Source organism: Nocardia sp. NPDC050630, assembly GCF_044457245.1.
Lineage (GTDB): Bacteria > Actinomycetota > Actinomycetes > Mycobacteriales > Mycobacteriaceae > Nocardia.
In genome coordinates, this window is the sequence record NZ_JBITGN010000023.1 from 1 (window position 1) to 115,301 (window position 115,301).

Consider the following 115,301-nt stretch of genomic DNA (forward strand, 5'->3'; position numbering starts at 1 on the left):
CACAGTGTGCGGGTCATTCCGTCGCGTGGTGCGTGGCTGGAGTTCGATGTCGACAAGCGCGACACCGTCGGTGTGCGCATCGACCGCAAGCGCCGCCAACCGGTGACGGTCTTCCTCAAGGCGCTCGGCTGGAGCTCCGAGCAGATCACGCAGCGCTTCGGTTTCTCCGAGGTCATGATGTCGAGCTTGGAGAAGGATCACACGGTCGGCACCGACGACGCATTGCTCGATATCTATCGCAAGCTGCGGCCGGGTGAGCCGCCGACCAAGGAGTCCGCGCAAGCGCTGCTGGAGAATCTGTTCTTCAAGGAGAAGCGCTACGACCTGGCGCGCGTGGGTCGCTACAAGATGAACAAGAAGCTCGGCATCAGTACCACCACCGACCAGGTGCTGACCGAGGAGGATCTCATCGCGATCATCGAGTACCTGGTCCGGCTGCACGCGGGCGAAAAGACCATGACGGTACCCGGCGGTGTCGAAGTTCCGGTCGACGTCGATGACATCGACCACTTCGGTAACCGTCGCGTGCGCCGCGTGGGCGAGCTGATCCAGAACCAGATCCGAGTCGGCATGTCGCGGATGGAGCGCGTCGTCCGCGAGCGCATGACCACCCAGGACGTGGAGGCCATCACCCCGCAGACACTGATCAATATCCGTCCCGTGACCGCGTCGATCAGGGAGTTCTTCGGAACTTCGCAGCTGTCGGTGTTCATGGACCAGAACAACCCGCTGTCGGGCTTGACCAATAAGCGTCGGCTCTCGGCGCTGGGCCCTGGTGGTCTGTCGCGGGAACGTGCCAGCCTCGAACTGCGGGATGTGCACCATAGTCACTACGGCCGGATGTGTCCGATCGAGACCCCGGAGGGGCCGAATATCGGCCTGATCGGCTACCTGTCGGTGTACGCGCGGGTCAATCCGTTCGGCTTCATCGAGACGCCGTACCGCAAGGTGGTCGACGGCGTGGTCACCGATGAGGTCGTGTACCTCAGCGCGGACGAGGAAGAACGGTATGTGCGTGCGCAAGCCAATTCGCTGATCGACGCGGACGGGTATCTGGCGGAGGACAAGGTCTTGGCCCGCCGGTTCGGCGAGGAGGTCGAATCGGTTCCCCCCGACGAGGTCGACTACATGGATGTCTCGCCGCGCCAGATGGTGTCGGTCGCGACCGCGATGATTCCCTTCCTCGAGCATGACGACGCCAACCGTGCCCTCATGGGGGCGAACATGCAGCGCCAGGCCGTGCCGCTGATCCGCTCCGAGGCGCCGATTGTCGGTACCGGTATGGAGTTTCGTGCCGCTCTCGATTCGGGCGATGTGGTGGTCAATGCGAAGGCCGGTGTGGTCGAGGAGGTTTCGGGCGACTTCATTACCGTCATGGCAGACGATGGCACCCGCAAGAGCTACCGATTGCGCAAATTCGCCCGCTCGAACCAAGGCAATTGTGTCAATCAACGCCCGATCGTTGACGAGGGTCAGCGGGTCGAGTCCGGACAAGTCCTCGCTGATGGTCCGTGCACCGAGAACGGTGAGATGGCCCTGGGTAAGAACCTGCTCGTGGCGATCATGCCGTGGGAAGGGCACAACTACGAGGACGCGATCATCCTGTCGCAGCGCATCGTCGAACAGGATGTGCTCACTTCGATCCACATCGAAGAGCACGAAGTCGATGCCCGCGATACCAAACTCGGCGCCGAGGAGATCACCCGCGATATCCCGAATGTCTCCGACGAGGTCCTCGCCGATCTCGACGAGCGCGGCATCATTCGGGTCGGCGCGGAGGTGCGACATGGCGACATCCTGGTCGGCAAGGTCACCCCGAAGGGTGAGACCGAGCTGACCCCGGAAGAGCGGTTGCTGCGGGCGATCTTCGGTGAGAAGGCGCGCGAAGTGCGCGACACCTCGCTGAAGGTGCCGCACGGTCAATCGGGCAAAGTCATCGGTATTCGAGTGTTCTCGCGCGAGGACGACGATGATCTGCCGCCCGGGGTCAATGAACTTGTGCGCGTCTATGTGGCGCAGCAGCGCAAGATCCAGGACGGCGACAAGCTGGCCGGTCGCCACGGCAACAAGGGTGTCATCGGCAAGATCCTCCCGACCGAGGACATGCCGTTCATGCCCGACGGCACCCCGGTGGACATCATCCTGAACACCCACGGTGTGCCGCGTCGTATGAACATCGGCCAGATCTTGGAGACCCACCTCGGGTGGATCGGCAAGGCGGGCTGGAAGATCGAGGGCACACCCGCCTGGGCGAGTGCGCTGCCGGAGGATATGCGCGCCGTGCCCGCCGACAGCAATCTGGCCACCCCGGTGTTCGACGGTGCTCGTGAAGAGGAGCTGACCGGTCTGCTCGCCTCGACCCTGCCGAACCGTGACGGTGAGCGCATGGTCGATGACAACGGCAAGTCGACGCTGTTCGACGGACGTTCCGGTGAGCCCTTCCCGTACCCGGTGGCCGTCGGCTACATGTACATCCTGAAGCTGCACCACCTGGTCGACGACAAGATCCACGCCCGTTCGACCGGTCCGTACTCGATGATCACCCAGCAGCCGCTCGGTGGTAAGGCGCAGTTCGGTGGTCAGCGCTTCGGTGAGATGGAGTGCTGGGCCATGCAGGCCTACGGCGCCGCCTACACGCTGCAGGAACTGCTCACCATCAAATCCGACGATATCGCGGGCCGGGTCAAGGTGTACGAGGCGATCGTCAAGGGCGAGAACATTCCGGAGCCGGGCATTCCGGAGTCGTTCAAGGTGCTCCTCAAGGAGCTCCAGTCGCTGTGCCTCAACGTCGAGGTGCTGTCCTCCGACGGCGCCGCCATCGAAATGGGTGGCGTCGACGAGGACGATATCGATCGGACGGCGGCGAATCTGGGCATCAACCTGTCCCGCAACGAATCCGCCACCGTGGACGATCTACAGCTGTGACATCACCTGCGTCGCAATGAGTTCCAGGTGCGCCAGATCGTCGAGGTCGAGGATCTGGAGATAGAGACGGGTAGCGCCGATTTCAGCGTAGCGGGCGATCTTGTCGACGACCTCGGCAGGGGAGCCCGCGAGCCCGTTGGTCTTCAGTTCCTCGACCTCACGGCCGATGGCGGCGGCCCGGCGGGCCACCTCGGCATCGGAGGCGCCGACACAGGCCACCAGGGCATTGGAGTAGATCAGATCGTCGGGGCGGCGGCCGCGCGCCTGCGCGGCGGCGCGCACACGGTCGAATTGACGGGCGCTGTCCTCGAGCGAGCCGAAAGGCATATTGAATTCGGTCGCGTAGGTGGCGGCCAGGCGCGGGGTGCGCGTCGCACCGTGCCCGCCGATCAACAGCGGCACCGGATCCTGCACCGGCTTCGGCAGTGCGGGGGAGTCCGTAATCGCGTAATGCGCGCCTTCGAAGTTGAACTTATCGCCGAGCTTGGTCGCCCACAGGCCGGTGATGATCGCCAGCTGCTCCTCGAATCTGGTGAACTTGTCCTGCGGGAACGGGATTCCATAGGCGGCATGTTCCTCGGCGAACCAGCCACTGCCCAGTCCGAACTCGACCCGGCCGCCGGACATCTGGTCCACCTGGGCGACCTGGATGGCCAGCGGTCCGGGCAGTCGGAAGGTGGCGGCTGTCACGAGGGTGCCGAGCCGGATGCGCTTGGTCTCCCTGGCCAGCCCGGCCAGCGTGATCCAGGCGTCGGTCGGGCCGGGCAGGCCATCGCTGCCGCCCATGGCCAGATAGTGGTCGGAGCGGAAGAACGCGTCGAAACCCAGGTCCTCGGTGGCTTTGGCGACGGTGAGCAGGGTGTCGTAGCTCGCACCCTGCTGCGGTTCGGTGAAGATGCGTAGATCCATGCCGACCATGGTGCCCGAAATTGGTCTCGTGGGTCGGCTCGGATTCGCCGCCGCTTATCATTGGCCGGTGGTTGGCGCGGTCGAATCGGAATCCGATCTACGCAGGGGTGTTTCGCCGAGATCGGTATTCGCCCAACGTCTGATGAGTCTGTTCGAGGCCGCGGGCAATCCTAAATTGCGGCAGGTGGCCACCGCCGCCGAGGCGCGGATGAAGGCCACCCGCGGACCGGCCAAGGGCGGTACCGCATCGTTGCAGCGGATCAGCGACTGGCGCTCGGGCCGTAATGTCCCGGCGCAATTCGAGACGCTGCTGCCGATTCTGCTGACCTTGCTCGATCTGGCCAAGAAGTCGGCCGCGCCCGTACAGCGCGAACTGGTGGATCTACCGGAGTGGCGGCGGCTGTGGCAGGCGGCCGTCACCTGGAAACCCGAAAACGATCCGGCCACCGGCGTATGCCCCTATCGCGGGCTGAGGTCGTATCAATCCGACGACGTGGCATGGTTTTTCGGCCGCAGCCGCGCCACCACCGATTTCACCGAGCTGGTGCTGAGCACGCTCGATGCGGCCGGGGGCGGCATGGTCGCCCTGGTAGGCGCGTCGGGTGCGGGTAAATCCTCGCTGCTGCACGCGGGTTTGATCCCGGCGGTCCGGAAGATCGAAAAGGATTGGCAGATAACGACTGTCACTCCCGGCGCGCAACCGCGGACAGCGCTCGCCGAAGCCGTCGGCGATGACTGGGCTATCGGCAAATACGGCTTGTTGATCGTCGATCAGTTCGAGGAATTGTTCACCGCCTGCCAAGACGAGCAGGAGCGCGAGGATTTCCTCACCGCGCTTGCCTACGTCGCTGCGGCGCACGAAAAGCGTTGGGCAACAGTAGTATTGGCCGTCCGCGCCGACTTCTACGCACCCTGCCTCGACTATCCGATCCTCGAAGACGTACTGAACAACCGAGGCTATGTACTCGGCCCGATGCGGCGGAGCGAACTGTCCGAGGCCATTACCGGACCGGCCTCGGCGGCGGGACTCGAACTAGAAGCAGGCTTGGTCGAACTGGTGGTCACCGAACTCTGTGGCCTCGGCGATCATCAGAACCGGCGCAGCTACGATCCCGGCGCACTGCCGCTGCTCTCCCACGTCATGGCTGCGACCTGGGAGCATCGGGAACGACTACGCCTGACTGTTGCCGGTTATCGCAAGGCGGGCGGGGTTACGGGTTCGGTCGCGGCGACGGCCGAACAGGCCTGGGACGAACTGACCGTCACCCAGCGGATCGAGGCAGAACCGCTGTTGCTGAGCCTTGTCAGCGTCGGTCCGGACGGTCACGACACCAGGCGTCGCGCCGCCCGCGCCGAATTGGTCAGTCGGGCAGTGGATTCCGAGGCCGCCGATGCGGTGCTGGAAACACTGGTTCGTGCCAGGCTGGTTACTTCCGATGCCGACAGCGCCTACTTCACCCACGAAATCGTGCTGCGCGCCTGGCCCCGACTGCGGGCCTGGATCGAGGAGGATCGCGTCGGATATCTGGTGCGCCAACGGCTGGAAGCCGATGCGGCGGACTGGTCCTCATCCGGCAATGATCCAGCCCTGCTCTACCGCGGCACCCGGCTGGCGAGCGCGAAAGAAGCCGCAGACCGGCATCCGGCCACCGACTCCGTGACCGAATTCCTCACCGCGGCACAGGCTTCCCGAACCAAGTCGCGACGCTGGGCCGCCGCGACCCGTGCGGTGCTCGCCCTGCTCGGCGTTGGTGTGCTCGTCCTCGGCATCGCCGCCTACGGCCAAGTCCGGTTGAAGGACGAACAGCGTGACAATGCCCTGCTCTCGGCGGTGCTCGCCGAATCCGAGAGTCTGCGCACCACCGACCCCACCCTGTCAGCCCAACTCGCTCTGGTCGCCCATCGCCTCGAGCCCGATGATCCGGACGTGAATTCGCGACTGCTGAGCACCCAGAATCTGCCGCTGGCCACTCCGCTGTCCGGCCATATCGGCGCGGTCGACCAGGTCGCATACCAACCGGGCGGAGCGCTGCTCGCCTCGGCGGGCGAGGACCACACGGTCCGGCTGTGGGATCTCATCGATCGCGCGCGTCCACAGCCCATCGGCATGCCATTGACCTGTGACGCCCCGGCGACCTCGATTTCGTTCAGCCCCGATGGGAAGCTCCTTGCGGCGGCCTGCGGCAAGGCATTGCGGCTGTGGAATGTCGAAGATCCGCGACATCCGGCCCCGGCGGCGGTCCCGATCGCCGGTGATGTGTTCCGGGTGGCCTTCAGCCCGAACGGGCGGGTGCTCGCCGCTGCCGATAACAATCGCACCGTCACGTTGTGGAATCTGCAGAACCCCGCGTCACCGACGAAAATCGCTGCACCGCTGCCGGTTCCGCAGCAGATTCGATCGATATCATTCCATCCCAAGGGATCCTGGCTCGCCGTCGCCTACGACGATGCGATCCAACTCTGGACCATCGGCGATACCCCGACAGTGCTGGGCGCGCCGATCCCGATTCCAGCGCGGCCGGTGCGGGCGGTGGCGGTCGGCCCGGACGGTGTGACCCTCGCGGTAGGCAGCGGCGGCGATTCGCCGTGGGCGGAGAATACCGGCGATGCCACCGTCGGAGTATGGGATATCGCCGATCCGGTCCGGCCGGTCTTCCGCGGTTCGATGCTCGCGGCCGCCAGCTCGGCGGTGCGCTCGCTCGCGTTCAGCCCGGACGGCGACGCCCTTGCCGCAGGCAACCGCAATGGCGTCACGGTGTGGAATATCGCCGACCGCGCCAATCCGCGGCCGCTCGGCGAACCGCTGTTGGCATCGTCGTCACCGTGTCCTGAGGTCAGCACCATGCTGGTCTGTCAGGACGCGCAGAACTCGCTGGCCTTCGGTCCGGACGGCCATACCGTCGCGGCCGCGGGCGCGCTCGGCGTGATCCGGCTCTGGTCGCTGGCACCCGCCGTGCTCCCCGGGCGGCTCGGGTGGTTACCTGTGCCGCCCGCGTTCAGCACCGAGGGCACGATGGTGACCGGCGCGATCAACGGTCGGGTCGCGCTCTGGGATGTGCGTGATCGCGCCGACCTGCGCAAACTAGCCGACCTCGGACCCGGTCCCACCGAGCTGTACGCGGCGGGAGCCGCGCTGAGCCGAGACGGGCACTCGGCCGCCTCGACAGTCGGATCGCCGCCGCGTGTGCTCCTGCACGATGTCAGCGATCCCGCGCATGCGCGCACGATCGCGGAACTGCCCGGGATCTTCGCCGCCATGTTCAGTCCGGGCGGTCGATATTTGTGGACTATCGCCGACGATGCGGCCTGGTCGTTCCAGGTATGGGATCTGGTCGACCGGGCGCATCCGGTCCCGCTCGGTCGCCGGATGCCATTGGCCACCGGCAGCGGCGCATTCGCCATGTACAGCATCGGCGATGAGCTGATGGCGACCATGTCTTTGGATCGGACCGATACCGGCCAGGATCGATACGTCATTCGACTCTGGGATCTGTCGAATCCGGCCGCACCCCATGTGCTGAGCGAGATTCCGAGCGAGCCGACCAAACCGTTCGGCTGGATCGGTATCACGCCGGACAACACGACGCTGGTCAGTCTCGCGGCCGACACCCTGCAAGCCTGGGACATCTCCGATCCCGCCGCGGTGCGCGAACTGGGCGAGCCGATCGCGACGCACGGTTTGAATATCCTGTCCGTCGACTTCAGTCCCGACAGCGCGACGATGGCGACCTCGAGCGCGGATTCGACCGTGCGGATCTGGGATTTCCGCGACCGCGCGCATCCGAAACCGCTCGGGCATTCGATCACCGTGCCGAGCACGACGAGCTGGCAGCTGGCCTTCGATCCGGCGGGGCGGTATCTGGTCGGCACCGGCAACGGCGTGCTGAGCATGTGGGATCTGGATCCGCAACACGCCGTCGCGCGCATCTGCGATGTCGGTCGCGCGGTATTGACCCGCGAGGTGTGGCAGGCGCATCTGCCGCGGATGGCCTATCGTCCGCCCTGTTGATCGGAGGGGCTGGGAGACGGCGCGGTGGGTGAATACAGTGCGCAGAAGGCTCGTGTGGCGGCATCGTCGAGAAACCGTGCGGCAGCGGCGTTGTCGGCGAGATAGTGGAATTCGTTGCCGGTGAGCAGCACGATGCGGCTGCCATCCGGGCTGGCGACGAGCCGATTGTCGTAGCCGAGCGTCCGGCCGAGGTAGGTCCAGACCGGACCGCATGGCGCCTGCGCGTGAAGGACGCCGAGTCCGTAACCGTTGCCCGCGTCGGGTGTCGGCACGGTGGCGGTGAGCTGGGTCTGTTGCGCGGGTGGCAGCAGCTGCCCGGAGAACAGGGCGTGGGTGAAGGTGGCGAAGTCGTCCAGCGTGGAGATCATCGCGCCCGCCGCGCCGTAGATCTGTGGATCCGCGACCGAGATATCGCGTTGCCAGGTGTAGCCGTGCAGCCAGTTGCCGTGCGGATTCGGGTCCGTGACCGGATAGGTGGTATCGCGCAGCTGTAGTGGTTCGATGATGCGTTCGCGCACTTCGTCGGCCGTATGACGGCCGCTCACGGCGGTGATCACCATGCTCGCGAGGACATAGTTGGTATTGGCATAGGCGAACCCCACGCCGGGCGCTGCGATCCGACCTCGCTGCAGCGCGATATCGACCTCCGCCTGTGGCGACCACGCAGGCCATCTTTCGACCCCGGCGATATAGGGCAGCGAGATCCTTGGATCGTCGGTGTACTCCGGCAGGCCGGAGGTGTGGTTGAGCAACTGGCGGATGGTGATACCGGCACTGTCGGGCACCACGCCGGGAATCCAGTGCTCGATGGGGTCGTCGAGGGACAGTCGATGTTCGGCTTCCAATTGCAGCAGGACCACGGCGACGAACGCCTTCGTAAAGCTGCCGATGCGCAACCGTGCCTTCGGGTCGGCGGGAGTGCGGGTGGACAACTCGCCGTAGCCCGCGTGCACGTAGCGCGTGTCGGACCCAGTGCGGACCAGTCCGATGACGCCCGGATAACCCCTCGCGACACCGGCGTCGGCACCCGCCTGCAAGATGTCGATCGGCTCTTCGGCCCGCGCGATGCCGGGCATTGCCAACACAGCGAGCACAGCGGCGACCATCCCCCTGATGGCAGTCATTCCCCTCCTGCGGCATGCGCGGTGTTTCGAGGCATCAAATTACCGCAACCGCTGCGACATACCGGCATTCCGGTCCGGAATTCCGTTGCGTGGCCGTGAACTGCACAGATGCGCCACTCGGCAAGCCGATCAGTGGCTGCGTGTTCGCGCCGCTGCGTAACGTCCGGTCGGCGAGCGGGAACAGGAATCAGGCCGGCCGGACCATGTGGAGGGGAGTTCGGCGGGTCGACTCCTGTTCCCGCGGCCGTCGGCGATCGGAAACGGAGGGGAATCTCGAGCATGTCCAGTACCGCCTACCTCACCATCCCCTCCGGTCGATATCGGCTAGCGGGTATGCGAACCCGGCTGTGCGCGCGGCTCATCGATACCGTCGTCGTCGGCATACCGATCGGCATTGTCGCCGCCGTCGTGACCGCGAGCACGGACTCGTCGAGCGAATTCCCCGCCGATACCGATTCCGGATTCGGCGCGGGGACCGTGCTGCTGGTCGTCGCAGTCGGCTTGCTCGCGGGCCTCGCCTACGAAGTCGGCTTGACCGCGACCCAGGGTGCGACCTTCGGGAAGAAGGTGCTCGGCATTCGCGTCGTGCGGATCGACACCGCCGCCGCGCCGGGCGAAGGTATCGGCGCGGCGGCGGCATTGATCCGCTGGGCGACTCTCGTGCTGCCGAGCGTTCTATGCGGTGTCTGGGGCGTTGTTTGTGCGGTGTCGCCGTATTTCGATCATGTCGCTCGGCAGGGCTGGCATGACAAGGTTGCCGAGACCTTCGTCCTCGCAACGTCGTAGCGCGGGCTACCGATAGGGTCGGCCTGTGAGTGGAGGTCGCATGACAGATCGGCCGATTGTCGTCGTAATGGGCGTCTCCGGATGTGGAAAGTCCACCGTCGGTGCGCTGCTTGCCGAGACGCTGCGGGTCGAATACGCCGAGGGTGACGACTTCCATCCGGCTTCGAATATCGAGAAGATGGCGGCCGGTGTGCCACTGACCGATGACGATCGCACCCCGTGGCTCGATATCGTGGCGGCGTGGCTGGGGGAGCGGCGCGAGCGCGGCGGTGTTGTCAGTTGCTCGGCACTCAAGCGAAGCTACCGCGATCGGTTGCGTGCGGCCGCACCCGAGGCGTTCTTCGTGCATCTGTCCGCCTCGCGCGCGGAACTGGCTCGCCGAATGGAGACTCGCCGTGGCCATTTCATGCCGGCGACATTGCTCGATTCGCAACTGGCGGCCTTGCAGCCCTTGGCTTCGGATGAATTCGGCATCACCGTGGATGCGACCCAGGATCCCGCCGAACTGGTTCGCGAGGCGATAAACGCCTGGCAGTCGAGCTGACTCAGGTATGCGTGCGTCGACGCACGACCCGGGTCGCCAGCCAGGCCACGCCGAGAATGAGCAGCGGGGTGAGCAGCAGTAGCGGTACGGTCGCCGCACCCGCGAACGGATGCAACCAGCCCGCGACGGTATCGCATATCGCGTGGATCAGGGCACGAGCCAACTCCGCCACTGGCGAGTGCTCGTCCGGTCCGGTGCTGGCGTGGTCCGGCCATCGATTCACGGCCAACACCCTACGACATCGCAACGGTATATCCGGTAGAGCCTCGGCCGGACACTCAGCAATCTCACAGCTGCGGATCTGGCATGGTGGAGGTATGACACGTCGTCCGCTACCGGTTCGCAGCATCGTGGTGTTGACCACGATGGTCTGCGCCATAACCGGCAGCGTGCTCGGGCGCGGCGGCCTCACCGCGATCGATCAGCCGGGGACCGACTGGGTGGTCCAGCGGCGTGACGGGCTGCTGACGCCTGTTGCCATCGGGGTCAGCGACTTGGGCGGCACGCTGGCGATGACCGCGGTGGCGGTGGTTCTGTGTGTCGTGCTGGCCTGGCGCCGGCGGTGGCCGGAGGTGGTGTTGGCCGGTGTCGCGACGGTGGGCGCGGGTGTGCTCGTCGTGGTCGGCAAAAATCTCGTCGGGCGTACTCGCCCACCTGAGGCGGATCGTCTCATCACCGAGACCAATCAGGCGTTTCCGTCCGGGCACAGTCTCGGGTCGATCGTGGTGATCGGACTCCTTGCCGCGGTGATGCTTTCGCGCTCGCACCGTCCGGCCCTCCGCCGCATCGGCGTGACCGTCGCGGCCGTATTCGTTGTGGCCGTTGGCCTTTCCCGCTGGTATCTGGGCGTGCACTGGCCGACCGATGTGCTCGGCGGTTGGAGTATCGGTGCGCTGTGGCTCGTGCTGTGTCTGGCGGCGTACCGGACCTATCTGGTGGGCAGGGCAGGTGTGGTGCACTCCGCGCCGGAGACGTTGGGAATGCAGACACCCGCGGCCTCGGACAGCAGCAGCGCCCCGCCGACCAGCGCCGCTACCGCGATCGCGCCGAAGACCAAGACCCACAGCAGCGCGGGGATGTGGGTGAGCCGGGCGAGCTGATCGGCATCGGAATCCGTGCCCTGCGGCATACTCCAGCGACGAACCCGCCCGCGCTGCAGTTCGATCACCGGCCGGGTTCCCGCGAGCAGTAGGAACCACGCGCCGAGATATGCGAAACCGGCCTGCACCGTATCGGTTCCGAACCAGGACACCGCGAAGACGATGGCGCCCAAGCCGAACACCGTCAGCAGTCCGTAGACATTGCGCACCTTGATCAGGACGGCCGCGAGCAGGGCGATCGCGGTCCAGAGCATCAGGGTGATGCGGTTGGCGCCCAGCAGTGCGGCGAAGCCGAGGCCAAGCAGCGGTGGCGAGGGATAGCCCGCCATCGCGGTCAAAATCATGCCGAGGCCGTAAGGTTTTCCGCTCGATACGGTCAGGCCGGAGGTGTCGGAGTGCAGTGTGATGCTGTTGAGCCTGCGGCCGGTGAGCAGCGCGGTGAGCGCATGGCCGCCTTCGTGCGCGATGGTGACCACATTGCGGGTGAGCCGCCACAGCGGGCTGTATCCGACCAGAATCAGGGCCGCGACTGCTGTCGCGATGACCAACCACCATGGTGGCACCGCCTGGGTTGTGGTGAGCCGGTCCGCGATGGAGACGCCGCGGTCGACGAATTCCGCTGTTTGCACCGCCGCACCTTATCCGGCCGCGGCGAGCTTCGCTGAGTCGTCGCGAGCCGATCAGGTGGTGACGAGTTCTCCGAGATCCGCCGATTTGTGGGCGGCCTCGAGCAATCGCAGGGTCGTGACGGCGTCGCGTGGGTCGACGGGAGCGGGTGCGTCGTCGAGGAGTGCGGCGGCCATGGCGTCGTAGAACGCGGGATAGTTGCCCGATATGGTGGGGACCGGTTCGAGGCTGGGTTCCGCGCCCAGTACCCCCCACCGTTCGGGTTCGACTGTGCCCCAAGGCCCATCGCCAGGGCGACGGCCCGAACGCAGTGCCTCCTCCTGTGGATCCAATCCGTAAGTCAGGTAACCGGCTTCGGAACCGAGCACCCGAAAACGTGGTCCCAGCTGCGGAGTTACCGCGCTCATCCAGAGGTGCGATCGCACGCCCGAGGTATGCGTGAGTGCGACGAAGGCGTCGTCATCGGTCTGGATATTCGGCCGTCGCCGGTCCAGTTCGCCGTACACCGTGCGCACCGGGCCGAACAGCGTCACCGCCTGATCGATCAGGTGACTGCCCAGGTCGAACAGTAGTCCCGCGCCCTCTTCGGCGGAACCGACCTCGCGCCAGCCACCCTTCGGCACCGGACGCCACCGCTCGAATCGGGACTCGAAACGGCGCACGGCACCGAGCCGCCCATCCGCGATCAGTTTCCGCACGGTCAGGAAATCACCGTCCCAACGCCTATTCTGGAATACCGACAGCACCAGCCCGGCGCGCGCGGCTCGCGCGATCAGATCCTCGCCGTCGGCGGCACTCACCGCGAACGGCTTGTCGACGACCACCGGCAGCCCGGCGTCCAGTGCCTGCCGCGCCAGCAGCGCATGTGTTTGATTCGGCGTCGCGATGACCACGAGATCGAGGCCCGAGATATCGGCGAACAATTCCTCCGCACTCGCCAGCACCCGCACCCCTGGATGCTCGCGCCGCGCCTGCTCCGCCCGCTCCGATGACCGTGTGACCACCGTCGCCACCCGCATCCTCGGTTGCGCGGCGATCAGCGGCGCATGGAATACCGACCCGGCCAATCCGTACCCGACTATGGCGACCTGCAGGCTCATCGTTCCGACGCTACCGGACCTCTTGCGGCGCAACGTTTGGGATATAGCGATCTCATATCCGACCCAGCCAGAGGTGCGCTACGGCTGCTGATGCTCGGGGCGATCGCGCTCGGCGAACAAGTACTCTCGGACGGAATGTGGGTCGTGATGATCGCGGGTGCCGCGCGGGCGTGGTTCGTCCCACCGCGCCGACTCGAATCCGTCGGCGCTACCGGTGGATTGATGAGCGTCGGCGTCGGTGCGGGTGTGGCGGTCAGCGGCAGCGACTGAGGATTACGCGTGGTTGGTGGTATTCCAGAAGCCGATCCAGAGTGCGCCCCACCAGCAAGCCTGGGAGATGAGCAGGGTCAGCGCGCCGCGGATGCTCAGTGGTCGGTCGAGGACGCCGCCGCGGGCCGCGACCCGGTCGGTGAAGGCGGATGCTTGCAGGCCGTTCAGGGTCAGGGCGACTACCAGCGCCATTTTGGTCTGGGTGGTGTGGTTGGCGATATTCGGTTCGAGGAGTACGCCGCTGGCGACCAGACCGATGACGCCGAGCCAGATGGGCAGTTGGAGGCGATCTGCGACGGTCAGCATTTCGCGCAGCGGGGTGCGACGCAAGACCCAGGCGACGGCGAAATAATCCACCGCCAACACCGCCCCGAAGCCGAGGACCAGCGATGCCAGGTGGATGAGCAGTGCCGCATGATGCAGCGCTGGCGTGCAGTGCAATTGGGTCGACAACCAGATCGCCGTCACGAGCGCGGCGCAGGTGGCAACCGTCCGGATCGCGAAACCGCGCCGGGTATGTCCCTCGCCTACCAGCGCCGTCATCGGCGCCGCCCCAAGTCATGGCCATGCATTTGTCGATCCTCACTCACCCACAACTCACCCAACCTGGTTAAGGTTAGGCACGCCTAATGCTAGTGTCTCTGATTTCCATCCAGATCGACAGGGGCATTCAGCGACGCGGTGCGGCGGTGTACTCCTGTTCGGGACGGCCGGTGGTGCCGTAGCGCAGACGCATGTGGACGGTGCCCGCGGCGACCAGGGCGGCGAGGTAGCGCTGGGCGGTCGCGCGGGAGATGCCGATGGCGGTAGCCACCTCGGCGGCGGACAAGGGTGCGGCGGCCTCGAGGATGGTGTGCAGGACAAGATCTTTGGTGGGGGAGGCGATGACGGTCGCCGCAGCGGCGGGCGACGAGGTGGGGCGCAGCGCTTGGAGTGCGGCCTCGATGGCAGCGTTATCGATCTGAGGTGTTGCGAGGGTGCGCCGGTAGCGGGCATATCCGGCAAGGCGGGCCGCGAGCATGGTGTGTGGGAAGGGCTTCACCAAGTATGCGAGTGCGCCAGCGGCGAATGCGGCTCGGACGGTGGCACTTTCGGTGGCCGCAGTCAATATCATGGCGTCGCAGTGCAATTCGCGCACGAGATCGATGCCCGAACCATCGGGCAGGTACACGTCGACCAGCGCCAGATCGACCTCGTTGGCGGCGTCGAGTTCTCGCGCGCCAGCCAGGGTATTCGCGGTGCCAGCGACGGCGAAACCCGCGATGGATTCGACGATTCCGGCGTGCAGATTGGCCACGCGGAAATCGTCATCCACGACCAGCACGGTCAGATCTGTTGCGGCCATGGCATTTCGCTGTCTACGAGTACTCCGGGGATTCGGGCAATGAATTCGGCACCGGCGAGCGGCGGTGCACCGCCACGCGCACTGGCGAGCCGGACATCGCCGCCGTGCGCGCGGGCGATCTGGCGGATCAGCGCGAGACCGACACCGCGCCCGCCCGGAACGCCATGATCCTCGCGGGTCGAGGTGCCCTCGGTGAACAGGGTGTCGATCATTTCGGGCGCGACACCGTCACCGCTGTCCGCGACCGCGATGTGCAACGTCGAATCCTCCTGCACCAGCTCGACTTCCACCTGTTTGACGGAATGGTCGGCGATGCGTGCCGCCTCGATCGCGTTGTCGAGCAAATTGCCCAGCACGGTGGTGACATCGACGGGCTCGGCGAGGTTGCCGTCCACCCAAGTATTCGGGCCGAGGACGAGTTCGACGCCGCTCTCGCGCGAATGCGCCGCCTTGGCGGCGAGGAAGGCCTGCAGATAGGCGTCGTGGATCGCATCGATGCCGGGTGTTGCCGCGCCGAGCGGTCCCGCACCGATCAGCTCATCGATGACATGTGACGCCTCTTCCGTGCGGCCGCTGTGCAGCAGCCCGCTGAGCAGGTGCATCTTGTTGGAGAACTCGTGGCGCTGGGCGCGAAGTACGGTGCTCATCGATTGCACGGCGTCGAGTTGGCGGGTCAACGCCTCGACATCGGTGCGATCGCGCACGGTGAGCACGGCACCGAGATCGCGTCCGTCACGTGTGACCGGCCGAGCCGCGACCACCACGATATGCGAGCCGATGGTGGCCGGCGTCGGTTGTTCGTCGAGCGCGTGGAATACCTCCAGCACCCGTGGCGTCAAACCGATCTCGTCGACCGGCCTGCCGATCTCGGCGCTGATTCCGAGCAGCCGCCGTGCCTCGTCATTGACAAACGTCGTGCGCCAAGCCGAGTCGACGGCCAGCACGCCGCGACCGATGCCGTGCAGCACCGCCGCCTGCCCTTGGACCAGTTCGGCCAGTTCGGCAGGTTCGAGTCCGAGCGTCAACCCGCGCCAGCGCCGCGCCAGCAATGCCGAACCCGCGATGCCGATCAGGAGCGCGGCGGCGATGAACAGCGCCGCGGTGCGCAGATCGGAGAGCAGTTGCCCGCGAATCGCGGTGGTCGAGATACCGACGCTCACCGCACCGACAATGCGATCCGAATCATTTTCCAGCACAGGAACTTTCGCACGTACCGATGGCCCGAGCGTGCCGCGTTCCTTGACGATCACCTCCCGGCCCGCCAGCGCTTCCGACGGATCCGTGCTCACATGTTCGGTCAGTCGCGCCTCGTCCGGATGCGCCAACCGGATCCCGGCATCGTCGGTGATCACCACGAACAGCGCGCCGGTGCGCTGCGTTGTATCGATCGCGATCCGCTCCAGCGGTCCCGCGGTGAGCTGCGCCCGCAGCTCGGGCGTCACCGTGCCCGGGGCATACCGTGCGACCTCCTCGCGTACCACCGGTTCGGCCGCGATGCTGCGCGCGATGGCCAGCGCACGCTGCCCGTACTGATCGTTGAGCCGTTGGCCGCTGACGTAGCCGAATACCGCGAAGGCGGCGCCGAGGGTCACCGAGACGATCACGATCTGCAGCAGCAGCACCTGGGTGCGCAACCGGAAGTGTCCGGTCGCGTGCCGTCGTGCTCTGCCGTCGCTGGCCATTTCCGCAGCATAAACCACGCGGACCGAGGTGAGCAGAATGCGCACAACCTTCGAATCGCCTCGTTTGCACCGGTTGTGCGCACAAGCCTCGAAGTGTGACCCGGCCCACGTAGGTTCGCTCTACCTGATCGGCTAGGAGCAAGAAAAATGACCGAACCACTCATCGAGCTGCGGAGCGCGACGAAGCGCTTCCCCGGCACCGGCGGCGGAATCCACACTGCCGTCCGCAATCTCGACCTCGCGGTGCAACCCGGCGAATTCGTCGCCGTGGTCGGCCCGACGGGCTGCGGAAAGTCGACGACGCTGTCGTTGGTCTCCGGGCTGGAGCCGGCCTCGGCCGGGCGGACGCTGGTGCGCGGCAAGGATGTCGACGGCATCCCGGACGGCATCGGCTACATGTTCCAGCAGGACGCGGTGCTGCCGTGGAAGAGCGTGATCGATAACGTCGCCCTCGGCCCGCGGCTGCGCGGCAAGTCCAAGGCCGAGGCGCGCGAACAGGCCCGCGGCTGGGTGCGCAAGGTCGGTCTCGCCGGATTCGAGAGCTACTACCCGCATCAGCTCTCCGGCGGCATGCGCAAGCGCGTCGCATTGGCGCAGACGCTGGTCAACGATCCCGAGATCCTGCTGATGGACGAGCCGTTCAGCGCGCTGGACGTGCAGACCAGGCAGTTGATGCAGGACGAGCTGCTGCGCGTGTGGGCGGGCACCGGCGCGGCCGTCATCTTCGTGACCCACGATCTGGAAGAGGCCATCGTGCTCGCCGACCGGGTCGTCGTCATGACCGCCAGCCCGGCCACGGTCTGCGGCAACTTCCCGGTGTCGCTGGAACGTCCGCGCGATGTCGAGGAGGTACGGCTCACCAACGAATTCCGGGATATCTACAAGGAAATTTGGGAAACGCTGCGCGATCAGGTCGAGGCAGCCCGAGGCAAGGGAGCCTCCCGTGTCGCATAACGTACTCGAAGATGTGGCGAAGTCCGCGCCCGAGGTCGAAATCGAAACCGAGGAGCAGATTCTCGCGCGCGTGCGGACCAACCTCCGGCGCAACCGGCTGCGTACCTGGGGTCTGCGGATCGCGCTGATCGCGGTGTGGCTGGGCGCCTGGGAGCTCACCGCCACGCTGTGGATCGACCCGTTCTTCTACTCCAAGCCCTCGCTGATCTGGGATCGGCTGGTCGAATGGTTCACCGATGGAACGCAATTCGGCTCGATTTGGCTGCAGATGTACACCACCGTGCAGGAAGCGGTGCTCGGCTTCGTCATCGGCGCGGTGGCCGGTGTCGTCCTCGGTACGCTGCTCGGCCGCAGCCGGTACTGGGCCGAGGTACTCGCACCGTTCATCAAGGCGCTCAATGCTGTTCCCCGTATCGTGCTGGCCTCGCTGTTCATCATCTGGTTCGGTCTCGGGCTCAGCTCGAAGGTCGCCACGGTCGTGGTGCTGGTGTTCTTCGCCGTGTTCTTCAATGCCTTCACCGGTGCGCGTGAGGTCGACGGCAATGTCATCAATAACGCCCGCATTCTCGGTGCGAGCAAGCGTCAGGTGTTGAGCTCGATCGTGCTCCCGAGCGCGACCACCTGGATCCTGTCCAGTCTGCACACCGCCTTCGGTTTCGCCCTGATCGGCGCGGTCGTCGGTGAATATGCCGGTGCGAGTAAGGGCTTGGGTCTGCTGATCAGCAATGCCCAGGGCACCTTCGATTCGGCCGGTATCTACGCGGGCATGATCATCATCACCGTTATCGCGCTGCTGGCCGAGTGGGCGATCAGTGCGGCGGAGGGCCGATTACTGAAATGGCGTCCGTCGCAGGCGACTTCGAGCCACGGGATCTGATCATGCGGTACGTCAAACATCTGACGATCATTCTCGGAGTCATCGCGGCACTGCTGCTGGCGACCGGTTGCCGGGACTCGCGAACCATTCCGATGGCAAACGGGCGGCCCCAGATCACCATTATGGTCGGCGGTTTGGAGAAGGTGATCTACCTACCCGCCATGCTTACCGAGAAGCTCGGATTCTTCGCGAAGAACGATATCGACGTCAAATTGCTCGGTGAGCAGTCCGGTGCCAGTGCCGAAACCGCGCTGCTGACCGGCGATGTGCAGGCCGTGGTCGGCTTCTACGACCACACCATCGACCTGCAGGCCAAGGAACAGTGCCTGACCTCGGTCGTCCAATTCGCCGATGTGCCAGGGGAAGTGGAACTCGTCTCCAAGGCGGATGCGGCCGGTATCAATTCGCTGGCCGACCTGCGCGGCAAGAACCTCGGTGTGACCTCGCTCGGCTCCTCGACCGACTTCCTCACCCAGGCGCTCACCGGGCAGGCCGGCATGACCACCGCCGACTACACGCGCGTGAAAGTCGGTGCGGGACAGACCTTTATCGCGGGTATGAACCACAACGGCATCGATGCCGGCATGACCACCGACCCGACGGTCGCCACCATGGTGAACTCCGGTGAGGCGAAGATTCTGGTGGATATGCGCACCGAGGAGGGCACCCGGGCGGCATTGGGCGGGCTGTATCCGGCATCGTCGCTGTACATGCGCTGCGACACCGTCGACGCGCATCCGGATATCGTGCAGAAGGTCGCGACGGCCTTCGTGCAGACGCTGCAGTGGATCAAGACGCACACCGCCGAGGAGATCGCCGCCAAGATGCCCTCGCAATACGCCAGTGCGGGCCGGGATCTCTATGTCCAATCCATCCGCGACTCGATCGGCATGTTCAACGGTAGCGGCCTGATGAAATCCGAAGGCGCCGAGAACGTGCTGAACGTGCTCGGCAAGTACTCGAAGAATGTGGCGCCGGTCAAGGACCGCATCGATTTGTCGAAGACCTACACGACTCGGTTCGTGCAGGAGGCGCTGCGCGCGAATCAGCAGTAGCGACACCACGAAATCCCATGGCGATCGGCGAACATCCGGTCGCCATGGGCTTTCGGCCGTTCACCTGGTCGGCGCGTCCTCGGTGTCGCTGGCTTTGAATTCGGCCTTCCATTCGCGGAAGCCCTCCTCGGTGCGTCCGCGCCGCCAATAGCCGGAGATCGAGGCCGCCCACTCCGCGGAGACGCCGCGCTCGCGGCGGATGTAGCGGCGCAGGTCCTGCATGACGGCGCGCGCCTCGCCGTGGATGAAGACCTGCACCCGGCCCTCGCGCCAGGTCGCCGCGCGCACGGCTTCGGCCAGTGCATCGCCGGGCTCGCGTGCGCCGCGGTGCAGCCAGGTCAGCTCGACGCCGGTCGGCTTGTCCAGCTTCAGTTCGTCCTCTGGTCCGGCGACCTCGACGAACCCGTGCCCGACCGCATCGGCGGGCATCCCCTCCAGCGCGACAGCGATCGCGGGCAGTGCCGCCTCGTCACCGGCCAGCAGATGCCAGTCGGCATCGACGCGCGGCGCATAGGCTCCGCCTGGTCCGAAGCAGTCGATGGTGTCGCCCTGCCGCGCCGACGCGGCCCACGGACCGGCAATGCCCTCGTCGCCGTGATACACGAAGTCCACGGCCAGCTCACCGGCATCCGGATCGACCGAGCGCACGGTGTAGGTGCGCAGCACATCTATTCCGTCGCGCGGGAAAATGAACTTCACATACGAGTCGGTGAACTCGCTCGGCCGGAACGCGAATCCGGGTCCGCCGAAATGCACCCGGATCAGATGCGGGGTCAGCCGCTCGGTGCGCTGCACCGTCAGGGTGGTGCGGGGTCTTGCCAAGGTAACCTCCACTAATTGCTAATTAGGCTTGCCTTACCAACCGTACTCGGTTCGGTTCATGCTGAGGGTTACCGCAGACGGGCGCGCCGTACATGGCACAGGATGATCGGCATGACGCAGACCGTGCCGAGCCCCGCCCACGCCGTCCAGCAGCGCTATCGGGATCCGAATTCGACCGAGCCCACCGCATGGAATCCGGTGCTGCAGGTGCTGCACGAGCACCGCTCGGTGCGCCGCTATCTCGCCGACCCGGTCTCCGACGCCACCCTGCGCCTGCTCATATCCGCGGCTCAGTCCGCGCCGAGTTCCTCCAATCTGCAGGTGTGGAGCGTCATCGCGGTCCGCGATTCGGCGCGCAAGGCTCGCCTCGCCGCGCTCGCCGGTGGGCAGGCGCATATCGAACAGGCACCGGTGCTGCTCGTGTTCACCGCCGATTTCGCCCGGCTGCGCCAACTCGCCGACGATCGCGAAGCGCCGCTGGCCGGAGCCGACTACCTCGAATCGAGCTATGTCGGTTTCATCGACGCCGCACTCGCCGCGCAGAACGCCGTCGTCGCGGCGGAATCCCTCGGCCTCGGAACCGTCTATATCGGTGCGATCCGCAATAATCCGGAACAGGTCGCGGTGGAACTGAAACTGCCCGACCAAGTGTTCGCCGTCTTCGGACTCGTTGTCGGACACCCGGACCCGAAGGAGGACGCCCGCGTCAAACCGCGCCTCCCGCAACCGGCCGTACTCCACCACGAAACCTACGACCTCCCCGCGCAACGCACCCACGTCGCGGCCTACGAAGAGCGCATCGCCGCGTTCTACGCCGAACAGCAATTGGCGCATTCCTGGACCGAACGCGTCCTGACTCGGCTGGCCTCCGCCGCGAGCCTGAACGGCCGCCACCGGCTCCGCGAGTCCCTGGCGAATCATGGCTTCCGCCTGCACTGATCGCACCGCGGTTCGGGTCGCGCGGCGCTCCGGTGGTGCGGCCGGTAGCGTGACGGGCTGATCGATCTCGAGCTCCAGGGGAAGGACCGCACGATCCATGACAGCCTCCGACCGTCAGCTACGAGCTGATTCGGCGCCCACGGCTCCATCCGGTGAAGAGGGGTACTCCCGGGGGCTGAGCCCACGGACCATCCAGATGATCGCGATCGGTGGTGCGATCGGCACTGGGCTCTTCTATGGTGCGGGTGGTGCGATCGAGCAGGCGGGGCCGGGGCTGATCCTGGCCTATCTCGCGGCGGGTCTGGCGATCTTCGTGATCATGCGGGCGCTCGGGGAGTTGCTGACCTACCGGCCGATTTCGGGCAGCTTCGCCGAGTACGCGCACGAATTCCTCGGCCGCTTCGCGGGATTCGTCACCGGGTGGTCGTACTGGGCGGTGTGGGTGGCGACCTGTATGGCCGAGATCACCGTCGCCGGGAAGTATGTGCAGTACTGGTTCGATATCGCGCCGTGGTTGACCGCGCTGGTGGTGTTGGCGGTCATGTTCTGCGCCAATCTGATCTCGGTGCGGCTGTTCGGTGAGGGCGAATTCTGGTTCTCCGCGATCAAGGTCACGGCGATCATCGCGATGATCCTCATCGGTATCGGGGTGCTGACGGTCGGCTTCGGCCATGCCGCCGATCCGACGGTCACCAACCTGTGGGCCGATGGCGGCGTGTTCCCGAACGGGTTCGGACAGTCGTTGCTGGTGCTGCAGATCGTGCTGTTCGCCTACGTCGGCGTCGAACTGGTCGGCGTGACCGCGGGTGAGGCGCGGGATCCGCGCCAGACGCTGCGCAAGGCGATCAATACCCTGCCGTTCCGCATCGGCCTGTTCTATGTCGGCGCGCTCGTGGTGATCATGTCGGTGGCCAGTTGGCGCAACTTCCACGCGGGCAAGAGTCCGTTCGTCGAGGTGTTCCAGCAGATCGGTATTCCGGGTGCCGCGGGCATCATCAATTTCGTACTGCTCACCGCGGCGCTGTCGTCGTGCAATTCGGGCATCTACTCCACCGGCCGCATGCTGCGCACCCTGTCGCTGCACGGGGAAGCTCCCGCGCGGTTGAACAAGCTGAGTTCGCGTGCGGTGCCGTATGTCGGCATCACCGCTTCGGCGGCGGCGATGGTCATCGGTGTGATCGTCAATGTGATCTCGCCGGATAAGGCATTCAACTACATCACCTCGGTCAGCACCATCGGCATCATCTTCGTCTGGGGCGTAATCTTGGTGTGCCACTTGGTCTATCGCGCCAAGGTCGGTCGTGGCGAGCTGCCCGCCAGCGATTACCGTCTGCCCGGTGCTCCGATCAGCACCTGGTTGGCGTTGGCTTTCCTGGGTTTGGTTGTCGTCCTGTTGTTCTGGACCGACAGCGGGCGCACCGCGATTATCGTCGGAGCGGTCTGGGGTGTGCTTGTCGGCGGCGGCTATCTGGCGATGACCAAGTTCGGCAAGGGCGGCGCGGTAACCGAACCGGTGGCATAGGGAGGTCGCCGGGGGCGTCCGGCGGGGCCGTTTCTGATGTCGGCTCGTGCGAGACTGGCCGGATGGCTGTGAATCGAGATGCCGATGCCAGCAGGTTGGCCGCCGAGTCGCTTGCGCAGGATGACCCGACGGGGTGGTTCGAGCGACTGTATGCGGAGGCGGCCGCTGGGGCGGCGGTGGTGCCGTGGGATCGTGATCAGCCCAATCCGATGCTGGTCGAGTGGGCCGAGCGACGCACGTCCGACCGTGCCGGACGTCGGGCATTGGTAATCGGCTGCGGATACGGGCAGGACGCGGAGTACATCGGCCGGCTCGGTTTCGCGACCATCGCCTTCGATATTTCGTCGACCGCGATCGCCGAAGTGCGCCAACGGTTTCCGGAGTCATCTGTTGAGTATGTGGTGGCCGATCTGCTGGATCCGCCCGACGCGTGGTGGGAAGCGTTCGATCTCGTTGTCGAGTCGATTACGGTGCAGTCGATGCCGGTGTCGGTGCGCGATACCGCGATCGCCAATATCCGGCGGGCCGTGGCACCCGGTGGTCAGTTGGTCGTGATCGCCGGAATCAGGGCGGAGGGACAGCAGGTCAGCGGACCGCCGTGGCCACTGACCCGGTCGGAGATCAATTCGTTTGCTGCTGAGGGACTTCGGGCAGTGGATATCGAAGCGGATCACGAGAGGCAACGGTGGCGGGCCGAATTCACCCGCTCGGCTGCTGGATAAGCCACACCGGAGAGGCAGATGACCGCTGTCGAGTTCCGGTGTCCAGCGACCAACGCGGTGATCTCCGAATGCACATTGCGCCGCATCCACAACTCGACGGTCTCGGCATCCCATCGCCGTGCCCGGGTCGCCGACCACGGTGCCGCCGCTGGCACCGCGCGACATCCGACCCAACCGCTGCAGACCGACATAGGCATCCAGCATGGCGGCGCGACGGCCACCGCATCGAATCCGTCGCGACGCAATTGGAGAGCCGCCGTCAATGCGGCAAGTCCGCGCCGATTACCGCGATATCCATCGTGTGCTCGACACCCATGGCGACCACCGATCCACCAATGACCGATCGATCTACGACTCGGTCGTATGCTCCGACGTTAGGGCATGCGATCCCGGCAATGCTCCGAACAGCGCGGTTTCCTTGCATCAAGCCCCGAATCGCCCCACTGTGATCATGAACCCGATGTGCCCACGGAGGTAACCATGACAGAGCGCACGCTGGCGGAACTGATATCCGAGGACCTACCCCCTGGCATTGCCGCGCTGAGCTCGGAGCACCAAGCCGAACTCGCCCAGGCGGTAGTCGATGCCCGATGGCGGCAGGCCGACGAGCTCAAGGCCGCCGCCTTCGGAATGCTCGACTTCCTGCCGCGCTTTCTGCGCGGCCCGGTCAAGAAGGCGGCCGGGCTGTGACGGCGCAGTTACTGAAACTCGCACGGACACTGGGTGTTCCGGCCGATCAGCTCGCCTATCTGGCTGACGTACCCGATGCGGATCTGCGGGAATTCCGTCGCCAGGTCACCGATCTTTTCGTGGCCGGACAGGAAGCCGGATTGCGTCGGGTCGCCCAGGCGTCCAAGGTGATTCCGACGCCCATCACCGCGAAAATGGTGGCCCGCAGCCGCGGTGCGCTGCTCGCGGCCCGGATGTCGGGCGTGCTCGATCCGTCGCACGCGGTGGAGGTCGCCAAGCGCCTGCCGGTCGATTTCCTCGCCGATATTGCCGCACAACTCGATCCACGCCATTGCGCGGCCGTTATCGGTGGTCTGCCCGAGGCCACCATTGTCGCGGTCGGCAAAGAGCTCGCGGCACGCGAAGATTGGATTACCCTCGGCGAGCTGGTCTCCTCGATTCCGGATACCGCCGCCCGCGCCACCGAATCCGCACTCGATGGCATCGCACTCGTTCGCTCGGCCCACCTCGTCGACGATGCCGCGCAACTGGAACGTTTCGTCAACCTGGCCTCGCCCGACAAACTCACCGAAATGCTGCGTGCCACAGCCGAAAACGACCTCTGGTCGCAATACCGCGGCACACTGAACGCCCTCTCCGAATCCGCCGTCGATGCTGTCCGCGCCGCCGCCGAACAATTACCCACTCAACAGCGTGACCGCGCGCTGGCCGAAATCGCCGAGCGGAGCGTCTCATAACGTGCTAGGCGGCGTTCGTGCCTCGGCGCGGCATCATCGCGGAGGCGGTCACCATGACCAAGGCCATCGCGGCCACCGCGAGGAAGACCAGATGCACCGCCGAGGACAGCAATGCCGGAGCCGGATGGTCGGTGTCGCCGACGCGCGAGTTCACGATCGCGCCGAATATCGCGACACCGACCGCACTGCCCAATGATCGGGCGAACATATTCGCCGAGGTGACCACGCCGCGCTCCGACCACTGCGCCGTGGTCTGGGCCGCTATCAGGGTGGGTGTGGCGACCAAGCCCATGCCGGTGCCGATCAGGAAACATGAAGCGGCGACCTGGATCAGCGTGGAATTCTCATCGATCAGCAGGGTGGTCGCGGCCCCTACCGTGGCCAGAGTGCTGCCGATCAGCGCGGTCGCGCGAAAACCGATGCGCAGGTAGACCTTTCCGGCCTGGGATGCGGCCAGCGGCCAGCCGAGGGTGAGCGCACCGACGGTAAGACCAGCGATCAGTGCCCCGGTTCCGAGCACACCTTGGGTGAAAGTCGGCACATACGAGGTCATGCCGAGCAGGATCGCACCGACCAGCACCGAGACCAGACTGCTGGCGATAATGACCCGTCGCGTGAAAACCCACAGCGGCAGAATCGGATTCGCGGCTCGTCGCTCGACCAGGGCGAACAGCACCAGCACGGATGCGCTGCCGACGAAGATGCCGATGCCGGTCGACGACAACCAGGCCCAGGCCTGTCCGCCCTCGAGCAAACCGAGAATCAGCGCCCCCGCCCCGACGGTGAGCAGTGCCGCACCGAGATAGTCGACGCGCTGCTTGCGGCGTGGGGTGCTCTCCTGGAAGTTGCGGACCAGCATCCACCCGGCGAGTGCGGACAGCGGGATATTGATCAGGAAGATCCAGCGCCAGCTGACGTATTCGGCGAAGAGCCCGCCCAGCAGTGGTCCCACCACCGCCGAGATCGCCCACACACTGGCCAGATAGCCCTGTACCTTGGCACGTTCGGTGAGGGTGTAGAGATCGCCCGCGATGGTCATGGTCATCGGCATGATGGCGCCCGCGCCGATACCCTGCACCGCGCGGAAAATGATCAGGCCCAACATGCTCGTCGCCGCACCGCACAGCAATGAGCCGAGCGCGAAAACCGCGATACCGAACAGGATTACCGGTTTGCGCCCGAACGTATCGGCGACCTTGCCGTATACCGGAACGGTAACCGCTTGTGTCAGTAGATAAATCGAGAACAACCACGGGAATTGCGAGAATCCGCCGAGGCTGTCGGTGATGGTCAGCACCGCGGTCGCGATTATGGTGGAATCCAGCGCGACCAGTCCCGTCGCGAGCATCAGCGAAGCAAGGATCGCACCTCGATCGGATCGCAGACCTACCGACGACTCCACTGCCTCGGTTGCCACCGACCGGCCCCTCTCCTTCGCTTCACTAACCACCCCGAAGCAACGTATCGCGGCCGCAGCTATTCCCGCACGGAATTATTTCGGCACCGGATCGGTCGCGATCTCCCGTGCCGTCACCTGCCTTGCCGGGCAGCCGCATCCAGGGTGCCGCTTGGGTTACCCGGCTCCTCAGGCGAAAGCGAACCTACTGAATGCTTACGTGCTTTCCGTTGCACTCGTGCTGAAAGTGACTGCTAGACAAGGTGCTGAAATTTCTCAGGTTCTCCATCTACTATTCACCTCAGTAGTTGGAGCACCGAGGCAAAGGAGCCATGATGCATCGAACAACAACCACGACCAAGCACGGTGACGCACGAGGCAGAGCCCTCGCACTGCTCGTCGGCGCGATCACCCTGGGCGCGGTGATCGGCGCGGGCGAGGCGTCCGCGATTCCGGGCGCGCGCTCGGACCACTCGAACAATCGCGGCAGTACCAGCGGTCGTGATACCACCGGCTGGCATCACATCGATCCGTTCGGCTACCACCACACCCCGCAGAATTCGTTGCGGCGCAACGAACAACAGAACAATCTGCGCGAATATCGCAGCCGGAACGCGTCCGGCACGGATACTTCCGGCAACCGCACCGGCGGCACGACGACATGGACCCGGGTCCCGCGTCCGAACGGCGACGGCTGGACGGTATGCCGCGCCGCGGCGAGGACGTGCTGATTGTCGCGGCTAGCTCGACTGCGCGAAAGGCGAAGGCACTCATCCTGCTGTGGCGCAATGTAGGCCGCCACATCGCGTTTCCTAGGGCTGCCAGGTGATCCGACCGCCCTGGAAGTCCTGCGCCTTCCCGCCCTCGTAGTCGTACTCCTCGCCCGTCGGGAATCCGTACCGTCCGGATTCCTGACCATTGGACACCCACAGATCGCGGATCGCACCCCAGACGACATGCGCACCCGAACGTGGGGACCAATAGATCGCGCCACCCGGAAACAGGTTGTAGCGCCCGTTGTCCGCGCGGGCGGCCGCCTCGTCGGTGAGTGGGAACCCGAGTGCGCCGCCTTCCCAGCCGTAGGCACCCCACTTATCGCGGATCGCCCCGCCGATCTGGTGCGCGGCGGTGCCGAGGGACCAATAGATGGACCCTCCCTGGAAAACGTTGTAGGCGCCGGACCCCGACGGCGTGGACAGCTGACGGGTGACGGGGTACCGCAGTTTGCCGGTCTCCCAGCCGAGGTCGCGCCACTTGTCGCGGATCGCGCCGCTGACCGCATTCGCACCGGTATCGGGATGCCAATAGATAGCGGCATTGCGCTCGAACGTTTGATACCGGCCGCCGTTGGCGGCATCGAGTTCGGGTCCGGTCGGGTCGCCGAGCACACCGGGGCCGCCCACCTGGTCGTATTCGACCTCGATGGCTCCCCCGACGTCGAACGGACCGACAGGGCGTGCCGTTGCGGTGCCGAGACCGACGCTGAGCAGCAACGCCAGTGCGGCGGTGGCCGATGTAAGTGCCGCCCGCGCGTGCGATCCGGAAAGGGTGCGAATCAGCCGTACCAATTTGACTCCTGAACAGGTCGTAGTCGAACACGAACAGGTGTGAATTCTCGGACTGTCATCTGGCCGTCGACAGCCCTATTGGTGGTATAACGGTGACCGTTAGCGTGCCTAGCTTTCTCGGAACGTGCGATCGGTCGCGACGGGGTGGGGCACAAGCAGTTCCACCAGGTCCCTGGCCCGTGCGGCGGGTCCGTTCGCGCCGAACGCCTGGACAGTAGCGTAGACGCCTTCCATCACGAGCATCAGCTGGTCGGCGAGTATCGCCGGATCGTCGAGCGCGACCGTTTTGCCCAATTCGTCCACCAGATCGGCGAACTGGCCCCGCACCCATACCTTCATGGCCACTGCGTGCTTATGACTGGCGAGATCTCGATCGGGCAGTTCACCGAGCGCGATGAGGAATGGGCAACCGCGACACACATCGGGGCGGACCTGCTCCGCGAGCGCATCGAAGACCGCGAGAATGCGACCCCGCGGATCGAGACCGCGATCGGCGGCGGCGCTGAACCACTCCCGATAGTGCTGATCCTCGCCCTGGCCCAACACCCTCGGCCATTACGGTGAATTCATATCGCCGGTCGTCACCGACGCCGATATGAATTCTTGGCTGCACGAGACCGATGACGCCATCCCGAGCATTGCGGCGATCACCGCGCTGGATCGGGTCGGTTCAGGGCGCTGATTTCGCCGACGCCGTGGCGTTCTTGCCGCCGATGACAGACGTTGGTCACCGGGCAGACCCTGGAAGTAAACGGCGCACGCTATCTCGGGCCAAAGGCGCAAGCCTGGTGAATCGACGCCCCCGCCGGGCTAGGGTAAGGCATATGGTGGAGTCGACGAGGATTGTGCTGGCATCCCGGCCGGAGGGCGCACCGACCCCGGCGAATTTCGGCATCGAAACCGCGGTACTTCCCGAGCCCGGCGAGGGCCAGGTGCTGCTGCGCACCCTGTATCTATCCCTCGATCCGTATATGCGCGGGCGAATGAGTGCCGCCGAGTCGTATGCGGCGCCGGTCGGGATCGGCGATGTGATGGTCGGCGGGACCGTCGCCGAGGTACTCGAATCCCGGGACCCGTCGGTCGCGAAAGGTGATGTGGTGCAAGCCTATTCGGGCTGGCAGACGCATCAGGTCGCGCCCGCGTCTGGCCTGCGCAAGCTGGATCCGGACGAAGCGCCGGTATCGACCGCGCTCGGTGTGCTCGGTATGCCGGGGTTCACGGCGTATTCCGGGCTATTGAAGATCGGGCAGCCGAAGGCGGGGGAGACCCTGGTGGTCGCCGCGGCCAGCGGCCCGGTTGGTTCCGCTGTCGGCCAGATTGCCCGCATCAAGGGTGCCCGGGCGGTCGGCATTGCGGGCGGCCCGGAGAAATGCGCCCATGTGCGTGAAGAATTGGGCTTCGACGCCGCAATCGACCATCGCGCACCGGATTTCGCCGATCAACTGCGCGCCGCGGTACCTGATGGCATCGATATCTATTTCGAAAATGTCGGCGGCGCGGTGGCGGACGCGGTCTATCCACTGCTGAATACCTATGCGCGCGTGCCGGTTTGCGGACTCATCGCGAATTACAACGCGACCAGCGCACCCGAGGGAACCGATCGCCTGCCCGGCTTCTACGGCCGCATTCTGACCAAGAGTCTGACGGTGCGCGGATTCATTCAGACCGAATTCGTCCGGGAGATGTACAAGGACTTCCTGCGCGAGATGTCCGGCTGGATCGCCGAGGATCGGGTCCGCTACCGCGAGGACATTGTCGAAGGCCTCGAGCATGCACCAGAGGCGTTCATCGGCATGCTCGAGGGCCGTAACTTCGGCAAACTCGTGGTGCGAGTCGGGTAGCGGGCCCGGATCGGACTACACCGGCTGGGGCGACAGTACGATCTTGGCCGATCGCCCCGGTGTTTCGCTCGCCGCGGCGGCATCGGCGGCGGACTCCAGCGGATAGACGGCCTCCACGTCGAGGCGCAGCGCGCCGGTTGCCGCCATCGTGACGAGTTCGCCGATCAGGCGCCGCATATCCTCGCGGCTGGTCTGCTCGGCTCGCTTGGAACCCCAGAAGCCCTTGACCACGGCCTGTTTGAAGATCAGCGGAGCCGGGTTGATGGACAGCGGCTGACCGGACAGTGCACCGAACGAGATCAGCTCACCGTCCTGACCGAGCAGCGAAAGCAGGGCATCGGCGGCCCGCCCACCGACCTGATCCACCGCGCGCACGATCGGCGCACCCGCCGTGGCCGCGACGGCCCGGTCGAGCCAGCCCTCGGATTCGGTATCGAAGACCGGCTCGAAACCCAACTCCCGCAACGACTCAACCGAAGCCGAGCCGCGAACCAGATTGAGCACATTGAGACCGCGTTGCCGCGCAAGCACATTCACCAGGCGACCGACCGCACCATTGGCGGCATTGATCGCGATCCAGTCGCCCGGTGAAACCCGCAAGTCCTCCAGCAGCATCAGGGAACTGAGCGGCATCGCGAGCAATTGTGCCGCCGTCTCATCGGAAATGCTGTCCGGCAGCGGAACCACCTGCGTCGCCTTGGCCAGGAAATACTCGGCCCACACATTGTGGATGCCGGACACGCTCACGCGCTGACCGACTTCCAGTCCGTGCACATCCGATCCCAATGCATCGATTCGGCCAACGGCCTCGGTGCCGGGAACGGCTGGCAGCGGGGGCTTGTAGCCGTAGACCCCGCGAATGGTCGCCAAGTCGTGGTTGTGAATGGGCGCGAGGATGAGTTCGATCCGCACCTGTCCGGGCCCGGGTTCGGGCGTCGGCTGCTGTGCGGTGGTGAGCACATCCTTCGGCTCGCCGAAACGTTCGATGACTACGGCACGCATGTGGATTCCTTTCGTCAGTCGTCGGCGAGGGTGACTTGGACGTCGATATTGCCGCGGGTCGCGTTCGAGTACGGGCACACCTGATGTGCCTTGTCGGCGATGGTCTGCGCCTCGGCGGGCGAAAGGTGCGGCAGCGAGATCTCGAGGGTGACGGTCAACTCGAAGCCGCCCTCGTCGTTCGGGCCGATGCCGACCTTCGCGCCGACCGCGGAATCGTCGACATTCGCGCCTTCGCGCGTGCCGACCAGGCGCAGTGCACTGTGGAAGCAGGCCGCGTAACCCGCCGCGAAGAGCTGTTCCGGGTTGCTGCCAACGCCGCTGCCGCCCATTTCCTTGGGGATGTTCAGCGCGACGTCGACCTTGCCGTCGGAGGTGCGGGCGTGGCCGTTGCGTCCGTCGCCGGTGGCGAGGGCTTCGGCGGTGTACAGGACGGTCATGGCTGACTCTCTTTCGATCGAGGGTGGGATATCAGCGAATCGGCAAGTCGCCGAAGGGTTTCGCGCAGGGCAATGAATTCATCGGGCGCCAGCCCGCTGGCCTCGCCCATTTCCGTTGGTAGACAACGGGCTTCGGACCGCAGTTCGCGGCCGCGTTCGGTGAGTTGGATATCGACGCGACGTTCGTCGGCCGCTGCCCGGCGTCGTTCGACCAGGCCCGCCGCCGCCAACCGCTTGAGCAGTGGCGACAGCGTTCCGGAGTCGAGTAGCAGTACTTCGCAGAGTTCGCCGACGCTGCGACCGTCGCGTTCCCACAGTGCCAACATCACCAGGTACTGCGGGTAGGTGAGCCCGAGGCGTTCGAGCTTCGGGCGATAGACCGCCGTCATCGCCCGCGACGCGGCGTAGAGCCGAAAGCACAGCTGCTCGTCGAGAGTGAGGTGATCGGTCATGTGCACTACGGTAGTGAGCAATTAAATTGTGCACAACCAAATTGGTCTGTGCATCACATCACAGCTCTGGCGCCGGTGCTCATCCAGCGACGCTGCCGCCGCCGATGCCCAGGTAGACGATCATCATGGTGAACAGGAACCAGCCAGCGCCCTGCCAGATCGGCCAACTACGGCCGCGCCGCCACACGCGATACGTCTGCACGAATGCGCAGATGCCGCCGAGCATCAGCACCACGGTCGGACCGGTCAGGATCGCGGTTTTAGCGGCGGTGTCACACAGCATCGTCTCCGCGTCCGCGCAGGCCCGCCGTTGCGCCGCCCATATCGCGGTGACCACGAAGACGAGCGCGGCCACCCCGAGCACCGCCGCCACATAGATCGCCACCCGATGAAAGGTCGGCTCGTCCGCCGTCCACCGCTTCTCCAGATCGTTGACCATGATGATCACCTCATGAGGGGAGTTGCCGACCGGCGCCGACCCAAACGTCGGTCGATGTCAGTCCTTGCGGCCCATGCCCGCCGAGGAAGTCCGATTGGGGCGCCATACCGCGGATCGCCGGAATATGGGTGGCTATCGCATCGCCGCGCCGCCCGCTCTACCGGGTAATTGTCCTTTCCACCGAGCCAATAATCGTAAACACGAGCTTCATGAGCCACACTCGTGTCGATTTCGGTTGGCGACTCGGTGGCGGCTTCGGCTCTGCTATCCGGCATGACGATCCCGCAATCGCCGATCGGCCGCAAGGTCGGCAGCCTGTTCCGGCCAATTTTCCGCGCTCAGGAAAGGCACGACGAGCGCTCAGCACGCCGGGATTCGCGCGGCATCAGGGGATCGATTCCGGTGTGTCGGCCCCGCCACATGATCTTGATGAGGTTGAATCTATGAGGTCAACGCGCTGTAAGCGGTCCATTGCGAAGTCTCTTCTTCTCCCAGCACCGGCATGCGACAAGGAGCATGAAAAGTGAGCATGATTCTCGCAGCGTTACACGATGTCGTGTTAGCCGAGATCAGTAATCCGGAACCGGAGGCGCCGCCCATGGCGGACAAACTGATGCAAATGGGCCGGTATTTCACCTGGATGATTCAGTTGTCCGGGGTTACCGCTATTACCTATGGCGGCGGCCGGTTCGCCTGGGAGAAATGGACCGGGGGCGGGTTGCAGTCGCCGAAGATGATTGCCAGTGCGATGGCCGGTGGTGCGGTCGCCACTAGTGCGGGCACGATCATGAATTCCGTGCTCTAGCGACCACATAGCATCCGTTCGAATCGAGCACCCGCATGAATAGTCGTGCGGGCCTTCATCGACGCTGAGCGAGGGGATTCGATATGTCGCCGACCTCGGAATTGGAGCATCGGCTAGCGCTCAACGAAAATCCTTATGGCCCTTTGCCGTCCGTGCGTGCCGCGCTGCGGGGCGCACGGATAGTGCCGAACCGATATCCGGAGTACCTGCCGCGGCGGCTGCCGGCGATGATCGCCGAACGGCTCGGCCTGCCGTCTGAGCAGGTGGTGATCGGCGCGGGTGCCACCGGGGTGATCACGTATATCCTGCGCGAGTTCGTCGCGCCCGGCGACGGCGTCGTGATGGCGACGCCGACCTTCGACGGCTATCCGCTGCTGACCGAGGCCATCAATGGTCGGGCAGTCCAGATTCCACTCACCGCGGACGGCCACCAGGATCTCGACGCCATGGTCGATGCCGTCGATGCCGACACGCGGGTGGTTGTGCTGTGCAGCCCGCACAATCCGACCGGCACCCGCATCGACCAGGTCAAACTCGAGGGTTTGCTCGATCGGGTCGATCCGTCGGTCATCGTCGTGCTCGACGAGGCCTACATCGAGTTCGTCGCGGTCGCGGATCGGGTGGCCACGACCGACCTGGTGGCGCGGTATCCGAATCTGGTTGTGACGCGCACCTTTTCGAAGGCATACGGGTTGGCGGCGCTGCGGGTCGGGTATGCGTTCGGCGCGGTTCCGGTAATCGCGAAAATTCGACGGTGGCAGCTGCCTTTCCGGGTCACGACGCTGGCTGAGGCTGGTGTGCGGGCATGTTATGACGCCGAGGCGGAATTGGCGGTGCGCACCGCGGCGATCACCCATGAATGCGGCCGGCTCACCGAGGGATTGCGCGGACTGGGCTTCGCGGTGCCGACGAGTGCGGCGAATTTCGTGTACCTGAATTGCTGCGGTAATGCCGAAATCGACCGGCTTCGCGCGGCTTTCGTGCGCGACGGAATCCAGGTCAAGCATTGCGGCACGGGGATCAGGATCATCGTCGGCAATGCCGTGGCGACAGATGCGGTGCTTGCCGCGTCGCGCTGAACTCCGGTGGGGCTCCGAGGTCACCCGAGCTGGGGACTTTCGCCCAATGACGGACATTCGTTCGCGGACCATAGTGGCACTCGTAAAATCCGAAACTACCGATGCCCGTCCCCTACCTAGTCGGTGACTATGAGTGGCGTCAACTCGGTGAGGGGGAGTCGCTGCCTATCGGTTTGTCTGCCGCACTCGCCATTGTTGTTCTACTGTGCCAGGGCTCGGCTGGTCGGTGGTTCAAAAGGCCGTGCGCAGCCCAGCGTTAACGGCAGGAATAGCGCAGGCGCACGTTCGGCGGGACATGACTGGCCTGTCAGAGCCGCAGGGAGAGGGATGGCAGCTCGGATGGTGACAAGTCCGATTCCACACCACCAATCGCCGGTCGATCCCGATGATCGACGGGTGGCATTGTTCAGTCCGGAATTCGCCGCGAATCCGCACCATTTCTACCGAGAGATGCGTCGACGCTACGGCGCGCTGGTACCGGTCTATCTTGCCCCAGGTGTACCCGCCACCCTGGTGATCGGTTATCGCGCCGCAATACGAATCCTGCACGACCCCGAACGCTTTCCGGCCGATCCGCGGGCTTGGCAGCAAACCGTCCCGGCCGATTGCCCGGTGCTGCCGGTCCTGGAGTGGCGTCCGAATGCGTTGCGCAGCAGCGGAATCGAGCATGCACGCTACCGACAGGCGAATACCGCGAGTATTGGCGAGGTCGATCTACACGCGCTGCACGCCACGGTAGAGAGTCTCGCCGCCCCACTGATCGATGGTATGCCCGAGGCTGGCACGGTCGATCTGGTAGACGAGTACGCCTTCCCGCTCGCTTTCGCGGTCGTCAACGCCATGATCGGCTGTCCACCTCAGATCGGGGAGGAGGTCGCGGCCGGAATCGCGGCGCTGTTCGACGGTATCGACGCCGACCAGGGCAACGTCCTGCTCGCCGAGGCGCTCGCGCGGTTGATCGCGCTCAAACGAGCCGAACCCGGTGACGACATCGCCACCCGACTGATCCATCACCCGAGCAAGCTCGATGATATGGAATTGATCCACCAACTCGTCGTTCTCTACGGCGCGGGCATCGAGCCGCAGCAGAACTTGATCGTCAACACCTTGCTGCTGATGCTCACCGATGACCGATTCGGCGGCGACATACTCAGCGGGAGCCTATCGACCCGCGATGCGCTCGACGAGGTCTTGTTCACCGATCCCCCGATGGCGAACTTCTGCGTCACCTACCCGCGTCAGCCGGTTCTGATCGACGATGTCTGGCTTCCGGCACATCAACCGGTCGTCATCAGTATGGCCGGCTGCAACAACGATCCGGCTATCAGCGCGGGTGAACACACCGGCAACCGCTCGCATTTGGCGTGGAGCGCCGGCCCGCACGCCTGCCCGGCCCGCACCGCGGCATACCTGATCGCGCAAGACGCCATCGACCAGCTCCTGGACGCCCTGCCAGGTATGCGGCTGGCGATTCCCGCCGAGAACCTGACCTGGCGACCCGGTCCCTTCCACCGGGCCTTGACCGCCCTCCCGGTCGTCCTTTCCTAGCTGCCGAGCGGGACGATCTGCGGCGACGATCGGCCCCACCTCAGCTTGGTCGCAGTCGCGACGAAAGGTCCGAGTTCGTTACGCTGATCGATGAATGGCAGGTCCGTGCGGCACCGGCCGCACCGCGATGGTGCTGCGGGTACGGAGTTCGATGGCTATCCGGGCCTTGCCGGCCGCGTCGGCGGTCACTTCTCGTTCCACCGCACCGTGGATCAGATACTGACCTCGGGGGGTGAGTTGATCCAGTACTAGTGCGAATCGGCCCGGTCCGAGACCGGGATGCAGGACCGCGTCCAGTCCGTAGCCGTCGGAGACCGCCTTGGCGACAAGGATATTCGGATGCGGCATATCGAAGATCCGCGGACCCGCATCCCATTGCGGTGGCCGGGGCCGTGACATCATGTCGGTGAGGGCATAGGTGCGGCCGAGGCCGCCGAGACCCAGCATTCCGTTGGCATGTAGGGAGGCCGCGTCGAAACTCCAGACCCCTGGTTGTCGAGCATCTTCGCCGAACCTCAGCTGCTCGGTCGCCGCTGTCCAGAGTTCGGCGCACCAATCGGATTCTCCGCATTCCTGTGCGAGCAGCATTGCCGCTGCGAATGATTCGGCGTTGGTTGCCGCCTGCGAGCCCCAGTCCGCGACGATCGGGGATTCGGAGCCGCCGGTGCCGAGGTGCCGGAACCGGTCGGTGGTCAGCCATTCGCGCAGCAGTATTTCCCATGCGCGCCAGGCGAGGTCGGGCAGTAGCGGCGCGACGAAAGCCGCGACCGACGCGGTGGTCGCCGGTCCTCGGAATGCTCGTGCGGTGAAGCCGAGTCCAGAGGCGATGAAAGAGACGATATCGCCATCGGCGGCGGTGAACTCGCTATCGAGGCCGCGCTGGAAGCGGCGGCTGATGTCGGCGGCATGGCTGGTCCCGACCAGTGCGTCGAGTATCGCGACGCCCGCCGCGCTCACCGCATTGCAATACGGAAAGACCAGGCCGTGCCTGCGGCGGCGGCCGACCGGCAGCGGTTCGCACGGCCATAGGCCGAGTTCACCGCCGAAGTTCCGGATCACGATGTCGTTGATCGCAGGGTGGTCGTAGGTGAATTCCTCGGTGGGGGACCAGGAGAAGGTCAGCGAGCCGGGTGTGTCGAAGCGGCGGTCACCGGTCGCCTGCCCGAACATGGCGAGCTGCAGGTTGAGGTAGCCGGTGAACATGATGTTCTGTGGCACGTCGATCGGATCCGCGCGTCGTGCGCGAAAGTCCCAATTGCCCAATAGATTCTGGTGGTACCAGTATCCCCACACCGCTTGGTCCTGCATGCGTGTGAGCACGTCGAGTTGTGCGCGGTGCAGTGGTCCGCGCAAAGCGGGGGTATGCGAGTATCCGTACATCGCCAGTGCCCAGCCGATGGCATTGAGCTGATACCGGTACTGCTGCAACGGGCCCGCACCCTCGGCGTCGAAACCGTCCCAGTTGTCGAGCGGCTGCGCGGCGATGCTCATCAGATATCGCAGCAATCGCAGCTGATCGACATCGGCCTCGGTCACCTCGGGCGTACCCAGCCGATGGTCGAGCGGCGCCGGATTCGTCCGCGCCGAACCTCGCCGCCCGGCCAAATAGTTTTCCCGTTCGATCCCGAGCCGACGGGCGGCACCATGCCGGACGCGCTCACGAATCAACCCGAATGCCGAAAGCCCCACCGCGACAACGGGAGCGCCCCACCACACCCATGTCATCGGTCCCGGCATGTCGCCGTGCACCTGCGTCAGCGCCGCGGAGACCGCGGCGGCGAACAGCACGATCGCCGGCAGGGTCACATAGTCCGACCGCGCCACCGAACGGAAGGCAAATGCCCAACTCGCGGCGGCCAGTACGCCGATGAACGCGGCAATGTGACCGGCCACCACGACAAACGTCGGCACGGCCACGACCGCTATTGCCACCAGTGGTGCGACTGCCCCGGCGACCAGCAGACCGCGGCCACGGCGCACCGCCGCACTAGCGAGAGCGACCTCGGCCCAGAGCACCACGGCGTGGCCGACGACAACCTCGGTAGCGAAGGTGTGGTCGAGCGGCGGCATCGCGTACAACAGACCGGCGCCCGGAATGACGAGTCCGGTGCCGAAGGCCCGCCACGCATCCGACAGCCCGAGAGCTTGCGGAAGGACCGCCGCGGCGGTCCAGACCAGCGAGGTGAGTACAAGAGTGCGCCGCAACCATCGGGAGGTCGCGGGTCCGCGCAGGCGAATATTCGACGCGGACTCCTGAACCGGTGCAGCTGTGCTCATGTCGACTCCTGTGGTGTGCGCGCCGCCGCTGGCCGGGTGGGCACGAAAAGGGCTGTCGTATCCGGTGATTCGACGAGATGACCGGAGACGGTGATTTCGAGTGGGTGACGATTCGGCTGCCGGCCCTGGCGACGGGCTCGAAAGGCGCGGTGGATACGCATACCACGCGGCCCGAACACCAGGAGTCCGGCGAGCAGCGCACAGCACACCAATGCTCTTCACACCTCTCCATTCCGGTCTGTCGAACTCCAGAATGGGACCATAAGTAGGTCTACGGCATCGGTGATCACTGTACGAACCTGCGCCACCTGTTTTGCCGCGACGAAATGGGATTGCGTAGGTAGCGACTGCTGATAGGTAATTGCCGAGAATTATCTACCTATGTGCATTCCCTATTGAACCGGTCGGTGCGTGCCGAGTAGCTTGTTGCCCATCGAGATCAGCTCGCCCTATCAGGCACTTCGTACTGTGCTGAGCCGAGTCCAACGAGGTCGGGTAATGAAAATTTGTGATGTCCTCAATTCGGAAATCTGTCGGTTGCGGTGAAAACGCCGCCGGACCGGTCGGTGCGCGAGGTTGCGATAATCGGCACCGGAATGATCGGAACATCTATCGCACTCGCCCTGCGTAAGCAAGGAATTCTGACGTATTTGTGCGATCCCGATCCGTATACGGTCGCCATGGCAGCGGCGCGGCGAGCGGGGGTCGTCGGTCTGCCCGCGGCGCCGGTCGATATCGCGGTGTTGGCCGTGCCGCCGAGTGATATCGCGACAGTGCTCGCCGAATGTCAGGTCAAATCGCTCGCACATTTCTATACCGATGTCGGCAGCGTCAAAGTGGCTTCTACGGCTGATGCCGAGATGAGCGGCTGCGATGTGAAGAACTATGTCGGTGGCCATCCATTGGCCGGTCGTACGCGTTCGGGTCCGCTCGCCGCATCAGCTGATGTGTTCCGAGATCGACCGTGGGCCCTCACACCGGTCGCGAATACGAGTCCGGCCGCGATCGACGCCGTCGTCGAGTTGGTCCGCCTGACGGGTGCACACCCGGTCATGATGACGCCGTCCGAGCATGATCGGGCCGTTGCCCGGATCTCGCATGTGCCGCATCTGGTCGCGTCGGCATTGGCGGCGAGCATTCGAGGCGCCGACGATGCGGTGTTGCGGTTGTGCGGCAGCGGGATTCGGGATGTCATGCGATTCGCCGCGGATGAGGCGCCGCTGTCGACGGATATCTTGCGAGCCAATGCGATCGAGGTATCGAAAGTGCTGGCCGAAATCGCCACCGAATTGAACACTATGGCCGGTTCGATGCGGGAGTTGAGCGCGCGGCCGAGTTGTGGGCACACTGATTCGGCTACCGATGTCTTCGCTGCTGGGGGCGGCGGGCGGCCGCCTGTGCGACCTTCTCCCGTGTATCGCTGGGAACGAGGGTGATGATATCGGCTCGCGAGTTGATCATCAGCTTGCTGAAGATCGAGGCGATCTGTGCGTCGACCGTCTTGAACGAGCTGCCACGACTTGCCGCGATCGCCGTGTTGGTCCAACCTGCCGCGGCGAATACTGCCACTTCGCGTTCGGCGGCCGATAACTCGCTCCATTTGGATGGTCGGTGTCGACGGATCGGGTGGTCGAGTGCCAGCTTGTTCAACGACAGAGTGCCGAGCGCCAATCGAGCCACTTCGTCGAATTCGGTTCGAAGTATCGATCCTTCGTGTGTAGCGGCTGCGAAGGCCTTGTGTCCGAGCACATCTCGGGCTACCGCAATAGCCTTATCGGTTTCGGTGGCGAACGGTCCGAGGTTGGCGATGTTCACGCCGAGTTGCTGCCGTACCGTGCCGGCACCGCCGACGAGATTCGCGATCTCCGTCGCCAAGCAGAGCACTGAATCGGGCTGTGCGCCATGGTCGACGCGTGCGTCGGCGACCAAGCGTGCCAGTGTCCACGTCCGGATATGGACTGCCCAGATCGCTCCCCACTGGTCCCGCATGGACAGTTGACTCCTCAGCGCGGTACGCCCGACGGCCAATGCCTCATGGGGATCACCGTGCTTGGTCAATGCTATCGCCCAGGCCAATTCGGCCCAGGACTGTGCCCATCCGGCACCCGACCGCGTGGCACGGTCGAGGTAGCCCTGTGCGATCTCCAATGCTTGTGTCGCGGTGCCGAGCAGTCCGGCCGCCAGGGCCTGGAACAATTCGCTCATGGCGGCACCGCCCTCATCGCCATCCGCGCGGAACCGCTCGCGCGCACGTGCCAGGACCACAATCGAGCGCGGATCATCCGCGAAGAGCAGTTCGGTGCCCCAGGCGAAGTCGACTGGAGCCGGCAGACCGAGACCGGACATCGGATCGTCTCGCCAATTCGATCTCGCCGCTGCATCCGGGACGCAGGCGGCGACGCATTCATCAAGCATCTGGGCGGCCTCGTCGTGGACGCCCTGACACGAGGTCAACCATGCGGTCAGCGCCATCGAGGCGGTCTGCAGTTCAATGGGCTGGGGATCGAGACCGCGGGTCGCTTCCAGGGTGCGCATCGCCCACCGGCGGGACTCGCGCAGGGAACCCAGGAAGAACGGAAGACGCAGGGCGATCAACCCGGTCGCGATCTCCAATCCGATCGCGGACTCTCCGGGCGTGGTGAGGCTGCTGTCCATCGCGGTGAGCAGGTTGTCCCACGCCGCACGAGCCCAGTCCAGCAACTCTTGCTCGGCCGGGCCGAACCAATCGGCCCCAGCGCGGACGGCCTTGTCCCGGTAGTACCGTCGGTGCCTGCCGGCCAACCGTTGCCACTCCGCCCCCGCCGATCGCTCGTTCAGCCGCTGCTGCGCGAAGACTCGCAAGCTTTCCAGCAGTGAATACCGGACCGAATTAGCTGTCAGGTGCACCGTGACGAGCGATTGGTCCACGAGGCGTTCGAGCAAACCCTCGATCTCGTCACGAGCGATGCCAGCGCCGTCGTCGTCGGCGCATACCGCCTCGATCGCTTCGAGTTCGGCCCCCACATCGCGCCTCGACGTGCCGTGATCGTCGTCGGTATTGCTGTCGTAACCGGCGGCGAAGACCGACATACGCTCGAAAAGCAGGCGCTCGTCGTCCTGGCAGAGGTCGTAGGACCAGGCGATGACATCGTGGATGCGCCAATGTCTTTCGTCTGCGCCGACCCGTGGGCCATGCGACCAGCGCAGCCGTCGGTCGCCGTGCTCGCCGCTGAGATCACGCAGGATCATCGGCAACGGTTGCCGCGTCAGCCGGGCGGCGGCCAGCCTGATGTAGAGGGGATGGTTGTGCACATGCCAGCAGATCGAACCGGCGACCGCGGCGTCGTGATCACCCGCGATAGGGTGACCGGTCAACTCCGCTCGGGCGCGGAACAAAGCGAGCGCCTGTTCGCGTGACAGTGCCGGGACCGGCACCAATTGCTCGTCGACCCAGCCGATGGCCTCGCGGCTGGTGGCCAGTACGGTCAGTCCGGGCACCGCATCCAGCAGCGCCGCAATCGCCTGTCCGGCACCGTCGAGTACGTGCTCGCAGTTGTCCATCACCAGAATGGCCTGCGGATTGCGGCTGGTGCCCTCGCTCTTGGTCAACCTATCGATCAAGGCATCCCAGGTCGACCGGTTCGAGAAGTCCATGTCGATGATCGAGTGAGCGAGCTCGTCCTCGACCGCCGTCGCATCCGAGCCCGCGGGGAGTCGGGCCAGCCGGACCCAGTGAATCGGCACCCGCCGCGCCTTGTGGTAGCGGTGGACGGCTTCGGTCGCGAGCCGGGTCTTACCGATACCGCCCGCGCCGATCAAGGTAATCAGTCGCGTCGAAGACAGAAATAGGGTTGCGATTTTTTCCAGCTCTCGTTCTCGTCCGACGAAATCACTGGCCGCTGTTGGAAGAGAACCGCTACCGAAGGGGCGTTGCGCTGACACATCGAGCAGAGTAGCCGGTCGGTCCGACACACTGCCAACGCAATCTCGTGAATCCACCGATCTGCGGATGTGCGATATCTACCTATCAGTTGATGATCGTTACACCACACGTTGAGTCGCAGTTGTGGGATTCAGCATGCCTCGAGCAAATATTACGGGTGGGGGATATCCACGAGAGTTGACGACGTTTCGAAAAGTGCGTGCTGGCCGTAGTCTTCGCTATGTTCGCATCGTCGGTCCGATCGCGACCGCGTGGGCCGACTCGACGGCCGGATCGTCGGCTGATCAGAATTTGGACTGGACGGACCTGAAAGATTCTTCCGCTGGCGAACTGTCCGAGTACTTCTAGGTCATCGATCCGGTCGATATTCTGCACTGGGCGAAATCTTATCCGCGCGCCGCTCGATATGGAGTCCAGCGACTGCATGGCCATCGTGACCACGTCATCTGGTTGATCGGCTATGCTTTCGGTTTCCGTTGACTCGGTTTATTCATGGCCTCATTGCGGCCCCCGGCCGAGACGTGGACAGGTACGATCGTGTGGCCCATCGTGTGGCAACAATCGGCGCGTCTTCTTAGCCTGGTTCGTCGTGCGAGTTTCTTCGCCAAGGTGCCTGTGCAAATGTCGAATATGCTGGCGGTGGCAGTTCAACAGTAATAGCGATCCGGAGTTCCAGCACTGCTGAACCGTTAATTATGCCGCACCTCGGCCAGTAATCGGGATTCACCCCGCTGGTACCGATTTCGGACCACTACCTAACTGTGGAGACTCATGTGGTGACATTTCGTTCGTGCGCATCGTCGAACTTTATGAGTGGAGCGGCAGAAGGTTGGATGGCATGGCGAATCGACCGCTGACTTCTATCGCGGCGCCTATCGGTATCGCCCATATCGCGGCTGCCCCAGGGGGTACTGATGCGCTACACAGGCGAATTCATGAATTGCGGACCATGGGTCTGCATTTCGCGGCGAAGGCCATCGAGAAGGAGATGGCGGATTTGGATTATCCGCCGTACCCCGCCCGGTTTCGCCTGTCCAGCCAGTCACGCTGCGCAGGGCGAGGTCGACCCGCGGCGGCTCATCGACAGTGCGAGCGGCGAGATGAAGAACCTGGCCGGTTTCAGTCCGCTCGGCGACGGCGCCGTCGCCACGGTGGCCGGATTCCCGCCGTACCGCGCCGCGGGAACCTACAGCCTCGAGACCAGGGCGGACCCTCTATCACATACCGATGCTTCAGACCTACCTATACGCCCATGCTTGCGAATCTATTAGGACGCAACCGGGGAGCGTGGTGTGAGTCGATCGTTATGGGTCGAATTCGACTGCCGCACACTCAGGGGGCCGCATCCGGGCATCCCTGGTCTACGGTCACGTCTTGGTCGGGAGTGGAGTGGTGACCAGGAGGATTGGGGCATCTTCGACATCGCCGAGCACGGTGGCGTGCGGGACATTCGACCTCGCGGGGAGAAGTCATGACCACGTCGCAGCTGTTGACCGAGCTGCTCGCACCGATTGAGGCCGTCGAACCGTGCTGATGACGACCGTTTTTAGTCGAAGGGGATTGCCTATGGACTGTGCGTGGACCGCCCGCCGCACCGGCTCCCCGCCGCACCGGTCCTGCCTGACCTCGGGTTCAGGAGGCTAGCGTGTCCGGGCGCGGTGATGCCGCGGCACTGGAGATCGCGCGCGGGTTGTCCGAATTCGCCCCGGCCGGATGGCGGCGGCTGGAAGCCTGGTTCGCGGTGACCGTCGTCGATGAGTCGGCACTGCTGCTGGCCGACGACGGCAACCGCTCGGTTCGATGCAAGGTGCCCGACGCGGTGTGGGATGCGGTGCGTCTACACCGCGACGAGTCGGCTCGGTCCGACGACGGGCCGTGGTGGCGATTGCTGGTGCGGGTGGATGCCGACGGCGTCGAGACCTTGCCCGACTATGGTGCGGAGCCCTTCCCCGGCGAGCAGTTGTTCGCGCCCGAATCGTATCGCGCCGACCTGGAAATCTATCCTCGAGCTCGGCTGCCGGTGTGGTTGGCGGCCTACGTCGGGCGAGCCGAATTGCCGTCGCGACCGCCACGGCAGGCCGCGAACCAGACGCGGGCGGATCGCCGCGCCGGGGTGCGGGCGGTGCCGGTCGAGGACGAGTTGCCGGATCTCGCCGCGTTGTGGGCCCGGTGGGCGGTGTTGGCGGCGGCCTTGACGGCGGCCGGATCGCGACGCGGGCCGCGGATCGGGCCGTCGACCGGTGTGTTCGAAAGTGCGGCACGCAGCGGTTCGACGCTCAACCTGCTGCCCGGCGACCGGGCGGTGTTGTCGGGCGGTGTCTGGAACGCGCCGGTCCTGGACGCCGTCTACAACTCCGGTGCCGCAGCTCCGAAATTCTTTGCCGGCGCACCGGTTTGGGTCGCGGACCCGGTGCTCAATCCGCGCGCGGCGACCGGTTTGCTGACGTTCTGCTACTGGTGGGAGGCGGGTCGATGGTATCGAGGTGAGTCGGCACCGATGGCGCAGTGCGCACCGGCCATGCCCGCGGTATGGACCGTCGACACCGTGGCGGGCATCATCGGCAGCCTGGTGGGCGATCGAGTGGGCGACGTGCCGAAAACCGCCGAGGCGTTGGTACTCGCCGCCCAGTCGGGCTCGGTGACCAGGGCGCGAATGACGGACGTCTTCGGTCACGACGACCGGGTCGATATCGACGGCGCGCTGTTCCAATTCCTGGTCGCCGGTCTGGCCGCGGACAACGCGGACGGGATGTCCGAGGCCGATGCCGTCGACCTCGTTCGCGGTCACATTCACCGGCATGGCTACGACACCACGGGTTATCCGCTGTCCACGTTGCGGGCCGAACGCATCGACGTGGGCTGGGTGGTGCGGTCACCGGTGCCCGACGACGAAATCGCCTTGGACCGTGCGGTTTTCTACGTTGCCGACGACGGTGTGGTGGAACAGTCGACATCGTCGGTGCCGCGTTCGGAGTTCGTGGCCGCCTTCGAGCGACGATTCCGGCTGCGCCAGGCCGCACCGGAGGCGATGTGAACGACAGAGTGCAGCTGGACCCGGACAGTCTGCGACGCGACAGCGCACGGCTGGCCGAACTCGGCGACCAGGTCGCCCGGACCTACGCCGGACTGCGAGACTCCCTGGCGAATGCGAACGGGTGCTGGGGCGATGACGATCTCGGCGAGGCCTTCGCCAAGAATTTCACGCCACAGGCCGATGAGTTGCTGCGGGATTTGCAAGCGATGGAGGAAAGCCTGCGCGGGACCGCTCAGCAGGCGGCCGCCGCCGCGCACGACTTCGAGGCCCAGGATCTCGACGGTGCCGGTCAGATCGGCCGAGCTGGCGACGAGGCGTATCGTCCGGACCAGAACTATGGGACGGGTGTGCGACCGTCCTCGGCCATCCCATCCACTGGGAGCGCAGAACCCGCGACCACCTCTCTCGGGCCCGACGCCGGAACTGTGAGCAATACCCCTGCCGGACAGCCGATCTCGAACCGCACCCCCACCGAACAGCAAGCGTCCGGCACGCCTCGGGGACCTTCCGGGAAACCGTCGACGTCGCGGAACAGCCCGCAGTCGTCGAATCCTCTGGCCGGAACTTCGGACCCGCAGGGTGGCTCGAAGTCCGCTGGGGATCCGAGCCGCCGGCCCCCATCCTCACCGGTGTCGCCGCCGGTCGGCGCAGGACGGGATGCGCCACGCAACCCGAGCGCGACATCGCCCAGGCCCGGGACGACGCCGGGGCGAAAATCCGCTCCCAGGACCGGCGGCAGGAGAGAAACGCCATGGACCGGACCACCACCCAAGAGCGGGTCCGCGCCTTCCACCCCGAATTCGTCCAATCCTCGGCCCGGCTCCCCGCCGCGCTCCCCGAAGAGCGCCGAGCCGCGCAAGCGTGATCGAGGCCGCGAGACGGAAAGACCGGCCCGCAAGCCCGGCGTCTCACCCATATTCGCCTGGCTCGCACGGACTTTGGCCCACCGGCACCACGTCACGGTCATCGGTTTCGACCTGCCCGACCTGCAGGAGTCGCCCGTGCGTGAGTTCGCGGCGGCGGTCGATCGGGTGCTCACCGAGTACCCGATGATCGAACTCGACGTCGTCGCGGTGGGGGACTTGGGCGAGGACGCCGGCGGAGTGCGGTGGCGCCGTGACGTGCGTGACTCGGCCACGGTCCGGTCGATCACGCTCGATCGGCGAGTCGCCTGCGAACTGAGCCCTGGCCTCGGAACGCCGGAAACCGAAGCGGGACCCAATGATTCGGCTGTCGGCTCGGCGACGGTACGAGAACTCGGTCTCGCCTTGAACCACGCCGGCGGCGGTGTCGCCCAGGAGGTCGCTCAGCGCGCCCTGATCGCCGAGTACATGCGGGTGGTGGCGGGACGGTACACGACACTGGGTGAGCTGCTGCGCGGTTTCCGGCACTGGCGGGCCGAGTTGAAAGGGGCCACCGGTGCGGCGGGTGGCTTCGAAGTGGATCGGGCACTGAGTGTCGCGTTCGCCGATGTCGTGCTGCACGGCGAGCGGGCGAGCGCTGCGGCGAAGATACTGCACGCGGTGCTGGTCGACGCGGCCCCGTCGCCGGGGTAGGCGGCGCCGGATGGGACACGCGTTGTCGCTGAATCCCGTGGTTCAGCTGCGGGAGATGTTCGAGGGGCTGCCCGACATGGTCCGGCGCCCGATCGAGATGGTGGTGTTCGGCGGGGATCTGCCGCGCGCCGACATCGCCAGAATGCGGTGGATGGCCGCGGAGTTGCGGGACAAGGCCGCGGCCATGAACGATCACGCGCTCAGCGCGGGAATGCTACTGGCGCAGCAGGATTCGCTGGGTATGTTCGGTGACCAGTTGCGGGAGGCGTTGCGCTCGCAGCGCGAGGGCGGGGCCAAGCTGCGCGAGCGGGCACTCGCGCTGGCCGATCAGACCGACGGTGCGGCCAACGACGCGGAGAAGACGCTGTGTGTGATGTTCACCTTCGGCATCGAGCTGGGCTGGCGGATCATGCGGATGGTGTCGGCGGCCGCCGCGGCCGGCCCGGTCGGTGAGGCGGCGGCCGCACCGGCGGTGGAGGCGGCGCTGACGGAGGGCCGCGCCGAGGTCGAGGTGATGCGTGTGGGCCTGAAGCAGGCCTACGAACGGCTCGCGGTGGATGCCGCGACCAAGCTGTCGGCGGTGGGACCGGTCCGGTTCGCGGTCACGGTGGGCCGGGCGGCGCTGCTGCCGACGGCCGTGGACGGCGGCGTGCAACTACTGCAGGTCGAGGCCGGTTACCGGCATGCGTCCCCGGTCGGGGACAACGGCGAGAACCCGAACGGTATCGACGTGAAGTCGATACTCGCGGCGGCGGCGTCAGGTGCCGGAGGCGCGGTGGGCGGCACACTGGCCGCGCGGGTGGCGCCCGGGGTGACTCCCATGATCCAGACCAGCCGAACGCTGGCCGGTCTGGTGCACGGGATGGCTGGCGCGGCGGCGGGGCTGGGCGCGGCGGCCATGATCACCGGCTGGCCGGAGGATTTCGACCATATTCTGGCGCCGATGCTCAACGGCGCGTTCGCCGGCACCGTGCACGCTCAACCCGGCAGCCATACTGCTGGCTCCGGTCCCGCTACCGAGTCGGCGGTCGACGGCAGCGGTCTGTTCACCCGGCCCGATCTGCCCGCGGCCGCACCACCGGTGGAGATTTCGGCGGAGGCGAAGCAGGCGTGGGAGGCCGCGCGACAGGCATCGATGGCCGCTCCGAACGCGGCGACCACCGAGAGTCAGGCGCCGGTACCCAACGCGACGGCGAACACCGCGCCAGGGGCGGTGGGGCCCACGGGGCCCGCGCGGCCGGGTTCGACACCGGTCGATGCGGCATCCGGCGGGGGCACGACGGTGCCTGCTGCACCAATAGCGGCCCCCGCCGGATCCGATGCCCATGCGAACGCGGCCGCACCGTCGGTCCCGGCCGGTGCCAAACCGGCCGCGCCGCCGAAGGTTTCGGTGGATGCCACCCCGCGCGCGGCAGACGACGGACAACCAACATCGGCCGATGCCCAGTCACTCACGAGGCCGGAATCGCAAGCGGCGGCCCCGGATGCATCGGCGCCGACACGCGGTGCGACCGACGCCCCACAGCACACCGCCGGGCAGCATCCGTCGGCAGGCAACGCGCGCGACCGGACCGTGGAGCACGGCCCGCCGCCGGTGGTGACCAGTGCCGAAACAGCCACACCGCCGAAGGTTTCGGTGGACGCAACCCAGCACGGCACCGACGTGCCCGCCACCGCGGAGCATGCCGCCAGCGCCGAGCGGCATCCGGACGGTAACGAGTCGAGCCGAGGCGCTCCACGAGTGGAGGCCGGTGCGGAAACCTCTGGACCACAAAAGGTTCCAGCGGACAACGGAGAGCACGCGGCTCCAGACGACTCGGCAGCGGCCACCTCCGACGGACGGCGGGCGGCAGCGAGCGATGAGCACGGCTCCGCGGCGGAGCACGAAACCCAGACCGGCGTGCCCGCGCAGAGGACACCGGCCGATGCCGAGGCTGGGCCGGATACCGGTCCGACCGCGCCTCCCGGCGACAAAACGGGCTCGTCGACCACGACTTCTCGCGATCATGCCGAGGACGTGCTGGCCGATTTCCATGCGCGGTCGGGTGATCACGTCCCGGAGGTGCTGAAGCTGTCGAACTTGCCGGACGAGGTGTTGCAGGCCGGGCTGTTCCACCCCGACGAACACGAATCGCTGGTAGCGGGGATGGAGATCATTCGGCGCGGCACGATCGACGAGGTACCCGGTGGGATGGTGTTGCGTGCGCCGCAGCTCGAGGGCAGGTTCGAGATGGCCGGGCGACCGGTACAGATGCTGCCGGGGCAGGGCAAAACGCTGATGTTCATGTCGTACTCGTTGAACCAGGCGGTCCGTCACGGTTCGGCGCTGCTGGTGACGACCGCGGACGGACTGGCGCATCGAGAGTTCACCGAGTACCGGCGGGTGCTCAGCCGCTACGGCATCGACGTGTTGCGAGCCGATCAGGAGACCGGGTTCGGTTCGGTGACACCGGGCCGGCCCGCGATCGTGGTGGCCACCGGCGAGACCGTCGGGCATCTGTGCAACGCCGGTCATAAGCCGCCGCGCCGGGCGGTGATCGACGAAATGGACGCGATCGTAGACCGCGGTGAGAAGATCTTCATCCAATCCGAAGGCACACAGGACGCCGCTCCCGAGGCAACGGTCCGTGAGGTCTTCGACGCGCACGACTTCCTCACCGACGCGGTGGCGAAAGGGCAACTGTCGCACGAGGATTTCGGTCTGAAACAGATCGCCGAGGAAGTCGACGTCGAACGGGCCGACGGCACCCTCGACATCGACACCGAGTACTGGTACGACGGCAGAGCGGAGCTGACCCCGGCGGGACGGGCGAAACTGGAGGCGCTGCCGGGCGGGAAACGGTGGCTGGACGGCATGGGATCGTCGCGGCTCGAGATGGCCGCCGCCGCCGAGTTCACCTCTCGCAAAAAAACGCATTACGTGATCGATCAGGGCAAGATCGTCATCATCGACCAGGCCGAGCACGGCCTGCAACGCAATCCGAAGACGTCGAGCGAATCACGCTGGAGCGCAGAGCCGGGCAAGGCGAGCCTGGCCCAGGCCGTCGAGGCCAAGGAGATCCGGGCCGCCGAGGCCGAGGGGATGAACGCCGAGCAGCACGGGATCGTGGTGCGCGCCGACGCGGACTCGTCGAAGAGCATCACCGCGGCCGAGATATACGGCACCAACCGCTTTTTCGACCACATCACCGGCGCCTCGGGCACGCTGGACGATCTGGGTGGCGTGCTGAAGATGGTGTACGGGCTCGACGCACCGCACAAAATCGATCCCTACAACCCGTCGCAGCTGGTGGAGGGCCAGGCCGACCTGCACGAGAACACCCGGGCCAAGCTGAACGCGGTGGCCGGCTACGCCCACCAGATGTGGGACGGCGGCAACGGCCGCTTCCAGGAGATCCTCTGCCACCGCAACGATCTGGTCGAAAAACAGGTCCGCGCTCTGCTACGGGCCGGAGTGCCACGGGAGGCGATCGAGGCGGTCGACAACGACCGGATCGCCAAGTGGGGCGCCGATTCGGAAGCCGAGTTGCAGAAGGTCTTCGACGCCGCCGGTGAGCAGGGCAAGATCCTGGTGATCAACCGGCAGGGCCAACGCGGTGTGGACATCGCCGTATCCGACGCCGTGCTCGCCAAGGGCGGCATGCACGTGTGGATGACCGAGGTCCCCGAACAGTCCTACATCTACGACCAGGCCAAGAGCCGCACCGCGCGCAACGGCAAACCCGGCACCGCACAAGCATTGATGTCGCCGCAGGACGAACTGATCCGCAACGCCATGCACCTGCGCGGAGTCCGCGAAGCGGTGGTGCAATACAACCAAGCCGTGGCCCAGCACCAAACCGAGCCGACACCCGAGACGCACAACGCCGTCGTCGAGGCCAGTGACAAGCTCGGCTCGCTCGTACCCGGATTGCAACAGCGCGCCCATCACCACGCCACCGCCGACTTCCTCCTCCACAACGCACCGATCACCGCCCCCGAAGCCCTCATCGCCGCGTGGACACCCTGGCACCCTGGCAATGCGAACATCGGCCCACCCGACCAACTGGTGGACCGATCCACGCGGCTCGCCAGACTGTTGGGAATTCCCGCCCCGGCCCTGACCGCCGCCGCTGTGCTCGATCAAGTCCCCGCCGACACCCACCACACCAACTCCGAAATCCAACACGCCGCCCTCGGCACCCAAAGCGTCGGCACCCAGACCCCCAGCGCCGACGGTACTGGGGACCCACTTCAGAGGATGCTGCACGAAGCAAACCTTTCGCCCGCCGTGGTCGCGGCATTGCGGCAGCAGGTCGACGCGACCGCCCGCGCAGCCGCCATCCAGTACGCGCTGCTCACCGACGAACAAGCACTCGAGCAGCTCACTCTCCGGCGCGACGAACTCGCCCAGCAACTCGACTGGTCTCCCGAGGAGGTCGAAGGTGCCGAGGGGCTGCGGCAGGTCGGCATCGCGCTGGCCGAAGCTCAGCACGATCTCGCGAACACACTCGGGTTTCCCCCCTCGGACATCACCCCCGCGATAGCCCGAGACATCGTCGGTGAAGCGGTCGCTCAGCACCTGTCCGACACCGGCATCCACAATCCCACCGGCGACGTCAACACGAACGACACCGCAGCCCGCGAAGCGGACGCCGCCGATCTCGTCGCCGAAAACGCCGAGAACGTTCTCGCCGCGGCCTCCTACTACCTGGCCACCGCGGCCCTGCTCGACCTGATCACGCAAATCCACCTACGCAGCCCCAACAACTGCGTCAACAACGGCGTGACCGCCATGCGAGTGCTATGCCCCAAAAACAAGGACCTCTTCACCATGCCGACCGGTGGGTTACCGCTGCGGGGCCACGACTGGAGCACGGTCCAAGAATCGTTCCGCGGCGGCATACCAACGACATTCGGCTCATTGGACAAAGCCGTCGAATCCCTGAAAGAGCGCCCCGGCGGCATCCAGGTCCTAGTCTATAAATGGAAGGACACCGACAAAGACGACAGCGACGACGCCGACAACCACCTCGTACTCGTGGTCAATGACAGCGAACCCGGCGACCCCGCGAAGTTGGTCGTTATCGATCTCGCCGCAGATGAAAACGGCAACCTCGACTTCGCCCCGCACGACCTGGCCGATCCGCGCACATTACTGAACAGCGCCGTCAAATTCGATACCTGGCAGCGCGAACAGCAGAAATTCATCGATAAGCTGCCCGAATCCAAGCGCGCGTTCTGGACCATCGACTTCGAGCCGAACGGCGACCTCGTTCAGGAACCGGAGAAGGTCAGCGTCTCCCCGGAACATATCCGCGTAATCAACGTGATCGGCGAATCGGTGCTGGCCCAGCCGAGGCCATTCGAAGACGAAGGCCCGCGCCACCAGCCAGCGATGAGCAGCAGGGGCTCGCCCGACCAGCCGAGCCCTGCCCATCCGGCTGATTTCGCCCGGATGGGCAACCGCCCACCCGATGGCGCTCGTGCCTCCGAACCGGAACCCGAACACGAGCCGGGTTCTGCCGCGACGGATGTCACGCCGCATATCGGCGCTGCGACCGCCCGACTACGCGCCGACACGAGAGCAGACCGCCCCGACTGGGCTGACGCCATCGAACAGCTGGACCGAGACCTGGCCGAAGCCAAGCAGCGCGAACGGACCTTGCAGGCGGAGTTCGCCACGAAGTCCGCGGCACATCTCGACATTCACCCGGCGGACCGGGAACTGCTCGTATCCAGCCCCGACCTGCCCGAGCGACTGCGTACCGCGGCCGGTGCCGGTACCGGTGCCGGTGCCGCAGCAGCGAACCGTGCCGACAGTCTCGAAGAACTCGCCGATACGGCGGCCGAGCATCGCCTCGCCCAGCGCCGATTGCGCGAACTCGAGCAGTGGGCACGCCACGTCGACCGGTTGGCGGCCGAATATCATTCGGGCGCATGCGATAACCTGATCCGCTGGCTCACGGCGGCCCTGATAGCCACCGAACCGGCGGACGGAGCCGAGGCAAGACGGCGCGCGGTAACCGCCGCGGCGCTGCGGCGCTTGCCCGGGACCAGCGACAGCGAAGCCGCGCCTGGTGGCGAGGAGTGGGCGGCCGAGCGGCTGGCGGTGCCGGGCGAGTCCGCCCACCGCGCCGGGATCGACGCCGACGAGGCAGCGACCCTGACCCGGCAGCGAATCGAACAGGTACACCGGTGGTGGACCGGCCTGACCGACGACGAGCTGCCCGAGGAGTTGCGGGATCCAGCACTCGCCGAACTCGTATTGCTACGCGGACACAGCTGGTTGCAGTCCACGCTGGTCCGACAGCATCCGGGCCTGCTCGGTACCACCACGGGCGTCCCGACCGATGCCCGGCGGCAAGCCAACGTGTGGGCGGCCGAGGCGCCGGTGTCAGCGCGAGCGGCGCGCCTGATCGCCGAGTTGTCGACCGCCGCCCCAACGGCTGGCCGTCCGGCCGAGGTATCGGTGCCGGCGACCGAGCCGCCGACTCCCGTGCAGAGCCTGCGCCACGCCGACTTCTCCACCGGAGAGCTGGAATTCGTGCTCGGCGAGGATCCGGAGTGGGCGGACAAGGTCGTTTACCTCGTGCTCGACCGAGACGCCGACCCGGTGTCTGAGTACTTCGCCACCGCCGCGAGATTGGTCGAGCAGGTCCGGCGGATCACCCCAGACCTGCGGGTCTCCGTGGTGGCCTGGCGGCGTGGACCCGTCGGCGACTCGGCGGAGTCCCTGCGGACCCGGGAACTGCTGCTGCGTCAGCAGATCACGGCCGACAACCACTACCGTCGCCTCGTCAACCCGGCGGCGGCACCGGATATCACCGTCATCGGCTCGGATACCGGCTGCCTGGTCGCCGGCGGGACCGGACTGTCGGCGGCGGACGGGCTGCACACCCTCGTGATGGTCGAACCGAGTCCGGGCGCTGATATCGTCTCGGCACCGAACCCCGGTGTCGCCGTGCATGTCCTGTCGTCCGAGGACGCCGGCGGCTGGCTGGCCGCCGCGGCGGCGGCCACGCTGTTCCGGATGGAGTCACCGGGCGAGTCGTCCGCGCAGGCTCGCGCGCGCGGCGCGGCCAACGGCACCGTGGCCGCACACCTCGGGCAGCAGGATTGGGGGGCGTCCGAATTCCAGCGGCTGCCCGAGCTGATCGGCGATGTCGACGGCATACACCCGAATGTGCGCTCCGTCGTCAACGACGCGAAGATCCAGCGCGCCAACATTTCCGATGGCGAGGAGTCATCCGCCGCCGTGGTTCGCGCTGGGGTAGAACAGGCCAGGGCCTGGGCCGCCGACCACGGCCTGGAACGGCCGGATTTGTTGTCCGCGGACGTATCCGACCCGAACCGTGCCGATGTCACCCTGTCCTTCGGCGAACTAGGCGTACCCGAGCTGCTGCCCGAGGCGTTGTCCGGACTGCTGCCTTTCGCCCAGCCAGCGAAAAAGGTACTGACGTATGTGTTCGACATCACCGGCGACCCGGCGACATTCGGCGCACAGGCGATGGCCGCCGCGGCCCGATTCGCCTGGGCCGAACGCCGTTACGGCGCTTATCGAATCGCCCTGGTGGCCCACCTGCGGTTCCGCCGCACCGGTACCGATGACGACGTGTCGGCCACCGCGCAGGCCCACCGATTCGTCCGTCGGCTGGACGCCCTGCAAGGGGTGCGGGAGGAACCGGCGACCCTGTGGGTGGAGGGCAGCGACCGGGTCCGACCGATGGTCGAGGAGATGGTCCGCGCCGACGCCGACGCGCCGCTCGAGCAGGCTGCGACAGCGGCGGCGCATGGTGATCTCGACGAATCGGCAGGTGGCCCCAACATAATCGCCGCCGGCGCGCTGCTCGTACTGCACCGGTACGAAAACTACTACCGGATGGCGGTCGAACGGCTCGATCGAGAGCTCGCCGACACCACGCCTGGCGCCCGGACTGTCGCACTCCAGCAGCGCCGCGACCATCTGCACGACCTGGCGGCGGGGATCGTCGCCGCGGTGGCGGGGTATGTCGAGGCGGGTGCGCTGCACCGTGCCGCGGAAACGGAGGTGCCGGTCGAACTGCTGTCCGCGGCCGTCGATCTCGGTGATTTCGAGCGCCACAACACCGCCGTCGCCGCGTTACTAGCGGCGAGTCGGCAGCATTACCTGCTGGCCGACAGGATCGACATGCTGCGGGAGACACATACCGCTCTGGAAACGTCGGAGTCGTTTCACGACGACCGATTGGGCGGCCTCGCGCCGCTGCGGTTGGACTGCTCCGACCCTGATACCGACCGGATGGCGCGGGCCGCCTCTCCGGACCGCGATCCCCGGCTTCCGCCCGAGCCGGAACGATTGGAGCGCATGTCCGGACTGATCGGCTTCGGTTTAGCGGAGGACCTGACCTACGGCCATGAAAATCGCATGTGGTGGCTGCGCAGGCAGCAATTGCTCGCCCAGGCCCGTGCGGCGGGACATGATCTCGACGACACCGAGCTGCATGAGCACATCGAGCAACACCACGGCCTGCTCGTGGAGCGTCGGAAACTGCTCCGTGAGTATTTCCGCTACCCTCCAACGGACCTGCCGGGCGGCCCCGAAGGGATGATCGGCAGCAGACCGTCGGAGCACGCGTCCGACGGCGTTCCCGGCCCGGCCGATCGCCCCGGCCCCGACGATCCGTCCACCGGGCCGGGCGAGCCGGACGGCTCTATCGGAACTCGCCCGAACGATCGCGATGATTCCTGGCGTGCACAGGTGCTGCTGGCAGCGGGTGCGCTCGGCGTCGATCCCGCCTTCGCGGCGCCGGGGGCCGCTGAGCGGCAGCAACTGGAGCGTCTTCGCGCCGACGACCTGCGTGAGTTCAGCAGACAACGGTTTGCGGCGGGCGATCGGCGATTGGTCGGCAAGCCCGACTCCGACCTGACGTCCGAGGACGCGGAATACACGCTCGCACGTCTTGATTCCGACCCGCTCGCGACCGCGCAACAACAGGCCGTCGGCCGCCGATGGCTGCACGCGCATCGGTTGCTCACCGCGGCCGACGAGCTCACCCGGCCCACCCGAACCAGGCAACCGAGCGACGACGTACTGGACCAGCTGGCAACGGTGATCGACCTGTGGCGGATGGCGACAGGTGCCCACTCCTCCCAAGAGCCCAACCGGGCGGCGGATGACTCAGAGCATGTCGCGACCTCGCTGGCGGGTGTCGACGCGACCACCTGCCGCGCGCTGCTGCACCGCAACGACGAAATACACACGGCGTTGCGGAGACTCGCGAGCGTCTGGGGTTCGGCGTACGGCGGGGACGGGCCGGCCGTCGTGCTCGACGCATTCACGGACGGCGTTTGGCAGCACGTATTCGCAACCCTCGAACCGGCGACCCTGCACACATTGCCTACGACGATCGACAACGCCGCCGAGCAGCTTCGACCATTCATCACGGGTCTCGCCGATCTGCCGATCGAACAACTGCGGGCCTATGCCTTGCTTGACCTGCAACACCGCTTGCTGGACAAGCTCGTACCGAGCCTGCGCACTCAGGCCGAACGGGAGAAGCGGACCCGCCTCATCGGCAGTCGGCCACCGTCGGACGGACTCGGAAGCGCAGGCACACTGTCCTCCGATGAGCGCACCGCAGCGGTTCGGGCTCCGGCCGATAGCGGTCGAGATGACAGCGTGTCGCTGACACCGCGGAACAAGGCCGGTGCTCAGGGCGCTCGAATCAGCGCCAGCACATCGGGACCGGACAGGTTGATCGGTAGCAGACCTGCCGAAGGTCATGAACCCACGAACGGACGGGCACTCGTCGAGCACTATGCCGGTGCGGCGGACCCGGGCGGGGAGCGGGGATTCCTCGATCTGGAAATACACGACCAGATCCGCGTGCTGGAGCACGCGCTGGGAATCACCAGCGAGGCGGAGCGTGCCCTGGAACTGGCCCTGTTCATGGAGGACACCTATCGCGAAGTTGTCCTGGTCTCGGGCCAGGAACGCCCGCAGGACATTTTCGACGGACCCGAGGGGTGGGCGGGCTGGCTGGATGCTCGCGTCTTCGCACGCTCGAGATCCGAGCAGGCACTGTCGGTGGAGTTTCTAGCGGAGATCCATCGTCGGCTCGCGGTTCGGGTGAAACCCGAGTGCGCCGGGCGGTTCCGGGGCGACGGCGATTCGCAGGGAGGCGCCAACATCATGCGGGCCGCGCAGGGCGTGCCGCTGACGGCCGACGAAATCAGCGCCGTCGTGAACAATCCTCGGCTCACCTACGTTCCCGAACCGTACGGACATGGCGCCCTGCCTTACGGGTTCATAGCCGTTCCGCGCATCGATGGAGTCCCCGGCGCCCGCACGCTCAGGTTCGTGTCGTCCCCGCTGTCCGACGAGGAGCTGGCCGATCTGCTATCCGACCCGCTCGCTGGCTTCGAGCGGCCGACCCCGAGGTCTGTGCGACTGGCCAGGGCGGCGTTCATCATCTATCCGTGGTACGGCTCGGTGGCGGCGATGCGCGACGAGCTGGCGCAGTTGTGCGCCCGGTACAACGAGGCCATCGCCGAACCGGGATACAACCCTTACCAGGTGGCTGCGGACCTGCAACAGGGCCAGATATCGGTCCACCCTTTCTCGACAGATTTCAACGGCCGCGCCTCGCGGGTGGCCCTGTGTTGGTCGCTGGGGCGCGCGGGGCAGCCGCCCAGCGCTCTCCCGTCCTTCAACAAGGACATGTTCAGCTCACCAGCGGAGTGGGCCGAGCAAGTTCGGCAGGGCAGTGTTCGCTATCGGAAATGGGAGGCCCGGGTCGAATCGGACCCCACGCTCGACCCTGTGGCATTGTTCGAACTAGAATCGGTGCGGCAGCGATATCGGGCCCTGGGTGGCACGGACCGTCCATTCCCGCCGGGCAACTATTTCACCGGCCGCGTGGTCGCGGAATTTCATCGTGTGCTGCGCTCGTCGGCACCGCTCGACGAATTCGCGGCGCTGGACTTGTCGTTTTTTCCCACTGGCCCGCCCGTCATCACCGAGCTGACCCATCCAGGCACCGCGGACCAGGCATTCGGCGATGGGATCGGCCGCCGCCCGCACGAAGGCACGGGGCGTGATTCATCCGATTTTCTGAAGCGCGGTCGGACCCGAATACACGCGGCGTGGGCCGGGATGGGGCCGCTTCGCAGTACGCATTTCCCGCCGCCCGGACGGCGGATGACGACTAATGCTCCGGATATCAATGCGGCGCTGTGGTCTTTTTCGCTTTGGATGGCCCATGTCGCCAATCAAGGATTGAATGGGCTCAGCGGCCAATGGGATTCGGCAGACACCCCTGAGGCTAAGCGAGAGGTGCTGACACAGCTGTACTTCTGGATCTCGAATCAGCGGTACCTGCGTCAGGTCTGGGCGGTCGCGCGTGACCCGAATATCGTTGGCATCGATGGAAAAAAGGATCCCGAATACTTCCGGACCAGGTTCAGTCGCGGTGTAAATGATGGCGAGATGTACGGCGACTTGGTGTGGTTGCGGGCTGGGATCGAGCGCGATTACGGGACCGGGCAGTGGCACGGCGGTGTGGGGACGCAGGCGTTTTGGACGGCATCCGCCATCGGCCGCATTCTCCGTGCGCGAATGAGGAACGAGGCGGAAGACCCCGCGGTGCTGGTAAATACTGTAGAACTTCCTGACGGGACCCGTGTGGAGGGAAACGTCGTGCGTCGTTTCGATCGTGACAAGTTTGCCATCGAAACGGCTTCGGCCAGTGATCAGCAGGTGATTTTTGATGCCGCTATCACCGAACTCGCCACGCGCGTCGCGCCTCGCTCCCCGAATCCCTCGTCCGACACCTTGCGACGTTTCGCCAACGTGGTTTATCTGCTCTTTCAAGCGCCGCTGATTATCGGGGGCAGCGATGCGACCATCCGGATGTTCGCGGCCGCCACGATGACCTTCGCGTTCGGTCGGCCGGTGCGGCTACCACACGATCTCGATTCACAGGCCAAGGCGCGCAACCAGTCTGACTTCATCGCATGGTTCATCGACATCCTGACCCGTCGCCTGGGTGCAACAGGTCCGGCGTCGGAATCTGCGCGTCCGCACCTGATCGGCCCTCCTTCTGCGGAACTTTTCGCTCGAGGTGTGCAGGCATTGGGGCAACAACGCACGTCGATCGAGTTGCAACCCGGATCCGACATCGAACAGTGGGTTGCCGGTCGGGGGCTTGGGGTCCTATCCGGACCCCATGCGGTGGAGGATGCGTTCACACGGGCGTCCCGAGATCTGTTGCAGGAAGAGGGACTGAGCGAGGTCCGCCGTCCGGAGGGCCCGGTGCGCCGGAGTGTGGTTAAACGCGCGATCGCCGCTCGGCTGCGGATTATTGCTGGATTTACCGACCCGGATTTCAGTCGAGCCTATCCCGACAACTTGTACGGCGACAATCGTGATATTCGCCGCGATAACGCCACGGCGTTGCAGCGAATTGCCCACAAACTGGAGACCGACCCGAAATACTCGCTAACAGATGTCCTCGAGGAGGCGCGGGAGCATGCCTTCCACATGCAGGCGAAGTATGAGGGCTTCCGGGGGCAGCAGGTAATTCGACCGGGCACGCAGCCCTGGAGCCTGAGCACCATTACCGAAAACCTCACGCGTCGACTGCCGGAGGGTGTTGGGCCCGATGCCGCACGGGACGTGATCGATGCGGTCATACGAATAGCCGAACTCGTTTCTTCCACCTCCGCGGACGGCTACTCCGCGCCCGGCACCGACGCCGACGCGGCGATTGTGCTCACCGTGAATGAGGGTGCGGATCGACAGCTACGATTGTGCGCTCAGCTGGATTACAACGCGCACGGCACGCCGCCGAATCCGGCGATGTTGAACCTCGCATTGGCGGGCGCGAACTGCCAGTGCCGAGTAGAGGAGTCGCGCCCGCTTTCCGTGACGGAGCCGCATCCACGCCATCGTGTGCTGCTCGATTTCTCGTCACCGATCACCGACACGGGCCGGGACTGGACCGAGGTCGCCGATCGCCCCGCAGGTCCGGTGATGGTACCGATCACCGTGGGTCACGACACCGGGGCGGTCGCCCGTCGGGCGCGTTTCCTCATCAGGGGCGAACTCGGGGGAACGGCGTACATCGCGCGATTCGCGCCGGTCGTGGGCGAATTGATCAACCGTTGCCGAGCATCGGATGTCGAGGTGCGCACCGAGCGGCGGGGTGACTCGACCGCTCTCGGTATCCGCGCCGGGAATTGGGTGCTCGATTTGCAGACGGCGGGGTCGACAACGCTGACAGTCGTGCGCATAAGTTTTCCGACCGTTGTGCGCGATGACCTGCGGGCGGTGCTGATCGCGCTGCTGCCGGAGGCACCGCGGTTCGCCGAAGCGCTGGTCGAGGAAGCGCCCGGCTTCGCGCCCGGTGAACTCACCATCGCGGTTACCGGCGAACCCGGCGGCCGCACTGTCGAGTTCATGAGGTCCGACCATCTGGCCAGGCGCGTCGTCCGGACCGAACCGGCGAATAATCCAGTCGGCAGCGCCGTACTCGATTCCTCAGCGCGATCGGCCGGACCCGCAGTCCATGACATAGCCGAGCCGCCAGTAACCGCCGATACACGAATCCCCATTCTGGGTACTCCGGAGTCGACACAGGACACCGCTCCACCGATCAACGTTCATATCTGCACCAAAGATGGCCCACAACGCTTGAACGAAATTATCTCCGATATCGCGTCCGTGATTCCCGCCGTGGACGCGGTGTTCGTGTATGACGATTCTGTGGATTTGGTCAACAGAGCGCACAATCGTTTGGCATTGAAAAGTGCGCCGTTTCGGACGGTTTATATAGATGAGCCTCGTCGACGTGAACTTCTACGCAATCTCCCATGGCCGGACGAGGCCGCTGAGTCGTATGCGCGGTATGCCTTCAAGGAATTGGGGCGTGCCGAATGGAACCACGCGGGCATCAGAGGGCTGGCGCATTTCGTGGCGGCGGCTACCGCTGCTCCAGGGAGTAGAGTTCTCTTTCTCGACGATGATGTGAGATTGTCCGAAGGTACTTTTCAAGGAAAAGTGTATCAGGTAGATTCCGAAGCGGTCGCCGACCTGCTCTCCAGACCGATTTCCGATGACCGCGTAGTGGGCGCAGAATATGTCGGGCGGGCGGATGTGTACGACGCCGAGCATGCAAAGCATGCGCTGGCGTCGGATTCCGCCGCCGGACATCAGACCAATTATCGATTCGTGCCAGCATATGACGGTGGTGAGCGAGAGGAGGCTTTGGAGGGAGCTGTCCCCATCACTGGGGCGTTTCTTTTGCTGGATGACCAAGGTGTACGCCGTGTTCCGATACCGCACACCTACAATGAAGACATCGCCTTCATCGCGGTATTGCAGGCGCACGGATATCGTATTGAGGTGGCGCCTTTCAAGCCCTTGCACACGGGTGACGAAAAACGTATGAAGTGGCGCACCGCCTTCATCCAGCAGGTGGGCGTCGTCATCCAGAAATCTCTCGAGCAGGCCCTCGAAGAAGTCGGTGTGGATGATCTGCAGGCACTTGCGGATCGAGTGATCGGCTACTGTGACCGTAACGCTGAAATGGCGGCGGAGATCTGGAAAGAACTATTTCGCGATCCTGATCGCCAATTCGGCGAAGTGCATTCTCGGAACGTTTACGCACTGGTGGATACCGAACGGATCGCTCGCGAAGCGGGAACGGCACTCGCGGCCTACCTGCGTTCATGGTCGGGCTGGCGCAAACTTGTCGACGACCCAGCGGTATCGGCCTATGTACGACGCGCGGCGCATTCGACCTTCGGCACCGAGCCCGCTGCCGCACATCGAGCGTTCGAAGTAGTCGATCGGCAAGCAGATCGGTCGCCCGGCACCGACCAGGTGGTCGAGACCTTCGGACAACATGCCGATCAGTCGCGCGGACAACACGGACCCGACGGGCGATTGGTCGCGAGTCGGGATGGTGACTGGGATCCCGCGCTGATTCGATCGCTGCGCGCACTACCGGCGCAAGGAGCCGACTTCAAGCAAGATCGGCCCAACGGTCAGATCGGCAGTCGCCCGTCCGATTCCACCCCGAAGCGGGGTGATCCGACTCGACATCCATCGACGGTGATGCCGCCGGGCGCCGCTCCTGCCGGGCCGGAGGGAATAATCGGCGCCAGACCGCCGGAGTCCGACGCCGCCGACGAGCGGGCCGCTCAGTTGCTGCGCGGGCGCGCGGAACTGGTCGAGGAACTGCGCACTGTCGCGGCGCTGCGCGGCGAAGAAACCCCGGCCCCCGGTGCGGAAGCGTCAGCCTTGGACGCCTGGCACCAGGTCCACGCCGAAGCCGCCACCACCATTGCAACATTGATCGGTGCCGATCCGGGCCTGGTGTCAAACCACCTGAACGACATACTCGATCTCCTGCTCAGGCGCCTGAATGTACTCACCCGATCCCAATGGGACCAGCTGCTCGCCAATGCTGGGCAGCAGCGATTAACCGGGCTCGGCTCCTGGATCAGCCGCCGCCTGCTACTGGAGGACGATATTCAACGGGCGACCGCGCTGGCCATCGAGGGGACACCGGACACCGAGCTCAACAAATCGAACACCGTCGGCCGCGCCGAGCGGAGCCGAGAGCTCGACGACATATTCGGCCACTCCACTGTGGCACCGGGCGAGGTCGTCGAGCGCGACACCCAACATCGCTCGAGCGCGCTCGATCGCCTCGCCGCCACGACGGACCCCACCACCCCCACCGGCCGCCTCTTGGCCGCTCTCGTGGACCACCAGCAATCGGTTCGACTGATACAGCTGACCAACATGCGGGCCGAGATGGACCGAGTCATCGCCGAGCACCTCGGCCGAGGCAATACCACCGAACCCGATGGTCCCGCCGGGACCATCGGCAGCCGTCCGCCCAATCACGAACCCGCACCTACTCCGGATTCTTCCGAAACATTTGGCCGAGCGGCCGTGGACCAGCCGGGGGTCGCACGGCAGCCGGAACAGCAATCGAGTCTCATCGATGGAGCAGGCACCGGCCGCCGAAGCGATGCCGACATGGCCCGGGAGACACCCGAGGTGGAGAAGATCGAGGCTTTGCGGGGACGGCCGGGCGTCAAGATCGAACTGATGACCTTCGAAGACGGCGTCCAAGTCCTGCGAGAGACCTACCGCTATGCCGAACATGCCATGCGGGAGTGGGCGCAGGCACTGATTTGCCGGGCCATGGGAGCACCGATTGCCGAGGTGCGCCTGAGCCCGCCCGAATTCCATGTCCTCTACCGCGATTACCAGTACGAAGGAGCCTCGCGCGACCAACACGCGGCCGACCTGCTGGGCATTTCAGCGGCTATCACCGGCAAGAAGAGCCCCTTCGCCGCTGCCTTCGTCCGCTACGTCGACGGTCGCAAGGTGTGGCAGGAGCACCACCTTCCCCGGCAAGCCATCGCCGACATCGGGCAGGTTGTGATGTATGCCGGGGACCTGTTGGAACAAATTGCACTTCCCGAGCCGCTCTCGAGGGTGGTGCTCAATACACAGAGGGCGGCGATGGATTCGCTGCGTGAGATTGCCCAGCACGCCGAGAATCCCCTGCGCATGGCCAGGCTCGACGACGAGGCACAGGCCAAGACCCGGCTGATCGAAAACTTCGTGCTCAGGCACCCTTATCTCGAGTTGGCCGGGTTCGACAGTCCCCACGTCCCGAAGGAGACTGTCGAGGAAATCTTGGCAAAACTGGATGACCTGCTCGATAGGTATCGGCACGCCCCTGGTTTCCGGATGCTCATGACCAACATTCGCAAACTGAGGATCGACTTTCTGTTCGGCGCGCGCGCCACGACCGGCCCCGAGCTGGACAAGCACGGAGAGGAACTCGACGGTTCCACCGTCCGGGCGGAATTGACATTCAGTTTGCAGTATGCGGCCGATAGAAATGCGGCCCTCGCTGATAATCAGCGTCGTCTCGAGCGCGGAATACTACCGAGCAGCGAGCAGCCGTATGCAGATGATGTGCTGCACGAGTTCGCGCACGCGATCGACCGTGCCACCGGGGACGAGCTCAGCCGGAACCTCACCGCCATGCTGCGCACTGCCCACGCCCAGCTTAAAAGGCGCGGCCTGATCGAAAGTTACGCGGAATGGCTCAGCCGCCTGCCGTCCTACGCTTTCACCAACGTCGCGGGCCAGACCACGCTGAGAGAAGATGAGGCCCTCGCTGTCGGATTCAGCGACGCGGAGATCAACGGCAACGTCGTCGGCACCCCGCGATGGGTGATCCACGAGTACGTCGCGAATCTTCAACCGCCGCATGTCGAATCAGCGCGCTTCATCGCGCACCCGGACCTTCCCGAAGGTTTGATCGGCAGCAGACCGCCGGATGACCCGTCCAGCGATGTCCGGTCCAGGACGGCCCGAGGCCCCCACTCGCAACAGCCTGACCGCGTCGAACCGGCAAGCGCCGCAACTGATCCCTATGCACCCGCATCGGAGAAGCCCCCTCGCTCCGATTATCCCGGAACGGACTCCCCAAGGCTCGCCGACCCCCGCGCCCATGAGTCTGCTCGAAACTTCGGCTTCACTCGTGCGGTCGGCGACTGGTTGGCAGAGAATATCCGGAAGACCGAGACACCATGGGCGAGATCGACCAGGGCCGCTGACCGAGACAAGAGTGGTCCGGGGCGCGACGATCGCCCCCTCGTGGTCGGGGATTTTCATCCGCGCATGCCAGCCCGTAGCCACAGCGAACAAATGGTCATATTCGGTGAATGGCTCGCGGCCGTCCGGACGCTGCACGGCCTCACGCAACAACAACTGGCCGATGCCATGGGGATCAGTAGGCAAACCGTAGGAGAGGCCGAACGCGGTACACGTATTACCGTTGACTACATGCGTGGTTTCGGTCGCGTTATCGGATTTTCTGACGATGTGCTTCGCAGCGTTTCTCCGCGTCATTTGGCACGGTTTTTCGACAGGACTGTTCCTGACCCCCGAGATCGTGATCTCCGGACATTCGGTGATTGGCACAGGGCGGTTCGGACATTCCGGGGGATGAATCGACGGCAACTTGCCGAAGCAATGGGTGTAAGTCTGTCTGCGGTAACAAGGGCGGAGAACCATTCCCTCATATCACCGAATTACCTGCGTGATTTCGGTCGTGTTTGTGATGTTCCGGACGAGATGCTCCGCATTGCTGCTCCGCGCGCTTCGGAGCCTGGACCACTAGGGCGTCCCCGAGCAGTAACAGTCGGTATCTCTCTCACGGATCGCATTGTTGAATACGATGAACCTCCCGGAATGGCGAAGTACCGCGCCGCGCGGTCCATTCGCAGGACGCCGGGCGCCAAGGCACTCAACCAGGCGGTTGCCCTTGCGCGCCTCGGCGCGGAGGTGGAATTCGTCTCCACGACCGGGCTGGATGAGGATGGCGCAGAAATTCGCGAGAGATTGCGGCGCGAGGGAATTGGTCATGACGGTATACGGATCGAGGACGGTATTTCGACCGGAATGGTTGAATGTATAGTCGAGCCGGACGGGGAATGGTCGTATATCGACCATCTGTCCCCAGAGCTGGATCTGACCAGCGATGACATTCGACGTAATATCGGGGCGATCGAGAATGCCGATGTGGTGCTGCTGACTTTCACAGCGCCGGACGCGGTCGTCGCGCACGTCGCGTCCGTCGCTCGGGAAAACGGTGCGACGGTCGTCCTGCAGCCGGCGCCGGCGCGTGATCAATTTTCTTTCGATACGGTGCGGATGGCAGATATTCTCGTGCCGAACGAAGCCGAGGCTCGGGCGCTTCTGACCGCCGCCGGGGCAACTGATGCCGAATCGCTCGACGCGCACCTGCTGCCCGACCGTCTGTTCGATTTGCTGGGTGTTCCGATAATTGTGGTCACGCTCGGTGCGGCTGGTTGTGCCGTGCGCCATCAGGGGCGCACACGGATGTACGAGGCGCATAGCACATCTGTGGTCGATACGACGGGCGCGAGCGATGCGTTCACGGCCGCCCTGGCGATGGGTGTGCTGGCCGGGCTGCCCGTCGATCACGTGGTGGAGATCGCTTTGTCGGCTGCGGCGCATGCGGTCGCGCATTCCGGTGGTCATGAGTCGATGCCCTACGCCCATGATCTCGATCTCTCATTTATCGGTGCGCCACCCGAGGAAGACGAACCGACAACAAGTGTCGCCCCCGATGCGGTAGCGCCGGTCGTACCGCACCTGCCGCCGACCGGCCGAGCAGAGCTGCTCGACGTGTTGGACGAGACGCACACTGGATCGGGCACGTCGAATGGGTACGCCGGTGACGATGACGCGCGGGTGGAAAGCGCGCTCGCCGCAGAGAAAACTGCGGCTGCCGACCCTCAGTTGCCGGTTGATTGTTTGGTCAAATGCTTTGAACGAATAGTTGCGCTGACCGGCAGCACAGCAATCAGCCCGCTGCGTCCCGGTGAGATCGGCGCCCGGGGCGTCTTTCCGCTTGCGGGACAGCGAGCCAGCGGCGGTGTGTTCCGTGCCGTCGGTTCGTGGGATCTGTTGGAGCGACGGGTGCTGTCGATGGAACCGGGTGCGACCTTTCTGATCGGGCGACAATTGGTGGACAGCGAGTCGCATCGGATCAGCCTGTCCGACACTGGGCCCGGCTCCCATTTCGTGACGTTGTCACACAGCAAGGAGCAGCCCGGCAAACTCGAGCTCTTCGACCCCGCTGACGGGCGAACTAGGATTTACGAGTTCGGCCTGGGGCCAGCCGATTTTCCCCTCGTGTGGGCTGGAAACGTGGCAGTCCTCTACGACAGCGATGGCGTCGTAGCGCCGTTGCCAGGTCAGGCTGTGCTGCCGGCTTTCCCATTGGCGGGCGCGCCCGATGAACCGATAGCTGGAGACGCGTCGGACGACATCGGATTCGATGCGCGACGGCAACCGTCGGCCGCATTGCTGAGTGCGGCACCCCAGGAAGGCGTCCCGTCGGATCTCGAATTCGACGCCGGGCGCCACACATACGACACTGCGAATCGGGAGGCATTCCAGCGCTGGCACAAGATCCGGGCACGGAACCAGGAGGCCGGGTTCGCCACACAAAGTCTTGCGCAGTATGCCCGGATGCACGATATCGATGGCCGGCGAATCAGACGATGGCTCGCCGAGATCCACGCCGAACCCGACGACGCCCCTGATGCCCCCCTTCCGCATCCGCACGCCTACGAGTTGGCTCGTGACTGGGCAAGGGATGTTCGCAGATTCCTCGCGGTGACACGAGCCGACATGGATGTGCTCACCGCCGCCAGCCCGGGGACCTGGGAGGCTATCGAGACAAACCCCCGGCCGCTTCCTGTCGACCAAATCCGGGCCCTATTGCGCTGTGTTCCTGATGCCCGCCACCTGTATGGCCCGCTCTCGCAGGTCTTCTGCCCGGATTTGGCAGCAGCTCAACCCGGCGACGTCGGCGGTGGCCTCCGGCGACTCCGTGAATACACCGGATTGACCCAGGAAGAACTGGCTCGCGAGCTCGGCGTAATTCCCATGACGATAAATAACCGTGAGGCTTCGGACCATCTGGTGCGCATGGGATGGGAGGCGCATCTGCGCGCCCTGGCCGCCCACTTGTCAGATGCGATCGACGGCGATGCCGATATCGGCGCCTGCTTGCGGGTATTACGGTTGCGAACCGGTCTTCCGCGCCGACATCTCGCCGTGAAGATGGGGATGGCGGAGGAAACCCTCGCCGATATCGAGGTAGGCCGTTCTCAACCGTCGAAAGATATCGTGGAGGCCGCTCTTTGCTCGTTGGTCCCCGGCACGCCGATTTTCCCCGAGGGATATCCCCATGCGGGCAGCTATCTCCGATATCGCCGCGAACGAGCGGGTGTTCTCTTGTCGCAGATTGCGACCGCGACGGGCATGACGGAAGCCATGGTCAGAAAACGCGAGGCAGGAGAAGTTCCGTTGACGGCGGAGATGGTCGAGAGGTATCTCGGCGACGATGACTCGGACCTCGACCTTCGACGCGATATGCTCGAAGTGTTCCCGTCCCTCGATCCCGATTTCGGAAGAAGGAATTCATCCGAATACTCGATTGAATTATTCCTTTTTCCCGGTCCGCGCAACACCCGATCTCTGGTCGAATACAAGGATGAATTTCAGCGGGTGAACGGTCTCGCCGATATCGAAGTAAGACGTTTGTTCGGCTGGAATCCGGGTCGCTCGCCGGCTGTAGGTGCGGACGCTGCCCTGCGGGTATACGACCGATTCTTGCGGCAGGCCGGGCACTGGAACGAGTTCGCTGTGGCGTGGGGGTACCGCTATCGCATGGATCCGTTAGGGGAATCGGCTCCTGACCCCGGAGATTTCGACTCGATACTCGACTGGAAAGAGGCAGCTCGTCTATATCACAGGACAACCGCACGGGTTTTCCGAGACGAGTTGGGCCGGCGCGATTTCCGCGGCGCATATGCCACGGAAAAACAGGCCGGTCTCGCACTATTGGACCGTTTGCGTGCGGAGGGCTACATCTCGGCAGCGGCGATGCGACGCGCGGCTGAGCAGTTCCATATTTCTGATCCGACGCCCCGCCCAACGCCATGGTCGTCGCATGTATCGCCAACCACCACTGAACCCGAAGTTCGGTCCACGCTGCCGCGGCCTGCTCCAGCGGCGGCCTCCACGATGTCGGTCGAAGATTATCCCGCCGACCAGACGCAGCGGGCGCAGCCGCAGCCGACACGCTTCGAACGGTTTCGCGACCGGATCCGAGCGGCATTCGAGGCGGCAGAGCGGGGGCAGGGCAGCCGAGCGTTGGCAGAATCGGGCTCAGGTAGCCGAGCGCTGGCAGAATCGGCCGAAGCGGAATTGCGGCGTGCCGTCGAGCAACTCACTCGCGACCTACGCAGGGTCTTGGTACTGCGGTTCTGGGAGGGGTTGTCGGTCGCCGCGACGGCAGCGGCAATGGGACACCGCACGGACACGGTCGAGCTTCTGCAGCGTGCGGCGGTCCGAGCGCTGGTTACTACATTGACGGCCGCGAAGCGCGGAGCCTCGAGTATCCCCGCTCGCACAAATCCTGCGGCTGCGGACGGTGTGGGCGAACATATACCGCCCGCAGCCGCTACCCATACGCCTGAGCCACCCCACGTCGAGAACCGGCCGCCCAACCGTGGGCGCGAGGTGCCGTGGTCGCGGGATAGGTCGTACCGCTCGGCCGTCACCCGCGAGCCGATTCGTGCCGGTGCACTGTTTCGTGCCGATAGCAAACCCGGTTACGTCATCGATGGAATACGTCGATTCGACTCCGACCGCCTCGGTGCGATGTACGGTGAGCAATATCTTAGTTCCGCATTCCGGGATCTTCCTGACGATCAGCGTGCGGCCGTTCTCGAATGTACCTTCAACTCTTATGCGTATCAGTCGCTACTTCGCCCGACGGGAATCATTGATCCATCGGTTGTGGAACGGAAATTGAAGGAATTCTATAGCGACACCAGAGACGGCTGGAGCCTATTCGAACTCTATGGCAGTGTCCCGACGTTGGATGACATTTATCGGGCCGCCTCGCAAGCCGATCTGACTTCGGTACAGCGGGGTCTCGTATCACGCATCATAAGTTCTGAGGACCCTTGGCGTGAATTGCAGAAGACTATTCGAAGACCGCTGTCGGCTGGCATGCGGGGAACATTCACCGCTACCTTCGGAAAATGGCCTACGGTCGCGGACATACAGGAACGGATTACCCTTATCAACAGGGCAGTGCAAAGCCCGCTGCCCGAAGGGCTGGAGGTCCACCGTGCTCTCAGAGAGGCGGCGTTCATGATGGCGGGCGACAGCCCTTACGAACTGGTCGGCACCACCTGGATCGAGCCCGGCTTCTCCTCGACATCATTGGGGAAGGGGCCCGTCGTCATTGCCGATGCCGAGCCGACGGTGGAACTGCACATTTTGGTACCGAAAGGCGTGGAGGCGCTGTGGATCGGGCGAAACGGCCCTTTTCCGGAACAAAATGAGCTCCTGTTCGGGCAAGGGCTCGGAATCCGCATCACCAATGTACGTAAGTACGGGGGCAAATGGCATTTCTACGCGAAGGTGATCCGGTACGGTTGGCCACACGCGGAACGGGGCCATATGGCTATCACGCCGACGTCGACGCCGACGCCGACGCCGACGACGTCGCAAGCGCAGGGGCAACCGACATGAGCCGACGCCACCCCTGCACCTGCCCAACCCGCGCCGATACGACATTGGTCGTGCGCGGCTGGGCCCGCGCTGGTTGGGAATTTGAAGAATCCTCAGCGGCTTGCCCGTAGTATGCGGACCGGGCGCAGTGCCTGGAATGGTTCGTCTTCGACTTCCGCGGTTCTCTCGAGGTATCCAGCGATGAGGTCCGTGGCGGAGTGGTCTTCGACGTCGGTGAAGCCGAGCGCGCGCAACTGTGTGGCGATGTCGTCGGGGGTGAAGTAGCTGAACCAGGGTTCGCCGACAGCTTCCGCTCGATTCGCGCGCGCCTGCAGCTGCGCACGTTCCTCGTCGGTGTCTGCTGGCTGTAGGTAGTCGAAGATCACCTCGACCGGCTCGGATTGACGAGCGATGTATTCGAGGGTGGTGTGAGCGGCGTCCTGGGTCAGGTAGAAGACGACACCGAGCCACACGAATACGGCCGGATCGGTCCGGCTGAATCCGGCGGACTCCAATCCTGTTGCCAGTGTGCCGGTTTCGAAGTCGACCGGCACGAAAGTCAACCGCTCAGGCTGGTCGATACCGGAGGCGGCGAGGCGTTGGCGTTTCCACGCTTGGGTAGCGGGATGGTCGACCTCGAATACACGTAGGTTCGGATGCGGGTTGCGGTAGGCGAAGGTGTCCAGGCCCGCGCCGAGGATCGCGACCTGCCGCGCGCCGGCAGCGACAGCGGCGGCCACACGATCCTCGGCGAAGCGGGCACGAGCAGCGAAGAACAGGCGGCGCGGCCGATCACTGACACCCAGTCGCAGGATTCCCGCGTCGACATCGCTACCGGGACGAGCCTCCGCGGGTCGGCCGAATTCGGTCAGGTCATCCGCAGTGACACCCAGCAGACGTGCCGACAGCGGATCGGTAAGAATCCTTGGCCGGTCAGCGATTTGGTGATAGGCGCGGGCGTAGGCGGTGACGAGCGCTGTCCGGCTGGGTCCCTGGTTGTCCATGATCAAGAACCTACTCACGAACACGACGCGAGCACCGTGAACTCAGCCACACCAGCTACCTCGGATAACGGCTCCAGGCTGCGTCGTGGGTTGCGGGAAGGTGAGGCAGGCCATGGCCTCGAGTAGGTGTTCGGCGACCGCCGCAAGCGCAGGCCAACCTGAAACGTTGGAATTGCGGTCAACGGCGGGTTCGGGCGAAGCGGCCGGGGGTGGTTCCGGTCCAGCGGGTGAAGGCGTGGGTGAAGCTGGAGGCGTCGGCATAGCCGAGACGTTGGGCGACATCTTCGACGGTGGTGCCGATGGTGAGCAGTTCCTCGGCCAATAATTGGCGGGTTTCGGTGGCGAGTTCGCGGAAGGAGGTGTCCTCGGCGTCGAGGCGGCGACGCAGGGTGCGCACGCTCAGGCGCAATGCGGTGGCGATCTCGTCCTGGCTCGCGGTGACACCGTGAGTGAGCAGGGCCGCGCGGACCCGGGCGGCTATACCCTGCCGATCGCGGCGGCGCTGCATGATCTCGCTGGCTTGCTGCTCGGCGAGTAGGGCGGCATGCGGATTCGCCTGCGGCATAGGCAGATCCAGGATCTCGTCGGTCATTGCGATGCGGGTCACCGGTGCGTCGAACACCGGCTCGATGCCGATCAGTTCGGTGAACATATCGGCGTATTGTGGTGCGGGACAGGACAGTTCGACGATATCCGGCGACACCGGCGCGCCGAACACCTCTCGGTCCACGGTGATCAACTCGGCGATATCGCGTTCGAGCAGGAATGTGCGCAGATCGTCGGGGACGCCGGAGTAGTCGATGATCGCCGCCGCGCCGCCACCGTTGTGCTCATCGAAACGCCACCGCCCGAAGGAGTAGGCGATGTCCATGTAATCGACTCCAGCTCGCCACGCATGCCGCACGGTCGGGCTGCTGATCACGGCGAAGGCCCAAATGCCATGGGAGGAAAGGTGATAGCGCTGGCCAGCGTGCAATCCGAGACCTGGCACCGAGTCCAGCGCGGTGACCAGGTTGCGCACCACGTGCAGCTCCTGGCGCGCGCGGATTTCCGCACGCGGGTCCTCGAGTTCGGCGGGAGTGATTCCGGAGCCGCGCAGGCACTGGGCGAGTGTCATGCCGTGTTCGATGCCGAGGTCGACCAGGATCGCCGCGCTCGTTGTGGAGCGCGGCAGGTTCATCCGATCGATCATCTGTCGATCGTCCAACGAAGTGGCCGAAATAATCAAGTTTTGGCCCAGATGCGCATGGTTCCGTCAACGTCGGCTCCCTAGCCTGGTGACACACGACACAGGCAAGGACTCGATGATGAGTAGCAAACTCCAGGGCACACGGGTCGCGATCACCGGCGGCGCGCGGGGGATCGGCCGGGCGACCGCGGCGGCGTTTCTGACGGCAGGGGCAAGCGTCGCGATCGGCGACGTCGACTCCGACGAGGTGGCGAAAACCGCTGCGGCGCTGTCGGAATCGACGGGGGGCCAGGTCTTCGGACTGACACTGGACGTAACCGATGCGCAGTCGTTCGATGCATTCCTCGACCTCGCCGACGCGCAGCTGGGCGGTCTCGACGCGCTGGTCAACAATGCGGGCATCATGCCGACGGGCCGATTCCTGGAAGAGCCGATGGAACTGGCCGACCGGACCATCGATATCAATCTGCGCGGGATGCTGATCGGCACGAAACTGGCCGGACAGCGGTTCACCACGCGACGACGTGGCCACATCGTCAACGTCGCCTCGGTGCTCGGGCTGGTCGGCACACCTGGCGTGGCGACCTACTGCGCATCGAAATTCGCCGTGGTAGGACTCGGCGCGGCGCTGCACCAGGAGCTGGCTCCGGATGGGGTGGCCGTGTCCACCATCTGCCCGGCCTTCGTCAACACTCAACTGATCGCTGGCCTGACGCCGAACTGGTTGGCACGGCGCATCGGATTTGTGGAGCCCGCCGATGTGGCCCGCGCGGTGGTGGCCGCGGTGGCGAGCGGGCGCGGCGGACGACAAGTGGTGCCGGCACTCACCGGTATGACGGCGCGGATCCTGAGCCCGCTGCCGGAGGGCCTAGCCAATCGCATCGGTCGCTTACTCGGCACGCACGACACGATCGGCAAGGCCGACACCGCCGAGCGGGCGGCCTACCTGGATCGCGTAGCGGGGCCGCGGGTCTGAATGCCGTCGACCTATCGAGGAGAGAACCGACAATGACTTTGTCTGCCGCCGCGATCCTGAATCGCCTCGAAATCGCCGCCGATGATGTGCAGGCCGTTGCCCGGCTGCACCGCAGCGGCGTCATCGACCTGACCCGTCCCGACCGGGTGTTGCGGACCACCAGGAACAACAAGACCTACGGGCCGCAGGCCACGCTGATCATGAAGGCCGCACGTGAGCATCCCGATGCCGCGGCGGTGGCCGACGAACGCGGCGTACTCACCTACCGTGAGCTCGACGAACAGTCGAATGCACTGGCGAACGCACTGCTGGCACAGGGGCTGCGTCCCGGCTCGGTGGTGGCCGTGCTGGCCCGCGATCATCGCGGATTGATCCTGGCCATCAGTGCCGCGGGGCGCGCCGGATTCCGGCTGGACATGATGAATACCGGCTTCGCCGAACCGCAGTTCGCTGAGGTGTGCAAGCGCGAGAACGTGCGCGCGATCTTGCACGACAGCGAATTCAACGCACTGCTCGACGCCGTGCCACCCGAACTGCCGCGCGTCTTGACTTGGCTGGACGACGGCCACGGCGTCCCGGCCGGCGCACGCACGCTCGACGAGCTGATCATCGGCGGCGATACCAGTCTGCCCCCGTCGCCCGCGCGGCCCGGCGGGTTCATCATTCTCACCTCCGGTACCACCGGTCTGCCCAAGGGAGCCCCGCGCACCAAGCTGACGCCGCTGGTGAGCGCGCTGTTCGTCGACCGCATCCCCTTCCCGCGCCGCAGTGCGGTGGTAATCGTTTCTCCGCTGTTCCATGCCACTGGATTCGGAATGTGGAGCGTCGCGACGGCTTTGGTCAACAAGACGGTGATGCAGCGCCGCTTCGACGCCGAGTCCACGCTGCGGTTGCTGGCCGAGCATCGTGCCGAGATGTTGGTCGCGGTGCCGACCATGTTGCATCGCATGGTGTCGCTGCCGCCGGAAGTCCTCGGCCGCTACGACCTTTCGGCGCTCCGGCTAATAGTTGTCGCCGGTTCTGCACTGTCTCCGGAGCTGGCGGGCCGGGTGCAGGACACCTTCGGCGAGGTACTCTACAACCTGTACGGCTCGACCGAAGTCGCGATCGCCTCGGTCGCCCAGCCGCACGAATTGCGCAATGCCCCCGGCACGGTCGGTCGACCGCCGGTTACCACCCGCATCGCGCTGTTCGACGACGATGGCCGCCGCATCGAAGGCCTGAATGTGCGGGGCCGGGTGTTCGTACGCTCGGGTGCGCCGTTCGAGGGATACACCGACGGCCGCCACAAACAGATCATCGACGGCTACATGTCTACCGGTGATTTGGGCCACTTCGATTCCGACGGACTGCTTTTCATCGACGGCCGCGACGACGACATGATCGTCTCCGGCGGCGAGAACGTCTACCCGCTGGAAGTGGAGAATCTGCTCGCCGAACTACCCGGCGTGGACGATGTCGCCGTGATCGGTGTCGACGATCCGGAATTCGGAAAACGGTTGCGCGCCATCATCGTCGCGGCCATCGGAGCCGAACTGGATGCGCAGACGGTGAAAGACCACGTCAAGGCGAACTTGGCCCGCTACAAGGTGCCGCGCGATGTGGTCTTCATCGACGAACTACCGCGCAACGCCACCGGCAAGGTACTGCGCCGCAAACTGGAGGAACTGGACTTCGCATGAGCAGCAACGAGAACACGACCGTATCGGTCGCCATCATCGGCGCGGGATTCGGCGGTCTGGCGGCCGCGATCGAACTGGAACGGCACAATATTGGCGATTACACCGTCTTCGAGAAGGGCGACGGGGTCGGCGGGGTGTGGCGGGCCAATCACTACCCGGGTGCGGCCTGCGACGTGCCATCGCCGACCTACTCCTACTCGTTCGAACTGGAGACCGAGTGGTCTCAGCGTTTCGGCACCCAGGCAGAGATCCGCGCCTACCTGGAGCGCACTGCGGTCAAATATGGTGTGGCGCCGAAGGTTCGGACCAATACCGAGGTCATCGCGGCGACCTTCGACGAGGACAGCGGACGCTGGCAGGTGGAGCTGGCCGATGGTGAGAAGCAGTGGTTCGACGGGCTGATCTGTGCTACTGGGCAGCTGTCCCGGCCAAAAGTCCCGGTGCTCGCGGGGCTGGACACCTTCGCGGGCAAGCACTTCCACTCCGCCGAATGGGACGACTCGGTGAATCTCACCGGCAAGCGAGTCGCGATCGTCGGCAGCGGGGCCAGTGCGGTGCAGATCGTTCCCGCCATTGCCGACCGAGTGCGCGAACTGCATGTGATCCAGCGCTCCCCGAACTGGGTCGGCAACAAGTGGAACCACAAGACCAACCCGCGCAGCCGTCGACTCCTGCGCATCGTCCCCGGCTTGGCCCGCGCCCAGCACAATCTGGAATGGCTGTGGTACGAGTCGCGAGTTCCCATCATCTTCAATGGATTCGATCCACTTCGGGTCGGTATACACGCCTGGCTGCGCTGGAAGATCCGTCGCGAGATCAGTGATCCCGAGCTGCGTCGCAAGGTCACCCCGGATTACAAGGCCGGATGTAATCGGCTGCTGCTGTCCAATGACTGGTATCCCGCACTGGACCGCGAGCATGTCAGCGTGCACACCGAAGGCATTGCCCGCGTACAGGAGTCGGGCCTGGTGCTCGATGATGGCACCGAGGTCGACGCGGATGTGATCGTCTGGTGCACCGGATTCACGGCTACCGAATACCTCGCCCCGATCGACATCACCGGCCGCGACGGACGTAAACTGCACACCGAGTGGAAAACGGGACCCGAGGCCTATCTCGGCATCACGGTCTCGGGTTACCCGAATCTGTTCATGATCTACGGCCCCAACACCGGCTCGCTCACCAACACCATTATCTTCCTGCTCGAGAAACAGGCTCGCTATGCGCGCCTGGCCCTCGAACACAGCGGGCGTACCGGTGCCTGGCTCGATGTTCGCGGCGAAGTCCAGGACGCCTACAACCGCGACCTGCAAAACCGCCTTGCCGGAACGGTTTTCACAAGTGGTTGTCCCGGCTGGTACCACACCGAGACCGGCAAGGTCGTCGCCGTCTGGCCCGGCTCCCACATCGCCTACGCTCGAGCCACCGCCCGCGTAGACTTCGCCGCCTACGAAACCGGTTCCCGCGCAAAGTAATCGGCTCACCAGTAAGTCATCGGGAGACGCTCTCCTTCGTGGCGGGCGTGTGCACGCCAGCGGGCTGCGGGTCGGCGTAGAGCAGCTCGACTGGACGCGAAAGCCTTTCGGAATTCGGGCACAAGCGCCGCCATCATTTGGTCTCCGGCCGTTCAGAGGTCGAGTACGAGTTCGTCACCAGCGGCGCGCGATACGCAGGCCAGCATGTGGTCGGCACGTTCGGATTCGGTGAGCAGCCGGTCGCGGTGATCGACGGATCCGGACACGACACCGACCTTGCAGGTGCCACAGAAGCCCTGTTGGCAGGAGTAGGCGATATCGGGGAGCCGACGGCGCAGCGCGGTCAGTGCGGTCTCGTCCGCGGCTACGCGAACGCAGCCGCCGGTGCGTGCGAGGGTGATATCGAATGCGCGGCCATCGACGACCGGTAGCGCCGAAAAGCGCTCGGTGTGCAGCGACCCGGTCGGATTCAGCTCGAACATGCAACGCTGTGCCGCGGCAAGCATCGGCGGTGGTCCGCAGACGTACACTGCCGCACCGGGTTTCGCTCGAGCGATGAGTTCGGCGATATCGGGGACACCGAATTCATCGTCGGGACGGATATCCGCGCCGGGCAACTCGTGCAGGAACGGCATGGTGTCGCGCGACCGGCCGACATACACCAGCCGACCATTGGAGCCCGCTGCCCGCACCATGGGCAGGATCGGTGTGATGCCGATGCCACCGGCCAGGAAAAGATACGACGGGGCATCCACGAAGGTGAATGCGTTGCGGGGGCCGCGAATTCGCAGCCGGTCGTCGGTGCGCAGCGTCGTGTGCACCTCCCGGGAGCCCCCGCCGCCGTCCGGGATGAGTCGCACCGCGATCCGGTAGCGGAACCGATCCGACGGATCCCCGCACAGCGAGTACTGCCGCTGCCGCCCTGAGGGCAGAAACACATCCACATGGGAGCCCGGCCGCCACGTCGGCAGCGACCCGCCCCTCGTCGCGCGTAGCGTCAGACTCACCACATCAGCGGTCTGGCGTTCGATACTCTCGACGCGCACATCCAGCTCGAAGCCACTGCGACGCACCGGATTCGGGCGCGAAAGCAGCGGCGCGGCGCCGCCTTTCACGAAGACACTCTTGTAAGCGTCCATGATCGCGCCGAGTGCTCGCAGACTCACCGGGGTGGGCTCGGTCGGCTTGCCCATCAATGACCTGCCCGTGCGGCGGGCGAGTGCCCGAGATACCGCAGCGCTTTGTCCATCGGACCCAGCTGTGAGGGATGGAAACCCGGTCGCAGATAGCGCGGGATCTCGGTCAGGAACACCGTCCAACTGGGAATCACGCCGCGCCGGGTCGCACTGGCGAACTGCCGCAACCAGAATTTGCCCTTATCGGCCTCCGGATCCTTCCGGTACATGTACGCCGTCGAAACGATGAACAGCGGCAGCAGGGTCAGGCTGGCCAGGATCGCGGTCCGTGCTCTGCGTGCGTAACTGCCGTCGACATACATGTAGGCGTCGTAGACCACGCTGCGGTGCTCGACTTCCTCCGCACCGTGCCAGCGGACCAGGTCCAGCATGGCCGGATGCATGCCCTTTTCCTCGAGGATGTCCGCGTTGAGCAGCCACTCGCCGAGCACGGCCGTGTAGTGCTCCATCCCGGCGAACAGGCCGAGGCGTTCTCTGAGCCACTGGTCCTCGGCTCGTCCGGTCAGGCCGTGATCACCGAGAATGCGGTCGACCAGCCATGCCACCTTGCGAACAAAGGAGTCTACGTCCAGGCCGATGGACTGCAGGTGCTCGCGTGCGGCCTCATGGCTGTTGGCGTGCATGGTCTCCTGTCCGACGAACCCGATCACCTCCTCCCGCAAACGTTCGTCCTGGATATGCGGCAGGGCCTCGGCTAAGGCCTGCGCCATGGCCCGCTCACCCTCGGGAAGCACCAGATGCATGACGTTGACGATGTGCGTGGCCAGCACCTCGCCGGGGATGTAGTGCATGGGCACGGAATCGAACTCGAAATGGACATCGCGAGCGTTGATCGCATGCACGTCGTCGCCGTAGGTGCGCTTCGTCGCGCCAGCCGTGTCAGCCATACGGCGACCGTACAGTGCAACAAATTGCATTGCAATGTTGCTCGCAACATTCTCGTCGAAATTGTTGCACAGCGGGCGCACTCTGCTAGCGTCGAACGAGTGAAGACGGCGTCGAAAGCACCCCTGAGCCGCGATGATGCGGCCGATCTCGAGACGCGGATCCTCGACGCCGCCCTCGTGCAGTTCTCGAAGGTCGGCGTGAAGAAGTCGACGATCGAGGATGTCGCCCGGCAGGCCGGGGTGGACCGAGTCACGGTCTACCGGCGGGTGGGCTCACGCGATGATCTCGTGCAAGCCGTAATCAGCCGTGAGGTCGCGACGCTGCTGGCGGAACTTGCCGCGATGCCCGAACATCACGACAACATCGAAGGTCTCGTCGCCGACGTATTCGTCACGGTCGTGATACGCTGGCGCACCCATGCCATGGTCGAACGAATGCTGGCGATCGAACCCGAGCGAGTGATCATGAAACTCACCGTCGACGGCGGCACTACCTTCACCATGTGTGTTGCCGCAACCGCCAGCACACTCGAACGCGCGGTACAGCGCGGACTGCTCGCCGACGCCGACGACCTGATGACCCGCGCCGAAATCGCCTGCCGCATAGTCCATTCGCTCGTACTCGCCCCCCACGGCACAGCCCCGCTGCACTCCGACGACGAGCTCACCGCATTCGCTCACAGGTATTTGGTGCCGGTTGTGACCGGTGCCCGCGGTTAGTGCTGCAACGACACTCGCTGGTCAGTCGAGTGGGTGGCCGCGGTCCATGCCAGGTCGACCAGCCGGGATCCTTTGAGCCCGTAGCAGATGTAGTAGGCGATCTCGGTGGGTCGCTGATCGAGCGTGACAACGACCTCCGGCGATCCGTGGGGCAGCTCATCGGCGACATTCTGGGCCGGTTCGGCCGGCCCCTGATAGTCCAACCTCAGCGCACCGGATTCGATCCGGATGCGTCGCGGCCTCCGCATGTCCACCCAAGTGGCGGGTGTCGTCCTGTCGTGGCGGTTCGACGCGTACCAGCCGTAGCGGTACAAGGTGACTGTGAGGTTCATCTGCTGAGAGGAAGCAGCGTTCTGGGCACTCGCCACCGTCGAGGTCCTGAGGGTCCCGTTGCGAGGAGTTGCTCGGGCTGTCCCACCACAGCAGCACCGAATACCGGCTGCCCAGTACGGCCGAGTTGGTGCCGCTGCGGCCGATCAGGTTCTGCGCGAGATGACCATGATGTATTCGCAGGGAGCGTTGGTTCGGTTGGCGAAGCCGTGGTCCGCGTCGGCCTGGAAGAACAGGGAGTCGCCTGTGCGCAGGGTCTCGCTGATCCCGCCGATCGCGACGGTGAGGGTGCCTTCGAGCACCACGAGTTGTTTCTCCGTACCCGGCGGATACGCGGGCAGCAGCCCGGTAGAGACCTGTGCGGGGAGGTAGTGGACGACCATCTCGGCTCCTCCCGCGCCCGGGGCCGCTGACACCATGTGCCGCTCGAAGCCGGTTTCCGGATCACGGAAAACTGGGCGATCGTTCTTGCGCATGACAACGGCCACCCCAGACGCGGCAGCAGCTGCCCCACCGATCAGGTCCGAGAGCGACGTGTCGAGTGCGTGGGCGATCCTGGAAGCGACGCCGATCGTCGGGCTCTTCTCACCGCGTTCGACCTTGGACAGCATCGCCCGGCTGACCGACGACTGTGTGGACAGCTGCTCCAGCGTCAGGCCCGCCTCCTCGCGGCGTCGCCGCACGTTGCCGCCGAACGCGCCGGCCAGGTCGTCACCGTGTTGTGGTTCGCCCGCGCTTCCGTCTTGCTCGACCACCCTGCTCCTCGATCGATGGGTACCTCGCTGCGCACAGTGTATATTTCTCCTAAAGAAGAACCCCTCTTCTATCGAAGACGGGATATGTGCCCAACATGACGGAGGTTCCATGCGTTTGATCTCGAGTGGCCAGCACCATGCCACGTTCGAATTCGGTCATCTGCGGGTGATCTCCTTGCGAGACGGGTACATCGACATGCCTCCGACACGGCTCCGCGACGAGGATGGGCGCACGCTCGAGGAGCTGCCAGCCGCCGTGCCGCTGGCCGGCGACAATTTGCGGCTGTCGGTCAATGCCTTCTTCATCACCGACGGCACGCGGTCGCTTCTCATCGACACCGGCGCGTCCAACGTATGGCACGACCCCACCATGGGATTGATCTACGACGCCCTCGACGAAGCGGGAATCGACCCCGCGCATGTCACCGATGTGGCCATCACCCACAAGCACGAAGACCACGTGAGCGGCCTGATCGCGCCGGACGGTTCAGAGGCGTTCATCAAACTCGAGCGCGTATGGATCGGTGCGGGCGACACCTCGGTGTTCACGGGGCGGCTCGAGCCGATCCGCGACCGGGTCATACCCGTGTCGGAGCAGGTCGCGATCAACGACTGGACCACCGCGATCCCGACACCGGGCCACACACCCGGTCACACCGTCTACGACGTCAGGAGCGGCACCGGCCACCTACTGGTCTGGGGCGACACCGTTCACGTTCCCACGCTCCAATTCGATCAGCCGAACGTGTCCTGGGAGCTCGACGGCAACCAGTCCCAGGCCTGCGCCGCGCGAGCGGCCCTCCTCGAACAACTGACCCAACCACACCACTTCGTAGCCGGCGCCCACCTCGACTCACCCGGCATCGCCCGCGTAACCCCCTCCGGCGACGGCTATGCGCTGGAATACCTCGCTCCACCAATCGGCTGATCGAGCCTGTCGGCTCCGGGCCGCGCTCGCGATGGCGGCTAGGGGGCAAGCTCGTCCGGAACGTGGTCGAGCCGGTTAGGTGCTTCCCGGCGTGGATTACAGTCCGCACGGTCGGCTGTGCCGCAATGGTTCTCGCTCAGCCGACTCGCCGGGGATATCGGTTCGGTAACGCCAGCAGGCTGCGCTCCTCTGGGGCGGGCCGGAATTTCGCTTTCCGGACAAGGTATTTCTCTAGTTCAGGGCCAAATCTGCCGCGAAGGTAACGATTCGGTCTCGCGCGAACGCGCGACGCCGGCTGAGTAGTCGGTCCTTTTCGGAGTTCAATAACTGCCCCACAACGGCCAGCGAATAGTTAGCCTTCATAAACGTCGGGGAGCGGCAATCGCGCCGCATGACAGGACGGATCGGTCGCCGATCATGGCGATCACCCGTCTCGCGCCATAATCCATACCGAATCGCTACCTTGGCCGATCCGAGTGTCGGCCCGGAGAACGCTATGGCTGACTCAGCGTCAATACCCAACCCCTTCAACACCGGCGGGCCCACCGCCTCCCAGCCGAACTCGCGCTCCGCCACGGATTCGGGGCGGCCCGCCCGTGCACTCCTCGATGAGCAGCTCGCGCCACTGAGGATTCCCGCACTTGTGCTGGGTGCATTGCTGATCTGCCTCGGTCTGGTGGCGCTGCTGCCTTTGCGGGGTTGGCTGCACGACTACGGCGCCGAACTCGTCATTGCCGCCTATCTGCAATACATGGCGATCGCGACAACCCTCGAGGTGTGGGGTCTGCGCAGGCCCACGAAAGGCCGCCGCCGCAGGTGATGACGAGGTAGCCGGTGCATGTGGCGGTTCATCTTTCCTGGATCGTCATGCCCTCCTGCGCGACAGTCGTGTCGCGAATGTGCCAGGCATGGTTGCTGCCGCCCCGGGTAACCGTCCGCACAGCCAACAGTAGGAGGTCTCGCTATGACAACTTCGCTCACTCGCATCGCCGCATCTGTGGCTATAGCCGGGACAGCGGTGGTTGCGGCGGCAGGGCAGGCAGCGGCCGAGCCCACCAATGTATCGATCAACGGCAATATGCAGGTGTTGGGCATGAGCGTCCTGCACGTGGAGGCGCAGGGACAGGGGGATGGTCCCGCGACCGGCACCTATGCCGCCACCGGCCGATTCGGGAATATGCAGCTGCCGATCAAGGTCACCGGTCCTGTCACGTGTCTCCGGGTCAACGGCAACACCGTGTCGCTGGTTTATCCGATCACTACGGCCGAACCGGTGATGGTTTTCGCACCCGATGCGATGGCGATCCAGATCACCGTCACCAAGGGGCGCGACGGTGCGCCCAACATGATCGGCTACGGCGTCCCCATGCCGACGAGCTCCTTCCGAGACTGCAACCCGGGCCCGACCCCCATGGTGTTCGACGGGACGATCGATATCAGCTAGCCGGAGTCGTCCTCTGAGTGAGGGATGGTGCGATCAGGGGCACAAAGGGTGCGTACAGTCAGATCCATGCCCGAACAAGCGCATCCCACACCAGTGGTGCGTGTCGGAGCGGCCGCGGGGTCCAAGAGGACTACCGCGGCCGTCGGGGGATCCGATGCCGACCTGCTCTCGCTCGCGTCACAACTGTGTTTTGCCCTATACTCCACATCCCGATCGATGACCGCGGCGTACCGGCCGTTTCTCGAGGGGATGGGGGTGACCTATCCGCAGTATCTGGCACTTCTGGTGTTGTGGGAGCGGCCCACGATGACCATGAAGGAACTCGGCGAACAGCTGCAACTGGACTACGGCACAGTTTCGCCGCTCGTCCAGCGGCTGCAGGCGCATGGCCTGGTCGACAGCGTTCGCAGCACCAATGATCGCCGCGCCGTCGAGTTGCGCGCCACCGAAGCAGGACGTGCACTGCAACCACAGGCCCGGGAGATGATCGAGGCCGTCATGGCCGAGGTCGGATATCCGATCGAGCATCTCATCCAACTGCGCGACCAGGTCAACGCGCTCGGCGCCCGGCTCGAGGCCGCAACAGCCCAGCGTTCCGGCGGGTAGTCACCGTCGCACGAAAGCGGCGTGCCGAGTCGTGTGCCTCAGGCGTCGAGCACTCGGGCCTGCCGATCGACGACCGGCGGTTCGGTGGACCAGGGGAAGTTGATCCAGCGGTCGGTGCGCCGCCAGACATACTCGCAGTCGACCTCCGAATGCGGCTTCTGGTACACGACCGCGCAGCGCACCTCGGCGACTACATGCACTGGCGCCTCTCGGGGCAAGCGGGTGCGCAACTTTGCGTGCCAGCGGGTGGGGTTGTCCGGTCAGCGCGACCAGGGCCTCGGCGATCTCCACGATTCCGGCACGGGTGTAGATCGGGGTCGCGCTGGCGTTTGCCGACGGAGCGTGGCCGGCGTAGGCGCGCGCGACGGCTTCACCGAACTGCCGTTCCACATAGGTGAGGGTCGTGTGCCGGATCCAGTGTGGCGTTACCTGCAGACGCGCAGCCCATGGGAGGTGCTTCCGGATCCGCGCGGTCAGATGGTCGTAGCGTCGGGTGGTGATGGGGCGACCATCGCGGTATCGGAGTACCTGGCTGGTGGCTTCCTCGCCTCCACGTGTGCTCGCGTGCTCGAGTAACTTACCGATCAGAAGCGGGGAAATCGGTTGCCAGCGAATGGTTTCCCCTTTCTCGCGAAGCCTGAGCAGGCAACTGTCTGGATCCAAGTCGCTGACCTGGAGACCGAGAACGCCGGCTCGTCGGCAGGCTGTCTCGATATGTATGCGGACGATCAGAGCGTCCAGCTCGGTGTCGTTTCCCGTCGAGGAAGCGATCTCTCCGATCGCGATGATCTGATCTCGGGTGAGGGCGTGGCGTGGACTGTCGAGGCGTCGGGGCTTCGCGATTTTCTGAGCCGGATTGTTGGCGGGACTGATCAGACCATCGAGTTCGGCATGACGGTAGATGCACCGTAACGTGGACACCATGTTTGCCGCTGCGCCGCGCCCACCGCGGGAATTGGCGCGCGCGACGCGCGGCTGCGATGCCGCTGTATCAGGTCGGTTGCCTCGGTGGCGGTGGGTTCGTCGAGTGTTCTATCGCCCCAAGCATTTTCGATGATTCGCCAGTAGGAGCTGTAGTTCCTCGTCGTGGTCCTGGGTAAGGCTGTCCGCAGCTTGGCGATGTACTCGGAAAAAGTCGGTGCCGTCTCCGGCGCAGCGATCCTGTCAGTAAGGTCCGCGATGTTTATGCCGAGGCGTGAGGCGATCAATTGCAGTGCGGAGTTCAGGTCGTCGGTCATGATTGCTACTGCCAGGAGTCGGAGAGGTAGTTCCATAAAGCCGTGGCAACGACGGCGATCGGTAACACAACCAAGATGTCCCGCGTGAGGTCGGCCGCGATCAGGGCCCGGTCACCGGGATTCAGATTGCAGCGGTGACGGTTCGCGGACGGGATCCGTAGATATCCAGCACGCCCGACAGCCCACCGGCTCTGACGAGCACACCGGGCAACGACAATGCGGTGGTCCCGTCGAACGAGACAAATTGCCCTGGAGCCCATCTGAGAGCCTTGAGTGACGATCGGTCCGACAGGCGACCGTGGTCATTGATCGTCGTGGATGCACAGTGCAGTGCGCCGATTGGGTTGTCGATAACACCCGGAAACGCGAAAGGAACGTCGAGCGACTCGGTCAGTCGACTCGAAGCTCGGTACAACTCGTTGAACTGCAGGCTGGCTGCGTTACCCGCAGTCGATCCAGACGGCGATTGTGCGTCTCGACTGTCAGGGTACGGAAGGTTAAAGCCGTTCGCTGCCGAGGCGGAGTTGTGTTGGTCGTGACGAATTGATGGCATCGGGCACTGCTTTCTGCCCAGCCTGCTGATTCTCCCTCATCCATAAAAGCTGATCTTCGACGAACGCGCCACCCCTGGAGCAGGCGTGCACACCATCGAGGTTCGATTCCTCCAGCCCAGTCTGTCTATGAGACACACTGTTTGCCGATTACGTGATGCCGTGCTGTCGCGCATGTGGCGACGATCGAATCGGATGGTCACCCGCACGTCACCCCGACCTGGCTTCGGCTAGGACAAATCTGAGGTGGGGGTTCATGTCGGGAGGAGGATCGGACCCATATCCCCAACCTGGCGCACGCCACTGAACTGCATCTTTCCTAAATTTGGCGTGTCTGTGTCTAGGACAAGGGGAGTGCACCGAACTGTAGCGAATTGACAAGCTGGCGTACAGAATCTGCGGTGAAGTTGTCGGAGACCTGGGTTGGGCTGCCGGGCGGGGTCGGCGATGACGTGAACGTAGGGAATGTCTTCCTGATGCGCTTGTGGGGCTTGGTATCCCATCGCACATCACCGGTCAACAACTCGCGGGCATACGCGGCGGCCAACGGGGTTTACTGACTCCCCGGCATCCCGGTCACCACCACGACCGGGCCCCGATGCACCAGCTTGCATAACCGCGTCAACGGCGCCCGAGTAATGAACTCGACCGGTGGCTACAGAACCATCCCCACCACCCTCCCGACCCACACCTGGAACCGGCCCAGGAACCGAAGTTGTGCCGATTGCGAGTTGTGGGCGATCACCCCGGCGGAGACTGATACGACGCCAAGGTGTGCGTGCGGGTGGAAGCCGAGGATGAACATCTTGCTCGGACTGTCCTTGACCTGAGGTTCTACGGTCGTTGCACCTGCACGTCCACATGCCCGGTCCTGTTGACCGTACCGTTCGATTCGCGAGGCCCAGGGGTAGAGGTAGTGTGTCATAGCCGCAGGTCACCGTGTGTTTTCGCGGATCTGCGGCTTTTTCGTCCACGGGTTTAGTTGACGTGGGGCGCTGTCGGGGGTGCGGCGGTGTTGACGGGAACGAATCGATCCTGTGGGGGAGCGGTCCCCTTTCGGTTTGCGTGTGGTTTTCCCTTGCGTGGCAGTGGTTTTGGTGAGCGCTATGAGCGTGGACGGATCGAGGGGCGAAGGAGGACTGGGGATGTGGGGAGAAGGGGTTCGGAAGCACTCCCGACCCCGTATGCGCGAGCGAAGCAGGTCTTCGTCGTACAGCGGCAGACGTACTCCGCCTGGTGAAACGGCTGGCCAGCGTACGGAGTCTCGACTCCATTCTGTTGGCGGTCGTCGTTCTGATCGCCTATCGCTCCTACGGGCCGCATCTTGAATGTCCGAATCGCGTTCTGTACAAGTGTGTTGGGGTGCCGGATGCCTGCACACTGCCCACCGCTGAGCAACCGATCCGGGTCGCGGAGTTCGACAGGTTCTTCGCCGAGTCGGTGAGCCGCCGGCCGGACCGGACGCGGCTGGATCTGCTGGTGGCCGTCGACGCCGAACCGGCCGGTGGTGATCTGGCCGTCCGGGAAACGGGCTGCTGTTCATTTTCACCTTCGCCTTCGACACCACCGATGCGGGGCCAGTGATGCGTGTCGAGGTCCCCGGCACCTACGTGGCCGACATCGTGGCACGGCTATTCGTCATTCCCGGTAGAGATCTGAACGCGGTGCGCGCAACCGCCCGGCGGGACATCGCGGCTTACCTGAACGTGCCGGTATACGCGGATTCCACCGGCTAGCTGGGCCGGGGCGAACAATTGGAGCCGATGTAGCGGGCATGGCGGGCCGGTGATCGCGCGGGCCGCGCTGGCCGCAATACCCGACGAGCTCATAGACGAACTATTCTTTTACGGTACTCCTACTCAAATCCATACTCCCATAAGGGATTACGTCGAAGCTATCGTTACCACACCGGTCCGCGCGATCATGCCGGTCGCCAGAGAAATGCCTCCCTCATCCATTGCGGAAATAGGACGTGCGTACATCGGCGATCGCTGATTGGCCGCCAGCAGATCCGATTACTGGCAGCGATAGTCCCGCCTCGGCCCTACCACCGATGCTGCAGGGATACGCTATTAACGAAGAGTTAACGCGCGTTGCCCAGTGCAAGGGACGTGCCGGCGGATGGTACACAGCCGATGGCCGAGGATGATCCTTTTCGGACAGTCCGTGACGGCTTCGAGCTGGTCACGGAGGAGTTGAGCGCGGCCGGGTTCGCCGACGCAGAGGAGATCGGGCGGGGTGGTTTCGGTGTGGTATTTCGGTGCACGCAGGCGGAGCTGGACCGAACGGTGGCGGTGAAGATCCTGACCGCCGAGCTGGATACCCAGAATCGGGCGCGCTTTTTCCGGGAGCAGCAAGCGATGGGACGGCTGACCGGCCATCCGAATATCGTCACCATGCTGCACGCGGGTACCACCGTGCAGGGGCGCCCGTTTCTGGTTATGCCATACCACCCGTTGGGTTCTCTGGATACACAAATCCGAGAGCACGGTCCGTTGTGGCTCGAGGCCGTGTTGTGGATCGGGGTGAAGATCGCCGGGGCGCTCGAGAGCGCGCATCGATTGGGCATTGTGCATCGCGATGTGAAGCCGGGAAATGTTCTGCTGACCGACTACGGCGAACCGGCGTTGACCGATTTCGGTATCGCGAGGATCTCCGGGGGGTTTCAGACAGAATCGGGGATCTTGACCGGGTCGCCGGCATTCACCGCTCCTGAGGTGCTCGAGGGGGAGGCTCCCACACCAGCCACTGATGTCTATGGGTTGGGCGCCACCATGTTTTGTGCCCTGACCGGGCATGCGGCCTTCGAGCGGCGCAGCGGGGAGAACGTGGTGACCCAGTTCCTGCGGGTCTCCACGCAGCCGGTGCCGGACCTGCGTGAGAGCGGTATGGCCGAGGACGTGTCCGCTGTGGTGGCGACGGCGATGAACCGGGATCCGAAGCAAAGGCCGTCAGCGGCGGCGCTCGGGGAGGCCATCCGTCAGGTACAGCGCCGCCACGGCTTCGCGGTCGAGGAGATGGCGCTGCAGGCCGAACCGAGCCTGCAGCATCGAGGTCGGAAGTCGCCGCCGCAGGGATGGTGCCCGCCTGCGGTACCGCCGTTGGATCGCCGCGTCGCTGGTATTTTGCCGCTCGAGTTGACTAGTTTTGTCGACCGCCGCACCGAGGTGGCGGAGGTGAAAAACTTACTGGCCTCGGTCCGGTTGGTGACGTTGACAGGGATCGGCGGGATCGGCAAGACACGGCTGGCGCTGCGGGCCGCTTCTACGGTGCGCCGGGAGTTCGCCGATGGGGTGTGGCTGGTGGAATTGGCCGACGTGTCCGACCCTGCGCTGCTGGTCGTGGTGGTGGCAGGCGCCTTGGGTTTGCGCGATGAGTCGGCGCGGCCGCTGCGGGAGGTGGTGGTCGAGTTTTTGTCCGGCCGGGAGTCGCTGCTGGTGCTGGACAATTGCGAGCAAGTGGCGGCGGCGGTGGCCGAGCTGGTCGAGACGTGGCTACAATCCTGTCCGAATTTGCAGATTCTGGCAACGAGCCGCGAACCGCTGGACATTGCCGGAGAGGTGGTGTTGCGGGTGTCGCCGCTACCGGTGCCGGACCCGGGTGGGGAGGTGTCGGGGCGGGGAGTTGCCCGCTATGAAGCGGTGACTCTGTTCTCCGACCGCGCGACCGCGGTGGTGCCGGGGTTCGAGCTCACGGAGGACAACAAGGCCACCGTGGCTCGGATTTGCGCCCGGCTGGACGGTCTGCCGTTGGCGATCGAGCTCGCGGCGGCCCGGGTGCGCACGATGTCGCCCGAGCAGATCCTGCAGCGCCTCGATGACCGGTACACGCTGCTCACCCGCGCCAGCCGTACCGCGCCGACGCGGCAGCAGACCCTGCGCTGGTGTGTGGACTGGAGCTATGCCTTGTGCACCCCGTCCGAGCAGCGGCTGTGGTCTCGGTTGTCGGTGTTCGCCGGCGGTTTCGAACTCGACGCCGCCGAAGATGTCTGTGGTGCCGATCTGGCGGCGGACAGTCCCCTGGATGTGTTGTCCTCGCTGGTGGACAAGTCGATCCTGATCCGGGTCGAGGACAAGGGGGTGGTGCGGTTTCGGATGCTGGAGACGTTGCGGGACTATGGTCGGCAGAAGCTGCAGGAGGTCGGCGAATACGCTGATATGTGTGGCCGGCATCGTGACTGGTACCAACGGTTGGCGCTGGACGCGGAGTCGGGCTGGATCAGTGACCGGCAGCCCTACTGGCTGGCCAGGCTCGAGCGTGAGCAACCGAATCTGCGCGAAGCGCTCGAATACTGCCTGGCCGAGGACAGTGAGCAGGCGGCCGAAGCCGGGTTGCGGATCACCAGCGCGCTCTTTATGTTCTGGAGTTTCCGCGGCAAATACGGCGAGGCTCGATCCTGGATCGAGCGGGTGCTCACCCATCCCGCCCGACAGTCCATACCCGACCGTGTCAAAGTGCTGTACGTCGGTTGTGCCCTGGCTGCGATGCACGGCGACTTGGAGGCGGCCGCCACCTTGCTCGAGCAGGGGCGGGTGCTCGCTGAACAGGCTCCAACCCCGATGACCCAGGCGCTGATCACCTATGGCGACGGCGTCCTGGAGTTCTATCGCGGTGAGCTTGCCGCGGCTTCCGCCTCGTTCGAACGAGCCGCCGAGACCTTCCGCTCCGTTCGGAGTGGATACCTCTACATTGCTGTTCTGACCGGGCTCGGTTGGGTTCATGAAATGGCCGGCGACCCAAAACGGTCGGTGGAGTATCACCGGCAAGTGCTCTCGATTACCGAGGCGTGCGGCGAATCGCTGTTCCGGGCCTCCGCGCTACGCGACATAGGTATTGCCGCCTGGCTGCAAGGTGACTGGTCCAGGGCGATCGAGCTGGTCGAAAATTCCTTGCGAATCAACCGTCGGATGGGCAGCCCCGTCAACGCGGCGTTGAGTCTCGACCCGCTGGCCTGGATGGCTGTCGACGGCGGTGACACTGAGCGTGCGGCAGTGCTGCTGGGGGCTGTGCAGGAACTGTGGCGGTCGGTGGGGAACCCTGCGAGCATTGTCCCGATGCCGCAGTATCACGACGAATGTGTGCGACGAGCGCGCTCCGCCCTCGGGTCACGTGGATACGATTCGGCCATTCGGCGCGGCCAAGCGATGGGCATGGACGAAGCCGTGTCTTATGCCCTCGGTGAGCAGTTCATCGACACGCCGCATAGGTCGGGTCCATGGGTACCTCTGACCCGGCGCGAGCGGCAGGTCGCAGATCTCATCGCCGAAGGGCTCACCAACAAGCAGATCGCCGCCAAACTGGTAATCTCACAACGCACCGCGCAGGGCCATGTGGAACATATCCTCACCAAACTCGGATTCACCTCCCGCACCCAGATCGCAGCCTGGATCGCAGAGGGCACCGAGCGACGGATTCCACGACCGTCCTGATCATTCGGGGAGTTGGCCGCGATCCTCACCCCAGGAACCAGCGTGTAATTGTCGCGAGTCAATGTCGGGCTGGGGGAATCCCGCTGCAACCCCGGTCGCGGTGTGGTGCCCGAACTCGGAACTGTTGGGGCCGAGCTCGAGGTATCCGAGCGCAATGAGCGAATCGAATCCGTCGCCCAGCGTGCCGGTATACCCCGTCGCGACCGGACCGATCTGTTGGCCCGGCGTCGTGACTTTCCGGCCTTCGGTCACGTAGTCGTCGGGCATCGGTCTACTACTCCGTTGGATATGCGCCGAGATCGCCGGGCCCAGTGGATGAATTCTTGTGTCGGACAGGAGGTTTGCGGATGGCGTCGTTTGATCGACAACGCGAAGAGCTACGGTCACGCACGCATCGCCGAAATGAACCAGCAGCTCGCCGAGAATCTCGACCGTATGATCGGGGAGCTTGGAGACGGCCGGGACCAGATCGAGGGGGCCGCGGATGCCGGCTGACAACTCTCACCTGATCGTTGCCTCAGCCCGTGGACGAGCTGCGGCAACCCGCCGACACGCGACCGCCGCTCTGCGGCGGATGGACGCCGCCAGCAGCCCGATCACCTTCGGGACCCTCGCCCGTGAAGCGGGCGTCTCCAGGTCTTCGCTCTATAACCAGCCCGACCTGAAAGCTGAGATCGAGCGGCTTCGAGTCGGTCGCCGTCCCGCCTCTGCGACCCGGACGATCCCAGATCGGCAACGGGCGTCCGACACCTCGCTGCTGCAACGTCTGGAGGCTGCCACCGAACCAATCGTCGACTGGAAGCCGAGAGCGGGGAACAGTGGCTGCCGGGTGACGGCACAAACGCCCAAGAGGCTCAGAAATTCTCGGCGACGTGCTTGCCGAGATCGAGTTCGACTCCCTAAGGCTGCTGCAAGCCGCGTTCGGACAGGCTGCGCACGCGATCCGCGTTCTCCGGACGCCCTGGGGCCTGGACCGTCTAGCTGAGTTTACTACCACCCGCCAGATGGCACGTACGCCTGCCGTGCGGGAGCAGGCGGCTCGGGCAGGTTCTGTCGCAGGATGACGGTGTGCATCACGTGCGAGATCCCGCACAGGCAAAGGGGCGCGGCAGGTGAGCAGAAACAACCGTGCGTCCCCTCGCGGACCGGGCTGATTGCACGCCGGGCATGTGACGACGAGACGGGCTGCCATACGACCGGCGAACCAGACCGGTCAAGGAGGCGCAGCCGGGGACATCCGCAGCGGACGCCGGACATAGACGGCGCTGCGGGACCAGCGGCCGGCCAGCCGTCAGGTGCGGCGGCCGCCGGCGAAGGCTGCCTGCTCCGGAATGCGCGGAGCGGGCCGCAAGGCCTGCCGCGTTCGTTCACGTCCGGTCATGGAGCATGGGAGGGGCGCGTCTCGGGACTGGAAGCTGCGCTACTTCCGGCCGCGGGCGGCGGCGGTCGGAATCAGTGCCATGGAGCTTTCGTCGACTTCGTTTCCGTCATCGTCGATGAACCCGACGTGCACCGGTCGTTCGGTGCCCGCGACCCGGCGCAGGATGCTCGGCCCGTCCGGCCACGGCAGGTGCTTGTCGCCCCATTGCTGCAGGCCGAGCAGGACGACGAGCAGTTCCCGGCCGGCATCCGTGAGCACGTACGAGAAGCGAGCCCGCTCTCCCGGTTCCTGGTAGGGCACCTTCTCCATCACGCCGTATGCGACCAGCGTGTTCAGGCGTGCGGTGAGAACGTCCGGCGCCACACCGAGCCCGCTGCGGAACTCCGAGAATCGGCTCGACCCCGCCACGGCCTCGCGCAGGATCAGAAACGTCCAGCGCTCGCCCAGCACCTCCAGGCTGCGGGCGATAGCGCAACTATGGTTCGGAATCCTGCCCATGCTGCAAGCTTACCCTGAGTTGGCTATTCCAACTCCGAGGGGTTAAGTTGGAAAAACCTATCCAGCAGGGAGTTGTCTTATGCAGATCGAAGGACAGACCGCACTGGTCACCGGGGCGAACCGCGGCCTGGGACGTCACCTGGCAAAGCAGTTGCGCGACCGGGGCGCGACCGTCTACGCGGCAGCCCGCAATCCCGCAGCCATCGACCTCGACGGCGTGAAGCCGATCGCCCTCGACGTGACCGACCCCGTCTCCATCGCCGCCGCGGCAGAAGCGGCCGGCGATGTGTCGATCCTGGTCAACAACGCCGGTTCGGCCACCTACGCGTCGCTGCTGACGGGCGACTTGACGGAGATCCGCCTGGAGATCGACACCCACTACCTCGGCACCTTGGCAGTCACCCGGGCATTCGCCCCCCAGCTCGGCTCTCACGACAGCAGCGCGCTGCTGAACATCCTGTCGGTCGCCTCCTGGATCAACCACCCCGAGTTCGGTGCCTACTGCGCCGCCAAGTCGGCCTCCTGGTCGATGACGAACGGGCTGCGCCAGGAACTCGCCCCGCAGGGCACCCGGGTCTCGGCGCTGCACGTCGGGTACATGGATACCGACATGACCGCCGGCCTCGACGCGCCGAAGGCCGACCCGGCCGACGTCGCGCGCATCGCCCTCGACGGTATCGCTGCCGGCACCCTCGAGATCATCGCCGACGAGACGAGCAAGACCGTGCTCGCGGGTCTGTCCGGAGGCATCGGCGCGCTCTACCCGCAGTTCGGGACGGGGAATCTCCCGCCCGCATACGTCATCGTCAACTTCGATGTGCTCGACGAGGAGGCAGGCTCGGCCTACGCGGCCGTGGCCCAGCAGTCCATTCTCAACCACGGCGGCCATTACCTGGTCGCGGGACCCGCACCCAAGCCCGTCGAAGGCACCTGGGACTCCTCCGGGTTCGTGGTCATCGAGTTTCCCGACATGGACCGGATCCGGGAATGGTACGACTCCGCCGAGTACCGGCGGGCCCGGGAGATACGAAAGGACAAGGCCCGGGTGACCATGCTGTTCGCCGAGGGCGCACCGCCTGAGGGCTTCTCCCGCCCGGCCTAGCCGGCTGCTGGTGCAGTTGGACGCGCGGTCCGCAACGAGAAATGGCGGGCGCCCGCCTGTCAATGGCCACTTTCAGGTGGAAACACGTCAGGGTGGACACGGGTACTGGCGTGATGTTCTCACGCCGCCGGTGATCACCAAAAATCCTGTGCGCCAGTGGCGAACAGACCGATCTGAGGCCCGGGGTCGTGACTTTCCGGCCTCCAGTCACGTGGCCCTCGGGCATCGGTCTGCTTCGTTGGTTGTGCGCCGAGATCGCCTCGCCCAGTGGATATCCTTGTGTCGGACAGGAGGTTTTGCGGATGGCCTCAAGCGAGGTTCCACTCGGCGATGATGTCGTCGACATGGTGCTCACCGAGCAGTGGGCCGCGTCCGTAGACCCGGCTGGGTGTGCGGGTCAGTTTGATGGGCGCGCGTGCCCGGCACCGGTGGTAGAACACCGACTCCCCCAGCACGAACGCGGTCGATGATCCGCTAAACCTGAGCTTCGGCGACGTGGTCGGGGTATGGATCGTCCCCCGATCAGTTCGAGCACGGCGTTGCCGGCCTTCTTCACCGCCAGGCCCCGTTCGCCGAGCTCACGATGATCGGCGGCGAGGGTAATGGCGTCGGGGTAGCCGAGGAAATCGGGTAGGTGCAGCAGGTAGATGTGTAGGGAATGGCTGGAGATCCACTCTCCGCAGTACAACAGGCGGCGCAGCCGCGTCAGGGGCGGGTCGAGTTCGGCGCCGCACAGCTGCTCGAGTGCGTTGCAGGCGCTGGTCTGGTAGGCGACCGGGCAGATTCCGCAGATGCGGGAGGTGATGTCGGGTGGTTCGGTGTAGGCGCGGCCGCGCAGGAACGCCTCGAAGAAGCGGGGCGGCTCGTAGATGTTCAGTTCGGCACGTTCGACGGCACCGTCGGCGATGATGATCCGCAGCGCGCCTTCGCCCTCCACTCGCGCAAGCGAACTGACTCGCAACTGCCTAGTGCGATGACTCATCGATCTCCTGTCCGCGAAGGCCGGGGCGGCCGCCGCGACAGTGTGAAACACTCGGTCGATATCGTCGGTGGACATGCCATTGACACTCAGGATCGGCAGCAGCGCACGGATATTCGGAGTCGCCATCGGGCCGAAGCAGCCGTAGCAGCCGCGACGGTAAGCCGGGCACAGCGCACCACACCCGGCCTGGGTGACCGGGCCCAGACACGGAATGCCGTGTGCGACGGTCACACACGTGGTGCCGCGACGCTTGCACTCGGTGCAGACGCTGGTGTTCGGCAGGTCGGGGGCACGTCCGGCGAGGAAGGCGCACAGCGTGTCCAACAGTTGGCGACGGTCGATCGGGCAGCCGCGCAGCTCGAAATCCACCGGCACGTGCGCCGAGATCGGTGTCGAGGTGGCCAGCGTCGAAATGTATTGCGGGCTGGCATACACCACGGAGGTGAACTCGGTGACGTCGGCGAAGTTGCGCAGCGCTTGGATGCCGCCGTGCGTTGCGCAGGCACCGATGGTGACGAGAATCCGTGACTGCGACCGGATCTCAATGATGCGGCGCTGTTCCTCGGGTGTGGTGATCGATCCTTCGACCAGTGACACGTCGTAAGGTCCGGGTTCGACCGTGCTGGTCGCCTCGGTGAAATGTGCGATGTGGATGCGTCCGGCCAGGCTCAGCAACTCGTCCTCGCAGTCGAGCAGGGTGAGCTGGCAGCCGTCGCAGGAGGTGAACTTCCACACCGCCAAGGTCGGGGTCTTGGTCTGGGAAGTGTTCATCACAGCTCCCGAATCGATAGCAGCGGTTGGACTGCTGACCGCGACGAATGTCGGGTTGGCCACCTGTCTGCTGACCGAACCGCTCGAGACACCGACACTGCGGGACCGTGTCCGTGCGGGCGTCCTGGACAATTACGGCTACCCCCAGGCCGTGATCAGAGTCGGCTGGGCACCGACGAGCGATGGACAGTTACCCCGCACACCTCGTCGGGCGGTCGAGGATGTGTTGGCTCCATCGACGGTAGGGGTCGCCGAGGCGACCGCCTGCTGATCGGACTTGGACTACTTCCGATCGGGCGATCGCTTTTCCGCCGTCTGCAGGTGTTTTTTCGCGGTCGCCAGGGCAGCCGTCAATCGGTCGCGTGCTTCTCCGGCGACCGCACGTAGCTCCGGTCGGTCGGTGTGGTGCAGGACCTTGCCGCACAGCAGCAACACCGGGTCGGCCGCTTCGACGAGGGTGGTGTCGCCGTCAGTGCGCACTACGACGTTGCACGGCAGCAGTAGTCCGGCCCGGGGATCGGCGGTCAGCGCACGCTGCGCGAGGATCGGGTTGCAGGTGCCGAGAATCAGGTAGTCGTCCATCCGCACACCGAGCTTCGTGTGCAGCGTGGCGCGCACGTCGATCTCGGTCATAATGCCGAAGCCCTGTTCGGCCAATGCCTTTCGCAGTTCCGAGACGGTGTCGGCGAACAGCGCTTGCACCCGCACAGCGAGTGTGGCGGCGATCGGCCGGCGGATCTCGGTCACGAGATCCCCTGTTCGCACAGCGGCGTCGAGTGCCACCAGATACACCTCGGTCGGTGGCCCCATCGGTTGATAGTCGGAGCAGCGGATCCAGTCGTCCAACGCAAGGTAGGCATCACCGATGTGTCGATAGTCGCCGTGGTGCCTGGTGCTGGCGCATAGCGTCGGCTCGGGACGGCGCAAGCTGACTTGTTCAGTGGTGCCGTCGAGAGCGCCGTCGGTCACCGGGAGACCGAAGTCCACCTCGGTGGTCATACCTGGGCCGAGCATGCCCAGATACGTCGTCGACGGTGGACCGGCCGGCGCGATTCCGGTGCGTTCGGCTAACTCGTAGAGTGCGCGCATTCCCTCGCGGATATCGTCACCGGCATGGTCGCCGCGCACCGAGCGACGCAGTTCGAGCACGGTGATGGTGTTCGATTCGACGACCTCGACCCGATATGACATCTCTGGCCTCAGGGCCGGTGTGCGATATGGTCGAGTTCGGCGCGGGCGATGCGGTCTGCCCAAGCCTGCGCGCGTTCCAACTCACCCGACGTGACCGGGCCGAGGATGCCGTCGACGAGGAAGTCCACCGGTCGGTCGACAAGCTCATATCCCAGGCGCCGCAACCGTTTTCCGGCACCATGTGCGGCCGATCCCGGTAGCCAGGAGGGTTTCGCGGCCTTGGTGGCGAAGGCGGCGGCCCGGGAGCCCGGCGGCACCGGCAGTGCCGCGTCGAGCCATTCGCGCATGCCGATATCGACCGCGACCGACGCCTCGGTCCGGCTCGCCGCGTCGCGCCGAGTCCGAGTCCGGCTCATCCCGAGGGCGTGTGTCGGGGCACCGACCACCAGCAGATCCACCGTCGGCTCGGGATGCTGGGCGGCGGCGGCCACATCCAACACCTCCACCTCGCCGTATCCGCCCAATGCCGCTGCGATGGCCCTGGCGATGGCAGCGGTGTTGCCGAACATCGACTCGTAGACGACCCGGATCCGCATCTCGGTCTCCTCTGCGCTGCTACCTGCGGAAACTCCTGCGCTCTCGACGCTACGGCCGCCCGACGGCCGCGCACAGTGCCGAACCGACGCAGGCCGAGGGACTTTCGACCATCCCGTACCGGACTTGCCGACCGCGGTCGCGGACTACCGGGTGTACGAAGGTCGGTGGACCCCGAACAGCGAACCCTTCCGCACCGCCCTGGATCTCGACTCCCACACCTCGTCGAAAAGATCACCCGCGCAACCGGAGTCCGCATCAATGAGGCCGACTACCCGCACCTGGCCTCGATCGACTACTACGTCGACTTCCTCACCACGGCCGGATAGCGCAACAAACGACGGCAGCCATCGGTCAAGACGAATGGACCTCGAGAACCTCGTCGAGTGGTCGTCGTGGTGTCGGGGCCGATGCGGTGTCCTCGGGTGCGATGCCGATGCGGACGATGACCTGGGGGAAATCCCGGTGGGGGATCAGGTCGGTGATCACCGAGCGGCTGGCGGCAAGTTCGGTGATGTGGGTCAGTGCGCAGGTGGCCAGGCCGCGGGCGGTGCATTCGAGCAGCACTTCCGAGAGCGCCTCGCCGGTGTGCAGCCACTGTGCCGGGGTATCACCGAGGGTGCTGAGCACCACCAGCCGGGCCTTGTCCTCCAGGTCGTCTCGGCGGGCCGAATACGGGGCGGAGGGAAAAGTACGTCCGGCATCGACTCTGGCGGCTTCGGCATCCGATGCCAGCGCGGCCACGGGGATGCCCTCTTGGACCTCGGAATGTCCGGCCCACCAATGTAATTCGGTCTGGTAGTCCATATCGTAACGGCGCAACGCCGTGGCATGCTCGGTGACCGCGGCCAGTCGGGGCCTGCTGCTGTCGGCGATCTCGTCGACCGCCACGTGATGTGGTCGCGCCAGTTCGCGCACGGCACCCAGCACGTCGTGCCAGCCGTCCGGCGCCAGCATCGGCAGGCGGTCGGTGCGGCGCCGGTGGATGGCCCGCACCCGGCCAGCCGCTGTGTTCAGCGCACCGGGCCACGGCCGGAACTCCAGCGTGGCCAAAAGGCCCGGTAGATCAGGTTCCGGGAATCGAGTGACCTGGGCAAACCAGCCCATCGACAGGAATGCCAGTCGCCCGTGGTCGAGCACCGCGCCACAGCTGATCACCAGCTGCCTGCCGGTCGGATCCGCCGACTTCAGCAGCCGATCGGTATCGCTGCGCAGTTGCAGTCGCGCGCCGTCGAACATCCAGCACCAAGGCTGGGTGTTGTGCACCGATGGGGCCCGGGAGGCGAGCTTCAGCGCCATCCGCACGGTCCCCAGATCGGGTGTGCTCGCACGATCACTTGCGTTCATATTCCGAGTCTGACCTTCGGGACCCGACCACCACGACGGGCATTGCGCACCTATCCGAGAGACCATGGTCACCGCCGCACTGCACGCACGGAATCGGGACCGATTTGCTGCACCGACTCGCCGACCCGGCTCGCGAACGCGGTATCGAGCGATTCGTCGCGGACGTGCTGCCCGGCCTCCCCACAACTCGCGGTCATTGACGAATTGCCCATGTTGCAACGCTGGAACATGAGGGCCGCCCGGAAAGGGCGAAAGTTCTTCCTGGTCTCACCGGACTGCACTCATACCGCGAATTCTCGCCGCCCCATCACATCCCCCAGGCGTCTGGACCACGACCAAAGCCACGCCCGAACAGGACTAAAGACCGCATCGTGGACCGGTTCGACCAGCGGATCGTGGATGTGTCAGAACAAGCCGGAGGGAATGAGTATGGTCAGCTACGGTACGACGGTCCGAGACGAGTTGCGTGCTCCGACCCGCATGCTTCGGCGCGCGATACCGGATGTGTACGCAGGTTACAAGCAGTTGCACGATGCCGCACTCGCCGCAGGAGTGTTGGACGCGAAGACCAAAGAACTGATCGCCTTGGCAATCGCGGTGAGTAAGGAATGCGATGGGTGCATCGCCGCGCACGCCCACGCCGCGGTCCGCAACGGTGCCACGCCGGCGGAGGCCGCCGAGGCGATCGGTGTCACTTTCCTGATGAACGGTGGCCCCGCGACCGTCTACGGCGCCCGGGCATACGCCGCGATCACCGAGTTCTACGCCGACCGCCGCGACGATGGCATGGCGCGAGCCGATCACACCTGACGCGGATACCGAACAACCGTGGAGGTCGGCCTGCGCTCCGCCCACAAGACAGCCCGCAGCCCGCCGCGACCGCGGTGAGCAGCATCGGGTTGGCCAGCGAGTGCGGGTTAGAGCGGGAGCCGATCGCGTCTTCGAGTGGAGTTGGGCATCCGTTCGAAGCGATGCGGTGCTCGGCTCGGCGGTTTTCGTGCTCGGCTGGGCCGGGCGGCGACGATGATGTCCGTCGCTGACTGTGCCAACGAAGCCGACATACGTGGGCCGACCGGTGGTCGATGCTCCGGCCGGGGTCGGCCTCAGAATCGATGCGCAATCCGATCGGCCCCGGTATGTGCGAGGCGTTCGCCCCAAGCGCGGGCGCATTCCAGCGCACCTTGGGCCAGTGGTCCGGTCACACCGTCGACGAAGAAGTCCACCGGCTCGTCGACGAGTTCATAACGCAAGCGCCGCAATCGTTTACCGGCACTGCGGGCGGCTGAGCCCGGCAACCACGATGGCTTCACAGCCTTCGTGCCGAAGGCCGCGGCCTGGGTGCCCGCTACCACCGGCAGCGCCCTGTCGAGCCATTCCCGGATGCCGACCTCGACGGGGACCAGCGCGTCGGTCCGTTGCGCAGCATCGCGGCGGGTCCGGGCTCGGCTGAGCCCGAGCATATGTGTCGGCCCGCCCACCACCAACAGATCCGCAGCCGGCTGGGGCAGCTCCGCGGCGGCCGCCACATTGAGCAGCTCCACTGTGGCCTACTCGCTGAGCCCCTGAGCGATGGCAGCGGCGATGGCAGCGGTGTTGCCGAACATCGATTCATAGATGACCCGCGCCAGCATGTCGGTCTCCTCCTGATATGAAACTGGGTGGAGGGTGAAATCGACGCTACGGGCGACGGCGCCGTCGAACAGGGCCGAATCGACGCTTACTGAGGTACCTTCGGACATCCGAGGGGGTTCCCGATGACTCTCGGCCGTCGCGTCTGGGTCCGCGGCGCACAGCGCTGGAACGGTTGCCGGCTTGGAACTTCGAGGCACAGGCCTCTGGTCAGGGCACGACCGTCGTCGATTGCGGCTGGGGCAGGCCCAGCGATTGCGCGATCATCGACGACCAGGTGCGGATAGCGCCCCAGTCGCGCAGATCGCCGTAGCGTCCGCCGCCCATGAGGCGGTAGAGCGTGCGTGCCTGTAGCGAGACACCGGCGCGTTCGTAATGCCCGGCGAAGGCGCGATAGTCCCGCGGGGCGACCGACGCGACGAGGCCCGCGATCTTCTTCGGCACGGTGCCGCCGATCCATCGCCCGATCGGGCCGCGCAGTGCTGGACCGAGACCGACACTGAACATCCAGACATCGGTGTTGCGCAGCGCTTCGCGATGGGTCCGAACGAAGGTCGTCGCGGCGGGCAGAAGGTCCCTATTGTGCACCGTGCTACCGAGTATGATCGCGCGGAAATGGGACAAGTCGGGCGTGTGTTCGATGTCGCTCAACTCCACATCGGCGCCACGAGCGCGGAAATCATCGGCGATGAACTCCGCAATATCACGAGTGGATCCCTCTGCGGTCGCGTAGATGACCGCGATCCGGGGTGTATTCGATTCCATGCCCCCAGCGTGGTGCAATGCGGGGCTTATCGGTCAGAGTCGTGATACCCGGGCTACCGGGACCAATGACCCATCGGAGGCAGCTGCGGCGCGGATCAGGCGACGGCAGTGCTGGGTCTCATAGAATTGTGGTTCGAAAGGCAGGCCGCATGTCCACCAACGGCAACTGGCTCGCCCGAATCGCTGCGACCACCGTGCCCGGCTCGGTGGTGCTGATCCGGCGCGATCTTTCTCTTCGAAGCCATTCCGAAGTTCCTGCGGCCCGAGACGCTCGGCACCGGCCGGTTCGACAAGGCTGATATCCCGGCGGCGGGATTCGTTGCAGCACTCGACGGAGTATTCGAAATCGGCTGCGGTGCACTGATTCTGGCCGGTCTGCTTACGCGGCTCGCGGCGATTCCGATGATCGTGGACATGATCGGCGCACTGCTGATCACCAAATTGCCCTTCCTCTGGGGTACGGCCGCATTGTTCACCAGCAAGTCCGGGTGGTGGGATTTCGTGCACGAATCCCGCGTCGACCTGGCCCAACTATGCGGAAGCGTGTTCTTGCTCATCGTCGGTTTGGGCGCCTACTCGGCCGACGCCGCGCTGGGCCGGGGCACCGGAAGTCGTCGGTAGGTGTCATTCGGCGCGTGTGTCATTGGTACCCGCAGGACAGGGCGATCGGCCCTGCCGACGCCGTGCTTGCGGGCGCACAGTGGTGCTACCTGCCGAACCGAACCGCAGTCTGCCCCGGTTCGTGATGTCGAGGAGATGCCCGAGCATGATGTATTGGTACGACCACGACCTCAATGGGTGGGGCTACGCCGGGATGAGCGTCGGAATGGTGTTGTTCTGGGGTCTGCTGATCGCCGCGTTCGTGCTGGTGGTTCGCATGGTCACCCGCTCCGATCATCCCGCCTCGACCGGTCCGTCGCTGCGGGCCGCTGAGCATCTGCTCGCGAAGCGCTTCGCACGCGGCGAGATCGATGAGAAGGAATACGTGAGTCGGCTCGAGACGCTGCACGCGCATACCGCGCCGCCGGGGTCACGGCGGTGATGAACGGCCCTACCCAGGAGACGATCGGAGTCGCGATGTCGGTGATCGAACGAAACAGTGTGGGGGATCGGGTCGAAGCTTTGCCGGCTCGTCGGGCGATGGTGGGATCGGCATTGGCGGTCGTGCGGGCGGGGAGGTTGGAGTTCTTCTCCGGCAACGGTTTCGCCGATCTCGCCGCGCATCGGCGCATGACCGTGGGTACGGTGGTGCGGGTCGCGTCGATCACCAAGACGTTCACCGCACTCGGGATTATGCAGTTGGTGCAGCGGGGCCTGCTCGACCTCGATGTCCCGGTGGAGAAGTACCTGCGCGCCTTCCCGCTCGTTCCCGCCGACCCCGCTTTTCGGCCCGCCACCGTGCGCCACTTGTTGACCCACACCGCAGGGATCGGCGAGACAGCGCATCCCGCAAGGGTTTTGCGGCCGGACTTCGGTGAGAGCATGGATCCGGGCACGCCGATCCCAGCGCTGGCGGACTACTACCGAGCCGGCTTGCGCCTGCGGGCCGAACCCGGCACTCGGTGGACCTACTCCAACCACGGGTTCGCCGCGCTCGGGCAGATCATTGCGGACGTCAGTGGAACCTCGTTGGCACAGTATCTGCGCGAGAACATCTTTCGACCACTCGGCATGACCGATACCGACCTGGAGCTCACACCGAGCATGCGCGCACGCCTCGCGACGGGCTACCACCTGCGGGGCAGCGGACCACGCGCCATCACCCTTCGCGAGATGGTGACCGCTGGAGCCGCGTCGGCCTACTCGACGCCCCGCGACATGGCGCGCTATCTGGCAGCGCTCTCCGGCGGCGGGGCCAACGAATTCGGCGCGGTTGTCGAATTCAGCACGCTGGCAACGATGTTCGAGCCGCAGTATCAGCCGGATCGGCGGATACCGGGGATGGGTCTGGCTTTCTTCCGTGGCGTCGCGGGTAGTCATCGAATCGTCGAACATCAGGGCATACTGCCCGGGTTCGACTCCCAGATCTGGGTCGCGCCCGACGACGGGCTCGGGATTTTCGCAAGCACGAACGGCGCGCACCGTGCCATGCTGTGGCTACCCGCGGAGGTTTCCGAGCTGATGAATGATCTGCTGGGTGTGCGTGCCGACGCGATTCGAACCGATGTCGGTCACCATCCGGAGATCTGGAACGAGATCTGCGGCTACTACCGCCTGCCCGGCGCCCTCACCGATCTTCGTGCCCGTTCGATGATCGGCGCTGGGGTGCAGGTCCGGATCCATTCCGGCAGGCCCGTGCTGCGGCTCTTGACCCCCGTTCCGAGCTTGCTGCGCGGATTGCCGCTGCATCCTGACGACCCCAGCGATCCGTGGGTATTCCGGGTCGACCTCACCCGGTTCGGCATCGGTACGGGCCGGATCGTGTTCACGCGGGACTCGGCGGGCGACTCGATGCGCATGCATTTCGATCTAGTACCGATGACGCTGCTGCGCCGCGGCGACCGATAAACGAGGAATCAGCCGCGTGTGGCGCCGATGTCGGTCCGCACGGTCGCCGCGGCGCAAACACCGGATTGGGCGGCTGGTCGAGGCGGTTGGGTTGGCGAAAGCGGGCGAGCGCTGTGCTCCAGCCAGCGGCCCGCCATCGCCGTACGCCGATGGTGCGGTGTGATGCCGCGGCCGAGCAGGAGCCTCGGTTCCCGGCATCCGCCCGATCGCCTGGATGTGTCGGGGGCATTCGGCTCCTCTCCACATGACCTCCGGCTCTTGATCGGGCCGACAAATCGCCCCAGCCTTGAGCTGTGAGCACAGGCGAGCAGGTCGCACAATTGATCGACGCGCGCCGATATGACGCGGTGATCTTCGATATGGACGGTGTGGTCACCGACAGCGCATCGATGCACGCCGCCGCGTGGACCGAACTGTTCGACCCCTTCCTGGCGTCTCGGCCCGCCGAGCCCGGGCAGGACCGCTCGCCATTCACCGCGGTGGACTACCAGCGCTTCGTCGACGGCAAGCCGAGATATAGCGGTGTGGCGGATTTCCTTACCGCACGCGGTATTTCGCTGCCCTGGGGGGATCCGTCCGATCCGGAGGACGCTGCCACGGTGTGCGGTCTCGGCAATCGGAAGGATCACCTGTTCCAGGATCGGCTGGCCCGCGACGGCGTTCCGGTCTTCGAGTCCACCGTCGCCTTGGTGCGTGAACTGCGGGACGCGGGGATCGGTACGGCGGTCTTCTCCGCCAGCCGCAACTGTGCCCAGGTGCTCGAGGCGGCCGGAATCGGGGACCTGTTCGCGGTACATGTCGACGGCGCTGTCGCCGAAAACCTCCGGCTGCCGGGGAAACCCGATCCGGCCATGCTGGTCGAGACGGCTCGGCGGCTCAGCGCGGATCCGGGCCGGACGGTCGTGGCCGAGGACGCCGAAGCGGGGGTGACGGCCGGGCGGCGCGGCGGTTTCGCGCTGGTGATAGGTATCGATCGAACCGGGCACGCCGATCAATTGCGCGCGCATGGGGCCGATGTCGTGGTTGCCGATCTGGCCGAGGTGCGGGTGCGCGCTGGGTTCCGACGCATGTCGGAGATTCCGGGTGCGCTGGAGTCATGGCCCCGGATATCTGCTCTGCTCGACACCGCGAATGTGGCCGTGCTGATGGACTTCGACGGAACGCTCGCCCAGATCGTGCCCGATCCGGATGCCGCCGTCCTGGTCGACGGCGTGGCGGCCGCGATTACCGAACTCGCCGGTATCTGCCCGGTCGCGATCATCAGCGGTCGCGATCTCACGGACCTGCGCAAGCGGGTTGGTCTGGAGGGGATTTGGTATGCGGGCAGCCATGGTTTCGAATTGATCGATCCGGCCGGCGGTTACCACGTGCACGACGCGGCACCGACCGCCGAGCACGCCATTGCCGCTGCCGCGGATGAGCTGACCCGTCGATTGGCCGAAATTCCCGGAATTCTGGTGGAGCACAAGCGATTCGCTGTCGCGGTGCACTACCGCAACGCCGCGCCGGAGGTGGTGGCCTGTGTGATCGGCGCCGTCCATGCGGTCGCGCAACAGTCCGGGCTTCGTATCTCCAACGGTCGCAAGGTTACCGAGTTGCGCCCCGATACGGATTGGGACAAGGGCCGGGCGCTGGACTGGATCCTGGATCAGCTCGCCCGCCCGGAGCTGCCGATCTACCTCGGCGACGATCTCACCGATGAGGACGCCTTCGACGCGGTCGCCGCACACGGGATCGGAATCGTGGTGCGCCACAGTGAGGATGGCGATCGGCGCACGGCCGCACGGTTCGCGGTGGACGGGCCGGACCGGGCCAGGAAACTCCTCGACCGACTCGCCGGGACATTGCATCGCGAATCCGACGCGGACACGGCCGATGCCTGGACACTGGCCTTCGACGGCTACGACCCCCACACGGAGAAACTCCGAGAAGCATTGTGCGCGCTCGGCAACGGCTACTTCGCTACGCGCGGCGCGGCGCCGGAAGCACGGGCGGGGGAGCACCACTATCCCGGGACTTATGCGGCTGGCATCTACAACCGGCTCACCGACGAGATCGCCGGGCAGCAAGTCGCCAACGAGAGTCTGGTGAACCTGCCGAACTGGCTGCCGGTGTCGTTCCGGATCGAGGACGGCCCGTGGTTCGACCTCGACACCACCGAACTGCTGTTCTACCGGCAGGAACTGGACCTGCGCCGGGCCGTGTTCACCCGCCGCTTCCGGTTCCGCGACGCCGCGGGCCGGATCACCGCGGTCGAGCACCGGCGGGTGGTCGCTATGCACCGACCCCATGTCTGCGCTCTGGAGACCACGGTTGTCGCCGAGAACTGGTCGGGGCGCCTGGTGATCCGTTCGGCCCTGGACGGAGCTGTCCGAAATGAGCTGGTGCAACGCTATCGGGGGCTGTCCGGCGACCATCTCACCGACATGCAGGGGACAAAGCTGTCCGCTGATTCGGTGTTGCTGACGGTCCGGACCAGCCGGTCTGGAATTTCGGTGGCACTCGCGGCGCGCAGCAGGATCCTGCAGAACGGGGAAATCATCAATCGGGCAGGGGATTTCGTCGAACAAGATGGAATGATCGGACACGATTTCACCGTCGAGGTGACTGGCGGGGCAGCGGTCACCCTGGAGAAGACGGTCACCATCTGCACTGGGCGTGATCACGCGACCTCGACGCCGGATGAGGAGGTCGTGCGGTGGCTCAGCGCCGAGGGCGGATACGGGCAACTACTCGACGGTCATGTCGCGGCCTGGGAACGCCTGTGGGATCGGCTGTCCATCGAACTCGAAGACCGCAAGAACGCGGCCCGCGTGCTGCGCGTGCATCTGCTGCATCTACTGCAGACGCTCTCGCCCAATACTGCCGATCTCGACGTCGGTGTCCCCGCGCGCGGACTGCACGGTGAGGCGTACCGCGGACATGTGTTCTGGGATGAACTGTTCGTCTTCCCGGTACTCAACCTGCGCTTTCCCGCCCTGACCCGATCGTTGCTCCGGTATCGCTACCGGCGACTACCCGAGGCGCGACGCGCGGCGCACGAAAACGGCCTCGCCGGAGCGATGTTCCCATGGCAGTCCGGCAGCGACGGGCGCGAGGAAAGCCAGCAAATGCATCTCAATCCACGATCCGGACGGTGGAATCCCGACCCGAGCCAGCGAGCCAATCACATCGGCATCGCGATCGCCCACAACGTGTGGCAGTACTACCAGGTGACCGGCGACCGCGAGTTCCTGCGCGAATGTGGCACCGAGATGCTAGTGGAGATCGCCCGGTTCTGGTCCAGTATCGCCAGCTACGACACAACCCGGGACCGCTACCGAATCCGGGGTGTGATCGGACCGGACGAATTCCATTCTGGTTATCACGCACGCCCTTTCGACGGAATCGACGACAACGCCTATACCAACATCATGGCGGTGTGGGTGATTCGTCGCGCTCTCGACGCGCTCGACCTGCTCGCGCCGCGCGAACGCACTGAACTGCTGGAAACCCTCGGTGTGGCGCCATCGGAACCACAGCATTGGGCCGACGTCAGCCGCCGCATATACGTGCCGTTCCATGATGGCATCATCAGCCAGTTCGAGGGCTACGACCAACTGGCAGAACTGGATTGGGCACGGTACCGGCAGCGGTACGGCGATATCCAGCGACTGGACCGCATACTCGAGGCGGAGGGCGACGACATCAATCGCTACCGGGCCGCCAAGCAGGCCGACGTGCTGATGCTGTTCTATCTGCTGTCCTCCGACGAACTGCGGGAACTGCTGGGAGAACTCGGCTACGACCTGCCCGCATCGATGATCCCCTGCAGCATCGACTACTACCTCGCCCGGACCTCACACGGATCGACACTGAGCAGCGTCGTCCATTCTTGGGTGCTGGCCCGCGCCAACCGGGAGCGAGCGATGGAATTCTTCGACAGCGTCCTCGAGTCCGATATCGGTGACATCCAGGGTGGCACCACCGCCGAGGGTATCCACCTCGCCGCGATGGCAGGCAGCATCGACTTGTTGCAACGCTGCTTCACGGGCCTCGAAACCCGTGCCGAGCGTTTGATATTCGCGCCGCACTGGCCGTCATCCCTTGGTGCGCTGACCTTCCCGATCACCTACCGCGGGCACCAACTCAGAATCCGAATCAGCGGCAGCGACGTCGAGGTCAGGTCGGAGCCGGGAAACTTGCCACCGATCGAGATCGAATGCCGCGGACAGATCGAACAGCTGGCCCCCGGCTGGACCTTCCGGGCTCGCGCCTAGCGGCCCCTGATTCGAATAGCACACTGTGGCAACGGAGGAGCCGATCATGCGGTGGTATCACGACTATCTGCGCTGGCTGTATCGCACCGGCCGTCCGAATCTGTTCGCACGCGTACAGAATTGGCTCTCAGCCCGCGCTTTCGCGGCCGGAATCATGCCCCGCCGGGTCGCCGCGTTGGGGATCCGGGGGCGGCGCAGCGGTCGCCTCATCTGGTTTCCGATCGTGCTGACCGAATTCGACGGTCGACGGTATGTGGTAATCGATGCTCGGTGCCAACGTCAACTGGGTGCGCAATCTGACCGCCGCAGACGGCCGAGCCATCCTGCGGCACGGTCGCCGGGAGACGATCTGGCTCGTGCTGGTCGATCCGGAAAGCCGGGCCCCGATCCTGCGGCGCTACCTCCAACTGGCACCGGGCGCGCGACCACACATCCCGATACCACGCGATGCCCCGGTCGCCGACTTCGAGCGCATCGCCCCGGACTATCCGGTATTCCGCATCGCCCCGGGCCAGTAGGCCCCGCACCGCGCCGGCGCGACAGGACATCGGCCACAGGACGTCGTTGAGACCGTTCCGCGCGCTTGCCCGAGTGTCGGGGGCCAACGTCACCATCCCCGGTTACCTTGGCATCTGCCCCCGCGGCGCCCCAGCGAGAAGAATTGCCGTTATAGCGGGCAGTTTCCCAGCCGGTGGCCGGGCCTCGGCGGCTGCCGGGGTAGGTGGCTGTGATGAGCGAATTGGGCCCGCTCGATTCGGGTTTCATGGAGATGGAAGACGCCGACCGGCACATCAGTCTCGGGATCGGCGCGGTTGCGATCATCGCCGGTCCGGTACCGACGCGCCAGGAGTTCACCGCCGCGATGGCTGGCAGCCTGGTGAGCGATAGTCGGCTCCGCCAGCGCGTACGCCGTACCGTCGCGGATCTCGCCGCCCCGGTGTGGGAGGACGATCCAAATTTCGATCTGGCACATCACCTGCGGTGGACGGCGCTGCCGGAGCCCGGCGACGAGGCGGCGCTGCGCGAATTGGTCGCCGCCGAACTCGAGGAACGACTCGACCGAGACCACCCGCTGTGGCAGTGCATCGTCGTCGAGCATCTGGCAGAGGATCGCTGGGCGCTGATCATCAAAGCCCATCACACTTTGGTGGACGGCGCGTCCGGCATCGGCCTGTTCGAGAGTCTCTGCGATCCAGAATCCAGCACACGTGCGCCGCGCCTGAGCACCGGTACACGTCAACGGATCAACGCTTTCGGCTTGGCGGCCGGGGGCATTCGACTGTCGATGGCCATGCCAAGAATGGCCTTCGACATCACGCGGGCCCTGATTCCGGTCGTGTACGCCGCAGTAACGCCGACCGGCACATCCTCGTTCAACGGCACGATCGGCCGACAGCGGCGCTACGCCGTCGCACGCACGTCACTGGCGGACATCGCGAAGATCCGGGCCGCATTCGGTGTGACTGTCAACGATGTCGCCCTCGCAGCCGTCGCCTCGGCCTATCGAACCGTGCTGCACAAGCGCGGCGAGGAACCGACCGCCGATAAAATCCGAATCCTGGTGCCGGTGTCCATGCGTCGCGAGGACGCGAAATATGTTCTCGACAATCGAGTTTCGGCGATGCTGCCGTATCTGCCGGTCGAGATCTCCGATCCGGTCGAGCGGCTCACCGCCGTCCACCAGCGCATCGCACGACACCGATCACGCGGTGAGGCCGAAGCCGAGAAGTCCGTGCTGTCGATGGCGGGCCGGCTCCCGTTCGCATTCGTCGCGTGGACCCTGCGGCTGGCCATGCATTACCCCCAGCACGGTGTCAGCGCGCTCGCCACGAATGTCCCCGGCCCGAGGCGGAAGTTATCGCTACAGGGCCGTGAGGTCCTAGAGATCCTGCCCTGTATCCCGATCGCCATGCGACTGCGCACCACCATCGCGATCCTCAGCTACACCGACCGGCTGACCTTCGGCATCACCGGCGACTACGACACCACCCCGGATATCGACCTGATCGCCGACGAAATCGAGCACGGAATCACAGAACTGCTGGACCGTGCCCGCTAACGAAACCAGAAGACGACTCTCAGCGATCGGCCGTCTTGACCAGATACGACCGGAGCCGTATGGGTATCTGGACCGCACCGCCAGCGTGCCCCGTGTGCGCGTGGGTTGACCGACCGCATCATCGGACGTCGAGTCAGTGGTCTTGTAGCGATTGGATGGCTGCGCGGAGTTTGGTGGTGGCTTCGGCGGCGATGGGTTCGAATTCGGGTTCGCCGGTGAGCTGGACCATGAGGTCCGGGTTCATGGCTTCGACGATGATGGTGTCGGCGGCCGTGGGGTCGCTGCGGACGATCACGTTGCAGGGCAGGAGGAGTCCGATCTGGCGGTTCACGCCGACGGCGCGGTGAGCCAGGGGTGGGTTGCAGGCGCCGAGGATTCGGTAGTTCTCCATGTCCTGGCCGAGTTTGACCTTCAGTGTGGCTTGCATGTCGATGTCGGTGAGGACGCCGAATCCCTGTTCGGACAGGGCTTTACGGGTCAGTTCAACGGCTTCGTCGAAGCTGGTGTGCAGTGTTGTCGAGAGGGCTAGGTTCATGATGCGGTCTGCTTTCTGCCGGTTCGGTTGGGGTGATGCGGTGTCGGGTGTGTGGCATTGCGCAGTTGGTCGCGGTGTCGGGGACGCCCAGGCGATGGAGTAGTAGTGTCGCCGGACACCATCCCATTGCGCTGTAGAACAGCAGGTTCGCACCGACGAGCCCGGTCGCTATCAGCCACCACGGCGAGGCCACCGCGGCCAGCAGCGTGCTGACCAGTACGAACGTGCCTGCCAGCAGCGGCACGAGCCGCGCGATGGACCAGCCGCGCTGGCGAGCCGGTAGGTGCATGATTTCCAATCGTGTTGGGATCCTTGGTTGTTCAGGCCAGGGCGAGGAAGAGCTTCTCCAGCTCGGCTTCGGTCATCGGCTCGGAACCGTCGGTGCTTTGTCCGGTGAGGCATTCGCGCAGTCCGGTGGCGACGATCTTGAATCCGGCCCGGTCGAGCGCGCGTGACACGGCGGCGAGTTGGGTGACGACGTCCTTGCAGTCGCGGCCCTGCTCGATCATGGAGATCACTCCGGCGAGTTGGCCGTGTGCGCGGCGCAGCCGGTTGAGTACCTGGGCGATAGTTTCTTCGTTGCCGACCATGGTGTTTCCCTTTTCGTTGGATACCTCACTCAAGGATACCCGTGGGGGTATATACGGTGGGGGTACGGTGCGCGGCGTAGGTGATTTCAGTGGTGGGCGAAGCTGATCGAGGGGAGTGCCCTGCGCAGCCAGTTCGGTGACCACCAGGCGCCGTGTCCGGTCAGCCGCAGTAGCACCGGCAGTAGCACCAGTCGTACCGCGGCCGCGTCGAGCAGAACCGCGACGCCGAGGATGATGCCCATCTCCTTTGGTGGTAGCGGCTCGGAGAGTGCAAAGGTGAAGAACACCGCGACCATGACCGCGGCGGCGGCGAAGATCACTCGTCCGGAGTGGGCCAGGCCGTCGACCTGGGCGGTCTTAGGGTGACCGGTGTGCTCGTAGTGTTCCTTGGCGGTTGCGAGCAGGAATACCGTGTAGTCCATCGCGATCGCGAAGATCATGGCGAAGAAGAACACCGGTCCCCACCCGTCCAGGAAGCCTTGCGGGGTGAAGCCGAGCAGTCCTGCGCCGTGTCCGTCCTGGAAGATCAGTTTCGCGACGCCGAAGGCCGCGGCGGTGGACAGCAGGCTGACCACGGTGCCGAGGGCGGCGATCACCGGTGCCTGCAGCGCGATCAGCAGCAGGGCGAAGCCGAGGACGAGGATGATCGCGACGATGATAGGGAAGTAGTCGTCGAGAGCTTGCTGCAGGTCGAGGTTCTCCGCGGGTGCGCCGCCGACCAGTGCGGCAGCGGGCAGCTCGTCACGCAATCGGTCGAGGATTCCGCCCATCCGCGGGTCCGATGGATCGACCTCGGGTAGTGCCCGCATCGTCGCTAGGCCGCTGTCGTCGAGTGCGAGCTGCGGCGGGGTGACCATGCTGATCCCGTCGACTCCCTTGGCGGCTGCGGCGACCTGTGCTGCCTGGGCGGCCGGGGTGATGATCTGCAGCATGCCGGGTGCGCCCTCGCCCATCTGGGACTGGATCAGTTCGTAGCCATGGCGCACCGGCGCGTCGGTCGGCACGACCTGGATGGAGGGCATGGCCACTTTCAGTCCGAACACCGGGATCGACAGGGCGATCAGCACAGTGACCGCGCCGATCGCGAACGGCCACGGATGGTTGTGCAGCAGCCCACCCCACGCCGCGAACCGCGGCGAGCGGTGCTGCTGATGCTTGGCATGCGGCAGCGCGCCAGCATTGATCTTGCCGCCCAGCGCCCCCAACGCCGCGGGCAGCAGCGTCATGGTGGCCAGCAGCACGAAGAACACCGCGAACATGATCCCGACCGCCATCGTCCGCACCGCGGGCGCTGGCACGATCAGCACCGCCGACAAACTGACCAGGACCGTCAGCCCGGACAGCGCAACCGCCTTGCCCGCGGTGTTCATCGTTTCGGCGACCGCCGCCTCGGGGCTGGCGGCGGTGGTGCGTGCGTCACGGAATCGGGCGACGATGAACAGCGCGTAGTCGATACCGAGCGCCAAGGCGAACATCATCGCGAAGTTCATTGCCCACACCGAGATCGGAGTGAGGTGGTTGAGCAGTACCAGTCCACCGGCCGAGGCGACCAGCCCCGCCAGGGTGAGCAGCAGCGGCAGCCCGGCGGCGACGAGGGATCCGAACGCCAGCACCATGATCGCCAAAGTCACCGGCCAGGAAAACATTTCGGCCTTGATCATGGCGTCGTGGTTGGCCTTGTTGAAGTCGCTCCACAGCGCTGAGCTGCCCGTGGGATAGACCTCGATGCCGTTGCCGGATATGGCGGTCAACGCGTGCTTGTGCTCGTCGACGGCCCTGACCATGTCATCGGTGGACGCGTTCGCGCCGGCGATGAAAATCCCGGTGTGCCCGTCCGGGGTGATCGAGGTCCCCGGCTGTGGTGCGATCAGTTCGCCGAAGCGTGCATCGCCGGTGAAGATCTCGGTGACCTCGCCGAGAACCCGCTGAACCGCCGGACTCTCGATGGTCTCGGTATCGGAATGGACCACCACTTGCACCGCCGCTGAGGAGTTCCCGCCGAAATGCTGCTGCGCCAGCTCGCGCACCCGCACCGACTCCGACCCGTCGGCCTGCCATCCCGCCCCCGCGAGCGAGGTGAACACACTCGGCGCGGCGGCGCCCAGGACGATCAATACCAGCAACCAAACGCCGAAGACGACCCGGGCATGCCCGGCCATCACGGACCCGAGCCTGCCCAGCATCCCGCCGGAGCTGCTCGGCGGTGCGGTGTCGCGAGCCGGGGAAACAACCACAGAGTCGGTCATCGCTATCTCCTTCATACCCCTGGGGGTATATTGATGTCGGATCCGAAGATACCCCACGGGGTATAGGAGAGTGAAGGGTGGCATTCGGCACAGCGCATGTCGGAGTCGCCGGACGCCGATATGGAAGGAAGCTGAAAATGGCCGCGATAGATCTCTACCTCGACCCGGTGTGCCCATTCGGATGGGTGGCCGCCCAGTGGCTGCTGGATGCCGCCCACGAGCATCGGACGCCGGTCACGCTGCGGCAGATGAGCTTGGCCGTGCTCAATGACGGCAACGACGTCGACTCCCATCATCGGCCCATGATCGACAGATCGCGGCGGCTCGGACGCCTCTTCGCGGCCGTCACCGACCAGCACGGGCCGGATGGGTTCGCGCGCCTGTATCGAGCCTTCGGCGCGAGCGCCCATGCCCAGCGGGAAGAGGTCACTCTCGCCGCCATCGCGGGCATGCTCCAAAGTCTCGGAATGGACCGGTCACTGGCCGATACCCTCGACGCCAGCGAATTGGACCAAGCCGTTGCCCGGGCCCACGAAGTCAGCCAGCAAGTGCTGGGAGGGCGTGGTGGCAGCCCGATCATTGCCATCGACGGCCACGGTTTCTTCGGCCCGGTTCTCACTCGGATTCCCGATGCCGAGAAAGGCGCCGCCCTGCTCGACGCCCTGATCGCCGCGGCGGGAACGCCGGAATTCGCTGCCCTGCAACGGCCGTACTCGGGGGCGCCGACCACCGAACGGGAACAGGGCGCCTGATGTGCTACCCGGTCAGCTGCCGCAGCCGCGGAAAGACGACGTGGTTCGGGTGCGGAGCGCACGGCGACCAGGTCCGGTTCATTGTCCCGAAACCGCTGGGGCACCAAGGATATTCGGGTCAGACCCGCTCGACAGCACTCACGGGAACGTCGGTGACTCAGGGTGCGCGGTAGCGCACAGCGAATGAAACGGACAGCAGACCCGCTCCGGCCATCGGCTGATGTGCAGGGCGGGTGTGTCCGTCATACCCGCAGACTCGAAAGTGGTGGCAATGACGGTGTCGTCCATGGCTGTCCGCGCGCCCGCCGACAGGGCGAACCAGCATCATGGTGCGGACTTCGGGAACGCAGGATTGCTCGATCGGCCACACAGGTACGTCCGGCGGGATGAACGCGCCACAAGCCCTGACTGCCGCCTATCGACTCGGCGGTGGCCTAGGACATCGGCAAAAGGGCCCCCGGCCTCTTCCGTCGATCATGCGCGCTGCGGTCCAGTGGGATGGATCGGCGTTTACCCCGGTCGGGAGGAGTATGTGATGAGTCGAATGACCAGGCAGGCTCGGTGGTGGGCGGCACGGCTGGGCGGTTGGCTGGCACCGGTGCTGGTGGTGGTCACGGTGGCAGCGCTGGCGATCGGCGCGGTCCTGTGGGTGTTCGGCTTGCGCGGTGCTGCCGACGGGTTCTGGATCGGGGCGACAGTGGCGGCGTTCGTTCCCGCGCTCTTCTGGATGATCGCCACGCTTGTGAAGGGCCGGGCCGGTGTCGACCTGATCGCGGTGTTGTCGTTGGCGGGAACGCTCTGGGTTGGCGAGTATCTCGCAGGCGCATTGATTGCCGTCATGCTGGCCGGTGGACGAGCCCTCGACGCCGCCGCCGAACGCCGTGCTTCACGGGATCTGCGCGCCCTTTTGGAGCACGCACCCCGGTCGGCTCGCCGTCGTGTTGGCGATGAGGTGACGGTGATTCCACTCGGCCAGGTCGTCGTCGATGACGTGCTTGTGGTCGCGGCGGGCGAGATAGTGCCGGTCGACGGGCGAATCCTGAATGCCGTCGCGATGCTCGACGAGTCGGTGCTGACCGGGGAACCGCTGCAGGTGGAGCGTGGGGTTGGCGAGCCGGTGCGCAGCGGTGTCGTCAATGCCGGCGATGCGTTCGAGATGTGTGCGAGCGCGACGGCGGCCGAGAGTACCTACGCCGGGATTGTGCGGCTAGCCGAGCAGGCCGGCGCCGAGAACGCACCGGTGGTGCGGCTTGCTGATCGGTATGCGGCGTGGTTCCTGCCGCTCGCGCTACTTGTCGCCGGTGCCGCTTACGCAACGAGCGGCTCGGCAGTGCGGGCGGTCGCCGTCTTGGTGGTTGCGACACCGTGCCCGCTGCTGTTGGCCGCCCCCGTGGCGATCGTCTCTGGACTGTCGCGGGCGTCGCGCCTGGGAGTCGTCGTGCGTGGCGGGAGCGCATTGGAAAGCCTCGGCGACGCAACCACTTTGGTGATGGACAAGACCGGCACTCTCACCGCGGGCCGCCCCCAAGTCGTCGAAGTGATAGCCGCGCCGGGCCGCGAGGCGGCGGAGATGATGCGGCTGGCCGCGTCGGTGGATCAGGTGTCGCCGCACGTGCTGGCCGAAGCGATAGTCACCGAAGCTCTCGCGCGCGATATCGACCTGTCGGCACCTACCGAAGTGGCTGAGCAGGCCGGCCGTGGGGTGTCCGGCACCGTGGACGGCCACCGGGTTGATGTCGGCAAACTGCGCGACCCGTTCACGAGTGCCGGCTGGGCCCGCGCGGTCGTCAACCGGGCAAGCCTGGACTCGGCCGCGATCGCCTGGATCGTCGTCGACGGCGAACTCGCAGCGATCCTGCTGCGAGACCCGTTGCGCCGACACGCACCCCGCACCATTAGGCGACTGCGTGAGGCCGGTCTGAACCGACTGGTCATGCTCACCGGCGACCGGCGGCTTCGCCGATCGGGTCGAACTGCCACACACCGTTCATGCGGGACAGTTTGGCGCCCAGATCGCGGTGTATTCGAAGACGCCCGTTTGACGCAGTACCCCGACGATGATCATCATCCCGAACAGCAGCAGGATGACATCCCAGTCGACGCCGGTGTCGTGGGAGAAGAACGCCTCCCTGGAATCGAGCACCCCGAGCGCGAGGATCACCGCCGCGCCACCGAGCGCGGCTTTGGTTTTGTGGATGCGTTCGGTGGCGATGAGCAGATACGCCACCGCGAACGTGGCGACCGCGATCGCGGTCACCGGTGATCACCCGCGTGCGGGCAGCCGTTCACGTGGCCGCGAGCGCCACCTGCAGTAACCGTGATGCGGTGATCACGCCGATCGTCCGGGTTCCGTCGACCACCGCGAGCAATGGGCATCGGCAGCGGGCCATCAGCGCGGCGACTTCGATCACGGTGTCGTCGGCGTGGGCCATGCCGTCCTCGCGGCGCGGGGGGTGCAGCAGCCGGCGATCGTGGTGGGCTGGTCCTACGGTGGCGTGCTGGGGTGGCATTGGGCCGACCGCAAT

86 protein-coding genes and 10 pseudogenes are annotated in these 115,301 nt (G+C 65.3%); 51 read left to right on the plus strand and 45 right to left on the minus strand.

What is annotated here, in order from left to right; translation table 11 throughout:
- Positions 1 to 2,925 (plus strand): DNA-directed RNA polymerase subunit beta (locus tag ACIBG0_RS35815; protein ID WP_397038899.1); only part of this gene is annotated, 2,925 nt, incomplete at its 5' end.
- Here ACIBG0_RS35815 and ACIBG0_RS35820 read toward each other — a convergent pair.
- Positions 2,914 to 3,834 carry an LLM class F420-dependent oxidoreductase gene (locus ACIBG0_RS35820; protein WP_397038900.1) on the minus strand — a complete coding sequence of 307 codons (921 nt, stop codon included), beginning with the start codon at positions 3,832 to 3,834 and terminating at the stop codon, positions 2,914 to 2,916. The genes ACIBG0_RS35815 and ACIBG0_RS35820 overlap by 12 nt on opposite strands.
- A gap of 67 nt (positions 3,835 to 3,901) precedes the next feature.
- Here ACIBG0_RS35820 and ACIBG0_RS35825 point away from each other — a divergent pair, with 67 nt between their 5' ends.
- Positions 3,902 to 7,843, plus strand: a complete 3,942-nt coding sequence (locus ACIBG0_RS35825) for a hypothetical protein (RefSeq protein WP_397038901.1) — start codon at positions 3,902 to 3,904, stop codon at positions 7,841 to 7,843.
- Here ACIBG0_RS35825 and ACIBG0_RS35830 read toward each other — a convergent pair.
- Positions 7,825 to 8,967 (minus strand): serine hydrolase domain-containing protein, encoded by a 1,143-nt coding sequence (locus ACIBG0_RS35830; protein ID WP_397038902.1) that lies wholly within the window; start codon positions 8,965 to 8,967, stop codon positions 7,825 to 7,827. The two genes, ACIBG0_RS35825 and ACIBG0_RS35830, sit on opposite strands and share 19 nt — an antisense overlap.
- Before the next feature lie 279 nt (positions 8,968 to 9,246).
- On the opposite strand from ACIBG0_RS35830, the gene ACIBG0_RS35835 reads away from it, so the two are divergent.
- Entirely contained in the window at positions 9,247 to 9,753 is a 507-nt protein-coding gene (locus ACIBG0_RS35835; protein ID WP_397038904.1) for an RDD family protein, read from the plus strand.
- A 40-nt stretch (positions 9,754 to 9,793) separates the two neighbouring features.
- Positions 9,794 to 10,297: a gluconokinase gene (locus ACIBG0_RS35840; RefSeq protein ID WP_397038906.1), complete on the plus strand. Its 504-nt coding sequence runs from the start codon at positions 9,794 to 9,796 to the stop codon at positions 10,295 to 10,297.
- Between the two features lies 1 nt (position 10,298).
- Here ACIBG0_RS35840 and ACIBG0_RS35845 read toward each other — a convergent pair whose 3' ends face one another.
- On the minus strand, positions 10,299 to 10,520 hold the full coding sequence (locus ACIBG0_RS35845; RefSeq protein ID WP_397038908.1) for a hypothetical protein: 222 nt from the start codon (positions 10,518 to 10,520) through the stop codon (positions 10,299 to 10,301).
- A 289-nt stretch (positions 10,521 to 10,809) separates the two neighbouring features.
- On the opposite strand from ACIBG0_RS35845, the pseudogene ACIBG0_RS35850 reads away from it, so the two are divergent.
- Positions 10,810 to 11,211: pseudogene (locus ACIBG0_RS35850) on the plus strand (phosphatase PAP2 family protein); the annotation flags it as partial.
- A 14-nt stretch (positions 11,212 to 11,225) separates the two neighbouring features.
- Here the strand turns inward: ACIBG0_RS35850 and ACIBG0_RS35855 are convergent.
- On the minus strand, positions 11,226 to 12,026 hold the full coding sequence (locus ACIBG0_RS35855; RefSeq protein WP_397038910.1) for a M50 family metallopeptidase: 801 nt from the start codon (positions 12,024 to 12,026) through the stop codon (positions 11,226 to 11,228).
- A gap of 51 nt (positions 12,027 to 12,077) precedes the next feature.
- On the minus strand, positions 12,078 to 13,124 hold the full coding sequence (locus ACIBG0_RS35860) for a Gfo/Idh/MocA family oxidoreductase (protein WP_397038913.1): 1,047 nt from the start codon (positions 13,122 to 13,124) through the stop codon (positions 12,078 to 12,080).
- A 90-nt stretch (positions 13,125 to 13,214) separates the two neighbouring features.
- On the opposite strand from ACIBG0_RS35860, the gene ACIBG0_RS35865 reads away from it, so the two are divergent.
- A complete protein-coding gene (locus ACIBG0_RS35865; protein WP_397038914.1) occupies positions 13,215 to 13,394 on the plus strand; it encodes a hypothetical protein in 180 nt (59 codons plus the stop codon).
- A gap of 3 nt (positions 13,395 to 13,397) precedes the next feature.
- Here the strand turns inward: ACIBG0_RS35865 and ACIBG0_RS35870 are convergent, their stop codons facing one another.
- The 3 genes from ACIBG0_RS35870 to ACIBG0_RS35880 form a co-directional block, all read right to left on the minus strand.
- A complete protein-coding gene (locus ACIBG0_RS35870) occupies positions 13,398 to 13,937 on the minus strand; it encodes a hypothetical protein (protein ID WP_397038916.1) in 540 nt (179 codons plus the stop codon).
- A gap of 127 nt (positions 13,938 to 14,064) precedes the next feature.
- Positions 14,065 to 14,739 carry a response regulator gene (locus tag ACIBG0_RS35875; RefSeq protein ID WP_397038917.1) on the minus strand — a complete coding sequence of 225 codons (675 nt, stop codon included), beginning with the start codon at positions 14,737 to 14,739 and terminating at the stop codon, positions 14,065 to 14,067.
- Complete coding sequence (locus ACIBG0_RS35880; RefSeq protein ID WP_397038919.1) at positions 14,721 to 16,421, minus strand: ATP-binding protein; 1,701 nt, start codon at positions 16,419 to 16,421, stop codon at positions 14,721 to 14,723. Before ACIBG0_RS35880 ends, ACIBG0_RS35875 begins: the two co-directional genes overlap by 19 nt.
- 147 nt (positions 16,422 to 16,568) lie before the next feature.
- Here ACIBG0_RS35880 and ACIBG0_RS35885 point away from each other — a divergent pair, with 147 nt between their 5' ends.
- From ACIBG0_RS35885 to ACIBG0_RS35895, 3 genes are read left to right on the plus strand one after another with little or no spacing between them, the layout of a single operon-like run.
- A complete protein-coding gene (locus ACIBG0_RS35885; RefSeq protein WP_397038920.1) occupies positions 16,569 to 17,375 on the plus strand; it encodes an ABC transporter ATP-binding protein in 807 nt (268 codons plus the stop codon).
- Positions 17,365 to 18,252 (plus strand): ABC transporter permease, encoded by an 888-nt coding sequence (locus ACIBG0_RS35890; protein ID WP_397038922.1) that lies wholly within the window; start codon positions 17,365 to 17,367, stop codon positions 18,250 to 18,252. Before ACIBG0_RS35885 ends, ACIBG0_RS35890 begins: the two co-directional genes overlap by 11 nt.
- Positions 18,213 to 19,307, plus strand: a complete 1,095-nt coding sequence (locus ACIBG0_RS35895; protein ID WP_397038924.1) for an ABC transporter substrate-binding protein — start codon at positions 18,213 to 18,215, stop codon at positions 19,305 to 19,307. The genes ACIBG0_RS35890 and ACIBG0_RS35895 overlap by 40 nt, the downstream gene beginning before the upstream one ends.
- Before the next feature lie 60 nt (positions 19,308 to 19,367).
- Here ACIBG0_RS35895 and ACIBG0_RS35900 read toward each other — a convergent pair whose 3' ends face one another.
- Positions 19,368 to 20,129 carry a siderophore-interacting protein gene (locus ACIBG0_RS35900; RefSeq protein ID WP_397038926.1) on the minus strand — a complete coding sequence of 254 codons (762 nt, stop codon included), beginning with the start codon at positions 20,127 to 20,129 and terminating at the stop codon, positions 19,368 to 19,370.
- A gap of 111 nt (positions 20,130 to 20,240) precedes the next feature.
- Here ACIBG0_RS35900 and ACIBG0_RS35905 point away from each other — a divergent pair, with 111 nt between their 5' ends.
- The 5 genes from ACIBG0_RS35905 (at position 20,241) to ACIBG0_RS35925 (ending at position 24,739) form a co-directional block, all read left to right on the plus strand.
- Positions 20,241 to 21,068 carry an NADPH-dependent oxidoreductase gene (locus ACIBG0_RS35905; RefSeq protein ID WP_397038927.1) on the plus strand — a complete coding sequence of 276 codons (828 nt, stop codon included), beginning with the start codon at positions 20,241 to 20,243 and terminating at the stop codon, positions 21,066 to 21,068.
- Between the two features lie 97 nt (positions 21,069 to 21,165).
- Positions 21,166 to 22,590: an amino acid permease gene (locus tag ACIBG0_RS35910; RefSeq protein ID WP_397038928.1), complete on the plus strand. Its 1,425-nt coding sequence runs from the start codon at positions 21,166 to 21,168 to the stop codon at positions 22,588 to 22,590.
- A 62-nt stretch (positions 22,591 to 22,652) separates the two neighbouring features.
- The gene (locus ACIBG0_RS35915; RefSeq protein ID WP_397038930.1) at positions 22,653 to 23,312 is read left to right on the plus strand and encodes a class I SAM-dependent methyltransferase; all 660 of its coding nucleotides are present in this window, start codon (positions 22,653 to 22,655) and stop codon (positions 23,310 to 23,312) included.
- 480 nt (positions 23,313 to 23,792) lie between these two features.
- A complete protein-coding gene (locus ACIBG0_RS35920) occupies positions 23,793 to 24,002 on the plus strand; it encodes a hypothetical protein (protein ID WP_397038931.1) in 210 nt (69 codons plus the stop codon).
- The gene (locus ACIBG0_RS35925; RefSeq protein ID WP_397038932.1) at positions 23,999 to 24,739 is read left to right on the plus strand and encodes a hypothetical protein; all 741 of its coding nucleotides are present in this window, start codon (positions 23,999 to 24,001) and stop codon (positions 24,737 to 24,739) included. The genes ACIBG0_RS35920 and ACIBG0_RS35925 overlap by 4 nt, the downstream gene beginning before the upstream one ends.
- A 4-nt stretch (positions 24,740 to 24,743) precedes the next feature.
- Here the strand turns inward: ACIBG0_RS35925 and ACIBG0_RS35930 are convergent, their stop codons facing one another.
- Entirely contained in the window at positions 24,744 to 26,156 is a 1,413-nt protein-coding gene (locus ACIBG0_RS35930; protein WP_397038934.1) for an MDR family MFS transporter, read from the minus strand.
- Between the two features lie 314 nt (positions 26,157 to 26,470).
- On the opposite strand from ACIBG0_RS35930, the gene ACIBG0_RS35935 reads away from it, so the two are divergent.
- Complete coding sequence (locus ACIBG0_RS35935; protein WP_397038936.1) at positions 26,471 to 26,866, plus strand: hypothetical protein; 396 nt, start codon at positions 26,471 to 26,473, stop codon at positions 26,864 to 26,866.
- An 81-nt stretch (positions 26,867 to 26,947) separates the two neighbouring features.
- Here the strand turns inward: ACIBG0_RS35935 and ACIBG0_RS35940 are convergent, their stop codons facing one another.
- Positions 26,948 to 27,703: an LGFP repeat-containing protein gene (locus tag ACIBG0_RS35940; RefSeq protein ID WP_397038938.1), complete on the minus strand. Its 756-nt coding sequence runs from the start codon at positions 27,701 to 27,703 to the stop codon at positions 26,948 to 26,950.
- A gap of 108 nt (positions 27,704 to 27,811) precedes the next feature.
- Entirely contained in the window at positions 27,812 to 28,249 is a 438-nt protein-coding gene (locus ACIBG0_RS35945; protein WP_397038940.1) for a TetR family transcriptional regulator C-terminal domain-containing protein, read from the minus strand.
- Between the two features lie 278 nt (positions 28,250 to 28,527).
- Between ACIBG0_RS35945 and ACIBG0_RS35950 the strand changes: the two genes are divergently transcribed.
- A complete protein-coding gene (locus tag ACIBG0_RS35950) occupies positions 28,528 to 29,544 on the plus strand; it encodes an NADP-dependent oxidoreductase (RefSeq protein WP_397038942.1) in 1,017 nt (338 codons plus the stop codon).
- A gap of 15 nt (positions 29,545 to 29,559) precedes the next feature.
- On the opposite strand, the gene ACIBG0_RS35955 is transcribed toward ACIBG0_RS35950, so the two are convergent.
- The 5 genes from ACIBG0_RS35955 to ACIBG0_RS35975 all read right to left on the minus strand — a co-directional run bounded on the left by ACIBG0_RS35955 (position 29,560) and on the right by ACIBG0_RS35975 (position 32,149).
- On the minus strand, positions 29,560 to 30,546 hold the full coding sequence (locus tag ACIBG0_RS35955) for a zinc-binding dehydrogenase (protein ID WP_397038944.1): 987 nt from the start codon (positions 30,544 to 30,546) through the stop codon (positions 29,560 to 29,562).
- Positions 30,547 to 30,560: 14 nt separating this feature from the next.
- Complete coding sequence (locus ACIBG0_RS35960) at positions 30,561 to 30,983, minus strand: organic hydroperoxide resistance protein (protein WP_397038946.1); 423 nt, start codon at positions 30,981 to 30,983, stop codon at positions 30,561 to 30,563.
- Positions 30,980 to 31,435 carry a MarR family winged helix-turn-helix transcriptional regulator gene (locus ACIBG0_RS35965; protein WP_397038947.1) on the minus strand — a complete coding sequence of 152 codons (456 nt, stop codon included), beginning with the start codon at positions 31,433 to 31,435 and terminating at the stop codon, positions 30,980 to 30,982. The genes ACIBG0_RS35960 and ACIBG0_RS35965 overlap by 4 nt, the downstream gene beginning before the upstream one ends.
- Before the next feature lie 79 nt (positions 31,436 to 31,514).
- The gene (locus ACIBG0_RS35970) at positions 31,515 to 31,874 is read right to left on the minus strand and encodes a hypothetical protein (RefSeq protein WP_397038949.1); all 360 of its coding nucleotides are present in this window, start codon (positions 31,872 to 31,874) and stop codon (positions 31,515 to 31,517) included.
- Positions 31,875 to 31,879: 5 nt separating this feature from the next.
- Positions 31,880 to 32,149, minus strand: coding sequence for an SAM-dependent methyltransferase (locus ACIBG0_RS35975; RefSeq protein WP_397039038.1), 270 nt, complete (start codon positions 32,147 to 32,149; stop codon positions 31,880 to 31,882).
- 254 nt (positions 32,150 to 32,403) lie between these two features.
- Between ACIBG0_RS35975 and ACIBG0_RS35980 the strand changes: the two genes are divergently transcribed.
- The 4 genes and pseudogenes from ACIBG0_RS35980 to ACIBG0_RS35995 all read left to right on the plus strand — a co-directional run bounded on the left by ACIBG0_RS35980 (position 32,404) and on the right by ACIBG0_RS35995 (position 35,306).
- Positions 32,404 to 32,679 (plus strand): hypothetical protein, encoded by a 276-nt coding sequence (locus tag ACIBG0_RS35980; RefSeq protein ID WP_397039041.1) that lies wholly within the window; start codon positions 32,404 to 32,406, stop codon positions 32,677 to 32,679.
- Positions 32,680 to 32,762: 83 nt separating this feature from the next.
- Positions 32,763 to 33,758, plus strand: coding sequence for a pyridoxal phosphate-dependent aminotransferase (locus tag ACIBG0_RS35985; RefSeq protein WP_397038951.1), 996 nt, complete (start codon positions 32,763 to 32,765; stop codon positions 33,756 to 33,758).
- Positions 33,722 to 33,808: pseudogene (locus ACIBG0_RS35990) on the plus strand (hypothetical protein); the annotation flags it as partial. The gene ACIBG0_RS35985 and the pseudogene ACIBG0_RS35990, both read left to right, overlap by 37 nt.
- A gap of 289 nt (positions 33,809 to 34,097) precedes the next feature.
- Complete coding sequence (locus ACIBG0_RS35995) at positions 34,098 to 35,306, plus strand: cytochrome P450 (RefSeq protein ID WP_397039043.1); 1,209 nt, start codon at positions 34,098 to 34,100, stop codon at positions 35,304 to 35,306.
- 78 nt (positions 35,307 to 35,384) lie between these two features.
- On the opposite strand, the gene ACIBG0_RS36000 is transcribed toward ACIBG0_RS35995, so the two are convergent.
- The gene (locus tag ACIBG0_RS36000) at positions 35,385 to 37,583 is read right to left on the minus strand and encodes a hypothetical protein (protein ID WP_397038952.1); all 2,199 of its coding nucleotides are present in this window, start codon (positions 37,581 to 37,583) and stop codon (positions 35,385 to 35,387) included.
- A gap of 566 nt (positions 37,584 to 38,149) precedes the next feature.
- Here ACIBG0_RS36000 and ACIBG0_RS36005 point away from each other — a divergent pair.
- Positions 38,150 to 39,019: a prephenate dehydrogenase gene (locus ACIBG0_RS36005; protein WP_397039045.1), complete on the plus strand. Its 870-nt coding sequence runs from the start codon at positions 38,150 to 38,152 to the stop codon at positions 39,017 to 39,019.
- On the opposite strand, the gene ACIBG0_RS36010 is transcribed toward ACIBG0_RS36005, so the two are convergent.
- Positions 38,940 to 41,504: an AAA family ATPase gene (locus ACIBG0_RS36010; RefSeq protein ID WP_397038953.1), complete on the minus strand. Its 2,565-nt coding sequence runs from the start codon at positions 41,502 to 41,504 to the stop codon at positions 38,940 to 38,942. The two genes, ACIBG0_RS36005 and ACIBG0_RS36010, sit on opposite strands and share 80 nt — an antisense overlap.
- Positions 41,505 to 42,440: 936 nt before the next feature.
- Here ACIBG0_RS36010 and ACIBG0_RS36015 point away from each other — a divergent pair.
- The 4 genes from ACIBG0_RS36015 (at position 42,441) to ACIBG0_RS36030 (ending at position 69,238) form a co-directional block, all read left to right on the plus strand.
- Positions 42,441 to 42,776, plus strand: a complete 336-nt coding sequence (locus tag ACIBG0_RS36015; protein WP_397039048.1) for an LpqN/LpqT family lipoprotein — start codon at positions 42,441 to 42,443, stop codon at positions 42,774 to 42,776.
- A 374-nt stretch (positions 42,777 to 43,150) separates the two neighbouring features.
- Positions 43,151 to 44,539: a hypothetical protein gene (locus ACIBG0_RS36020; RefSeq protein WP_397038955.1), complete on the plus strand. Its 1,389-nt coding sequence runs from the start codon at positions 43,151 to 43,153 to the stop codon at positions 44,537 to 44,539.
- A complete protein-coding gene (locus tag ACIBG0_RS36025) occupies positions 44,536 to 46,095 on the plus strand; it encodes a hypothetical protein (RefSeq protein WP_397038956.1) in 1,560 nt (519 codons plus the stop codon). The genes ACIBG0_RS36020 and ACIBG0_RS36025 overlap by 4 nt, the downstream gene beginning before the upstream one ends.
- Before the next feature lie 10 nt (positions 46,096 to 46,105).
- On the plus strand, positions 46,106 to 69,238 hold the full coding sequence (locus ACIBG0_RS36030; RefSeq protein WP_397038958.1) for a PfkB family carbohydrate kinase: 23,133 nt from the start codon (positions 46,106 to 46,108) through the stop codon (positions 69,236 to 69,238).
- Between the two features lie 92 nt (positions 69,239 to 69,330).
- Here the strand turns inward: ACIBG0_RS36030 and ACIBG0_RS36035 are convergent, their stop codons facing one another.
- The gene (locus ACIBG0_RS36035; protein ID WP_397039050.1) at positions 69,331 to 70,221 is read right to left on the minus strand and encodes a class I SAM-dependent methyltransferase; all 891 of its coding nucleotides are present in this window, start codon (positions 70,219 to 70,221) and stop codon (positions 69,331 to 69,333) included.
- 178 nt (positions 70,222 to 70,399) lie between these two features.
- The gene (locus tag ACIBG0_RS36040) at positions 70,400 to 71,413 is read right to left on the minus strand and encodes an AraC family transcriptional regulator (protein ID WP_397038960.1); all 1,014 of its coding nucleotides are present in this window, start codon (positions 71,411 to 71,413) and stop codon (positions 70,400 to 70,402) included.
- Between the two features lie 115 nt (positions 71,414 to 71,528).
- Here ACIBG0_RS36040 and ACIBG0_RS36045 point away from each other — a divergent pair, with 115 nt between their 5' ends.
- From ACIBG0_RS36045 to ACIBG0_RS36055, 3 genes are read left to right on the plus strand one after another with little or no spacing between them, the layout of a single operon-like run.
- Entirely contained in the window at positions 71,529 to 72,386 is an 858-nt protein-coding gene (locus tag ACIBG0_RS36045; RefSeq protein ID WP_397038961.1) for an SDR family NAD(P)-dependent oxidoreductase, read from the plus strand.
- Positions 72,387 to 72,418: 32 nt separating this feature from the next.
- On the plus strand, positions 72,419 to 74,068 hold the full coding sequence (locus ACIBG0_RS36050) for an acyl-CoA synthetase (RefSeq protein ID WP_397038963.1): 1,650 nt from the start codon (positions 72,419 to 72,421) through the stop codon (positions 74,066 to 74,068).
- A complete protein-coding gene (locus ACIBG0_RS36055; RefSeq protein ID WP_397038965.1) occupies positions 74,065 to 75,543 on the plus strand; it encodes a flavin-containing monooxygenase in 1,479 nt (492 codons plus the stop codon). Before ACIBG0_RS36050 ends, ACIBG0_RS36055 begins: the two co-directional genes overlap by 4 nt.
- A 152-nt stretch (positions 75,544 to 75,695) precedes the next feature.
- Here ACIBG0_RS36055 and ACIBG0_RS36060 read toward each other — a convergent pair whose 3' ends face one another.
- Positions 75,696 to 76,736 (minus strand): PDR/VanB family oxidoreductase, encoded by a 1,041-nt coding sequence (locus tag ACIBG0_RS36060; RefSeq protein WP_397038967.1) that lies wholly within the window; start codon positions 76,734 to 76,736, stop codon positions 75,696 to 75,698.
- A complete protein-coding gene (locus tag ACIBG0_RS36065; RefSeq protein WP_397038969.1) occupies positions 76,736 to 77,626 on the minus strand; it encodes a metal-dependent hydrolase in 891 nt (296 codons plus the stop codon). Before ACIBG0_RS36065 ends, ACIBG0_RS36060 begins: the two co-directional genes overlap by 1 nt.
- A gap of 99 nt (positions 77,627 to 77,725) precedes the next feature.
- Between ACIBG0_RS36065 and ACIBG0_RS36070 the strand changes: the two genes are divergently transcribed.
- On the plus strand, positions 77,726 to 78,346 hold the full coding sequence (locus tag ACIBG0_RS36070; protein ID WP_397038971.1) for a TetR/AcrR family transcriptional regulator: 621 nt from the start codon (positions 77,726 to 77,728) through the stop codon (positions 78,344 to 78,346).
- Here ACIBG0_RS36070 and ACIBG0_RS36075 read toward each other — a convergent pair.
- Positions 78,343 to 78,678: a hypothetical protein gene (locus ACIBG0_RS36075; protein ID WP_397038972.1), complete on the minus strand. Its 336-nt coding sequence runs from the start codon at positions 78,676 to 78,678 to the stop codon at positions 78,343 to 78,345. The genes ACIBG0_RS36070 and ACIBG0_RS36075 overlap by 4 nt on opposite strands.
- 144 nt (positions 78,679 to 78,822) lie before the next feature.
- Positions 78,823 to 79,431 (minus strand): helix-turn-helix domain-containing protein, encoded by a 609-nt coding sequence (locus ACIBG0_RS36080; RefSeq protein WP_397038974.1) that lies wholly within the window; start codon positions 79,429 to 79,431, stop codon positions 78,823 to 78,825.
- A 256-nt stretch (positions 79,432 to 79,687) separates the two neighbouring features.
- Here ACIBG0_RS36080 and ACIBG0_RS36085 point away from each other — a divergent pair, with 256 nt between their 5' ends.
- The 4 genes from ACIBG0_RS36085 (at position 79,688) to ACIBG0_RS36100 (ending at position 82,409) form a co-directional block, all read left to right on the plus strand.
- On the plus strand, positions 79,688 to 80,359 hold the full coding sequence (locus tag ACIBG0_RS36085; RefSeq protein ID WP_397038975.1) for an MBL fold metallo-hydrolase: 672 nt from the start codon (positions 79,688 to 79,690) through the stop codon (positions 80,357 to 80,359).
- 496 nt (positions 80,360 to 80,855) lie between these two features.
- The gene (locus ACIBG0_RS36090) at positions 80,856 to 81,179 is read left to right on the plus strand and encodes a hypothetical protein (protein ID WP_397038976.1); all 324 of its coding nucleotides are present in this window, start codon (positions 80,856 to 80,858) and stop codon (positions 81,177 to 81,179) included.
- A gap of 144 nt (positions 81,180 to 81,323) precedes the next feature.
- Positions 81,324 to 81,803: a hypothetical protein gene (locus ACIBG0_RS36095; protein ID WP_397038978.1), complete on the plus strand. Its 480-nt coding sequence runs from the start codon at positions 81,324 to 81,326 to the stop codon at positions 81,801 to 81,803.
- Between the two features lie 216 nt (positions 81,804 to 82,019).
- Positions 82,020 to 82,409, plus strand: coding sequence for a MarR family winged helix-turn-helix transcriptional regulator (locus ACIBG0_RS36100; protein ID WP_397038980.1), 390 nt, complete (start codon positions 82,020 to 82,022; stop codon positions 82,407 to 82,409).
- Positions 82,410 to 82,447: 38 nt separating this feature from the next.
- Here ACIBG0_RS36100 and ACIBG0_RS36105 read toward each other — a convergent pair.
- The 3 genes and pseudogenes from ACIBG0_RS36105 to ACIBG0_RS36115 form a co-directional block, all read right to left on the minus strand.
- Positions 82,448 to 82,603 (minus strand): annotated as a pseudogene (locus tag ACIBG0_RS36105) (phosphoribosyltransferase); the annotation flags it as partial.
- A 166-nt stretch (positions 82,604 to 82,769) separates the two neighbouring features.
- Positions 82,770 to 83,333 (minus strand): annotated as a pseudogene (locus tag ACIBG0_RS36110) (tyrosine-type recombinase/integrase); the annotation flags it as partial.
- Complete coding sequence (locus ACIBG0_RS36115; RefSeq protein WP_397038981.1) at positions 83,282 to 83,647, minus strand: hypothetical protein; 366 nt, start codon at positions 83,645 to 83,647, stop codon at positions 83,282 to 83,284. The gene ACIBG0_RS36115 and the pseudogene ACIBG0_RS36110, both read right to left, overlap by 52 nt.
- Before the next feature lie 952 nt (positions 83,648 to 84,599).
- On the opposite strand from ACIBG0_RS36115, the gene ACIBG0_RS36120 reads away from it, so the two are divergent.
- From ACIBG0_RS36120 to ACIBG0_RS36135, 4 genes are all read left to right on the plus strand, one after another.
- On the plus strand, positions 84,600 to 84,758 hold the full coding sequence (locus ACIBG0_RS36120) for a hypothetical protein (protein WP_397038982.1): 159 nt from the start codon (positions 84,600 to 84,602) through the stop codon (positions 84,756 to 84,758).
- Positions 84,759 to 85,434: 676 nt separating this feature from the next.
- Positions 85,435 to 85,782 carry a hypothetical protein gene (locus tag ACIBG0_RS36125; protein WP_397038984.1) on the plus strand — a complete coding sequence of 116 codons (348 nt, stop codon included), beginning with the start codon at positions 85,435 to 85,437 and terminating at the stop codon, positions 85,780 to 85,782.
- Positions 85,782 to 85,934: a hypothetical protein gene (locus tag ACIBG0_RS36130; RefSeq protein WP_397038986.1), complete on the plus strand. Its 153-nt coding sequence runs from the start codon at positions 85,782 to 85,784 to the stop codon at positions 85,932 to 85,934. Before ACIBG0_RS36125 ends, ACIBG0_RS36130 begins: the two co-directional genes overlap by 1 nt.
- Positions 85,935 to 86,333: 399 nt before the next feature.
- Positions 86,334 to 89,627 carry a protein kinase gene (locus ACIBG0_RS36135; RefSeq protein WP_397038987.1) on the plus strand — a complete coding sequence of 1,098 codons (3,294 nt, stop codon included), beginning with the start codon at positions 86,334 to 86,336 and terminating at the stop codon, positions 89,625 to 89,627.
- Here ACIBG0_RS36135 and ACIBG0_RS36140 read toward each other — a convergent pair whose 3' ends face one another.
- Positions 89,628 to 89,894, minus strand: a complete 267-nt coding sequence (locus ACIBG0_RS36140; RefSeq protein WP_397038989.1) for a hypothetical protein — start codon at positions 89,892 to 89,894, stop codon at positions 89,628 to 89,630.
- A gap of 90 nt (positions 89,895 to 89,984) precedes the next feature.
- On the opposite strand from ACIBG0_RS36140, the gene ACIBG0_RS36145 reads away from it, so the two are divergent.
- Positions 89,985 to 90,122: a hypothetical protein gene (locus ACIBG0_RS36145; RefSeq protein WP_364342166.1), complete on the plus strand. Its 138-nt coding sequence runs from the start codon at positions 89,985 to 89,987 to the stop codon at positions 90,120 to 90,122.
- Between the two features lie 925 nt (positions 90,123 to 91,047).
- Here ACIBG0_RS36145 and ACIBG0_RS36150 read toward each other — a convergent pair.
- Entirely contained in the window at positions 91,048 to 91,506 is a 459-nt protein-coding gene (locus ACIBG0_RS36150) for a winged helix-turn-helix transcriptional regulator (protein ID WP_397038991.1), read from the minus strand.
- Positions 91,507 to 91,585: 79 nt separating this feature from the next.
- On the opposite strand from ACIBG0_RS36150, the gene ACIBG0_RS36155 reads away from it, so the two are divergent.
- Complete coding sequence (locus tag ACIBG0_RS36155) at positions 91,586 to 92,608, plus strand: SDR family oxidoreductase (RefSeq protein ID WP_397038992.1); 1,023 nt, start codon at positions 91,586 to 91,588, stop codon at positions 92,606 to 92,608.
- 505 nt (positions 92,609 to 93,113) lie between these two features.
- Here the strand turns inward: ACIBG0_RS36155 and ACIBG0_RS36160 are convergent.
- Both ACIBG0_RS36160 and ACIBG0_RS36165 read right to left on the minus strand, forming a co-directional pair.
- Positions 93,114 to 93,590: pseudogene (locus ACIBG0_RS36160) on the minus strand (nickel-dependent hydrogenase large subunit); the annotation flags it as partial.
- A gap of 6 nt (positions 93,591 to 93,596) precedes the next feature.
- Positions 93,597 to 94,361 (minus strand): annotated as a pseudogene (locus ACIBG0_RS36165) (oxidoreductase); the annotation flags it as partial.
- Between ACIBG0_RS36165 and ACIBG0_RS36170 the strand changes: the two are divergent.
- Positions 94,354 to 94,632: a hypothetical protein gene (locus ACIBG0_RS36170; protein WP_397038993.1), complete on the plus strand. Its 279-nt coding sequence runs from the start codon at positions 94,354 to 94,356 to the stop codon at positions 94,630 to 94,632. The pseudogene ACIBG0_RS36165 and the gene ACIBG0_RS36170 overlap by 8 nt on opposite strands.
- 11 nt (positions 94,633 to 94,643) lie before the next feature.
- Here ACIBG0_RS36170 and ACIBG0_RS36175 read toward each other — a convergent pair whose 3' ends face one another.
- Together ACIBG0_RS36175 and ACIBG0_RS36180 are read right to left on the minus strand one after the other, a co-directional pair.
- Entirely contained in the window at positions 94,644 to 95,552 is a 909-nt protein-coding gene (locus ACIBG0_RS36175; RefSeq protein ID WP_397038995.1) for a DUF302 domain-containing protein, read from the minus strand.
- Between the two features lie 8 nt (positions 95,553 to 95,560).
- Entirely contained in the window at positions 95,561 to 96,088 is a 528-nt protein-coding gene (locus ACIBG0_RS36180) for a hypothetical protein (RefSeq protein WP_397038997.1), read from the minus strand.
- Between the two features lie 165 nt (positions 96,089 to 96,253).
- Here ACIBG0_RS36180 and ACIBG0_RS36185 point away from each other — a divergent pair, with 165 nt between their 5' ends.
- Positions 96,254 to 96,415 (plus strand): hypothetical protein, encoded by a 162-nt coding sequence (locus ACIBG0_RS36185; protein WP_397038998.1) that lies wholly within the window; start codon positions 96,254 to 96,256, stop codon positions 96,413 to 96,415.
- A gap of 25 nt (positions 96,416 to 96,440) precedes the next feature.
- Here the strand turns inward: ACIBG0_RS36185 and ACIBG0_RS36190 are convergent, their stop codons facing one another.
- Positions 96,441 to 97,433: an Acg family FMN-binding oxidoreductase gene (locus ACIBG0_RS36190; protein ID WP_397039000.1), complete on the minus strand. Its 993-nt coding sequence runs from the start codon at positions 97,431 to 97,433 to the stop codon at positions 96,441 to 96,443.
- A 68-nt stretch (positions 97,434 to 97,501) separates the two neighbouring features.
- Positions 97,502 to 97,645, minus strand: a complete 144-nt coding sequence (locus ACIBG0_RS36195; RefSeq protein WP_397039003.1) for a hypothetical protein — start codon at positions 97,643 to 97,645, stop codon at positions 97,502 to 97,504.
- A gap of 217 nt (positions 97,646 to 97,862) precedes the next feature.
- Here ACIBG0_RS36195 and ACIBG0_RS36200 point away from each other — a divergent pair, with 217 nt between their 5' ends.
- Positions 97,863 to 98,243, plus strand: coding sequence for a carboxymuconolactone decarboxylase family protein (locus tag ACIBG0_RS36200; RefSeq protein WP_397039005.1), 381 nt, complete (start codon positions 97,863 to 97,865; stop codon positions 98,241 to 98,243).
- Positions 98,244 to 98,536: 293 nt separating this feature from the next.
- Here ACIBG0_RS36200 and ACIBG0_RS36205 read toward each other — a convergent pair whose 3' ends face one another.
- From ACIBG0_RS36205 to ACIBG0_RS36215, 3 genes are all read right to left on the minus strand, one after another.
- Entirely contained in the window at positions 98,537 to 98,974 is a 438-nt protein-coding gene (locus ACIBG0_RS36205) for a hypothetical protein (protein ID WP_397039007.1), read from the minus strand.
- 6 nt (positions 98,975 to 98,980) lie between these two features.
- Positions 98,981 to 99,172, minus strand: a complete 192-nt coding sequence (locus ACIBG0_RS36210) for a hypothetical protein (RefSeq protein ID WP_397039010.1) — start codon at positions 99,170 to 99,172, stop codon at positions 98,981 to 98,983.
- Positions 99,173 to 99,272: 100 nt separating this feature from the next.
- Positions 99,273 to 99,827: a flavodoxin domain-containing protein gene (locus ACIBG0_RS36215; protein ID WP_397039013.1), complete on the minus strand. Its 555-nt coding sequence runs from the start codon at positions 99,825 to 99,827 to the stop codon at positions 99,273 to 99,275.
- A 255-nt stretch (positions 99,828 to 100,082) separates the two neighbouring features.
- Between ACIBG0_RS36215 and ACIBG0_RS36220 the strand changes: the two are divergent.
- The 7 genes and pseudogenes from ACIBG0_RS36220 to ACIBG0_RS36250 form a co-directional block, all read left to right on the plus strand.
- Positions 100,083 to 100,205, plus strand: a pseudogene (locus ACIBG0_RS36220) (DoxX family protein); the annotation flags it as partial.
- A gap of 24 nt (positions 100,206 to 100,229) precedes the next feature.
- Complete coding sequence (locus ACIBG0_RS36225; RefSeq protein ID WP_397039015.1) at positions 100,230 to 100,448, plus strand: hypothetical protein; 219 nt, start codon at positions 100,230 to 100,232, stop codon at positions 100,446 to 100,448.
- Positions 100,449 to 100,593: 145 nt separating this feature from the next.
- A complete protein-coding gene (locus ACIBG0_RS36230; protein ID WP_397039016.1) occupies positions 100,594 to 100,869 on the plus strand; it encodes an SHOCT domain-containing protein in 276 nt (91 codons plus the stop codon).
- A 35-nt stretch (positions 100,870 to 100,904) separates the two neighbouring features.
- Positions 100,905 to 102,335 (plus strand): serine hydrolase domain-containing protein, encoded by a 1,431-nt coding sequence (locus tag ACIBG0_RS36235; RefSeq protein WP_397039019.1) that lies wholly within the window; start codon positions 100,905 to 100,907, stop codon positions 102,333 to 102,335.
- 293 nt (positions 102,336 to 102,628) lie between these two features.
- Positions 102,629 to 106,594 carry a trehalose-phosphatase gene (otsB, locus tag ACIBG0_RS36240; RefSeq protein ID WP_397039022.1) on the plus strand — a complete coding sequence of 1,322 codons (3,966 nt, stop codon included), beginning with the start codon at positions 102,629 to 102,631 and terminating at the stop codon, positions 106,592 to 106,594.
- Between the two features lie 263 nt (positions 106,595 to 106,857).
- Positions 106,858 to 107,112, plus strand: a complete 255-nt coding sequence (locus tag ACIBG0_RS36245; RefSeq protein WP_397039024.1) for a hypothetical protein — start codon at positions 106,858 to 106,860, stop codon at positions 107,110 to 107,112.
- A 212-nt stretch (positions 107,113 to 107,324) separates the two neighbouring features.
- Positions 107,325 to 108,653, plus strand: a complete 1,329-nt coding sequence (locus tag ACIBG0_RS36250) for a wax ester/triacylglycerol synthase family O-acyltransferase (RefSeq protein WP_397039026.1) — start codon at positions 107,325 to 107,327, stop codon at positions 108,651 to 108,653.
- 133 nt (positions 108,654 to 108,786) lie between these two features.
- Here the strand turns inward: ACIBG0_RS36250 and ACIBG0_RS36255 are convergent, their stop codons facing one another.
- The 4 genes from ACIBG0_RS36255 to ACIBG0_RS36270 all read right to left on the minus strand — a co-directional run bounded on the left by ACIBG0_RS36255 (position 108,787) and on the right by ACIBG0_RS36270 (position 112,024).
- Positions 108,787 to 109,188, minus strand: a complete 402-nt coding sequence (locus ACIBG0_RS36255; protein ID WP_397039029.1) for a DUF302 domain-containing protein — start codon at positions 109,186 to 109,188, stop codon at positions 108,787 to 108,789.
- The gene (locus tag ACIBG0_RS36260) at positions 109,136 to 109,477 is read right to left on the minus strand and encodes a DUF2892 domain-containing protein (RefSeq protein WP_397039031.1); all 342 of its coding nucleotides are present in this window, start codon (positions 109,475 to 109,477) and stop codon (positions 109,136 to 109,138) included. Before ACIBG0_RS36260 ends, ACIBG0_RS36255 begins: the two co-directional genes overlap by 53 nt.
- Positions 109,478 to 109,508: 31 nt before the next feature.
- Positions 109,509 to 109,778 (minus strand): metal-sensitive transcriptional regulator, encoded by a 270-nt coding sequence (locus ACIBG0_RS36265; protein WP_364348323.1) that lies wholly within the window; start codon positions 109,776 to 109,778, stop codon positions 109,509 to 109,511.
- An 86-nt stretch (positions 109,779 to 109,864) separates the two neighbouring features.
- The gene (locus ACIBG0_RS36270) at positions 109,865 to 112,024 is read right to left on the minus strand and encodes an MMPL family transporter (protein ID WP_397039033.1); all 2,160 of its coding nucleotides are present in this window, start codon (positions 112,022 to 112,024) and stop codon (positions 109,865 to 109,867) included.
- A gap of 137 nt (positions 112,025 to 112,161) precedes the next feature.
- Between ACIBG0_RS36270 and ACIBG0_RS36275 the strand changes: the two genes are divergently transcribed.
- Together ACIBG0_RS36275 and ACIBG0_RS36280 are read left to right on the plus strand one after the other, a co-directional pair.
- Positions 112,162 to 112,776 (plus strand): disulfide bond formation protein DsbA, encoded by a 615-nt coding sequence (locus ACIBG0_RS36275; protein WP_397039036.1) that lies wholly within the window; start codon positions 112,162 to 112,164, stop codon positions 112,774 to 112,776.
- Positions 112,777 to 113,320: 544 nt separating this feature from the next.
- Positions 113,321 to 114,727: pseudogene (locus ACIBG0_RS36280) on the plus strand (heavy metal translocating P-type ATPase); the annotation flags it as partial.
- 54 nt (positions 114,728 to 114,781) lie between these two features.
- Here ACIBG0_RS36280 and ACIBG0_RS36285 read toward each other — a convergent pair.
- Positions 114,782 to 115,033, minus strand: a pseudogene (locus ACIBG0_RS36285) (SLC13 family permease); the annotation flags it as partial.
- Between the two features lie 28 nt (positions 115,034 to 115,061).
- Positions 115,062 to 115,301: pseudogene (locus tag ACIBG0_RS36290) on the minus strand (hypothetical protein); the annotation flags it as partial.

Bases quoted from the DNA above. Each gene is read 5' to 3' on its own strand.
- ACIBG0_RS35820 (WP_397038900.1), bottom strand. From the start codon at position 3,834: ATGGATCTACGCATCTTCACCGAACCGCAGCAGGGTGCGAGCTACGAC.
- ACIBG0_RS35830 (WP_397038902.1), bottom strand. From the start codon at position 8,967: ATGACTGCCATCAGGGGGATGGTCGCCGCTGTGCTCGCTGTGTTGGCA.
- ACIBG0_RS35835 (WP_397038904.1), top strand. From the start codon at position 9,247: ATGTCCAGTACCGCCTACCTCACCATCCCCTCCGGTCGATATCGGCTA.
- ACIBG0_RS35840 (WP_397038906.1), top strand. From the start codon at position 9,794: ATGACAGATCGGCCGATTGTCGTCGTAATGGGCGTCTCCGGATGTGGA.
- ACIBG0_RS35860 (WP_397038913.1), bottom strand. From the start codon at position 13,124: ATGAGCCTGCAGGTCGCCATAGTCGGGTACGGATTGGCCGGGTCGGTA.
- ACIBG0_RS35865 (WP_397038914.1), top strand. From the start codon at position 13,215: ATGCTCGGGGCGATCGCGCTCGGCGAACAAGTACTCTCGGACGGAATG.
- ACIBG0_RS35870 (WP_397038916.1), bottom strand. From the start codon at position 13,937: ATGACGGCGCTGGTAGGCGAGGGACATACCCGGCGCGGTTTCGCGATC.
- ACIBG0_RS35875 (WP_397038917.1), bottom strand. From the start codon at position 14,739: ATGGCCGCAACAGATCTGACCGTGCTGGTCGTGGATGACGATTTCCGC.
- ACIBG0_RS35880 (WP_397038919.1), bottom strand. From the start codon at position 16,421: ATGGCCAGCGACGGCAGAGCACGACGGCACGCGACCGGACACTTCCGG.
- ACIBG0_RS35885 (WP_397038920.1), top strand. From the start codon at position 16,569: ATGACCGAACCACTCATCGAGCTGCGGAGCGCGACGAAGCGCTTCCCC.
- ACIBG0_RS35895 (WP_397038924.1), top strand. From the start codon at position 18,213: ATGGCGTCCGTCGCAGGCGACTTCGAGCCACGGGATCTGATCATGCGG.
- ACIBG0_RS35905 (WP_397038927.1), top strand. From the start codon at position 20,241: ATGACGCAGACCGTGCCGAGCCCCGCCCACGCCGTCCAGCAGCGCTAT.
- ACIBG0_RS35910 (WP_397038928.1), top strand. From the start codon at position 21,166: ATGACAGCCTCCGACCGTCAGCTACGAGCTGATTCGGCGCCCACGGCT.
- ACIBG0_RS35915 (WP_397038930.1), top strand. From the start codon at position 22,653: ATGGCTGTGAATCGAGATGCCGATGCCAGCAGGTTGGCCGCCGAGTCG.
- ACIBG0_RS35920 (WP_397038931.1), top strand. From the start codon at position 23,793: ATGACAGAGCGCACGCTGGCGGAACTGATATCCGAGGACCTACCCCCT.
- ACIBG0_RS35935 (WP_397038936.1), top strand. From the start codon at position 26,471: ATGCATCGAACAACAACCACGACCAAGCACGGTGACGCACGAGGCAGA.
- ACIBG0_RS35950 (WP_397038942.1), top strand. From the start codon at position 28,528: ATGGTGGAGTCGACGAGGATTGTGCTGGCATCCCGGCCGGAGGGCGCA.
- ACIBG0_RS35955 (WP_397038944.1), bottom strand. From the start codon at position 30,546: ATGCGTGCCGTAGTCATCGAACGTTTCGGCGAGCCGAAGGATGTGCTC.
- ACIBG0_RS35960 (WP_397038946.1), bottom strand. From the start codon at position 30,983: ATGACCGTCCTGTACACCGCCGAAGCCCTCGCCACCGGCGACGGACGC.
- ACIBG0_RS35965 (WP_397038947.1), bottom strand. From the start codon at position 31,435: ATGACCGATCACCTCACTCTCGACGAGCAGCTGTGCTTTCGGCTCTAC.
- ACIBG0_RS35970 (WP_397038949.1), bottom strand. From the start codon at position 31,874: ATGGTCAACGATCTGGAGAAGCGGTGGACGGCGGACGAGCCGACCTTT.
- ACIBG0_RS35975 (WP_397039038.1), bottom strand. From the start codon at position 32,149: ATGCCGGATAGCAGAGCCGAAGCCGCCACCGAGTCGCCAACCGAAATC.
- ACIBG0_RS35980 (WP_397039041.1), top strand. From the start codon at position 32,404: ATGATTCTCGCAGCGTTACACGATGTCGTGTTAGCCGAGATCAGTAAT.
- ACIBG0_RS35985 (WP_397038951.1), top strand. From the start codon at position 32,763: ATGTCGCCGACCTCGGAATTGGAGCATCGGCTAGCGCTCAACGAAAAT.
- ACIBG0_RS35995 (WP_397039043.1), top strand. From the start codon at position 34,098: ATGGTGACAAGTCCGATTCCACACCACCAATCGCCGGTCGATCCCGAT.
- ACIBG0_RS36000 (WP_397038952.1), bottom strand. From the start codon at position 37,583: ATGAGCACAGCTGCACCGGTTCAGGAGTCCGCGTCGAATATTCGCCTG.
- ACIBG0_RS36015 (WP_397039048.1), top strand. From the start codon at position 42,441: ATGAATTGCGGACCATGGGTCTGCATTTCGCGGCGAAGGCCATCGAGA.
- ACIBG0_RS36030 (WP_397038958.1), top strand. From the start codon at position 46,106: ATGGGACACGCGTTGTCGCTGAATCCCGTGGTTCAGCTGCGGGAGATG.
- ACIBG0_RS36035 (WP_397039050.1), bottom strand. From the start codon at position 70,221: ATGGACAACCAGGGACCCAGCCGGACAGCGCTCGTCACCGCCTACGCC.
- ACIBG0_RS36040 (WP_397038960.1), bottom strand. From the start codon at position 71,413: ATGATCGATCGGATGAACCTGCCGCGCTCCACAACGAGCGCGGCGATC.
- ACIBG0_RS36045 (WP_397038961.1), top strand. From the start codon at position 71,529: ATGAGTAGCAAACTCCAGGGCACACGGGTCGCGATCACCGGCGGCGCG.
- ACIBG0_RS36050 (WP_397038963.1), top strand. From the start codon at position 72,419: ATGACTTTGTCTGCCGCCGCGATCCTGAATCGCCTCGAAATCGCCGCC.
- ACIBG0_RS36055 (WP_397038965.1), top strand. From the start codon at position 74,065: ATGAGCAGCAACGAGAACACGACCGTATCGGTCGCCATCATCGGCGCG.
- ACIBG0_RS36060 (WP_397038967.1), bottom strand. From the start codon at position 76,736: ATGGGCAAGCCGACCGAGCCCACCCCGGTGAGTCTGCGAGCACTCGGC.
- ACIBG0_RS36065 (WP_397038969.1), bottom strand. From the start codon at position 77,626: ATGGCTGACACGGCTGGCGCGACGAAGCGCACCTACGGCGACGACGTG.
- ACIBG0_RS36075 (WP_397038972.1), bottom strand. From the start codon at position 78,678: ATGAACCTCACAGTCACCTTGTACCGCTACGGCTGGTACGCGTCGAAC.
- ACIBG0_RS36090 (WP_397038976.1), top strand. From the start codon at position 80,856: ATGGCTGACTCAGCGTCAATACCCAACCCCTTCAACACCGGCGGGCCC.
- ACIBG0_RS36095 (WP_397038978.1), top strand. From the start codon at position 81,324: ATGACAACTTCGCTCACTCGCATCGCCGCATCTGTGGCTATAGCCGGG.
- ACIBG0_RS36100 (WP_397038980.1), top strand. From the start codon at position 82,020: ATGACCGCGGCGTACCGGCCGTTTCTCGAGGGGATGGGGGTGACCTAT.
- ACIBG0_RS36115 (WP_397038981.1), bottom strand. From the start codon at position 83,647: ATGACCGACGACCTGAACTCCGCACTGCAATTGATCGCCTCACGCCTC.
- ACIBG0_RS36130 (WP_397038986.1), top strand. From the start codon at position 85,782: ATGCGTGTCGAGGTCCCCGGCACCTACGTGGCCGACATCGTGGCACGG.
- ACIBG0_RS36135 (WP_397038987.1), top strand. From the start codon at position 86,334: ATGGCCGAGGATGATCCTTTTCGGACAGTCCGTGACGGCTTCGAGCTG.
- ACIBG0_RS36140 (WP_397038989.1), bottom strand. From the start codon at position 89,894: ATGCCCGACGACTACGTGACCGAAGGCCGGAAAGTCACGACGCCGGGC.
- ACIBG0_RS36150 (WP_397038991.1), bottom strand. From the start codon at position 91,506: ATGGGCAGGATTCCGAACCATAGTTGCGCTATCGCCCGCAGCCTGGAG.
- ACIBG0_RS36155 (WP_397038992.1), top strand. From the start codon at position 91,586: ATGCAGATCGAAGGACAGACCGCACTGGTCACCGGGGCGAACCGCGGC.
- ACIBG0_RS36175 (WP_397038995.1), bottom strand. From the start codon at position 95,552: ATGTCATATCGGGTCGAGGTCGTCGAATCGAACACCATCACCGTGCTC.
- ACIBG0_RS36180 (WP_397038997.1), bottom strand. From the start codon at position 96,088: ATGCGGATCCGGGTCGTCTACGAGTCGATGTTCGGCAACACCGCTGCC.
- ACIBG0_RS36190 (WP_397039000.1), bottom strand. From the start codon at position 97,433: ATGAACGCAAGTGATCGTGCGAGCACACCCGATCTGGGGACCGTGCGG.
- ACIBG0_RS36195 (WP_397039003.1), bottom strand. From the start codon at position 97,645: ATGGGCAATTCGTCAATGACCGCGAGTTGTGGGGAGGCCGGGCAGCAC.
- ACIBG0_RS36200 (WP_397039005.1), top strand. From the start codon at position 97,863: ATGGTCAGCTACGGTACGACGGTCCGAGACGAGTTGCGTGCTCCGACC.
- ACIBG0_RS36210 (WP_397039010.1), bottom strand. From the start codon at position 99,172: ATGTCCGAAGGTACCTCAGTAAGCGTCGATTCGGCCCTGTTCGACGGC.
- ACIBG0_RS36215 (WP_397039013.1), bottom strand. From the start codon at position 99,827: ATGGAATCGAATACACCCCGGATCGCGGTCATCTACGCGACCGCAGAG.
- ACIBG0_RS36225 (WP_397039015.1), top strand. From the start codon at position 100,230: ATGATCGTGGACATGATCGGCGCACTGCTGATCACCAAATTGCCCTTC.
- ACIBG0_RS36230 (WP_397039016.1), top strand. From the start codon at position 100,594: ATGATGTATTGGTACGACCACGACCTCAATGGGTGGGGCTACGCCGGG.
- ACIBG0_RS36235 (WP_397039019.1), top strand. From the start codon at position 100,905: ATGTCGGTGATCGAACGAAACAGTGTGGGGGATCGGGTCGAAGCTTTG.
- ACIBG0_RS36245 (WP_397039024.1), top strand. From the start codon at position 106,858: ATGCTCGGTGCCAACGTCAACTGGGTGCGCAATCTGACCGCCGCAGAC.
- ACIBG0_RS36250 (WP_397039026.1), top strand. From the start codon at position 107,325: ATGAGCGAATTGGGCCCGCTCGATTCGGGTTTCATGGAGATGGAAGAC.
- ACIBG0_RS36255 (WP_397039029.1), bottom strand. From the start codon at position 109,188: ATGAACCTAGCCCTCTCGACAACACTGCACACCAGCTTCGACGAAGCC.
- ACIBG0_RS36260 (WP_397039031.1), bottom strand. From the start codon at position 109,477: ATGCACCTACCGGCTCGCCAGCGCGGCTGGTCCATCGCGCGGCTCGTG.
- ACIBG0_RS36265 (WP_364348323.1), bottom strand. From the start codon at position 109,778: ATGGTCGGCAACGAAGAAACTATCGCCCAGGTACTCAACCGGCTGCGC.
- ACIBG0_RS36270 (WP_397039033.1), bottom strand. From the start codon at position 112,024: ATGACCGACTCTGTGGTTGTTTCCCCGGCTCGCGACACCGCACCGCCG.
- ACIBG0_RS36275 (WP_397039036.1), top strand. From the start codon at position 112,162: ATGGCCGCGATAGATCTCTACCTCGACCCGGTGTGCCCATTCGGATGG.